The 113,604-nt window shown below is 69.7% G+C and carries 105 protein-coding genes, 3 tRNA genes and 1 pseudogene (2 of these 109 cut by a window edge); 57 read left to right on the top strand and 52 right to left on the bottom strand.

The annotated features are described in order from the left end of the window. The 5 genes from KZC57_RS10455 to KZC57_RS10435 all read right to left on the bottom strand — a co-directional run. Positions 1-1,157 carry the 5' portion of an NAD(P)/FAD-dependent oxidoreductase gene (locus tag KZC57_RS10455; protein ID WP_105948995.1) on the bottom strand. Its footprint begins 280 nt before the window's first position, so the window shows 1,157 of its 1,437 coding nt (coding positions 1-1,157); the start codon lies at positions 1,155-1,157; its stop codon lies off the left edge, out of view. A gap of 178 nt (positions 1,158-1,335) precedes the next feature. Further along, positions 1,336-1,914 (bottom strand): biotin transporter BioY, encoded by a 579-nt coding sequence (locus tag KZC57_RS10450; RefSeq protein WP_060922323.1) that lies wholly within the window; start codon positions 1,912-1,914, stop codon positions 1,336-1,338. A gap of 75 nt (positions 1,915-1,989) precedes the next feature. Next, entirely contained in the window at positions 1,990-3,378 is a 1,389-nt protein-coding gene (locus KZC57_RS10445; protein ID WP_247641683.1) for an MFS transporter, read from the bottom strand. Positions 3,379-3,447: 69 nt separating this feature from the next. Further along, positions 3,448-4,551, bottom strand: a complete 1,104-nt coding sequence (locus KZC57_RS10440) for a beta-propeller fold lactonase family protein (protein ID WP_105948992.1) — start codon at positions 4,549-4,551, stop codon at positions 3,448-3,450. 5 nt (positions 4,552-4,556) lie between these two features. Continuing rightward, positions 4,557-5,843 carry an adenylosuccinate synthase gene (locus tag KZC57_RS10435; RefSeq protein ID WP_060922320.1) on the bottom strand — a complete coding sequence of 429 codons (1,287 nt, stop codon included), beginning with the start codon at positions 5,841-5,843 and terminating at the stop codon, positions 4,557-4,559. Between the two features lie 215 nt (positions 5,844-6,058). Between KZC57_RS10435 and KZC57_RS10430 the strand changes: the two genes are divergently transcribed. Continuing rightward, complete coding sequence (locus tag KZC57_RS10430; protein WP_247641682.1) at positions 6,059-6,742, top strand: Pr6Pr family membrane protein; 684 nt, start codon at positions 6,059-6,061, stop codon at positions 6,740-6,742. Between the two features lie 79 nt (positions 6,743-6,821). On the opposite strand, the gene KZC57_RS10425 is transcribed toward KZC57_RS10430, so the two are convergent. Further along, positions 6,822-8,183 (bottom strand): NAD(P)/FAD-dependent oxidoreductase, encoded by a 1,362-nt coding sequence (locus tag KZC57_RS10425; protein ID WP_308194419.1) that lies wholly within the window; start codon positions 8,181-8,183, stop codon positions 6,822-6,824. Positions 8,184-8,397: 214 nt separating this feature from the next. On the opposite strand from KZC57_RS10425, the gene KZC57_RS10420 reads away from it, so the two are divergent. Next, positions 8,398-9,372, top strand: coding sequence for a DMT family transporter (locus tag KZC57_RS10420; RefSeq protein WP_247641681.1), 975 nt, complete (start codon positions 8,398-8,400; stop codon positions 9,370-9,372). Here KZC57_RS10420 and KZC57_RS10415 read toward each other — a convergent pair. Both KZC57_RS10415 and KZC57_RS10410 read right to left on the bottom strand, forming a co-directional pair. After that, a complete protein-coding gene (locus KZC57_RS10415) occupies positions 9,299-10,564 on the bottom strand; it encodes an MFS transporter (RefSeq protein WP_105948988.1) in 1,266 nt (421 codons plus the stop codon). The two genes, KZC57_RS10420 and KZC57_RS10415, sit on opposite strands and share 74 nt — an antisense overlap. Further along, positions 10,561-11,679: pseudogene (locus tag KZC57_RS10410) on the bottom strand (ThiF family adenylyltransferase). Before KZC57_RS10410 ends, KZC57_RS10415 begins: the two are co-directional and overlap by 4 nt. Before the next feature lie 319 nt (positions 11,680-11,998). Between KZC57_RS10410 and KZC57_RS10405 the strand changes: the two are divergent. The 10 genes from KZC57_RS10405 (at position 11,999) to KZC57_RS10360 (ending at position 23,413) form a co-directional block, all read left to right on the top strand. Further along, a complete protein-coding gene (locus KZC57_RS10405; protein ID WP_247641680.1) occupies positions 11,999-13,078 on the top strand; it encodes a MoxR family ATPase in 1,080 nt (359 codons plus the stop codon). 31 nt (positions 13,079-13,109) lie between these two features. Further along, entirely contained in the window at positions 13,110-13,997 is an 888-nt protein-coding gene (locus KZC57_RS10400; RefSeq protein WP_247641679.1) for a DUF58 domain-containing protein, read from the top strand. Continuing rightward, complete coding sequence (locus KZC57_RS10395) at positions 13,984-14,472, top strand: hypothetical protein (RefSeq protein ID WP_083370963.1); 489 nt, start codon at positions 13,984-13,986, stop codon at positions 14,470-14,472. Before KZC57_RS10400 ends, KZC57_RS10395 begins: the two co-directional genes overlap by 14 nt. After that, positions 14,463-15,449 carry a VWA domain-containing protein gene (locus tag KZC57_RS10390; protein WP_247641678.1) on the top strand — a complete coding sequence of 329 codons (987 nt, stop codon included), beginning with the start codon at positions 14,463-14,465 and terminating at the stop codon, positions 15,447-15,449. Before KZC57_RS10395 ends, KZC57_RS10390 begins: the two co-directional genes overlap by 10 nt. Continuing rightward, positions 15,446-16,498 (top strand): VWA domain-containing protein, encoded by a 1,053-nt coding sequence (locus tag KZC57_RS10385; RefSeq protein ID WP_060922013.1) that lies wholly within the window; start codon positions 15,446-15,448, stop codon positions 16,496-16,498. The genes KZC57_RS10390 and KZC57_RS10385 overlap by 4 nt, the downstream gene beginning before the upstream one ends. Positions 16,499-16,712: 214 nt before the next feature. Then, on the top strand, positions 16,713-20,216 hold the full coding sequence (locus tag KZC57_RS10380; protein WP_247641677.1) for a PKD domain-containing protein: 3,504 nt from the start codon (positions 16,713-16,715) through the stop codon (positions 20,214-20,216). Positions 20,217-20,342: 126 nt separating this feature from the next. Then, positions 20,343-21,095 carry a hypothetical protein gene (locus tag KZC57_RS10375; protein WP_247641676.1) on the top strand — a complete coding sequence of 251 codons (753 nt, stop codon included), beginning with the start codon at positions 20,343-20,345 and terminating at the stop codon, positions 21,093-21,095. Beyond that, positions 21,092-22,192: a hypothetical protein gene (locus KZC57_RS10370; RefSeq protein WP_247641675.1), complete on the top strand. Its 1,101-nt coding sequence runs from the start codon at positions 21,092-21,094 to the stop codon at positions 22,190-22,192. Before KZC57_RS10375 ends, KZC57_RS10370 begins: the two co-directional genes overlap by 4 nt. A 27-nt stretch (positions 22,193-22,219) precedes the next feature. After that, positions 22,220-22,918 carry a phosphotransferase family protein gene (locus KZC57_RS10365; RefSeq protein WP_060922017.1) on the top strand — a complete coding sequence of 233 codons (699 nt, stop codon included), beginning with the start codon at positions 22,220-22,222 and terminating at the stop codon, positions 22,916-22,918. Positions 22,919-23,005: 87 nt separating this feature from the next. Beyond that, positions 23,006-23,413, top strand: a complete 408-nt coding sequence (locus KZC57_RS10360; RefSeq protein WP_060922018.1) for a pyridoxamine 5'-phosphate oxidase family protein — start codon at positions 23,006-23,008, stop codon at positions 23,411-23,413. 21 nt (positions 23,414-23,434) lie between these two features. Here KZC57_RS10360 and KZC57_RS10355 read toward each other — a convergent pair whose 3' ends face one another. Then, positions 23,435-24,142 (bottom strand): ZIP family metal transporter, encoded by a 708-nt coding sequence (locus KZC57_RS10355; RefSeq protein ID WP_062637612.1) that lies wholly within the window; start codon positions 24,140-24,142, stop codon positions 23,435-23,437. 115 nt (positions 24,143-24,257) lie between these two features. Here KZC57_RS10355 and argG point away from each other — a divergent pair, with 115 nt between their 5' ends. Further along, the gene (gene argG / locus KZC57_RS10350) at positions 24,258-25,703 is read left to right on the top strand and encodes an argininosuccinate synthase (RefSeq protein WP_025105204.1); all 1,446 of its coding nucleotides are present in this window, start codon (positions 24,258-24,260) and stop codon (positions 25,701-25,703) included. A gap of 52 nt (positions 25,704-25,755) precedes the next feature. Here argG and KZC57_RS10345 read toward each other — a convergent pair whose 3' ends face one another. Beyond that, positions 25,756-26,460: a GntR family transcriptional regulator gene (locus KZC57_RS10345; RefSeq protein WP_247641674.1), complete on the bottom strand. Its 705-nt coding sequence runs from the start codon at positions 26,458-26,460 to the stop codon at positions 25,756-25,758. Positions 26,461-26,661: 201 nt separating this feature from the next. On the opposite strand from KZC57_RS10345, the gene KZC57_RS10340 reads away from it, so the two are divergent. From KZC57_RS10340 to KZC57_RS10320, 5 genes are all read left to right on the top strand, one after another. Beyond that, a complete protein-coding gene (locus tag KZC57_RS10340; RefSeq protein WP_247641673.1) occupies positions 26,662-27,288 on the top strand; it encodes a TetR/AcrR family transcriptional regulator in 627 nt (208 codons plus the stop codon). Further along, positions 27,285-28,082, top strand: coding sequence for a hypothetical protein (locus KZC57_RS10335; RefSeq protein ID WP_247641672.1), 798 nt, complete (start codon positions 27,285-27,287; stop codon positions 28,080-28,082). Before KZC57_RS10340 ends, KZC57_RS10335 begins: the two co-directional genes overlap by 4 nt. Further along, the gene (locus KZC57_RS10330; RefSeq protein ID WP_247641671.1) at positions 28,079-29,914 is read left to right on the top strand and encodes a YhgE/Pip family protein; all 1,836 of its coding nucleotides are present in this window, start codon (positions 28,079-28,081) and stop codon (positions 29,912-29,914) included. Before KZC57_RS10335 ends, KZC57_RS10330 begins: the two co-directional genes overlap by 4 nt. Positions 29,915-30,047: 133 nt before the next feature. After that, complete coding sequence (locus KZC57_RS10325; RefSeq protein WP_144881615.1) at positions 30,048-32,690, top strand: penicillin acylase family protein; 2,643 nt, start codon at positions 30,048-30,050, stop codon at positions 32,688-32,690. 35 nt (positions 32,691-32,725) lie between these two features. After that, complete coding sequence (locus tag KZC57_RS10320; protein WP_105948977.1) at positions 32,726-33,487, top strand: alpha/beta fold hydrolase; 762 nt, start codon at positions 32,726-32,728, stop codon at positions 33,485-33,487. Between the two features lie 66 nt (positions 33,488-33,553). Here the strand turns inward: KZC57_RS10320 and mnhG are convergent, their stop codons facing one another. The 6 genes from mnhG to KZC57_RS10290 are packed head-to-tail and all read right to left on the bottom strand — an operon-like array spanning position 33,554 to position 39,896. Beyond that, positions 33,554-33,943: a monovalent cation/H(+) antiporter subunit G gene (mnhG, locus tag KZC57_RS10315; protein ID WP_144881617.1), complete on the bottom strand. Its 390-nt coding sequence runs from the start codon at positions 33,941-33,943 to the stop codon at positions 33,554-33,556. Then, positions 33,940-34,209, bottom strand: a complete 270-nt coding sequence (locus KZC57_RS10310; protein WP_025105196.1) for a monovalent cation/H+ antiporter complex subunit F — start codon at positions 34,207-34,209, stop codon at positions 33,940-33,942. Before KZC57_RS10310 ends, mnhG begins: the two co-directional genes overlap by 4 nt. Then, a complete protein-coding gene (locus KZC57_RS10305) occupies positions 34,206-34,799 on the bottom strand; it encodes a Na+/H+ antiporter subunit E (protein WP_060922024.1) in 594 nt (197 codons plus the stop codon). The genes KZC57_RS10310 and KZC57_RS10305 overlap by 4 nt, the downstream gene beginning before the upstream one ends. Then, complete coding sequence (locus tag KZC57_RS10300; protein ID WP_060922025.1) at positions 34,796-36,349, bottom strand: Na+/H+ antiporter subunit D; 1,554 nt, start codon at positions 36,347-36,349, stop codon at positions 34,796-34,798. Before KZC57_RS10300 ends, KZC57_RS10305 begins: the two co-directional genes overlap by 4 nt. After that, complete coding sequence (locus tag KZC57_RS10295; RefSeq protein ID WP_247641670.1) at positions 36,346-36,924, bottom strand: Na(+)/H(+) antiporter subunit C; 579 nt, start codon at positions 36,922-36,924, stop codon at positions 36,346-36,348. The genes KZC57_RS10300 and KZC57_RS10295 overlap by 4 nt, the downstream gene beginning before the upstream one ends. Beyond that, positions 36,924-39,896, bottom strand: coding sequence for a Na+/H+ antiporter subunit A (locus KZC57_RS10290; protein ID WP_247641669.1), 2,973 nt, complete (start codon positions 39,894-39,896; stop codon positions 36,924-36,926). Before KZC57_RS10290 ends, KZC57_RS10295 begins: the two co-directional genes overlap by 1 nt. A gap of 120 nt (positions 39,897-40,016) precedes the next feature. Between KZC57_RS10290 and KZC57_RS10285 the strand changes: the two genes are divergently transcribed. After that, entirely contained in the window at positions 40,017-41,519 is a 1,503-nt protein-coding gene (locus tag KZC57_RS10285) for a hypothetical protein (RefSeq protein WP_247641668.1), read from the top strand. Between the two features lie 13 nt (positions 41,520-41,532). Here KZC57_RS10285 and KZC57_RS10280 read toward each other — a convergent pair whose 3' ends face one another. Continuing rightward, positions 41,533-42,594, bottom strand: coding sequence for a LacI family DNA-binding transcriptional regulator (locus KZC57_RS10280; RefSeq protein ID WP_060922029.1), 1,062 nt, complete (start codon positions 42,592-42,594; stop codon positions 41,533-41,535). 60 nt (positions 42,595-42,654) lie between these two features. Here KZC57_RS10280 and KZC57_RS10275 point away from each other — a divergent pair, with 60 nt between their 5' ends. Then, on the top strand, positions 42,655-43,893 hold the full coding sequence (locus KZC57_RS10275; protein WP_105948973.1) for an MFS transporter: 1,239 nt from the start codon (positions 42,655-42,657) through the stop codon (positions 43,891-43,893). Position 43,894: 1 nt separating this feature from the next. Here the strand turns inward: KZC57_RS10275 and KZC57_RS10270 are convergent, their stop codons facing one another. Both KZC57_RS10270 and KZC57_RS10265 read right to left on the bottom strand, forming a co-directional pair. Beyond that, positions 43,895-44,539, bottom strand: a complete 645-nt coding sequence (locus tag KZC57_RS10270) for a response regulator transcription factor (RefSeq protein WP_247641667.1) — start codon at positions 44,537-44,539, stop codon at positions 43,895-43,897. Further along, positions 44,536-45,732 carry a sensor histidine kinase gene (locus tag KZC57_RS10265; RefSeq protein WP_247641666.1) on the bottom strand — a complete coding sequence of 399 codons (1,197 nt, stop codon included), beginning with the start codon at positions 45,730-45,732 and terminating at the stop codon, positions 44,536-44,538. Before KZC57_RS10265 ends, KZC57_RS10270 begins: the two co-directional genes overlap by 4 nt. Before the next feature lie 115 nt (positions 45,733-45,847). Between KZC57_RS10265 and KZC57_RS10260 the strand changes: the two genes are divergently transcribed. Continuing rightward, on the top strand, positions 45,848-46,699 hold the full coding sequence (locus KZC57_RS10260; RefSeq protein WP_247641665.1) for a GAP family protein: 852 nt from the start codon (positions 45,848-45,850) through the stop codon (positions 46,697-46,699). Positions 46,700-46,734: 35 nt separating this feature from the next. Then, entirely contained in the window at positions 46,735-47,430 is a 696-nt protein-coding gene (gene nucS / locus KZC57_RS10255; RefSeq protein ID WP_247641664.1) for an endonuclease NucS, read from the top strand. Between the two features lie 3 nt (positions 47,431-47,433). On the opposite strand, the gene KZC57_RS10250 is transcribed toward nucS, so the two are convergent. Then, entirely contained in the window at positions 47,434-47,670 is a 237-nt protein-coding gene (locus tag KZC57_RS10250; protein ID WP_060923429.1) for a hypothetical protein, read from the bottom strand. Between the two features lie 144 nt (positions 47,671-47,814). Here KZC57_RS10250 and KZC57_RS10245 point away from each other — a divergent pair, with 144 nt between their 5' ends. After that, a complete protein-coding gene (locus tag KZC57_RS10245; protein WP_060923430.1) occupies positions 47,815-48,480 on the top strand; it encodes an HAD hydrolase-like protein in 666 nt (221 codons plus the stop codon). A gap of 92 nt (positions 48,481-48,572) precedes the next feature. On the opposite strand, the gene KZC57_RS10240 is transcribed toward KZC57_RS10245, so the two are convergent. Continuing rightward, a complete protein-coding gene (locus KZC57_RS10240) occupies positions 48,573-48,779 on the bottom strand; it encodes a cold-shock protein (protein ID WP_017203899.1) in 207 nt (68 codons plus the stop codon). 481 nt (positions 48,780-49,260) lie between these two features. On the opposite strand from KZC57_RS10240, the gene KZC57_RS10235 reads away from it, so the two are divergent. After that, positions 49,261-50,082: a shikimate 5-dehydrogenase gene (locus KZC57_RS10235; RefSeq protein WP_174521460.1), complete on the top strand. Its 822-nt coding sequence runs from the start codon at positions 49,261-49,263 to the stop codon at positions 50,080-50,082. Between the two features lie 15 nt (positions 50,083-50,097). On the opposite strand, the gene KZC57_RS10230 is transcribed toward KZC57_RS10235, so the two are convergent. After that, positions 50,098-50,535 carry an SRPBCC family protein gene (locus tag KZC57_RS10230; RefSeq protein WP_060923431.1) on the bottom strand — a complete coding sequence of 146 codons (438 nt, stop codon included), beginning with the start codon at positions 50,533-50,535 and terminating at the stop codon, positions 50,098-50,100. Positions 50,536-50,685: 150 nt separating this feature from the next. Here KZC57_RS10230 and KZC57_RS10225 point away from each other — a divergent pair, with 150 nt between their 5' ends. The 4 genes from KZC57_RS10225 to KZC57_RS10210 all read left to right on the top strand — a co-directional run bounded on the left by KZC57_RS10225 (position 50,686) and on the right by KZC57_RS10210 (position 54,593). Further along, positions 50,686-52,014 carry a cytochrome P450 gene (locus KZC57_RS10225; RefSeq protein ID WP_247641663.1) on the top strand — a complete coding sequence of 443 codons (1,329 nt, stop codon included), beginning with the start codon at positions 50,686-50,688 and terminating at the stop codon, positions 52,012-52,014. 104 nt (positions 52,015-52,118) lie between these two features. Then, positions 52,119-53,303 carry a zinc-dependent alcohol dehydrogenase gene (locus KZC57_RS10220; protein WP_247642179.1) on the top strand — a complete coding sequence of 395 codons (1,185 nt, stop codon included), beginning with the start codon at positions 52,119-52,121 and terminating at the stop codon, positions 53,301-53,303. Positions 53,304-53,373: 70 nt separating this feature from the next. Beyond that, entirely contained in the window at positions 53,374-53,619 is a 246-nt protein-coding gene (locus tag KZC57_RS10215; RefSeq protein WP_060923316.1) for a hypothetical protein, read from the top strand. Beyond that, the gene (locus tag KZC57_RS10210; protein WP_247641662.1) at positions 53,616-54,593 is read left to right on the top strand and encodes an SRPBCC family protein; all 978 of its coding nucleotides are present in this window, start codon (positions 53,616-53,618) and stop codon (positions 54,591-54,593) included. Before KZC57_RS10215 ends, KZC57_RS10210 begins: the two co-directional genes overlap by 4 nt. A gap of 8 nt (positions 54,594-54,601) precedes the next feature. On the opposite strand, the gene KZC57_RS10205 is transcribed toward KZC57_RS10210, so the two are convergent. Next, positions 54,602-54,916 carry a hypothetical protein gene (locus KZC57_RS10205; RefSeq protein WP_105948965.1) on the bottom strand — a complete coding sequence of 105 codons (315 nt, stop codon included), beginning with the start codon at positions 54,914-54,916 and terminating at the stop codon, positions 54,602-54,604. A gap of 137 nt (positions 54,917-55,053) precedes the next feature. Further along, complete coding sequence (locus KZC57_RS16420; protein ID WP_255218720.1) at positions 55,054-55,188, bottom strand: hypothetical protein; 135 nt, start codon at positions 55,186-55,188, stop codon at positions 55,054-55,056. A 360-nt stretch (positions 55,189-55,548) separates the two neighbouring features. Here KZC57_RS16420 and KZC57_RS10200 point away from each other — a divergent pair, with 360 nt between their 5' ends. From KZC57_RS10200 to KZC57_RS10180, 5 genes are all read left to right on the top strand, one after another. Continuing rightward, entirely contained in the window at positions 55,549-55,815 is a 267-nt protein-coding gene (locus tag KZC57_RS10200; protein WP_060923313.1) for a hypothetical protein, read from the top strand. Further along, positions 55,812-56,126 (top strand): hypothetical protein, encoded by a 315-nt coding sequence (locus tag KZC57_RS10195; protein ID WP_060923312.1) that lies wholly within the window; start codon positions 55,812-55,814, stop codon positions 56,124-56,126. The genes KZC57_RS10200 and KZC57_RS10195 overlap by 4 nt, the downstream gene beginning before the upstream one ends. A 27-nt stretch (positions 56,127-56,153) precedes the next feature. Then, positions 56,154-56,627 (top strand): MarR family winged helix-turn-helix transcriptional regulator, encoded by a 474-nt coding sequence (locus KZC57_RS10190; RefSeq protein WP_247641661.1) that lies wholly within the window; start codon positions 56,154-56,156, stop codon positions 56,625-56,627. After that, positions 56,624-57,427: an SDR family oxidoreductase gene (locus KZC57_RS10185; RefSeq protein ID WP_247641660.1), complete on the top strand. Its 804-nt coding sequence runs from the start codon at positions 56,624-56,626 to the stop codon at positions 57,425-57,427. The genes KZC57_RS10190 and KZC57_RS10185 overlap by 4 nt, the downstream gene beginning before the upstream one ends. Before the next feature lie 122 nt (positions 57,428-57,549). Then, positions 57,550-58,692: a calcium:proton antiporter gene (locus KZC57_RS10180; RefSeq protein WP_247641659.1), complete on the top strand. Its 1,143-nt coding sequence runs from the start codon at positions 57,550-57,552 to the stop codon at positions 58,690-58,692. 13 nt (positions 58,693-58,705) lie between these two features. Here the strand turns inward: KZC57_RS10180 and KZC57_RS10175 are convergent, their stop codons facing one another. The 5 genes from KZC57_RS10175 to KZC57_RS10155 all read right to left on the bottom strand — a co-directional run bounded on the left by KZC57_RS10175 (position 58,706) and on the right by KZC57_RS10155 (position 66,630). Further along, positions 58,706-59,173 carry a hypothetical protein gene (locus tag KZC57_RS10175; RefSeq protein ID WP_060923308.1) on the bottom strand — a complete coding sequence of 156 codons (468 nt, stop codon included), beginning with the start codon at positions 59,171-59,173 and terminating at the stop codon, positions 58,706-58,708. A gap of 64 nt (positions 59,174-59,237) precedes the next feature. After that, positions 59,238-65,963: a GEVED domain-containing protein gene (locus tag KZC57_RS10170; protein ID WP_247641658.1), complete on the bottom strand. Its 6,726-nt coding sequence runs from the start codon at positions 65,961-65,963 to the stop codon at positions 59,238-59,240. A gap of 121 nt (positions 65,964-66,084) precedes the next feature. Further along, positions 66,085-66,228, bottom strand: a complete 144-nt coding sequence (locus KZC57_RS10165; RefSeq protein ID WP_247641657.1) for a hypothetical protein — start codon at positions 66,226-66,228, stop codon at positions 66,085-66,087. After that, positions 66,225-66,464 carry a hypothetical protein gene (locus KZC57_RS10160; RefSeq protein WP_247641656.1) on the bottom strand — a complete coding sequence of 80 codons (240 nt, stop codon included), beginning with the start codon at positions 66,462-66,464 and terminating at the stop codon, positions 66,225-66,227. The genes KZC57_RS10165 and KZC57_RS10160 overlap by 4 nt, the downstream gene beginning before the upstream one ends. An 83-nt stretch (positions 66,465-66,547) precedes the next feature. Further along, positions 66,548-66,630, bottom strand: a tRNA-Leu gene (locus KZC57_RS10155). A 144-nt stretch (positions 66,631-66,774) separates the two neighbouring features. Between KZC57_RS10155 and KZC57_RS10150 the strand changes: the two genes are divergently transcribed. The 7 genes from KZC57_RS10150 to pknB are packed head-to-tail and all read left to right on the top strand — an operon-like array spanning position 66,775 to position 75,652. Continuing rightward, positions 66,775-67,500, top strand: a complete 726-nt coding sequence (locus KZC57_RS10150; RefSeq protein WP_247641655.1) for a DUF3662 and FHA domain-containing protein — start codon at positions 66,775-66,777, stop codon at positions 67,498-67,500. Continuing rightward, positions 67,497-68,018: an FHA domain-containing protein gene (locus tag KZC57_RS10145; RefSeq protein WP_025102896.1), complete on the top strand. Its 522-nt coding sequence runs from the start codon at positions 67,497-67,499 to the stop codon at positions 68,016-68,018. The genes KZC57_RS10150 and KZC57_RS10145 overlap by 4 nt, the downstream gene beginning before the upstream one ends. 7 nt (positions 68,019-68,025) lie before the next feature. Further along, positions 68,026-69,330 (top strand): PP2C family serine/threonine-protein phosphatase, encoded by a 1,305-nt coding sequence (locus KZC57_RS10140; protein ID WP_060922719.1) that lies wholly within the window; start codon positions 68,026-68,028, stop codon positions 69,328-69,330. Beyond that, a complete protein-coding gene (locus KZC57_RS10135; RefSeq protein ID WP_060922720.1) occupies positions 69,327-70,712 on the top strand; it encodes an FtsW/RodA/SpoVE family cell cycle protein in 1,386 nt (461 codons plus the stop codon). Before KZC57_RS10140 ends, KZC57_RS10135 begins: the two co-directional genes overlap by 4 nt. A 1-nt stretch (position 70,713) precedes the next feature. Next, positions 70,714-72,168: a penicillin-binding protein 2 gene (locus KZC57_RS10130; RefSeq protein WP_060922721.1), complete on the top strand. Its 1,455-nt coding sequence runs from the start codon at positions 70,714-70,716 to the stop codon at positions 72,166-72,168. Continuing rightward, positions 72,165-73,910, top strand: coding sequence for a serine/threonine-protein kinase (locus tag KZC57_RS10125; protein WP_082750095.1), 1,746 nt, complete (start codon positions 72,165-72,167; stop codon positions 73,908-73,910). The genes KZC57_RS10130 and KZC57_RS10125 overlap by 4 nt, the downstream gene beginning before the upstream one ends. A 50-nt stretch (positions 73,911-73,960) precedes the next feature. After that, positions 73,961-75,652, top strand: a complete 1,692-nt coding sequence (gene pknB / locus KZC57_RS10120; RefSeq protein WP_105948959.1) for a Stk1 family PASTA domain-containing Ser/Thr kinase — start codon at positions 73,961-73,963, stop codon at positions 75,650-75,652. Between the two features lie 18 nt (positions 75,653-75,670). Here pknB and KZC57_RS10115 read toward each other — a convergent pair whose 3' ends face one another. From KZC57_RS10115 to KZC57_RS10105, 3 genes are read right to left on the bottom strand one after another with little or no spacing between them, the layout of a single operon-like run. Beyond that, complete coding sequence (locus tag KZC57_RS10115) at positions 75,671-76,303, bottom strand: aminodeoxychorismate/anthranilate synthase component II (protein ID WP_247641654.1); 633 nt, start codon at positions 76,301-76,303, stop codon at positions 75,671-75,673. Continuing rightward, on the bottom strand, positions 76,300-76,455 hold the full coding sequence (locus tag KZC57_RS10110) for a hypothetical protein (RefSeq protein WP_247641653.1): 156 nt from the start codon (positions 76,453-76,455) through the stop codon (positions 76,300-76,302). Before KZC57_RS10110 ends, KZC57_RS10115 begins: the two co-directional genes overlap by 4 nt. Positions 76,456-76,480: 25 nt before the next feature. Continuing rightward, a complete protein-coding gene (locus KZC57_RS10105) occupies positions 76,481-77,275 on the bottom strand; it encodes a class E sortase (RefSeq protein WP_060922725.1) in 795 nt (264 codons plus the stop codon). Between the two features lie 104 nt (positions 77,276-77,379). Between KZC57_RS10105 and KZC57_RS10100 the strand changes: the two genes are divergently transcribed. Then, positions 77,380-77,619, top strand: a complete 240-nt coding sequence (locus KZC57_RS10100; protein ID WP_025102888.1) for a cell division protein CrgA — start codon at positions 77,380-77,382, stop codon at positions 77,617-77,619. Positions 77,620-77,772: 153 nt separating this feature from the next. On the opposite strand, the gene KZC57_RS10095 is transcribed toward KZC57_RS10100, so the two are convergent. Beyond that, entirely contained in the window at positions 77,773-78,666 is an 894-nt protein-coding gene (locus KZC57_RS10095) for a rhomboid family intramembrane serine protease (RefSeq protein ID WP_105948957.1), read from the bottom strand. A gap of 21 nt (positions 78,667-78,687) precedes the next feature. After that, positions 78,688-79,245, bottom strand: coding sequence for a peptidylprolyl isomerase (locus KZC57_RS10090; RefSeq protein WP_025102886.1), 558 nt, complete (start codon positions 79,243-79,245; stop codon positions 78,688-78,690). Between the two features lie 146 nt (positions 79,246-79,391). On the opposite strand from KZC57_RS10090, the gene KZC57_RS10085 reads away from it, so the two are divergent. Continuing rightward, positions 79,392-79,889, top strand: coding sequence for a hypothetical protein (locus tag KZC57_RS10085; RefSeq protein ID WP_025102885.1), 498 nt, complete (start codon positions 79,392-79,394; stop codon positions 79,887-79,889). Next, a complete protein-coding gene (locus KZC57_RS10080; protein ID WP_231919545.1) occupies positions 79,886-80,368 on the top strand; it encodes an aminoacyl-tRNA deacylase in 483 nt (160 codons plus the stop codon). The genes KZC57_RS10085 and KZC57_RS10080 overlap by 4 nt, the downstream gene beginning before the upstream one ends. A 14-nt stretch (positions 80,369-80,382) precedes the next feature. Here the strand turns inward: KZC57_RS10080 and KZC57_RS10075 are convergent, their stop codons facing one another. Beyond that, positions 80,383-80,805, bottom strand: coding sequence for an NUDIX hydrolase (locus KZC57_RS10075; protein WP_060922727.1), 423 nt, complete (start codon positions 80,803-80,805; stop codon positions 80,383-80,385). Between the two features lie 134 nt (positions 80,806-80,939). On the opposite strand from KZC57_RS10075, the gene KZC57_RS10070 reads away from it, so the two are divergent. Together KZC57_RS10070 and KZC57_RS16530 are read left to right on the top strand one after the other, a co-directional pair. Further along, positions 80,940-81,386, top strand: a complete 447-nt coding sequence (locus tag KZC57_RS10070; protein ID WP_060922728.1) for an iron chaperone — start codon at positions 80,940-80,942, stop codon at positions 81,384-81,386. A gap of 50 nt (positions 81,387-81,436) precedes the next feature. Then, the gene (locus KZC57_RS16530) at positions 81,437-82,558 is read left to right on the top strand and encodes a Xaa-Pro peptidase family protein (RefSeq protein ID WP_247641652.1); all 1,122 of its coding nucleotides are present in this window, start codon (positions 81,437-81,439) and stop codon (positions 82,556-82,558) included. Positions 82,559-82,567: 9 nt separating this feature from the next. On the opposite strand, the gene KZC57_RS10060 is transcribed toward KZC57_RS16530, so the two are convergent. The 13 genes from KZC57_RS10060 to KZC57_RS10000 form a co-directional block, all read right to left on the bottom strand. Next, positions 82,568-82,643, bottom strand: a tRNA-Ala gene (locus KZC57_RS10060). Positions 82,644-82,669: 26 nt separating this feature from the next. Next, a tRNA-Ile gene (locus tag KZC57_RS10055) sits at positions 82,670-82,743 on the bottom strand. 86 nt (positions 82,744-82,829) lie between these two features. Beyond that, the gene (locus tag KZC57_RS10050; protein ID WP_247641651.1) at positions 82,830-83,738 is read right to left on the bottom strand and encodes a DUF4097 family beta strand repeat-containing protein; all 909 of its coding nucleotides are present in this window, start codon (positions 83,736-83,738) and stop codon (positions 82,830-82,832) included. After that, the gene (locus tag KZC57_RS10045; protein ID WP_247641650.1) at positions 83,735-84,424 is read right to left on the bottom strand and encodes a response regulator transcription factor; all 690 of its coding nucleotides are present in this window, start codon (positions 84,422-84,424) and stop codon (positions 83,735-83,737) included. The genes KZC57_RS10050 and KZC57_RS10045 overlap by 4 nt, the downstream gene beginning before the upstream one ends. Beyond that, complete coding sequence (locus tag KZC57_RS10040; protein ID WP_247641649.1) at positions 84,412-85,827, bottom strand: histidine kinase; 1,416 nt, start codon at positions 85,825-85,827, stop codon at positions 84,412-84,414. Before KZC57_RS10040 ends, KZC57_RS10045 begins: the two co-directional genes overlap by 13 nt. Before the next feature lie 161 nt (positions 85,828-85,988). Beyond that, positions 85,989-86,393, bottom strand: coding sequence for a DUF3566 domain-containing protein (locus tag KZC57_RS10035; RefSeq protein WP_025102877.1), 405 nt, complete (start codon positions 86,391-86,393; stop codon positions 85,989-85,991). Next, the gene (gene gyrA, locus KZC57_RS10030; RefSeq protein ID WP_105948955.1) at positions 86,390-88,945 is read right to left on the bottom strand and encodes a DNA gyrase subunit A; all 2,556 of its coding nucleotides are present in this window, start codon (positions 88,943-88,945) and stop codon (positions 86,390-86,392) included. Before gyrA ends, KZC57_RS10035 begins: the two co-directional genes overlap by 4 nt. A 72-nt stretch (positions 88,946-89,017) precedes the next feature. Beyond that, positions 89,018-91,099 carry a DNA topoisomerase (ATP-hydrolyzing) subunit B gene (gyrB, locus tag KZC57_RS10025; RefSeq protein ID WP_247641648.1) on the bottom strand — a complete coding sequence of 694 codons (2,082 nt, stop codon included), beginning with the start codon at positions 91,097-91,099 and terminating at the stop codon, positions 89,018-89,020. 118 nt (positions 91,100-91,217) lie between these two features. Next, the gene (locus tag KZC57_RS10020; protein WP_071329766.1) at positions 91,218-91,727 is read right to left on the bottom strand and encodes a DUF721 domain-containing protein; all 510 of its coding nucleotides are present in this window, start codon (positions 91,725-91,727) and stop codon (positions 91,218-91,220) included. Next, on the bottom strand, positions 91,720-92,934 hold the full coding sequence (gene recF / locus KZC57_RS10015) for a DNA replication/repair protein RecF (protein ID WP_247641647.1): 1,215 nt from the start codon (positions 92,932-92,934) through the stop codon (positions 91,720-91,722). Before recF ends, KZC57_RS10020 begins: the two co-directional genes overlap by 8 nt. Before the next feature lie 52 nt (positions 92,935-92,986). Beyond that, a complete protein-coding gene (dnaN, locus tag KZC57_RS10010) occupies positions 92,987-94,129 on the bottom strand; it encodes a DNA polymerase III subunit beta (RefSeq protein WP_025102872.1) in 1,143 nt (380 codons plus the stop codon). 487 nt (positions 94,130-94,616) lie between these two features. Next, positions 94,617-96,008, bottom strand: a complete 1,392-nt coding sequence (gene dnaA, locus KZC57_RS10005) for a chromosomal replication initiator protein DnaA (RefSeq protein WP_247641646.1) — start codon at positions 96,006-96,008, stop codon at positions 94,617-94,619. Positions 96,009-96,193: 185 nt separating this feature from the next. Then, positions 96,194-96,832 (bottom strand): hypothetical protein, encoded by a 639-nt coding sequence (locus KZC57_RS10000; protein ID WP_158698584.1) that lies wholly within the window; start codon positions 96,830-96,832, stop codon positions 96,194-96,196. Between the two features lie 201 nt (positions 96,833-97,033). Here KZC57_RS10000 and rpmH point away from each other — a divergent pair, with 201 nt between their 5' ends. The 11 genes from rpmH (at position 97,034) to KZC57_RS09945 (ending at position 107,399) form a co-directional block, all read left to right on the top strand. Beyond that, on the top strand, positions 97,034-97,171 hold the full coding sequence (gene rpmH / locus KZC57_RS09995; protein ID WP_022879826.1) for a 50S ribosomal protein L34: 138 nt from the start codon (positions 97,034-97,036) through the stop codon (positions 97,169-97,171). A 6-nt stretch (positions 97,172-97,177) separates the two neighbouring features. After that, on the top strand, positions 97,178-97,528 hold the full coding sequence (rnpA, locus tag KZC57_RS09990; RefSeq protein WP_247641645.1) for a ribonuclease P protein component: 351 nt from the start codon (positions 97,178-97,180) through the stop codon (positions 97,526-97,528). Then, positions 97,525-97,875 (top strand): membrane protein insertion efficiency factor YidD, encoded by a 351-nt coding sequence (gene yidD, locus KZC57_RS09985; protein WP_060921329.1) that lies wholly within the window; start codon positions 97,525-97,527, stop codon positions 97,873-97,875. The genes rnpA and yidD overlap by 4 nt, the downstream gene beginning before the upstream one ends. Before the next feature lie 3 nt (positions 97,876-97,878). Beyond that, positions 97,879-98,949 carry a membrane protein insertase YidC gene (gene yidC, locus KZC57_RS09980; RefSeq protein WP_060921330.1) on the top strand — a complete coding sequence of 357 codons (1,071 nt, stop codon included), beginning with the start codon at positions 97,879-97,881 and terminating at the stop codon, positions 98,947-98,949. Then, a complete protein-coding gene (locus tag KZC57_RS09975) occupies positions 98,946-99,437 on the top strand; it encodes a R3H domain-containing nucleic acid-binding protein (RefSeq protein ID WP_025102865.1) in 492 nt (163 codons plus the stop codon). The genes yidC and KZC57_RS09975 overlap by 4 nt, the downstream gene beginning before the upstream one ends. A gap of 24 nt (positions 99,438-99,461) precedes the next feature. Further along, the gene (rsmG, locus tag KZC57_RS09970) at positions 99,462-100,109 is read left to right on the top strand and encodes a 16S rRNA (guanine(527)-N(7))-methyltransferase RsmG (RefSeq protein ID WP_060921331.1); all 648 of its coding nucleotides are present in this window, start codon (positions 99,462-99,464) and stop codon (positions 100,107-100,109) included. A 3,006-nt stretch (positions 100,110-103,115) separates the two neighbouring features. Beyond that, a complete protein-coding gene (locus KZC57_RS09965; protein WP_105950712.1) occupies positions 103,116-104,039 on the top strand; it encodes a ParA family protein in 924 nt (307 codons plus the stop codon). After that, positions 104,039-105,013 carry a ParB/RepB/Spo0J family partition protein gene (locus KZC57_RS09960; protein WP_060921333.1) on the top strand — a complete coding sequence of 325 codons (975 nt, stop codon included), beginning with the start codon at positions 104,039-104,041 and terminating at the stop codon, positions 105,011-105,013. Before KZC57_RS09965 ends, KZC57_RS09960 begins: the two co-directional genes overlap by 1 nt. Positions 105,014-105,074: 61 nt before the next feature. Next, the gene (locus KZC57_RS09955; protein WP_197676689.1) at positions 105,075-106,523 is read left to right on the top strand and encodes a sugar porter family MFS transporter; all 1,449 of its coding nucleotides are present in this window, start codon (positions 105,075-105,077) and stop codon (positions 106,521-106,523) included. Positions 106,524-106,532: 9 nt separating this feature from the next. Beyond that, a complete protein-coding gene (locus tag KZC57_RS09950; protein ID WP_025102860.1) occupies positions 106,533-106,868 on the top strand; it encodes a hypothetical protein in 336 nt (111 codons plus the stop codon). Between the two features lie 6 nt (positions 106,869-106,874). Further along, the gene (locus KZC57_RS09945) at positions 106,875-107,399 is read left to right on the top strand and encodes a GrpB family protein (RefSeq protein ID WP_247641644.1); all 525 of its coding nucleotides are present in this window, start codon (positions 106,875-106,877) and stop codon (positions 107,397-107,399) included. Between the two features lie 74 nt (positions 107,400-107,473). On the opposite strand, the gene trxA is transcribed toward KZC57_RS09945, so the two are convergent. The 4 genes from trxA to KZC57_RS09925 all read right to left on the bottom strand — a co-directional run bounded on the left by trxA (position 107,474) and on the right by KZC57_RS09925 (position 112,742). Beyond that, positions 107,474-107,797 (bottom strand): thioredoxin, encoded by a 324-nt coding sequence (gene trxA, locus KZC57_RS09940; protein ID WP_247641643.1) that lies wholly within the window; start codon positions 107,795-107,797, stop codon positions 107,474-107,476. 68 nt (positions 107,798-107,865) lie between these two features. Further along, complete coding sequence (gene trxB / locus KZC57_RS09935; RefSeq protein WP_025102858.1) at positions 107,866-108,840, bottom strand: thioredoxin-disulfide reductase; 975 nt, start codon at positions 108,838-108,840, stop codon at positions 107,866-107,868. A 79-nt stretch (positions 108,841-108,919) separates the two neighbouring features. Beyond that, positions 108,920-110,554: a murein biosynthesis integral membrane protein MurJ gene (murJ, locus tag KZC57_RS09930; RefSeq protein WP_247641642.1), complete on the bottom strand. Its 1,635-nt coding sequence runs from the start codon at positions 110,552-110,554 to the stop codon at positions 108,920-108,922. Continuing rightward, the gene (locus KZC57_RS09925) at positions 110,547-112,742 is read right to left on the bottom strand and encodes a DUF6049 family protein (protein ID WP_247641641.1); all 2,196 of its coding nucleotides are present in this window, start codon (positions 112,740-112,742) and stop codon (positions 110,547-110,549) included. Before KZC57_RS09925 ends, murJ begins: the two co-directional genes overlap by 8 nt. Before the next feature lie 96 nt (positions 112,743-112,838). Between KZC57_RS09925 and KZC57_RS09920 the strand changes: the two genes are divergently transcribed. Further along, positions 112,839-113,604, top strand: the 5' portion of a protein-coding gene (locus KZC57_RS09920) for a methyltransferase (protein WP_247641640.1). Its footprint extends 743 nt past the window's final position; 766 of the gene's 1,509 nt are visible here — the first part of the coding sequence; the start codon lies at positions 112,839-112,841; its stop codon lies off the right edge, out of view.

Raw genomic sequence — 113,604 nt, 5'->3', positions numbered from 1 at the left:
GCAGTGCCGGCGTCCTTCGCTGCCGCCTCGGTGAGGCCGACGGACCCGACCTCCGGGATCGAGAAGGTGACCTGGGGCACCGCGGCGTGGTCGGCCGTGGCGGCGTGACGCCCCCAGGGTGCGTCATCCACACTCTCGCCCTTCGCCCGCGCGACGATGACGTCACCCGCGGCACGCGCCTGGTACTTGCCCTGGTGGGTCAGCAGCACGCGGCCGTTGACGTCGCCCACGGCGTAGAGCCAGTCGTGCCCGGGGACACGGAGGGTGTCGTCGGTCTCGATCCAGCGGCCCGGCTCAAGGCCAGCCACGTCGAGCCCGATGTCGGCGCTGCGCGGAGAGCGCCCGGTCGCGACGAGCACCTCCGCCGCGGTCACCGTCTCCCCGTTGTCGAGGGTGATGGTCACCCGGTCCCCGTCGCGGTGCACCGCCGTCGTGCCGGTGTCGGTGCGGACGTCGACGCCGAGCTCACGCAGGCCGTCGGCCACGCGCTCTCCGGCGAAGGGCTCCATCCCGCCCAGCAGCCCGCTGCGCGCGAGCAGCGTCACCGACGAGCCGAGCGCGGCGTACGCGGTGGCCATCTCGACCGCGACCACACCGCCACCGATGACCGCGAGACTGTCGGGCAGCTCCTCGGCGCTGGTCGCCTCGCGGCTCGTCCAGGGCGAGGCCTCCCGCAGGCCCTCGATCGGCGGGATGACCGCATCCGAGCCGGTGCTGATGGCGACGGCGTGACGCGCGCGCAGCACCCGCGTCCCGCCGTCCTGGTCGGTCACCGTGACCTCGCGCTCCCCGGTCAGCCGGCCGTGACCCCGGGCGAGGTCGATGTGGGCGGACTCCAGCCACTTCACCTGCCCGTCGTCGGACCAGTTGCTCGTGAAGGAGTCGCGGCGCTCGAACACGGCGCGCACATCGAGGGCCCCGGTCACGGCCTGCGCGGCGCCCGCGACGTGCTGCGCGGCACGGAGCGCCTGGGCCGAGCGGAGCAGCGCCTTCGACGGCATGCACGCCCAGTAGGAGCACTCCCCGCCGACGAGCTCGCTCTCCACGATGATCGCGGTGAGACCGCCCTGCACGGCACGGTCCGCCACGTTCTCCCCGACCGGACCACCGCCCAGCACGATGAGGTCGTATTCGTCGGTCTTGTCGGCAGCAGTCATGCTCGCCCCTCTCGTGGCCGCGGCGGTCCGTGGCCCAGTCTCGCTCATGAGGAACGTCGAGTCACGGGTGAGTTGTTCCCGTCCGCCGATATGCCCGTCCTTCGCGGTGTCGGATCCGGTTTCGACCTTCCAGGTGCACGACGGGGAGTCGACGGGACGAGCAGGGGCGGCCCGAGGGTCAGGCGACGACGGAGGGGACGGTGCGGGGGTCCGCGAAGGCCCGGGGATAGGCGCGACGGAGGGCCATGACGATGAGGGTGGCTGCGGTCACCTTGATGAGGTCGCCGGGCAGGAAGGCCAAGGTCGAGAGGGCCGTGAGGTCGAGCGGCACGCCGGTGACGAGAGCCTGGACGGGGATGCCGAAGGCGTAGACGACGAGCACACCGCCGACGAAGGCCGCGAGCGCGGTACGCCACCAGGTCGGGCGACCGGTGCGCATCAGCAGTCCGATGACGACGACGCCCACGATCCAGCCGAGCAGGTACCCCGCCGTGGGGCCGACGAAGACCCCGAGACCTCCGCGCCCACCCGCGAGCACGGGGAGTCCGACCGCCGCGAGCAGGAGGACGAGGGCGACCGACCACGGTGCGACCCGCGGGCCGAGGACGAGACCGGCGAGCATGACGGCGAGCGTCTGTCCGGTGATGGGCACCCCGCCGGGCAGCGGGACGACGACCGTGCCGAGCACGATGATGAGCGCGGCGAAGACGGCGACGCGGCCGAGGGTCGCGGAGGTGTCGCGGGGGGTGGATGCCATCGGGTGTTCCTTCCTGAACGGTGTTCACCTGAACACCGTTCACCAGGGTAGAGGTGCCCGCACAGCCCGCGCAAATCACTCCGCAGCGGGCTCCGTGCTCCTTGTCCGCGGGGCGAGGACGGCCGCCGCCACACCGATCACCGCGGCGAGCGCGAAGACTCCCGCGAACGCATCCACGCCGGCTACGGCCCCGAGCGTGACGAAGAGCGAGCCCGTGACGGCGAGGGCGAGCGCGCTCCCGAAGGAGTCGGCCACGGTCATGGCTCCGCTGTTGAAGCCCTGTTCCGCCGGGGAGGACATCGCGAGGACGAGCGCACTGGATCGCGGGCTCATCAACCCCATGCCCGCACCCGCGACGACCCAGGCGAGGGCGGCGAGCAGCGGGGCGGCCTGCGTGACCGTGATCACCAGGATCAGGGCGATCCCGACGACCACGAGGATCGTCCCCGCCCGCACCGCGGTCACGCTCGACAGGCGCTCGCCCATTCGCCCCTGGACGGTCGCCGCCGCCGACCAGGCCAGCGCACCCCCGGTCAGCGCGAGCCCGGCGAGGGTCGGCGACAGTAGGTACCGATCAGTGAGCAGGTACGGCAGGTAGATCTGCGCCCCGAAGAACGCCGCCGCCCCGAGACCACGGACGAGGATCACCGACGGCAGGCCCCGGCGGGCGACGAGCGCGCCCCGCGGAAGGAGCGGGCGCACCGCCGCGATCGCGATCACCACCGCGGCCGCCGACAGGAAGGGCCCGGCGACCGGGACCTCGCCCACGAGGTCGAGGGCGAGCACAGCGGAGGCGGCGAGCACCGACCACCCCAGCCGCCCGAAAGCCCACGGCGTGGTGGGGTCTCCGCTGCGCGCGAGCCCGCGGAGGGCCGGGACGACCATCAGCAGCGCGAGCACGACGAGCACCACGACCCCGAGGAAGACCCAGTGCCAGCTCCACACCTCCGTGACCGCACCCGCGATCGTCGGACCGATCAGGGAGGGGACGACCCACGCGGCGGCGAACCCCGCGAAGATCGCCGGATGCAGGGACGTCGGGTACACCCGGGCGACCACGACGTAGAGAGCCACCATGAGTCCGCCGTTGCCGAGCCCCTGCGCGAAGCGTCCCGCGACGAGCACCTCCATGGTCGACGCGAGCCCCGCGACGAGCAGCCCCACGGTGAACAGGGCGACGGAGGCGTACAGCGGCACCACGGGACCCCGCCGATCGGACCAGTTGCCGGCGACCACCATGCCGATCACGCTCGTCGCCAGCGGTCCGGCGAAGGCCAGCGCGTACAGCCGCTCGCCGTCGAGATCGGAGCTGACCGCCGGCATCACGGTGGTGACCGCCAGCGATTCGAAGGCGCCGAGGAACACGAGGGCGCACGCGCCGATCGTGATCCAGACGTACTCGCTGCCGAGGATGCGGGGCGGAGCGGGCGTGGACGGCGCGGTGCGCCCGGTCTCGGTCGTCATGAGGACGACGCTAGAACCTCAAGAATGGTTGAGGTCAAGCCTCTAAAGAAGAGTACGACCGGCCCGGCGTCAGCGGAGCGGGAGGATGCTCGTCGGCGCGGGAGCCTGCGCCTCGTGCCGGATTCCGAGCGGGACCCCGGTGCGGTCGTCGAGGTCGAGCAGCATGACGGTGTCGGAGCGCTGACCGGCGACGAGGAGCTTGCCCTGGTAGACGAGGTGGTGTCGCGGCCAGTCGACTCCGGAGTCGGCGAGCGCGACCGGTTCCAGGGCCTCACCGCTGCCGCGCACTCGCAGCGCCGCGATGGTGTTGCTGCCGCGGAGGGCGGTGTAGAGGAACTGGCCGTCCTTCGAGCGGGCGAGCTCGGCGGGGAAGTCCACGCCGATCTGCGCGATGGGGCTCGCCGGAGCCGAGGAGACGACGCCCCAGGTGCCGTCGGCGGCCGCCGCAAGTGTGAAGACCTCGCAGGAGTACTCGGTCACGACATGCAGGTGACCACTCGGATGCACGACCATGTGGCGCGGACCGGTGCCGCGCGGAAGCACGACCTCCTGATCGAGGACGAGCCCGGTGCCCTGCAGGCGCCAGAACCGGACGAGATCGAAGCCGAGGTCGGTCGTCGCCACGCGCCCGTCCGGCAGGAAGGCTGCGGCGTGCGCGTGCGACGCGCGGCCCGCGTCGCCGTACGGGTCGACCGCCGCGACGCCGTCCCCGGCGGGAGTCGCCGGTGCCGCATCCGGATCGCCGTCGCCGAACAGGGCGGCGCGCAGGGCCGCGGCGGCATCCTCCTTGGCCGGCACGAGACGACCATCGGCGGCGAGTGCGAACCGGACGACCCGCCCGTCGCCGTAGCAACTGGCGACGAGCGTCTGGCCGTTCGGCGACACCGCGAGATGACAGACGCCGTCCCCCGTCGCCACCGGATCGCCGAGCGGCGTCAGCGCCAGCTCCCCGGTGCGCGCGAACGCCTGCACGGCGGCATCGCCCTCCAGCGCCGCGTACACGACGTCGAGGGACGGATGCGCCGCCAGCCACGACGGCGACGGCGTCTGCGTCACGGGCCCGCGGTAGGCGAGCGTCGTGGCCTCCCGACCCTCGTCGCCTGCCAGCACGCCGATCCCCTCGGCGGAGCCCTCCATCGCCGGGCCGTAGCCCCCGAGCCAGAACCGCGTCATGCCGGTCAGTCGAGCAGGTCGTGGCGCACGATCACCTGATCGCGCTCCGGACCGACGCCGATCACCGAGATGCGGGTGTTGCTCATCTCCTCCAGCGCGAGCACGTAGTCCTGCGCCGTCTGCGGAAGGTCCTCGAAGGTGCGCGCGGTCGAGATGTCCTCGCTCCACCCGGGGAAGTACTCCAGGATCGGCTTCGCGTGGTGGAAGTCGGTCTGGTTCACCGGCACCTCGTCGAACCGCTCCCCGTCCACGTCGTAGGCGACGCACACGGGGATCTTCTCCAGGCCCGTGAGGATGTCGAGCTTCGTGAGCACGAGGTCGGTGATGCCGTTGATGCGCGTGGCGTACCGGGTGATGGGGGCGTCGTACCAGCCCACGCGGCGGGGACGCCCGGTGGTGGTGCCGAACTCGAAGCCCTGCTTGCGCAGCCAGTCGCCCTGCTCGTCGAACAGCTCGGTCGGGAACGGACCGGAGCCGACGCGGGTCGTGTAGGCCTTGACGATGCCCACGATGCGGTCGAGGGCGCCGGGGCCGACCCCGGAGCCGGTCGAGGCGCCGCCGGCCGTGGCCGAGGACGAGGTGACGAACGGGTAGGTGCCGTGGTCGATGTCGAGCATCGTCGCCTGACCACCCTCGAACACGACGACCTCGCCGCGGCTCAGGGCCTGGTCGATGAGGTAGCCGGTGTCGGCGACCATCGGACGCAGACGCTCGGCGTAGGAGAGCAGGTCGTCGACGATCTCGTCGCAGGTGACGGCGCGGCGGTTGAAGACCTTCACCAGGAGGTGGTTCTTCTGATCGAGGGCGCCCTCGACCTTCTGGCGCAGGATGTTCTCGTCGAAGAGGTCCTGCACGCGGATGCCGACGCGGTTGATCTTGTCGGCGTAGGCCGGACCGATGCCGCGGCCGGTCGTGCCGATGTTGCGCTTGCCGAGGAAACGCTCGGTGACCTTGTCGAGCGTGCGGTGGTACTGGGTGATGATGTGCGCATTGGCGCTGACCTTGAGCCGCGAGACGTCGATGCCGCGGGCGGACAGGGCCTCCAGCTCGGAGAAGAGCACCTCGAGGTCGATGACCACGCCGTTGCCGATGACCGGGTTCACGCCCGGCGACAGGATGCCGGAGGGCAGCAGGTGCAGGGCGTACTTCTCATCGCCCACGACGACGGTGTGCCCGGCGTTGTTGCCGCCGTTGAACTTCACCACCCAGTCGGTGCGCTCACCGAGCAGATCGGTGGCCTTGCCCTTTCCTTCGTCGCCCCACTGCACGCCGACGATAACGATTCCTGGCATGGGTAACCCCTTGGCTTTCGCCGGGTTTGCACCGGCCGATGAGCTGGCCCTCTTCGGGCGCTCCCATCCTATCGGCAGGCCTCGGACAGCCCCCCGGGAAGGCCGATACGGGACGGAATACACACCTTCCCGGGGCCGCGGAGGCACCTTTTCGGTCCCGCATCGTGCCGGGCGGGACGGCAGAGGGGGCCGCTACAGTGGCGACGGAGGTGGCGATGACGCGGTGGTGGCCCTACATCCGACTCGCGGCGGCGGCGCTCGCGGTGGCGGCGATCGTCGCGCAGCTCGTGCGCACCCTGGAGATCGCCCTCACCGCAGACACCGCGTGGGGCGCGCACCTGCCCACCGTGTTCGCGAACTTCTTCAGCTTCTTCACGATCCTCTCCAACGTGCTGGCAGCGGTGGTGCTGGCCGTCGGCGGGGTCTGGGGGCTGACGCACCGCGACGCGAGAGTCGAACCGACGTGGCTGGCGACGCTGCTCGTGTGCGCGAGCACCTACATGATCGTCACGGGCGTCGTCTACAACACGCTGCTCCGCGGGATCGCGCTGCCGCAGGGGGCCACGGTCGCCTGGTCCAACGAGGTGCTGCACGTCGTCATCCCGCTCGTCCTGCTCGCCGACGTGCTGTTCGCGCCGCGTCGTCGTGCCCTCGGCTGGGGCACCGTGGGGATCGCCGCGATCTTCCCGATCGTGTGGGTCGTCTACACGCTGCTCCGCGCGAACTTCGTGACCGCACCCGCGACCGGGAACCCGTGGTGGTACCCGTACCCCTTCCTCGATCCCTCGTTGAACGGCGGCTACGGCGGCGTCGCGCTCTGGGTGCTCCTCATCGCCGCGATCATCCTCGCCACCGCCGCGCTCGTCGTGGGGATCGGGCGGCGTCGGGCCAAGCGGTGACCCACCCCTTTCCGTGCGCCCCACCCCCTTGCGAACGTGCGAAAAGGGGTGGGACGGCCGGAAGGGGGTGGGACGGCGATCAGACGAGGAGCGCGTCGGCCTCGAGATAGCGCTCGAGGGAGTCGTCGAGCTCGTCCAGCCACGGGGTGTGGTGTGCGGCGGCGAGCGTCCCGGTCATGACCGAGGGGTACACGCGGTCGCGGTAGCCCATGATGTCGGCCTTCTTGTCGTGCTTCCAGGCGAGGAAGATCTCCACGACGCGATCGAGGTCGAACGCCGGATAGTCGGTGCACTCCAGCAGGTCGCGGATGTAGTCGGCCTGGAAGCGGATCTCCGTCGCCGCCGAGTCGATCTCAGCGAACCGCTTCCGCCACGCGGCGATGGACGCGGCACGCTCGGCCTCGTCGGGGAGTGCGATCCGGCCGAGGATGACGTCGCGCACGAACCAGGCTTGCGCGTCGAACATGTTGAACGTGAACCACTGGTCCTGCGCGCCGAGGTAGGCGAGGCGCGGGTTGCCCTGCCAGAGCACGCCCCGGTACAGCCCGTCGGGGTAGACGTTGTTCGGCGAGGACAGGGCGAACTCCGCGGGCAGGAACGGGTACTTGTGCAGGTAGCCGGTGCAGAGGATGACCGCGTCCACCTCCTTCGAGGTGCCGTCGGCGAAGTGCACGGTACGGCCCTCGAAGCGCTCGACGCACGGACGCTCCTCGAAGCCCTCCGGCCAGTCGTATCCCATCGGCGCGGTCCGGTAGCTCGCGGTGACCGAGCGGGCGCCCATCTTGAACGCCTGGCTGCCGATGTCCTCCGCCGAGTAGCTCGACCCGATCACGAGCACGTCCCGCCCGGCGAGGGCCTCCGCGCCCCGGAAGTCGTGCGCGTGGGCGACGGATCCGGGGAAGGTCTCGATGCCGTCGAAGTGCGGCACGTTCGGGAAGGAGAAGTGACCGCTGGCCACGACGACCCGGTCGAACTCCTCCGTGGTCGTGCGTCCGGTGGGCAGGTGCTCGCTGGTGAGGCGGAACACCTCACGCTCCTCGTCGAACTCCACCCAGCGCACCGCGGTCTCGAAACGGATGAGGTCGCGCACCTGCGTCTTCGCGAGACGCCCGGCGATGTAGTCCCACAGCACCGGACGCGGCGGGTACGACGAGATCGGCCGTCCGAAGTGCTCGTCGAAGGTGTAGTCGGCGAACTCCAGGGCCTCCTTCGGGCCGTTCGACCACAGGTTGCGGTACATGCTGGAGTGCACGGGCTCGCCGTACTCGTCCAGCCCGGTGCGCCAGGTGTAGTTCCACTGGCCGCCCCAGTCGGCCTGCTTCTCGAAGCAGACCAGTTCGGGGATCTCCGCCCCCGCACGGGCCGCGGACTCGAAGGCCCGCAGCTGCGCCATCCCCGAGGGGCCGGCGCCGATGATCGCTACTCGTTCACTGTTCGTCACGTATCGTCCTCAAACTCTTCCGTCATGTATCGGGCGCAGCCGTATCCGGGAGAGGAGGACAGTTCTTCCCCGGTGGGAGCGGAACGCTCGACCCGCCCGGACAGTGGCTGCTCTTCGACGTTAGCAGTGCCCCGCGGCGACGCTGGCGGGAATGCGACGACGGCTGTCGCTTCCGCGCATCGCCGATGTCGGCGGCCGGTGCCAGGATCGGACGGTGCGACAGGACATCGGGGCATCAGAGCGGCTCGACCCGCCGGGCACGCCGACGCGATCGCGTGGCGCACTGGTGCTGCTCGCGGCCGCGGTGACGGTCGTGCTCTGGGCCTCGGCCTTCATCGGGATCCGTGGCGCGGGGCCGCACTACGACCCCGGGGCCTTGGCGCTGCTGCGCATGGCCGTGGGCACCCTCGTGCTGACGATCATCGCGCTGCGGCACGGCATCCGGCTCCCGGAGCGCCGCCACTGGCTGCTGATCGCCGTGTGGGGAGTCGGATGGTTCTGCATCTACAACCTGGCCCTCAACAGCGCCGAACGCACCCTCGACGCCGGAACCGCCGCGATGGTCGTGAACCTGGCGCCGCTCATGGTCGTCGTCTTCAGCGGTCTCTTCCTCCGGGAGGGATTCCCCCGCCCCCTGGTGATCGGCGCCCCCATCGCCTTCCTCGGGGTGGTCCTCATCGGCATGAACTCCACCAGCAGCACCGGCCCCGACCTCACGGGCCTCCTGCTGGCCCTTCTCGCCGCGGTCATGTACGCGGGGTGCACCCTGCTGCAGAAACACCTGCTCACCTCGGGGGCCGACGCCACCACGCTGACCTGGCTCGGGGCGGCCGCTGGCACGATCGCCCTGCTTCCCTGGCTCGGCGCGTTGATCGCCGACGTGCAGACGGCGCCGCTCGACGCGACGCTGTGGGTGGTCTACCTCGGGATCTTCCCCACCGCCATCGCCTTCACCACCTGGGCGTACGTGCTGCAGCGCAGCACCGCGGGGAAGACCTCAGCGACGACGTACGTGGTCCCGGCCCTCACGATCCTGCTGTCGTGGCTGATCCTCGGGGAGGTGCCCACCCCGCTCATGTTCGTGGGTGGCGCGCTGTGCCTGCTCGGCGTGCTCATCACGCGTCTGCGATGGCACCCGCGGACAGGGGAAGCGGTTCGACCTGGTCGAACTCGCTCCTCCGGGGAATAGCTCCGACCGCCCTGGAGAGCGCAGCGGCCACCGCCGTGCCCGCGAGGATGGCGAGAGGCACCCCGACCGCAAGGTAGTAACCGGCGTACTCCAGAAGCGCTCCGGCCAGCAGAGGCGCGGCACCGCCGGCGAGCGCTCCGAGCAAGGACGAAAGCGACAGCACGCGACCGCGGATCTGGTCGGGGATGATCAACGCGAGGTACGACCCCTGCACGGCGTTGAGAGGTATCAACGGCATCGAGGCGACGAAGCCGATGACCGCCACAGCGGGAACGCTCTGAGTAACGAGAAGAGCGGTGAACGCCAGAGTGATCATGCAGATCGATAGGCGCACGATCGCGCGCCCGCTGTATCGGCGGAGTATCCATCCCGCGACGGCTCCACCTGCGAGCACGCCTGCGCCCTGCATGGTCTGGATGGTTCCGATCTGCCACGCGGGGGTGCCTGTCTGTTGCTGGCTGAGCACGATGGTCATTCCACAGGCACCCAGGCAGAAGTTGACCAGCACGATCAGACCGATGAGGGTTCGCGGTTGACGCCACACCGCCAGCCAACGACGACCTGCGGCGAGCGATCGCACCCCTGCTTCGTCACCGAGGCCCTCGGGGCTGAGGTCCTTACGTATCGCGAGGGCGGATCCGACTTCTCCGAGCCGAGCGACCGCCGAGACGATCAGCGGCAACGAAGGGTGCACACCGAAGAGCAGCCCCGATACCGGTGCCGCCGCAAGCCGGATGGCTGCGTCGCGAGACTGGTTGGCTGCGGATGCCTCGGCCAGGAATCGCTTCCCGACGATGCGCGGGAGCGCGACGTCCGTGACCGTGAAGAAGAGCCCCACGACGAGCCCCTCTCCTGCCGCGATGACGATGAGCGCAGCTGTCGTCAGCGTGCCCGTGACGTACATCGCCGACAGCCCTGCGTAGATCGCGAACGCGGACGCGCCCGACCAGATCATCAGCCTTCGGGCGTCGAACCGGTCGGCGAGAACGCCACCAGGAAGGGTCGACACCGCCCGCGCGACGGCCGAGACAGTGCCGATCAGCCCTGCGAGAAAGGCGTCGGATGTGACGTAGTAGCCGAGAAGAGTGAAGGCGAAGGCCCCGATGCTCAGGCCGACTTGGGTGAGCGTGTCACCGGCGAACCACGCCCGATAGTCGCGGACGCGCCAGAGACCCAGCCGAGGCGGATTCACAGCGGGTCGGCATCGAAGATGTAGTCGAACTGGGAGTCGCCCGATCCGCACGTCGGGCAGCCCGGGTGTCGATCCCAGTTCATGATGATGCGGAGCGCTCCTGAGATGTAGTTCACCTCGACCTGTCGGCCGAGACCCAAAGGGGCCGCGTATCCGGTGATCAGGCGCATCGCCTCGTCCACGCCGAAGGACGTGAGCCTCTGAATGTGCGGCGCGATCGCCGCGGTCGCCGCGTCTCTCGCCGGCGACATCAGTGCATGGAACTGCCGCAGGAAGCCATCCGTGTTGAGTTCGTCGAAGATGTGCAAGCAATCGAGGCAGCCGGACTCTCGCGGAACCACCGAGAAGAAGCGGCCGCTGGTGTGCTGAGTGAGCATGATGACGACGGGGATTCCGAGCCGCACCGCCGCGGCGTTCGCACGGCGTTGGGCAATGAACCGAGGCTCATCGATGGCGCAGATGATGACGTCGGCTCCCCGCGCGACCCGAATGATGTCGTCCACCGAGGCGACCTTCAGATCGAACACCTCGACATCGACGTCCGGAGCGAACGCTCGTCAATACTCTGCGCTTACATCGGTCTTCTTCCGCCCGATATCACTCGTCCGGAACAGAGTCTGCCGGTTGAGGTTGCTCTCATCTACGACGTCGTAGTCGAGGATGGTGAGCTTACGGAGGCCGCACGCCAGAAGCTGCGGGAGGCTTGCGCTTCCGCCCCCTCCGAGCCCGAGCAGAACGACATGAGACTCGCGGAGAACGTGCTGGGCACGATTCGCCGCTGCCTGCGTATTCTCGGCGGCGGCCGCAAAGAACGTCTGATTGGCCTCCAGCCGAACGGGCAGGCTGTCGTAAGAGCACGCGTCCTCGATGAGGCCGCTTGCGTCGAGATACTGGATCCCCTCGCGCACGTCGTCTTCAGACAGGTCGCCGAGGGCTTGGCACGCCTCTCGAAGGACCTCGCCGTACTCACGCCTGCCGTCGAGCAGCGGTAACAGGACGCGCAATTGGCCCTGCGGGTCGGTGAGCTCCTTCGTAATCCCCTGCTGCGCGCCGATGCGGACGACATCGTCAGCGAGCCAATAGATGGGTAGCGCTCTTTTGATCTGCGGTCGCATGAAGTTCCTTCCGGCCCCGTATCGCTCGACCGAGGAGGCCGAGCGATACGGGGTGGCGTGCGCGTTCTCAGAGAACACCCCAGCTGATGTCACGTTCCTTGGTTGCCCGAACTGTGAACGACATAGCTCCTCCTCTCGCATAGTCGGGTCGGTATCTAACGAGCCAAGTATCAGCGGGTAAAACGTTGCATGTCAATGGAGGCGGTGGAGCAGACTCATCCGGCCGCTTAGCGGCGACCTCCGCGCAGGTTGCGATTACGCTGGTCGGCGGAGGGGCGCGCCGTGCGGGCCCGCGTGTGACCGAGGGAGACGAAGACCGATGACCGACGCCGACGCGCCGACCCCGCCGACGATCTCCGCACCCCCGCCACCGCCCGCGTCCGCCGCGCCGATCGCCCCCGCGGCCCCCGCCGCCGCTCCGACCGACGCCGAGATGGCGCGCGCCGGTTCCGTGCTGCAGACGATCTCCGACGCGTACTCCGCGAAGATGGTGGGCCAGGAGCGCCTGCGCACCAGCCTGCTCGTGGCGCTCATCGCCGGCGGTCACATCCTCCTCGAGAGCGTGCCTGGCCTCGCCAAGACCACTGCCGCCAGCACGCTCGCGGACACCGTGAAGGCGAAGTTCAAGCGCATCCAGTGCACGCCCGACCTCCTGCCGAGCGACATCACGGGCAACCAGATCTACGACGCCGCGACGGGCAGCTTCCGGACGGTGCTCGGCCCCGTGCACGCGAACTTCGTGCTGCTCGACGAGATCAACCGCTCCAGCGCCAAGACCCAGAGCGCCATGCTCGAGGCGATGCAGGAGCACCAGACCACCATCGGCGGCGAGATCCACCCGCTGCCGAAGCCGTTCCTCGTGATCGCGACGCAGAACCCCATCGAGCAGGAGGGCACGTACGAGCTGCCCGAAGCGCAGATGGACCGGTTCCTCCTCAAGGAGATCGTGGAGTACCCGAGCCCGGCGGAGGAGTTCGAGATCCTCAGCCGCATCGACTCAGGCGTGCTCGACCCCGACCGGCACGTGCACAGCGCCGTCACGCTGGACGACGTGCACCTGCTGCAGGACGTCGCGAGCCGCATCTACGTCGACCCCGCGATCCGCAACTACATCGTGTCGATCGCGTACGTGACCCGGAATCCCGCGCCGTACATCGGGGACGAGCGCGCCCGCTTCATCAAGTACGGCGCGAGCCCGCGGGCCAGCATCGCCTTCCTCCAGGCCTCGCGCGCCCTCGCCCTCCTCAGCGGCCGGACCCACGTCCTTCCCGAGGACATCCGCGCCCTGCGACACCTCGTGCTGCGGCACCGCGTGCTGCTGACGTTCGAGGCTGACGCCGAGGGCATCCGCAGCGAGGAGATCATCGACCAGATCTTCGCCGCCGTGCCCACCCCCTGACCCGTCGACACGTTCAGGGATCCCGCGCCAGATGCCCAGCCTCATCACGCAGGTGAAGAGCAAGCTCTTCATCCACTCGAACCGCAAGTCGCTGCACGCGCTCGACGGCGCCTACGCGTCGTTGCTGCACGGGCGGAGCCTCGACTTCGAGGACCTGCGCAAGTACGAGTACGGCGACCAGGTGCGCGACATCGACTGGCGCGCGACCGCCCGCCTCGGCACCCCGTTGGTCAAGCGGTCACGGGCCACGCGCATGCACACGGTGATGTTCGTCGTCGACACGGGACGCTCGATGACCGCTCTCGCCGCGGACGAGCGCTCGAAGAAGGACCTGGCGATCCTGGCGACCGGAGCCCTCGGCGTGCTGACGCTCCGGCACGGCGACGACTTCACGGTCGTCTACGGCGACGCCTCCCACGTCCGTCGCCTGGCACCGGGGCGCAGCGAGGGCGCCCTCGAACACGCGCTGCGGACGATCGACCGCGCGGTCGACGACGCGGCGGCCCCCAGCGATCGCGACGCCCTGCTGTCCTTCGTCACGCGGACGATCGCACGGCGCATGATCGTGGTCGTGCTCACTGACGAGGCCCCGGTCACCACCGAGACCGAGCGCCTGCTTCGCCGCCTGCGGGTGCAGCACGACGTGCTCTGGCTCACCCTGCGCGACGCCGAACCGGTGCTCGACCACCGTTCCGCCCGGCTGCGCGCCGACGTCGACAGCCTCTGGGAGGTCCCCGATTTCATCCAGGGCGACCGGGCGATCGTGAACGAGCTCGGTGCGCAGCGGGCGGCCGACGCCGCCCGGCTCGCCGACCTGCTCACGAGGATGGAGATCAGTCACGCCGCGCTCGACGGTCAGGACGACGCCGTTCCGCAGCTGCTGCACCTGTTGAACCGGAGGTCCGATGCCCGGTTCTGACGAGCTCTACCCGCCTGCGCAGTACGGGTGGGGATGGATGCTGCTCGCGCTCGGCATCCTCGCCCTGCTGATCGTCGGCGCGTGGCTGCTGTTCCGGCTCACTCGCCCCCGCACCGCCGCCTCCGGAGCGGCCGCGGATGCCGGTCAGCCGTCCACGCTCGACGTGCTGTCCGCTCTGCGCTCGGAGTACCTCGACCGCATCGATCGCGTCGAGCACGACTACCGTGACCGCCACCTCTCCGCGCGGCAGGCGAACCTGGAGCTGAGCCGCGTCGTGCGCACGTTCGTCAACGAGTACAGCGGCCTGGAAGCACCGGTGCTCACCCTCGACGACCTCGTCTCCCGCGGCGTGCACCCTGCGCTCATCGACGCGATGGGCCGCCACTACTATCCGAGCATCTTCCGGCAGGGGCCCGCCATCGATCCGGCCGCCGGCGCCGAAGCCGCCAGGACGGTGGTACGCGCGTGGCACTAGCGAACGTCTGGATGTTGGTCCTCGCCGCGGCGGTCGTCGTCGCCGCGGCGGCGATCGGTCTCGCGGTCGGCCTGCGCCGCCACCGGGACCGGCGCGCCGCGGACACCGCTCGCGTGGCCAGGGCGGAGCGGCTGCGAGCGCTGCCGTCCTTCCGCCAGGCGCTGTCCCGTCGCGCCGTCGCCCTGACGGGTCTGCTCGCCCTCGGTGCGGGGGCCGCGCTGGTCGCCGGCGTCGTGGCCGCGCGTCCGATGTCCGCCCAGACCGTCCAACCCGTCGACACGAGCCGCGACATCATGCTGTGCCTGGACGTGTCGGGTTCGATGTCGGAGGTCGACGTCGAGGTGCTCTCCGTGTTCGACGAGCTGCTCGACGGCTTCGAGGGCGAGCGCATCGGCCTGACGATCTTCAACAGCTCTCCCGTACAGATCTTCCCCCTCACCGACGACTACGACTTCATCCGCGAGCACCTCGCGAGCATGATGTCGAGCTTCGACTACGTGGATGAGATCCCGGAGCACTGGCTGGGCACGCTCAACGGCGACGGCGCCTCCCTCATCGGCGACGGACTCGCGGCCTGCACCATGGGCTTCGATCACCCGGACGACGACCGGTCCCGGTCCGTGATCTTCGCGACGGACAACGAGATCAACGGCGCCTCGATCGTGACGCTCGATGAGGCCGCGGCGTATGCGGCCTCGAAGGATGTCCGGGTGTTCGCGATCAACCCGGTCGAGGGCAAGGACGCCGCCGTCAGCGCCGAGCTGGCCGCCGCCGCCGAGGCCACCGGGGGCGCCGCCTACGGGCTCCGCGACACGACCACGGTCGGGGACATCATCGACGAGGTGCAGAAGCAGGAGGCCACGGCACTGCGCGGCGAGGCGCAGGTGGTCTGGACGGACACTCCGAACCTGTGGATCGCCGTCCTGTCGGTCCTCGCGCTCGGCTTCGTCGTGCTGGTCTGGAGGGTGCGCCTGTGATCTTCCAACCCGTGCTCCCCGTGTTCCTCATCCTGCTGCTGTGCGCCGGTGTCGCCGGCGTGGCCGTCTGGATGCTCGTGCGTGCGCCGCGTGCCGGGGGCGAGGTCGTGACCGACCGACGCGCTCTCGCCGTGCATCGGTCACTCTGGGCGCTGCGCCTCGTGATGGTGCTTGCCTGCGCCGTGATGCTGCTGCGGCCGGGGCTCCCCGGCGGCTCCACGCAGACCCTGGCGACCGACACCGACATCGTGCTCGTCGTCGACACCACCGCGAGCATCGTGGCCGAGGACTGGGACGACGGCGCCCCCCGGCTCGACGGTGTGCGCGCCGACGTGCGCGCGCTCGTGGAGGAGTACCCCGGAGCCCGCTTCGCCCTCCTCACCTCGGATGCGGCCGCCGAGCTGCGGATCCCGCTGACCACCGACACCACCGCCCTGCTCGGCTCACTCGACGTGCTGCGCCCCGAGGTCACGAGCCAGTCGCGCGGCAGCTCGATCGGCGTGGCCGCTCCGCTGCTGAGCGAGACCCTCGCCGCCGCGGCGGAGTCGTCGCCGGACCGTTCGCGCATGGTCTTCTACTTCGGCGACGGCGAGCAGACCACGGGGTCCGCCCCGGAGTCCTTCGCCGACAGCGCGCGCTACACCGACGCGGGTGCCGTCTTCGGGTACGGCACGACGGAGGGCGGTCCCATGCGCGTCACGACGGGCGGGCTCGACCAGAACGGCTCCGAGTACATCCAGTACCAGGGTGCGGATGCACTCTCCGTCATCGACGAGGGAAACCTCGAGACGATCGCCGGGCAGCTCGGCGTCGGCTACGAACACCGGGAGGCGGATGTCGCCCCGTCGCTCCCCGCCGCACCGTCGAGCACCACCGCCTACGCCGACGCCGGCGAGGTGGGGAACGTGATCGAGCTGTACTGGGTCGCGGCACTCGTGGTCCTCGCCGCGCTGGGGGTGGAACTCACCCGCGCGACGATCCTGGTCGCCCGACTCCGAGGTCTTCGCGCGCCTCGCGCGGGGCGGCCCGCTCCGCTCGACGCCCCCTGACAGCACGCGAGACCCCAGGATCCCTGTGGGTACGGCGTGTACTCCGCTCCCGGCGATGGTATTGTGTTACCCGTCGGAGGCTTCTGCGCCTTCGACGGGGGTTCGTCGGAACGAACCGCCGCGGTCCGAGCATCTCTGGGGGAGCTCTCGCGGTCGATCGTCCGACGATGACGTGCCGACGTGGGGTCGGCCATCGAATGACTGGGGAACACACATGGGGAACAGTGCTGTCTGGAAGAGCGCGCGCACGGGCGTGGCCGGAGTGATCGCGGGGGTGATGGTCGCCGCGGGGCTGGTCGCCCTCGGCGGCGGAGCCGCCGCGGCGGCCGACGATCCGCGTGGGATGCCTCAGCTGCTGCAGCGGGACGAGAACGTCGTCACATCCGATCCGATCCCGACCGTGCAGATCGACAACGGGTATGTCTGGGCCCAGACGACGATCGGGTCCATCGTGTACGCGGTCGGCAAATTCGACAACGCCCGCGAGCCGAAGGCCCCTCCCGGGACCGCACTGACGGCACGCTCGAACGTGCTCGCCTACAACATCGACACCGGTGCGCTGCTGCCGTTCGCCCCACAGGTGAACGGCGTGATCAAGGCCGTCGCCGCCTCGCCCGACGGCTCCCGCATCTACATCGGCGGCTCGTTCAACAAGGTCAACGGCAAGGACCGCTGGAACATCGCGGCGATCGACGCGAAGACCGGTGAGCTCGTCCCGGGCTTCGTGCCTTCCATCGGCGGATCCGGCGTCTACGCGCTGGCGACGTCGGGGACGACCGTCTACGCCGGCGGCCTCTTCACCCAGGCCAACGGCACGCCGCGGAAGAACCTGGCCGCCTTCGACACCACCAACGGCGCGCTCCGTCCCTGGGCTCCGCAGACCGACCTCCAGGTCGATGCCATGGTCATGGACCCTGCGGGCGCGGACACCATCGTGGGCGGACGCTTCTCCCAGGTCAACGGCAACACCGAGATGCGCGGCAGCGCCTCCGTCGACAAGACAACCGGAGCCCTGAACACCGAGTGGGAACTGGCCAAGACGGTCAAGAACGGCGCCGGATCGGGCATCTACGCCGGCAAGGCCGGAACCTTCGGTCTCGCCACCGACGCGACCGGCGTGTACGGCACCGGCTGGGGCTTCGCCGACGCCGCGACGGGCAGCCTCGAGGGCACCTTCGCCGCCGAGGCCGGCACCGGCAAGGTGCGCTGGATCGCGGACTGCATCGGCGACCACTACGGCGTCTACTCCACCGGCACGGTCGTCTACACCACCAGCCACACCCACACCTGCGTGACCCTCGGGCTCCACCCGGAGCAGGCTCCTCGCATCCACCGCTACTCCGAGGCCTACACCGCCGACGCCAGGGGGACGCTTGCTCCCCAGCCCGCGGCACCGGGCCGCAAGGACTGGGGCGGCACTCCGGCGCCGTCGCCGTACGCGTGGTCTCCGGACTGGGCGGTCGGCGTGACGACCGGTCTGGGTCAGGCCGGCCTCTCCATCACCGGCACCGGGAACATGATCTCCATCGGCGGCGAGTTCCGCTCGGTCAACAACGGGCAGTTCGAAGGACTCGTGCGATTCTCGACGACTCCTCCCGGCGGCCCGAAGGACGGACCCCGCCTCTCCGGAGACAAGTGGGAGCCGACCGCGACCTCGCTCGTACCCGGCCACGTGAAGGTCTCGATCCCGTCCAACTGGGACCGGGACGACCTCACGCTCACCTATGAACTGCGCCGCGCCGGCTCGACCGCGCCGCTGTTCACCACGAAGGCGGACTCCACCTGGTGGAACCTGCCCGCCATCACCTTCGAAGACACGACGGCTCCGGCCGGCTCGCAGCAGAGGTACACGTTCACAGCCACGGACGGCGACGGCAACACGGTCACGAGCAAGACGGCGACCGTCACGGTGGCCGGTTCGACCCCTCCGTACTCCGACGCCGTGCTCGCCGACGCACCGCAGCTCTACTACCCGCTGGGAACCGTCGGTCAGGACGTGGCCGGCACGAACAACCCCATCTTCCGCGCGGGGGCGAAGCCGTCGACGTCGGGCGTGCCGAAGGGAGTGGCGGGTGCCACGGCCCTCGACGGCACCGAGACGGGGCGCGTCGACACCACCACCAAGATGCCGACGCCCGGGGCGTACTCGGCCGAGATGTGGTTCCAGACGTCGACGACCAGCGGCGGTCTGCTGTTCGATTTCGAGAGCTCGGCCGCGGGCTTCTCGAGGAACCACGATCGCAACGTGTACATGTCGAACGACGGGCGCCTGAACTTCGGGGTGTACAGCGACGGCACGAAGGTCATCACGACGAAGTCGGCATACAACGACAACCAGTGGCACCACGTCGTGGCCTCGGTGAGCCCGGAAGGCATGAAGCTGTTCGTCGACGGGCAACTCAACGATCAGATCACCGGAGTGACCAAGGGCCAGGACTACGAGGGCTTCTGGAAGATCGGCAGCGGCAAGCTCGCCAACTGGCCGAACACCCCGAAGTCGGTCTCCCTCACCGGCAACGTCGACGAGTTCGCCGTGTACCCGTACGGACTGACCGCCGCACAGGTCAAGACGCACTACCTGGTCGGCAAGGGCTCGACAGCTCCGGTCGCCGCCTTCACCACAGCCGTCGCCGGGCTCGATGTCGCCTTCGACGCGAGCACCTCCGTGCCGCCGGGGACCACCACGATCTCGGACTACCGCTGGGACTTCGGGGACGGTACGACGGGTACGGGCAAGACGCCGTCGCACGCCTACGCGAAGCCCGGCACGTACGTGGTCAAGCTCACGGTCACCGACAGCCAGAATCTCGTGGGCTCGGTCGCGAAGCGTGTCGTCGTGCAGGGCGCCAACGCGCTGCCCACGGCTTCGTTCACGCTCTCGGCCTCGGGGCTGACGGTGTCCGCCGACGCGTCTGCGTCGACGGACACCGACGGCACCATCCGCAGCTACCGCTGGGACTGGGGTGATGGCACGACCGGTGAAGGAGCATCGGCGACGCACACGTACACGACGGCCGGGACGCGCACGGTCACCCTCACGGTGACGGACGACATCGGCGGCTCTGCCACGACGACGCGGGAAGCCGTGGTGGCGGAACCCGCGCCGCTCGCGAGCGACGAGTTCGACCGCACGGCCGGTCCCGGCTGGGGTGAAGCCCTCACGGGCGGAGCATGGAAGATCGCCGGCGGGTCCGCAGCCGCGGCCAGCGTCGCCGAAGGCTCAGGGCAGCTGAAGCTGGCCGCGGGAGACACCCGCCACGCGACGCTGAACGCACCGTCGGTGCCGAACCCGGCGCTGGAGACGACCTTCCGCGTCGACCAGCCGTCCAGCACGGGAGGCTCCTACATCGGGGTCATCGCCCGCGACTCGTCCGCCGGCCGGTACCTCGTGCGCGCGTGGCTCCGCCCGGACGGCACGGTCTGGCTCGTGGCGCACAGAGACGGCACCGTCCTCGCGACCCGGACCCTGAACGGCGTCACGGTCACCCCGGGCACCACCTACACGCTCAAGGCGGCCGTGACGGGGGCGGACAAGGCCTCCCTCGTCGCGAAGCTCTGGACGAGCGATGCCGCGGAGCCCGCCGACTGGCAGCTGCGGGCGACCGACACCGCCCCGCTTCCGGCGGGTGGCGTGGGTCTCAGCGGCAGCCGCTCGGCGAGCGCGACTGCGCCCCTCGGCGTGTCCTTCGACACGTTCCGCGTCAAGGCGGCGGAGTAGCCGGACAGGCACTCCCCGTCACGAACGCCGGCCTCGATCGGGGCCGGCGTTCGTCGCACACGCCGGCCCGGACGGACCGTCGCGGATAGGATGTTCAGACGCCGACGACAGGGGAGGAGGTGGGTCGTGACGCTTGCGCAGGACGACGCCGCCGCAGCCCTCCTCCGCTCGAACCGCCGTCGACGCCTCATCCGCCGCTGGGTCGCGATCGGGACGATCCCGCTCACCCTCGCCGCCCTGCTCTTCGTGGGCAAGCTGCTGAGCATGTACGCGTTCGCCCACCAGGCCATCACCGCGTACGTCGTCGACGACTTCGCCGGCTCCGAGGCCTCGGCGCGCGGACAGGACGTCCTGAACTGGTTCGAGCCGTACAAGGCGCCGTACAACATCGGCACCGCGATGGCCGGCGCCGAGGAGCTCCCTGCCGCCCGCGCGGAGCTGGAGCGCTCACTCGACCTCGCGACCGGGCTCGAGGTGTGCCCGGTCCGGATCAACCTCGCCCTCGTGATCGAGCGGATGGGCGATGCCGCCAGGGCCGAGGGAGACGGCGCCGCCGCGACAGCTCTCTACGGCGAGGCGCTGACTGTCACCGTCGAGACCCCGGAGGAGTGCCACAGCGAAGAGGCGCAGCAGCAGTCCCCCGATCCCGAGCGCGACATGGCGGACACCCTCGACAGCACCGAGGACCGCCTCAAGCAGAAGCAGCAGGAGCAGGAGCAGCAACAGCAGCCCCAGGAGGAGCAGGAACAGCAGGAGGAGCCGCAGCCGTCCGAGGACAAGCTGCAGGATCTCCAGGACAAGCTCGAGCAGGGGACGCAGGAACGCGATCAGCAGCAGGGCGACGAACCCGGCGGCACCGGAGCGGACAAGCCGTGGTGAGCGATCACGAGCGACAGCGCGCCCGGTATGTCGGCGGCACCGAGGGCGCCCCACCCGTCCCGCCGCCCGGGGGCTATCGCGGCGCCCGGCGGCAGCAGCAGATCGGTCCCACGCCGCCCGTCCTCTCCCCGCTGCCACCCCAGGAGAAGAAGCCAGCGGCGAACGCCCTCGGCTGGATCGCCCTGGTGGCCGCGATCCTCTTCGTCCTGATCCTGTTCGGCACGCTCGTGGTCGGCGGCACCGACCTGCTGTACGGCGTGACGATGATCACACTGCAGCTCGTGGTGCTCGGCGTGATCGTCGCCGCACTCGTCACCACCGGCGGGCGCCGCCTGGGCATCGTCGCCCTCGTTCTCACCATCTTGTTCAACGTCGCGACCGTCGGGGCGCTCAGCGCGCTGCGCACCTCGGCATCCGGCAACTACGAAGGCGTGAAGACCGCGGAACAACGGCACGCGGAGGCCTACCCGGGCATCAAGGGCACGGCCCCGCAGGAAGCGCTCACCCAGCAGTCCATGGAGGAGGTGCGCGCCGAGGCCGACGCTCTCTTCACGGACATCCGGGAGCGGCTCTCCGCCGACTTCGGGTTCACGTGGGTTCAGGTGGGTGACGAGGACATACGGCCGGAGCGCAACGGCTACGGCGGGGAGTCGATGCTGTCCGAGTACACGTCCGCGGCCTGGGCGACCGAGCAGCCCGTGCACGGCTACGCGCGCAAGCTCGAGGTGATGGCCGCGATCGACGAGGTGGTGGCGGCGCACGGCCTGTGGAACCTGTACTCGTTCAACGACCCCGCGAACTCCGGCATCGACCCGTCCATGATCGCCAAGCTCTACGGCAGCGACGACCCGCGCACGCAGACGACATGGGAGTACTACACGGAGAACTACCCCGATCCCCTGCGCTTCTACGCGAACATCTACGATCTGTCGAACGATGCCGACGGCGGCTTCCACGCGTCGCGGGAGGCACAGAGCGCACGCACGGGCGAGCCGGTCGAGGGGCTCCAGCTCGTGGTCATCGCCGGCAAGGTGTTGAGCGATGCCGACCGCGCGGAGTTCGAGAAGCGGCTGCAGGACTACCCCGGCTTCGAGTGATCACCCGCCCGGTGCGAGGATGACGGGATGAGGCAGGGAGCGGTCGGCGCGGTGCGGCTCGTCGAGCGCGGCGGACGACGGCTGGTCGAGAAGCGCCTCGCCGATCCGGCACGGCACCAGAACGAGCTTCGCGCCCTCCGCGGTCTCGTCGGCTCCGGGCTCCCGGTACCCGAGGTGGTCGAGGAGCGGCCGGGCGCGATCCTCATGACGGAGCTCCCCGGCGCCCGCCTCGACGACGCCGACGCCGAGGCCCGGCTCGCGGGCCTCGGGGCATCAGCGCCCTTGCTCCGTGCCCTGCATCGGCTCGCCGCTCCGGACGACCTCCTTCCCGCACCCGACGATGCGACGATCATCGAGCGGTACCGCGCCGCCGGCGGGCCTCGCCTCCCGCTGCGCATCCCGCCGTCGTCCGGGGTCGTCTTCTGCCACGGCGACTGGACCGACGGCAACCTGCTCGCGCAGCACGGACGTGTCTCCGGGGTCGTCGATTGGGAGGCGGCGCACTGCGGCGACCCGCTGCGGGAGCTCGCCCGAGCCGCGTGGGGAGCCGCCAGGAAGGACCCGCGGTCCGAGCGGGCGCTCATCGATGGCTACGGCGCCGATCCCGACCGTGTCCGCGCGTGGTACCCGGTGATCGCTGCGGAGCTGTGGCTGTGGTTCGCGGAAGCCGGCCCTCCCGCGTACCTCGCTGCGCTCACCGCCGAGCTGGAGGCATGGTCGTCCTGACACCTCACCGGGTGATTCCGGTCGGGCGCCCTCGATGATCTGCGGCGCCGTGGCTACACTGGCGGCACAGGGGGAGGGAGTGTCCGCATGATCCACGAACTCGACGAGCAGCAGTCCTACGAGTTGCTGGCGACCACCACGGTGGGCCGCATCGGATTCGTCGACGAGGGCCTGGTGCAGATCCATCCGGTGAACTTCGTCGTCTCGGGGCACGAGCTGCTCCTGCGCACGTCACCGGACGGCCACCTGGCGACGCTCTCCCGCGAGTCGGCCGAGGTCTCGTTCGAGGTCGACTACCACGATCCGATCGGCGGCCTGGGGTGGAGCGTGCTGATGCACGGTGTCCTGTCGCAGGTGCCCGAGGAGGACGCTGCCGGGGCGGCTGCGCGGGTGCACCCGTGGGCCGGAGACGACCGGGACCTCCCGCTGTCGTTCCGTATCGAGCGCATCACCGGCCGCAGCGTCCGTCGCGACGCCCGCACCGGCGGCGTCTGAGCCGCAGCCCCCTCGATCCGTTCAGGACGCGAAGGCGAGACCCGCGGCGAGCGCGAATCCGAGGACGGTCGCCAGCCCCGTGGACTCCTTCGCCTTCGACTGCGCTTCCGGAACCATCGAGTCCACCAGCATGACGAGCAGGGCGCCCGCGGCGAAACCGCTCGCCCCGGAGCGGAAGACCTCGCCGGTCACGCTGGCCAGTGCGAATCCGGCGACGGTGGCGAGCGCGCACACCACGGCGACCCCGGCCCACAGAAGCAGCACCCTGCTCCGTCGCATGCCGCCGTCGAGCAGGTCGGCGGCGGAGCCGATGGACTCCGGGAGGTTCGAGACGAGGATGGCGACGACGAGCGCGATGCTCACCGGCTCCCCCGAGGCGAGACCGATGCCGAGGACGAGCTGCTCCGGGATCCCGTCGAGGAGGGCCCCCACCGCGAGCTGACCTCCCCCAGCTTCGCCCTTCTTCCTGGCAGCCCTGGCGTCGAGGATGCGGGCGGCGATGTAGTAGCTGAGGGCACCGAGGGCGACGCCGGTGACGAGCGGGATGGGACCGCCGCGGTCGAGCCCCTCCTCCCAGAGCTCGAAGGCGATCGAGGCCATCAGGGCTCCGGCGCCGAAGCCCAGGACGATGCCCAGCCACCGCGGCGGCCAGGTGCGCAGCATCGCGAGCACCGCACCGACGAACAGCGGCGCCGCCGCGACGGCTCCCCACAGAATCGCTCCACCCATGCGCCCATCTTCCCGTCGACCCACCCCTTTTCGCGCGAGCCACCCCCCTGCGTGCGTGCGAAAAGGGCCGGAACACACGAAAGGGGGTGGGTCGCGCGCCGATAGACTGGGAGCCATGTCCAAGGTCCTCCAGTCCCTGCCCGTCGGCGAGCGCGTCGGCATCGCCTTCTCCGGAGGACTCGACACCTCCGTCGCCGTCGCCTGGATGCGCGACAAGGGCGCTGTGCCCTTCACCTACACCGGCGACCTGGGGCAGTACGACGAGGACGACATCGCCTCGATCCCCGGGCGCGCGCTGGAGTACGGCGCCGAGGCCTCGCGCCTCATCGACTGCAAGACGGCGCTGGTCGAGGAGGGCTTCGTCGCACTCTCCTGCGGCGCCTTCCACATCCGCTCCGGCGGCAAGACCTACTTCAACACCACGCCCCTGGGCCGCGCGGTCACCGGCACGCTGCTCGTGCGCGCGATGCGCGAGGACGGCGTCGACATCTGGGGCGACGGCTCGACCTACAAGGGCAACGACATCGAGCGGTTCTACCGCTACGGTCTGCTCGCCAACCCCCGCCTGCGCATCTACAAGCCCTGGCTCGACGCGGACTTCGTCACCGAGCTCGGCGGTCGGCAGGAGATGAGCGAGTGGCTCGTCGCACACGGCTTCCCCTACCGCGACTCGGCCGAGAAGGCCTACTCGACGGACGCGAACATCTGGGGCGCGACCCACGAGGCGAAGACGCTCGAGCACCTCGACGTCTCGCTGGAGACCGTCGACCCGATCATGGGCGTGAAGTTCTGGGATCCGTCCGTCGCCATCGAGACCGAGGACGTCTCGGTGACGTTCGAGGGCGGCCGTCCGGTCGCGATCAACGGCGTCGAGTTCAGCGACCCGGTGGCCCTGGTGCAGGAGGCGAACGCGATCGGCGGGCGCCACGGCCTCGGCATGAGCGACCAGATCGAGAACCGCATCATCGAGGCGAAGTCGCGCGGTATCTACGAGGCCCCGGCCATGGCGCTGCTCTTCATCGCGTACGAGCGCCTCGTCAACGGCATCCTCAACGAGGACACCCTCGCGACGTACCACGAGCAGGGTCGCCGCCTCGGCCGCCTCATGTACGAGGGCCGCTGGCTCGAGCCGCAGTCGCTCATGCTCCGCGAGTCCATCCAGCGCTGGGTCGGCTCGACGATCTCGGGCACCGTGACGATCCGCCTGCGCCGCGGCGACGACTGGACGATCCTCGACACGGTCTCCCCGAACCTGTCCTACGGGCCGGAGAAGCTGTCGATGGAGCGCGTCGGCGACGCCGCCTTCGGCCCCGTGGACCGGATCGGCCAGCTCACGATGCGCAACCTCGACATCGCCGACTCCCGTGCGCGCCTGGAGCAGTACGCGGGCCTCGGCCTCGTCGGCGGCGCGACGGGCGAGCTCGTCGGCCGGGTCACCGCCGGCGAGTCCGCCGAGATCACCGAGTCCGTGCACGGCTCGATCTCGGAGGCCGACGAGAACCTCGCGGACGCCGTCGACACCGCTTCCGAGCGCGCGGCCTTCGACTCCGGCACCGACTGAGCACACGGGACGGGCGCCGCGGTCACCGGGGCGCCCGTCCCGCGTCCGGCGATCAGGACGCCGCGGCGAGCGGGAGAGCCGGCGTCACCGCACGGTCCACGATTCCCGGCAGCACATCGTCGAACAGGTCCATGAGGGCGGTGCGCATCGCCGTGGCGTCGCGTTCGGCGAGCACCACGGCGATCCGGGCGACCGACGTACGCACATCCGACCAGTCGAAGACGCTCCCGGCACGACGGGCGACGCACTCGAGAAGCGTCCCGAGACTCCCGACGAGCTCAGCCCGCTCCGTGTTGCCCTCGATCCGGGCGAAAGCGACGGCGAGAGCGCGCAGGCCGCCGCCGAAGGCCGAGCCGTCCCGCCACCGCACCGCCAGCGCCACATCGTCGACGAGCTCGTCGAGATACGCGAGGTCGTCGGTGCGGAGCAGCGCCATCGTGCGCCGGACCGAGCCGATCCAGACGTCGCCGAACAGAGCCACCACATCGCGCGCCCGGTCGCCATCGAGCGCGGTCACCCACCGTGTGCCGTCGCGGCGCACCGCGATGAGGCCGGCGGCGGCGAGGCCGTCCAGGGCCCGGAGGACCTCTGCCGGCCCGGCACCGAAGGCGGCCGCGAGCCCGCGCTCGTCCACCCGTGTCCCCGGAGCGAGCGCGCCCGAGACGATCGCATCGGTCAGCCTGCCCTGCAGACCACCGTGCCGATCCCCCGCCGGTGCCCCGCTCCCGGCATGCACGTCGTTCTTCTTCTCGATCATGGCGTCCCCCCGCCGTTCCAGGACCGATCCCGCCGGAGTCCCGGTCCGGACCGGTCTCTCCTCTGAGAATGCGCCGAAGCGCGACGCGTAACATACCACGGTGCACCCCGGAGGAGACTCGACGGCCGACCGCGGGAGCAGCACACTGCGAGGTTGCTGAATTATCTTGCACAGCTCTGTGCATGTTATTACCATGGACGGATGACCACTCGCGCCCTTCGTCGCGACGCCGCGGAGAACCGCGCCGGCATCCTCTCCGCGGCCCGCAGCGCCATCGCCACCGACCCGCACGCCTCCCTCGACGCGATAGCCAGGGCCGCGGGCCTGTCCCGCCGCACCCTCTACGGGCACTTCGAGGATCGGGACGCCCTGATCCGGGAACTCGTCTCCACCGGCGCCCAGCGCTTCAACGCCATCGCGGCCTCCATCGACGAGCCGGACGCCCGCCTCGCCCTGGCCCGGCTGGCCGCCCGGCTCTGGGAGGAGGCGGCGCACATCCAGGTCGCCGCCGCGCTCGCCCTCGACGAGGCGCACGTGGAGCACACCGCCGCCGCCCTGGCGCCGCTGCGCCGGAGTGTCGCCGCCCTCGTGCGAAGGGGGCAGCAGGACGGCAGCTTCCGGACGGACCTCGCCGGTCCCACGCTCGCCCGGCTGATCGAGGAGATGGCGCGCACCGTCGTCTCCCGCACCGACGTGCAGAGCAGCGGCGCCGAGGACCTCGCGGTCCGGGCCGTGCTCAGCATCGCCGGACTCTCCTGGCGCGAGGCGGACGAACTGCTGAGCGCCCATCCGGACATCGCCGCCGACCACGAGGAGGTCCGCGCATGAGGATCACGCTGAACGGCGTCAGCAAGGGCCGCGCCGGCCAGGCGCTTCCGTCCATGAGTCTCGAGTTCCACTCCGGCGCCGTCCGCTACGCGCTCGCGGAGACCGAGCAGCGGCCGACCGTGCTCGGCCTCATCGCGAGCGGGCGGATGCGTCCGGACACGGGCCGCGTCACGATCGATGCGGCGGCGAGTCCGAAGGAGCTGCGCCGCCGCGTCGCCCTCGTGGACGCCCCGGACGTCAGCGATCCGCACCCGGACATCACCCTCGCCGGGGTGGTCGGCGAGGAGCTGATGTTCGCCGGACGTGGCGCGACCCCGCTCCACGCTCGCCGCTGGCTCGGGCGGGTCGGATACCAGGAGCTCGCCTCCGTCCCCATCGGCTCGGTCGACCCGGCCGCCCGCGTGCGCATCCTGTGCGAGCTCGCCGTGCTCCGCGAGGGCGTCGAGGGCATCGTGCTCGTCGCCCCGGATCGTCACGGCGGCAGCCCGGACGGATGGTGGCGCATCGCGGCCGAGTTCGCGGACCGCGGGTACGCGATGCTCGTGATCGTCGGCGGTTCCGCCGCCGTCGCCCTCGAGCGCATGCACGAGTTCGATGCGATCAACGCGTCCGGACCGATCGAGCCTCTGGTGCTCGAGCGTCCGGAAGCGACCGACGATCCCGAGGAGAGCGAACCCGCGCCGGACGAACCAGCGACCGAAGACGAACCCACGACCGAAGACGAACCCACGACCGAAGACGACCCCACGACCGACGACGAACCCACGACCGACGAGGAAGGAGAAGCGCGATGAAGGTTCCCGCCATGATCGCCGCCGAGCTCCGCCGCCTGACCGCGAGCCGGATGGGCATCCTCGCCCTCGTGGCCCTCATCTGCGTGCCGATCCTCTACGGCGGCCTCTACCTCTGGGCGAACCAGGATCCGTACGCGAAATTCTCCGAGGTCCCCGTGGCCCTGGTGGTCGACGACGAGGGCGCTCCCGCCCCGACGACCGGCACGGAAGCGGCGACCGATGAGACCGTCAACTACGGCGAGGACGTGGCGGAGAACCTCATCGAGGGGAACGCCTTCGACTGGCAGCGTATGACCGAGGACGAGGCCGCCGATGCGCTGCGCCACGGCGAGGTCGATTTCACCGTGACGATCCCCTCGGACTTCTCCGCCGCCCTCACCTCCGCCGCAGGCGACGATCCGCATCAAGCCCGAATCGAGCTGGAGACCAACGACGCGAACAACTACCTCGCCTCGTCGATGGGATCGCAGGCCGTCGAGAAGATCCGCAGCTCCGTCGCCGAGATGGTCGGCAGCGAGGCCGCGGAGCGACTGCTGACGGGCCTCAGCGACGTGCGCGACAACCTGATCTCCGCGACCGACGGCGCCACACAGCTCGTCGACGGCGCACGCAGCGCCGCCTCCGGGAGCACGACGCTCGCCGAGGGCACCGCGAAGCTCGCCGACGGCTCGGCACAACTCGCCTCCGGGGCCAAGACGCTCGCCGACGGTGCCCAGCAGGTGAGCGCGGGCAACCGCCAACTCGCCGACGTCGCCGATCGGGCCGGAGCCGCGGTGCAGGAGGCGACGAATGCGCTGCCGCAGGTGCGCGCGGACATCACCGACGTCCTCACCGAGCAGGGACTCGCGCCCGAGGAGATCGACGCGGTGCTCGCCCGCCTGGACCCTCTCGGCGCCCGGATCGAGGAGGGCAACGCCCAGGTGCGGGACGCCGTCGGGAAGGTCGACCAGCTCGCCGCCGGGTCTGCGTCCGTGGCATCGGGGGCGAGCGAGCTCGCCGGCGGCGCCGGCACCCTCGCGACGGGAGCGGCCGCGGCGAACTCAGGCGCCGCCCAACTGCGCGACGGCCTGCAGACGCTGTCCTCCGGGACCGCGGAGCTGCGGGACGGGCTCGCCGACGGCGTGCAGGCGATCCCCGCCTCCACCCCCGACCTGCGCTCCCTGCAAGCCGACACGATCGCGGACCCGGTGAAGGTGTCCAGCGACAAAGTCGCCTCCGCCGAGGACTACGGCGCGGGCCTCGCCCCCTTCTTCGCCGCCCTCTCCGCGTGGATCGGCATCTACGCGCTGTTCCTCATCGTGAAGCCGATCTCCCGTCGCGCCGTCACGGCGCTGCACTCCCCGATCCGGATCACGCTGGCGGGCTGGCTGACCCCGGCAATGCTCGGTGCCGTGCAGATGCTCGGGTTGATGGGCATCCTGGCGCTGACGCTCGGTTTCACGTTCGACCATCCGCTCGGCACGCTCGGGGTGATGATGTTCGCCTCGGCCACGTTCGCCGCAATCATCCTCGCCCTCAACGTCTGGCTCGGCTCCGTGGGGCAGTTCCTCGGCCTCGTGCTCATGGTGCTGCAGCTCGTCACAGCGGGCGGCACGTTCCCCTGGCAGACGCTGCCCGGCCCACTGGCCGCGCTGCACCATGTGCTGCCCCTCGGCTACGTCGTCGACGCCATGCGACAACTCATGTACGGCGGCGACTACGCCCGCGCGGGCTGGGACCTGGCGGTGCTCGGCGCCTGGCTCGTCGGGGCGCTGCTGCTGGCGATGATCGGGGTGACCCGCATGACGCATCGCCGGACGCTCCGCGATCTGCAGCCCAGCCTCATCGGCTGAGCCCTCCCGCTCGCCGCGGACCGTCCCGCGGCGAGCGCGGGGCGGCTATGATGCGAGAGCGCGTACCCGTGAAACGCGTACTGGGGCTCGGTGGGACTGAGTCCCACCTGGCTACCCGAAAGAGTTCTCGACGATGATGACCGATTCGACGGCGTCCGCTGTTTCCCCGCGTCCTTCTCTGGCCGCCCGCATCGGACGCATCGCGTTCGTCGTGATCGCCGCGCTGGTGGTGGTGGCCGTCGCAGGCGCGTTCTTCGTGACCTGGACCATCCAGCGCTCCTTCCCGCAGACCTCCGGGTCGACCGCGCTCGCAGGGCTGAAGGCGGACGTCACCGTGCAGCGCGACGCCAGCGGCGTGCCCACGATCACCGCCGACTCCTCGGACGACCTCTTCTTCGCCGAAGGTTTCGTGCACGCGCAGGACCGGTTCTTCGAGATGGACTTCCGCCGACACGTCACCTCCGGCCGGGTCGCCGAGCTGTTCGGCGCCTCCCAGGCCGGTACCGACGCATTCCTGCGCACGCTGGGCTGGCGCACCACCGCCGAGGCCGAGGTGGAGGCGATGGACGACGTCACCCGCGGCTACTACGAGGCCTACGCGGACGGCGTCAACGCCTACCTGTCCTCCCGTTCGGGCGCGGAGCTGTCGCTCGAGTACGCCGTCCTCGGGCTGCAGAACCCCGACTACGAGCCGGAGCCGTGGGAGCCGGCGGACTCGGTGGCGTGGCTGAAGGCGATGGCCTGGGATCTCCGCACCAACGTCGAGGACGAGACCGAGCGCGCACTGCTCGCGGGGCAGCTCGCCGACGACCCGGACGCCGACGTGGACGGACTCCTCGGCACGCTCTACCCGGACTACCCCTTCGACCGGAACCCGGTGATCGTGCCCACCATCTCCACCGTCCCGCCGCTGGAGACCGGCGCCGAGCCCGCGGCGTTCACGGTGTCCGAGGGCGACGGCGAGGCACAGCAGGCGCTCACCACGGTGGAGTGGAAGGAGACGTCCTCCGTCATCGAAGCGGCGAGCGTGCTCGTGGGCGATGTCGGGGAGGGCATCGGCTCCAACTCCTGGGTGGTCTCCGGTGACCTCACCGAATCCGGCATGCCGCTGCTCGCCAACGACCCGCACCTCGGCGCCTCGCTCCCGTCAGTCTGGTACCAGGTGCAGCTCAAGTGCTCGACGGTGGACGAGGACTGCCCGTTCGACGTGGGCGGTTTCTCGTTCTCCGGCCTGCCCGGCATCGTCATCGGCCACAATCAGCGCGTGGCGTGGGGCTTCACCAACCTCACCACCGATGTCACCGACCTGTATGTCGAGCGCATCGAGGGCGACTCCTACTGGCGGGACGGCGAGCTCGTGCCGCTGGAGGAGAGCACCGAGACCATCGAGGTCGCCGGCGGGGACGACATCGAGCTCACCATCCGGTCCACCGTGCACGGACCGATCATCTCCGGCCTCACGGGCGACTTCACGGCGATCGCGGACGATCCGACGCCTGGGCTCACCGCCGGGGGCAGCGTCCCCGCCGTCCCGGGCTCCGATGCCGCCGAGTACGCCGTGAGCCTGCGGTGGACGGCGCTCGACCCGGGCACGACTGCGACGGCGATCTTCGCGCTGTCGACCGCCCAGGACTTCGAGGACTTCCGCCGCGCGGCCTCCCTGTTCGACGTGCCGGCGCAGAACCTCATCTACGCCGACGTCGACGGCAACATCGGCTACCAGACCCCCGGCCGCCTCCCGATCCGCGGAGCCGGCGACGGCTGGATGCCGCAGCCCGGCTGGGACAGCAGCTACGACTGGACCGGCTATATCCCGTTCGAGGAGCTGCCCGTGTCGTACAACCCGAGCTCGGGGTACATCGTCACCGCCAACAACGCCATCGTCACCGACGACTACGAGCACTTCCTCTCCCGGGACTGGGACCAGGGCTACCGCGCCGCCCGCATCGCCCACCTCATCGAACGACGCGCCGCCGCCGGCCCGCTGACTGCGCAGGACATGCGCGACATCCAGATGGACGGCGAGATGTGGATCGGCAAGCAGCTCGCCGCCGCGATGGGGGACATCGAGGTCGAGGGCGAGGGGCCGCAGCAGGCCGTCGAGCTGCTCCGCGGCTGGGACGCGCAGAACAGCGCCTCCTCGGCCGGAGCCGCGTACGCGAACGTGCTGTGGTCGAACCTGGTGCAGAACATCTTCGCGGAGCGCGAGCAGCCCCTGCCCATCGACGGCCAGGGCCGCCTGTTCACCGTCGTCGGAGCGATGCTCGATGACCCCGAGGACCCGCTGTGGAGCAACCCGCGTCTCGACGTCGAGGGGCGAGACGCGATGCTCGCGCTGTCGGCTGAAGAGGCGTACGACGAGCTGTCCGGGATCCAGGGCACGGATGTCGCCCGATGGAACTGGGGCGACCTGCACGCCCTGACACTCACCAGCGACACCTTCGGGTCGTCCGGCATCGCGCCGATCGAGGCCCTGTTCAACCGTGGCCCGTATCCGGTCGGGGGCGGGGCTTCCGTGGTCGATGCGACCGGGTGGCAGCTCGGCGTCTCGTACGCCACCACCACCGTCCCGTCCATGCGGATGGTCGTCGACCTCGCGGACTTCGACGACTCGACCTGGATCCACCTCACGGGTGCCTCCGGCCACGCGTTCCACGAGCACTACGTCGATCAGACGAAGGACTGGTCCACGGGAGTGCAGCGGCCATGGGCGTTCACTCCGAAGGCCGTGAAGGCGGCCGCGGTCGACACCCTGACGCTCACCCCCGCCGGCTGAGAGGCGCGTGGAGGGTGCTCGGCTAGCGTGGACACGTGCCCACCAGCTACCTCGCCCCGAAGGGGACGCCGGCCACCCTCCTCGAGTTCGAGCACGCAGGAGCGACCCTGATCGCCGAGACCTTCGGCGACGGACCGCCCACCTACCTCCTGTTGCACGGCATCGGCATGGGCCGCAGCGTCTACCTCGACCTCACCCAGCGGCTGCAGGGGCGGGTGATCGCGCTCGACCTCCCGGGCTTCGGTGAGGCCCCCGAGCCCACGCGCACGCTGACCATGCAGCGGCACGCCGACCTCGTGGCCGCGTACCTCCGTCACGTCGACGCGGATCCGGTCGTGGTGATCGGGCACTCGATGGGGAGTCAGATCGCCGCGGAGCTCGCCGCCCGGCATCCCGAGCTCGTCGCCGGCGTCGTGCTGGCGGGACCCACCGTCGACAAGGCGGCCAGGAACGTCGGCGCGCAGGCCCGATACCTGCTCCAGGACCTCGTGGGCGAACGGCCGCTCGTGATCTGGCGCGGCGCCCGCGAGTACCTCCGCGGTGGCCCGCACCTGATCCGCAAGATGCGCGCGACCATCGTCCACAAGCCGGAGAAGGCCTTCGTCCGCATCGCCTGCCCGGTCCTGGTGCTGCGCGGCGAGGACGACCCGCTGGCCCCGATGAGCTGGTGCCAGGTGATCCTGGATGCGATCCCCGGCGCGGAGCTGGCCGTCATCCCCGACCACGGCCACGGCACCCTCATCAGCGACTCCGAGCCCGCCGCCCGCCTCATCGAGGCCTTCGCCGCCCGCACCTGACCCTTCGAATCGCTCACTGTGCGGCATCGGCGGCCGAAATGGAGCACAGTGCGCGATTCGAAAGGGTCAGCCGGCGGCGGGAGGGGTCTGCTTCGACTCGGCGAGCTCGTCGACGACGAGACCCCGCTGCTCGATCGTGCCGTTGCGGTAGGCCTGGCGACCGACCATGTGCGCGGACAGAGGCGCGGTCGCGAACTGCATGAGCACCACGGGGGCGACGAGCACGAGGCCGAACAGCACACCGCCGACGGACCGCTGCGACAGAGCGATCGCGACGCAGATCAGCAGCAGCCCGAGCACCTGCGGCTTCGTCGCGGCGTGCAGTCGCGTGGGCACGTCGCGGAAGTGCAGGAGCCCCACGGAGGCGGAGAGGCAGAGGATCGCCCCGAGCAGGATGAGCACGAGCACCGCCCCGTCGACGACGGCGTCAGGGATCATCAGACCGAACACGTTCATGGTGTCGTGTTGTCCCTTCTCGCGACGAACCGGGCGACCGCGATCGATCCGAACACACCGACCGCGGCGATGATGAGGAGCACGGGGATGTTGCGGGTGTGGCCGTTGATGGCCATCTCGGCGCCGAGCACGCACATGACCTCGGTCAGCAGCACGTCGGCGGCGACGGCACGGTCGAGGATCGACGGACCGCGGACGATGCGGATGACAGCGAGGATCGCGGCCACACCGAACACGGCGAGGATGATGAGGAGCAGGGTGTTCATCGGGCACCGCCGATCGTCGCGGGGTCGATGCGGCCGGCACGCTCGTCGGCCTTGAGCGCCCGGTACTGGGTCGGATTGCCGAGCGCCCGGACGATGCGCTTCTCCCAGCCGAGCACGCCCTGCCGCTGCTTCTCGACATCCTCCCGGTTGCGCACGCCGATCACGTGCAGGTAGAGGATCCCGCGGTCGCGATCGGCCTCGACCACCAGGGAGCCCGGGATGAGCGACGACACCACGGCGACGTGCGTCATGACGAGGTCGTCGGCATAGCGAAGCGGCACCGCGATGATGGCGGTGCCGGGCTGCCGGCGGAAGTCGAACACCTGCACGGTCACCGAGAGCGCGCCACGGAGGATCGCGAAGAGGAACTGCACGACGAACAGCGCGCCGTACCAGAGGTTGATGCGCCCGGAGAGCTCGACCGTGGGCAGGCGGAACACCCGCGTCACGAAGATGGCCACCACGAGCCCCGTGAGGAAGGAGAGCACGGTGAACTGGGCCCACAGCAGCATCCACAGCACGATCAGCCAGGCGAGGAACGGCAGCTGCATGCCGATGTCCCGCCAGACGCTCTTGGTCTCGGGGCTCATCCCTCCACCTCGTCTTCCAGCTGGACGAGGTTGACCGGCTGCAGCAGGCCCGCCCCGATACGGTCGCACAGAGCGTACAGCGGTCCGGCGAAGATCGTCAGGGCCACCGTCACGGTGACCATCCCGGCGGTGGCCACGGTCATGATCCTCGGGATGTGCCGGCGCTCCTGCTGCTCATCCGCGGCGGGGGCTCCGGTGAGGTACGAGATGCGCCCCTCGGTCTCGGTCGAGTCCTCCTCCTCACGCCAGAACGCGAGGTTCCAGGCCCTCATGAGCGCGTAGAGGGTGAGCAGCGACGTGATGATGCCGCCGAAGATGAGCACGATCATGAGCGGAGTGCCCACGGACGCGGCCGCTTCGAACAGGGCGAACTTGCCGATGAACCCGGAGAACGGCGGCAGACCACCGAGGTTGATCGCCGGGATGAAGTACAGCAGGGCGATGACGGGGGCGATCTTCAGCAGGCCCTTGACCCGGAGGATGGAGGTGCTGCCGGCCCGGCGTTCGATGAGCCCCACCGCGAGGAACAGGGTGGTCTGCACGACGATGTGGTGGACGATGTAGTACACGGTCGCGCCGATCGCCGCCGGGGTCGCGATCGCGAGACCGAAGATCATGTAGCCGACGTGGCTGACGAGCGTGAACGACAGGATCCGCTTGAGCTCGGCCTGCGCGACGGCGCCGAGGACACCGACGATCATCGTCGCCAGCGCGATGATGAGCAGCAGCGTGTCGATGCTGTTCGAGGCGAAGAGCTGGGTCTCCGTCCGGATCAGCGCGTACACGCCGACCTTGGTCAGCAGGCCGGCGAACACGGCGGTGACCGGCGCGGGGGCCGTCGGATAGGAGTCGGGCAGCCAGAACGACACGGGGAAGATCGCGGCCTTGATCCCGAAGGCGACCACGAGCATGAGGTGCAGGACGAGCTGCGTGTCCTGCGGGAGCTCCGACATCCGCTCGGCGATCTGGGCCATGTTGACCGTGCCGAGGGCGCCGTAGATCATCGCGATCGACGCGAGGAACAGGATCGACGACACGAGAGAGACGACGATGTAGACGGCACCGGTGCGGATGCGGGACTCGGTGCTGCCCAGGGTGATGAGCACGTAGGAGGCCACGAGGAGGATCTCGAACCCGACGTACAGGTTGAACAGGTCGCCCGCGATGAAGGCGTTGAAGATGCCGGCGGCGAGGATCAGGTACGAGGGGTTGAAGATCGAGATCGGGGTCTCATCCGCCCCGTCGGCCACACCCTGACCGATCGAGAAGAGGAGGACCGCGAGCAGCACCACGCTGGAGACGAGCACCAGGAGCGCGGCGAGACGGTCGACGTAGAGGACGATGCCGAACGGCACCGGCCATCCGCCCACGGAGACCGCCAGGGGGGAGCCCGCGTCGACGACGACGAGCAGCACGGCCGCGATGACGGACACGACCGCGAGCGTGGCGACGGTGACGAACACCTGCAGGCGCGCGTTGCGACCGAAGACGAGGGTGATCGCCGCACCGAGGAGCGGCAGGGCGACGAGGAGCGGGACGAGCGTGGTCATGGCCTGCCCTGCCCGTCTGTCGTGTCGTCGTCCCGGTCTGCAGCGCCGTCGGGTTCGGGCTCCGGCTCGGGCACGTAGGGCGCGTCATACGGCGCGTCATCGTGGATGGCCGGGTTGTCGCGCATGTGCAGGACGGTGATCGGCGCGGTCTGCACGCCCACGAAGTCGGTCGTGGCGTCGTCGTCGTCCGTCTCGGACTCGTCGTCCATGAGGTCTTCGTCTTCGTCGGTGCGCGCGCGCAGCGCGATGTCGGCCTCGTCGTCCTCGACCGTGTCCGCCTGGCCGAGCTGCCACGACCGGTAGATGAGCGCGAGCAGGAACGCGGAGACCGCGAACGTGATGACGATGGCGGTGAGCGTCAGGGCCTGCGGCAGCGGGTCGCTCAGATCGCCCTCGGTGCCGAAGAACGGCGCGTTGCCCGGCACGCCCATCACGATCAGGAGCAGCAGGTTCGTGGCGTTGCCGAGCAGGAGGAAGCCGATGAGGACGCGGGTGAGGCTGCGCTCCAGCATCGCGTACACGCCGCAGGCGAAGAGCACGGCCATGATCGCGATGAGGGCGAGCGAGACGTCCATCAGCCGTTCCCCCCGGTCCGCGAGGAGAAGTCGACGGCGGTGCTCTCGCCGGGGCGGAGCGCCGCCTGCCGGTCGACCTCCGCACCGAGGCTGCGCAGCACGTCGAGCACGAGCCCGATCACGACGAGGTAGACGCCGATGTCGAAGATCGTCGAGGTGACGAACTCCATGTGCCCGATGCCGGGGATCTCCCACTCCCAGAAGGTGCTGGTGAGCGGTGCGAGGCCGAAGAACAGCGGCACGACCGCGGTGCCCACGGCGAGGATCAGGCCCGTGCCGAGGAGGCGACCGGCATCGGTCGGCGCCGCGGCACCCAGCTCCCAGCGCCCTCCCGCGATGTAGCGCATGACGAGCGCCATGCCGGCGACGAGCCCGCCCGCGAAGCCGCCGCCGGGGAGGTTGTGCCCGGCGAAGAGCAGGAAGATCGACACGACGATGATCGTGTGGAACAGGATGCGGACGATGACCTCGAGCAGGATCGACCGGTTCTCCGGCTTCATCTTCTGGCCGCCGACGAGCCAGGCGCGCGGCGCCGATCGGTTCTCCGCGGTCTGGAAGCGCACGCCGTCCGTGGTCTCCACGAGTGGCCGACTGCGCGCGGACTTCCGCACCGAGCGGGGCAGCGTCTTCGTGGCGGCGAGGAGATCGGCGCGGTGCGTGACGAACACGAGTGAGGCGACACCGGTCGCGGCGAGCACGAGCACGGAGAGCTCGCCCATCGTGTCCCAGCCGCGGAGGTCGACGAGTGCCACGTTCACGACGTTCTTGCCGTGGCCGATCTCGTACGCGATCTCCGGGAAGATCGCCGAGATCGGGTCGGCCACGCGGGACTGGGTCGCGACGACGGCCACGAACGCCATGGTGAGGCCGACGCCGATGCCGAGGAGAGCGCGCGGGATGCGGCTCACGGAGGCGTTGTGCTCGCCCATGCGCGCCGGCAGTCGGCGCAGGACGAGCGCGAAGGTCACCATCGTCACCGTCTCGACGAGGATCTGGGTGAGCGCGAGATCCGGTGCGCCGCTGGTGGCGAAGAGGACCACCATGCCGAGACCGGTGACCGAGGCGAGCACGACGCCGGTGTAGCGCTTGCGGGCGCGCACCGCCACGACGCCGGCCACGGCCATGATCGGGGCGACGGCGAGCTGGGCCGGCGTGTGCCACAGCGAGAGCTGATAGCGGTCGATGTCGCTCGCCACGAGCGCGGTGACCTCGGCGGCGACGAAGACGACGAAGATCGTCCCCACGTACACGGGCAGCGAACCGCGCTGGGTGAGCGTCGTGCTCAGCACCGACAGCCGGTCGATGCCGCGCATCACCACGTAGTAGGCGTCGGCCGCCGTGAACGGCAGCAGTCGCGGGCGCCGGTCCCACCCGGTCCGCCTCGTGAGGAGGAAGAGCCCGATGCCGAGCAGGATCGAGAGGATCGAGATGCCGAGGGCGGGCTCGAGGCCGTGCCAGAGCGCGAGGTGCCCCGGTCCCTCGACGGCTGCCCCCTCGTGGTCGAGTCCCGGCGTCGCGGTCAGCGCATACGGCTGGAGGGCGACGTCGAGCGCGGGGGCGCCGATACCGGCGGCGAGCGTCACTCCGGCGAGGATGATCGGCGCGGAGAGGAAACCCACCGGGGGGTCGGGCCAGACCGTGTCCGGCTGCCGCTGTCCTTCGGCATCGCGCTTGGTCCAGAACGCCCCCCAGAGGAAGCGGACGCCATATGCCGCAGTGAGCATGGATCCGAGAGCGACGCCGATCAGGGCGACGAGGCCCCACACCGACCCGCCCAGTGCATCGTCCAGCAGCGCCGTGAGCGTCGACTCCTTCGCGACGAATCCGATGGTCGGGGCCACTCCGGCCATCGACGCCACGGCGATGAACGCGGCCGTGGCCATGACCGGTGCCTGGCGGCCGACGCCGGAGAGCTCGGTCACGTCACGCGTGGAGAGCTGCCGGTCGATCACGCCGACGATGAGGAACAGCGCCGACTTGAACAGCGCGTGCCCGATCACCAGCGCGAGGCCGGCGAGGGCGGCCGCCTGCGTGCCGTAGCCGACGACGACCGCGAAGAAGCCGAGCTGGCTCACGGTGCCGAACGCGAGCACGCGCTTGAGGTCGGTCTCCCGCAGCGCCTGGATGCCGCCGAGCAGCATCGTGAGGATGCCGAGCGTGAGCACGATCGGCCGCCACGTCGGGCTGAAGGCGAAGATGGGCGCGAAGCGGGCGATGAGGTAGATGCCCGCCTTCACCATGGCTGCGGCGTGCAGGTAGGCGCTGACCGGGGTCGGGGCCGCCATGGCGCCGGGAAGCCAGAAGTGGAAGGGGAACAGCGCCGACTTGCTGATGGCGCCGATCAGGAGCATGACGATCGCCGCATCGACGATCGGGCCGGTCGGCGCGATGGCGAGGATCTCCCGGATGCTCGACGTCCCGGTGTCGACGACGAGCAGCACGACGCCGACGAACATCACCAGTCCGCCCAGGGTGGTCACGAGGAGGGCCTGCAGCGCGGCACGGCGGCTGGCGGCGCGGCGACGGTAGTGACCGATGAGGAGGTAGGAGAGGATGCTCGTGGCCTCCCAGAACATCACGAGCATCACGAGGTCGTCGGTGAGGACGAGGCCGTACATCGCCCCCGCGAACGCGAGGAGGACGCCCGCGAACTGCCCGATGCCGGCGGCCTCGTCGTGGAAGTACCAGCGGCAGTAGAGGAGCACGAGCGCGCCGACGCCCGTGACGATGAGCGTGAGAACCCACCCGAGGACGTCCATGTTCATGGACAGGTTCAGTCCGAGCTGCGGGATCCACGGCACCGAGACGAACGGCACGGGGCCGTCGAGCACCTGCGGCGTGAGCACGAGCGCGTGCACGAATGCGGCAGCCGGGACGAGGGCGGCGACGGCGAAAGCCTGAGCTCCCAGCCAGCGCACCAGGACGGGCATCAAGAGCGACCCGAGAAGGAACACTGCGAGGAGCATCAGCATATACGCGGCTCCTCGGGGCTCGTCGGCCGTGCGGCTCAGGCGGGCGGTGTCGGTCCAGTTTACCGGGCCGAGACGCCTGTCGGCGCCGCGAGCTCCGAGATCGCATGTCAGAGTGGTCGCATGCGGCGGGTCTGGGGACGCGAACTGGCGGGGTGGGCGGCCGCGCTGGCGCTGGCGCTCGTCGCCGTCGGACACCTCGCCTCCTCGCCGCGCTCGGTCCTGATGTTCGACGACGGGGACTCGCTGATCGTGGCCCTCGTCGGCCGATCGGTCCTGGATGGGGGCGGGGGCGACTGGGCGCTGTCCAGCGTGCTCTTCCTCCCCGAGATCGCGGTGTTCACGGCCCTCGACGCCGTGCTGCCGTTCGACGTGAACGGCGTGCTCGCGGCCAACGGGGTGGTCAACGTCCTCGCGCTCTACGGGGCGATCCGTCTCGCCGCCGGGCGGCGCGTCGAGGGTCGCGCACCGGTCGCCTGGGCGGTCGGCGCCCTCGCCGTGTTCTGTCTCCTCATCGCCACGGAGTCCTCGCCGTCACGAGACGCGCTCGAGCTCGCGTCGCTGATGCTGACGACGACGTACTACTCCGCGACCGTCGTGGCCGTCGTACTGGCCGTCGGCCTGTGTCGGCGGTTCCTCGATCGCCCTGCCGGCACCTTCGCGCTCCCACTCGGACTCGGGGTGGTCGCAGCGGTGGCGACCCTCAGCAATCCGCTGTTCGCCGCCTGGGCCACGGTGCCGCTCTCCCTCGTCCTGGTCGGCCTCTGTCTCACCACGCTCGCTATCCGGCGCCGCGGTCTGGAGCTGATCGCGTCGCTGGTCGGCGGCAGCATCCTGGGCTTCCTCGGTCGCATTCCCTTCTCGGCATGGATCGCGAACTCCGGTGCCGGCTACATCCAACCGGCGGAATGGATCCACTCCGCTGCGTACTACGCCGGCCTCGCGATCGATCGGCTGTCCTCCCCCGGCGGGGTGCTCGGCGCGATGGCCGTGTTGGCGCTGATGGTCCTCGCGGTCGTGCGGTCGGCCCGCTCGTCGGACGCGGGTGACCGCCTGGTGACCACCGCCGCCTGGGCACTCCCGCTCGTCGTGCTCGTCGGCGGCATCGCGGCGGGAACCCACGCGGCGCGGTACCTGCAACCTCTCGCCTTCGCCCCGGTCCTCGCCCTCGTCACCCTGCCGCGCGTCCGGATGCGGCGAGCCACGCTGCCGCGGGTCGTCTCCGCCGTCGTCGCCATCGCCCTTCTCGCCGGCGGCTCCGTGTCCGTACCCCGCATCGTGCAGGCGGCGAGCGCGCCCGACACGGACCTCGCCTGTGTGACGGACTGGGTGGATTCGTCAGGGCGCACCGGTGCCGGACAGTTCTGGACCGTCCGGCTCCCCAAGCTGCACGCGGCCGACCCGGCCCGGCTCGTGCAGGTCGATCATGAGCTCCGCGGCTACGCGTGGCTCGTCGATCGTCGCGACTTCGCGGCGGGGGAGATCTCGTTCCTCATCGAGGATGCGCAGACGGTGGCGTGGAACCTGCCGACCGCTGCGGCCCCGACAGCCGTCATCGCGTGCGGGCGGTATCGCATCCTCGACTACGCGCCGGCGACGCTTCCTCTCGGGCCCGCCCACTCCTGACCGGTGCGCGCCGTCAGCGCGACGGAGGCGGTGCGGTCGTGGTGCCGGCGCGGAAGACGCAGTGCAGGTCCTGCGTGACGCCCGGCTCACCGCGCAGCATCCGGGCGACCTGCTCTCCCGCCGCCCTGCCCTTCTCCACCGCCGGCTGCACGCTCGTGGTGAGGGTGAGATCGCCGAGGCCGTCGAGGGGGATGCCGTCGAAACCCGCGACCGAGAGGTCTTCGGGAACGCGGAGTCCGAGCTCCTCCGCGGCGCGGATCACACCGACGGCCAGCAGGTCGCTCTGCGCGAGCACCGCGGTCGGGCGGGTGTCGGCATCGGTGAGCAGCATCCGCCCGACGAGGATGCCCTCGTCGATGAGGCTGCCCGAGGCCGAGATCGCCGGAGCGTCAGGGAAGACCTCCCGCATGCCGGCCAGGCGGTCGACCGTCACGTCGACGGTGGCGTGGGCCAGACGCTCCGGCGTGATGAGGGTGCGCTCGCGCTCGGCGTCCAGCGAGAGCGTGACGAGCGCGACGTCCCGGTGTCCGAGGTCGCGCACGTGGCGGGCGATCTCGGCGGAGGCGGCGACGTTGTCCAGGGTGATGCGCGGGACGTCGAGCCCCGCGTCCCCCTCGATGACGACGACGGGGAGACCCCGTCCACGCACGATCTCGAGAGACGCGCGGGTACGGCCCGAGCAGCCGATGAGCACCACCGCGTCGACGGGGGCGCTCGCGATGGCCGAGCCGTCCTCGCCGGGCTCGTCGCGCATGAGGAGGATGCCGGCGCTGAGATCGGCCAGGCCGTCGGTGAGGCCGTCCATCATGGCGGTCGTCACGGGGTCGAGGAAGGCCGCGCGCAGGTGCCCCTCGAGGACCACCGCCACGATGCCGCTGCGACCGCGACGGAGGGAGGCGGCGCGCGGGTCGGGCCCCGTGTAGCCGAGGTCGGTCGCGGCGGCGAGCACCCGGTCGCGGGTGGCGGGTGCGACCTTGGCCTTGCCGCTGAAGACGACCGACGCGGTCGAGGTGGCGACCCCCGCCTCGCGAGCCACATCGGCGATCGTGGGCCGGCGCGGCGTCTCCCTGGTCATACTCCGAGGATAGCCCGGTTCGGTCGCGCAATGTCGAATCGATTCGATAGGCTGTCCGCCATGGACACCGCCCTCACCCGCTCGCAGTTCGTGCGCTGGCGCACCGCGATCTTCGCCATCTTCCTCGCCAGCGGACTCTCGATCGCGACCTGGGCGTCCCGCGTGCCGGGGATCAAGGAGGCGCTCGACCTCGACAACGCGCAGGTCGGCCTCATCCTGCTCGGCATGGGCGTCGCGTCCATCCTCGGCATCTCCACGAGCCCTGCCGTGATGGCGCGGACCGGTGCGCGGCGCGGCATGCTCCTGGCGATGCTCACGTTCGCCACGGGCATCGCCCTCGTCGGCCTCGGCGCGACCGTCTTCGGGTCGGTGCCTGTCGTCCTCATCGGCATGGTGCTCTTCGGCTTCGGCAACGGCTGCGTCGACGTCATGATGAACGTCGAGGCCACCGCCATCGAACAGCAGATGGGCCGCACCATCCTGCCGGTCTTCCATGCGTTCTTCAGCTTCGGCACCGTGCTCGGCGCCGGCATCGGCGCCCTCGCCGCTGCCCTCAAGGTCGACGTCGGCACGCACGCGGTGTCGATGGGCGTCCTCATCGCCGTCATCGCCGTCGTCTGCTTCTTCCAGGTGCCCGTGCGGGAGGCCGCTCTCGACCCCGAGGACCACGAGAAGCCCCCGTTCCGTCAGCGGATGCACACCGCGCTCGAGGCCTGGCGCGAGCCGCGCACGTACCTGCTGGGAACCGTCATGCTCGGCATGTCCTTCGCGGAGGGCGGCGCCAACGACTGGATCGCCCTGGGCACCGAGCAGGGACACGGCTTCGCGGAGGGCACAGGGGCCGTCGCCCTGGCGGTCTTCTCCGTCGGCATGACCGTGGTCCGCCTCTTCGGCGGGCCGCTCGTGGACCGCTTCGGCCGGGTGCTGGTGCTGCGCATCCTGGCCGCGACCGCCGCCACCGGAATCCTCCTGTTCATCCTCGCACCCACGCTGCCGCTGGTCCTCGTCGGCGCGGCGCTGTGGGGCATCGGCGCGTCGCTCGGCTTCCCCCTCGGCATGTCGGCCGCGGCGGACGATCCGGCCAAGGCCGCCGCACGGGTGAGCGCGGCCGCGACCATCGGCTATGTGGCGTTCCTCGGCGGCCCGCCGGTGCTCGGGGTCATCAGCGAGCACATCGGACTGCTCAACACGCTCTTCATCCTCGTCGCGCTCGTGGTGCTCTCGGGTCTGTTCTCCGGCGCCGCCCGACCGCTGCGCGCCGAGGAGAAGGCTCCGGCGGTCCCGACCGTCGAGCGCTGACTCAGTCCTCGACCCCGCGGACGAGCGCGGCCGCGTGCGTCCGGCTGCGCGCGCCGAGCTTGGTGAGGACGTTCGAGACGTGCGTCTTCACCGTCGGGATGGAGATCCGCAGGCGCGCGGCGAGCTGGGCGTTCGACCACCCCTGCAGGATCCCGTCGAGGACGTCGCGCTCCCGGGGCGTCAGCTCCGGCAGCGCGAACGTCGTCACCGGCGTGGGCTCCGGAGCGGACGCCGCCACTGCCGCGAGCGCGCGGCGGGTGACCCGCGGGTCCAGCGACCCGTCTCCGACGGCGACGGCGCGCACCGCCTGGACGAGAGTCGGCGCATCGACGGTCTTCAGGAGGAATCCGACCGCTCCCGCCCGGATCGCCGCGAGCACGAGCTCGTCCTCGTCGAAGCTCGTCAGGACGAGCACATCCCCCAGTCCGCGCTCGACGATCTCGCGGGTGGCCGAGACCCCGTCGCGCCCCGGCATGCGCAGATCCATGAGGACGACATCCGGCCGGAGCGCTGCGGCATTGCGCACGGCCACCTCGCCATCCGCGGCCTCCCCGACGACAGTGATGTCGTGCGTCTCCAGCATGATGCGCAGGCCGGCCCTGATCGCGCCGTGGTCGTCGGCGAGCAGCACGGTCGGTGCGGTCATGACCGGCCCCCCACCGGCAGTCGCGCCTCGACCAGCCAGCCGTCGGGTTCCGCACCGGCGCGGAACGTCCCGCCGAGGGCGGTGATGCGCTCCCGCAGCATCTGCAGCCCCCACCCCTCGCCGCCGTGCCCGGCGGTGACGGTCGGCGCGCCGCCCCGCGAGCGCACCGCGACGCGGGCCTGCTCGTCGACCGGGCCGATGGTCACCTCGACCACGGCACCGTTGGCATGGCGGACACAGTTACCCAGGGCCTCGCGCACCACCCGCACGACCGCCTGCTCTCCGCCGCCGCCGAGCGCACCCGGGTGCTCGACGGCGAGGCGCACGTCCAAGCCCGAGCGTCGGGCCTCCGCGGCGAGACCCGCGAGGTCGGCCCATCCCGGGGTCGGCGCGAGCGCCCCGTCGCCGCGGCGCAGCACCCCGATCATGGTGCGCAGGGCTCCGTGCGCGTCCAGCCCGGCATCGCGCACGGCCTGCAGAGCGGCGCGATCGTCCGCCCGCGTCGGGGGCGCTGCGAGCGCCGCCTCCGCCCGGATCGCCATGGCCATCACATGCCCGGCCACCACGTCGTGCAGTTCGCGCGCCATCGCCTCGCGCTCGCGCTGGACGGCCTGCGCCCGGTCCCGGGCGGCGGTCGCTGCGGCGTCCTCCGCCCGCTGACGGTGCAGGTCGGCCAGCTCGTGCGCCTGCGACACCGCCACCGCCCACCAGTAGTCCGTACCGAAGATCGCGCCGAACTGCACCGCGAACAGCACCGCGACCGCGGGAGTCGCCGCCGAGAAGAGCAGGGCGGCGAGGAAGAGGGCGACGGTCGCCACGCCCAGGAGCACGAGAAGCACGCGGCGCCCGCGGGGGCCGGCGAGGAAGGCCGCCGTCCACAGCACGTCCAGCAGCACCACGAGCGTCCCGACGCCGCCGACGGTGAGGAGGTCGGCGACGAAGAGCCCGGCGACGAGCGCGAGCACCGTCCACGGATGACGCCGCTTGCCGAGGGCGAGAGCGCAGGCCGGGATCGCGAGAACCAGCGCCCACCACGGCGAGAAGTCCTCCGGCAGCAGGGAGAACGGTCCCCAGATGCCGTGGAACCCGAGCGCCGCCATGACCGTCGCGAGACCGGCCATGCCCAGCGGGTCCACCCACCACCGGTGCCGCCGGTACCAGGCGGCGGGCCCTCCGTCGGCCGGATCGTGCATGCCCTCATGCAATCACGGCGCGGACGGCGTCGCATCCGACCAAAGGATGAGAGCATCCGGACGACCCCGACTTTCGCCCGATCCGCGCATGCCGAGCCGTCGCAATCGTGGAGGCATGGAACTCTTCGGCGGGCTCCCGCTGCCCCTCTCCCTCGCCGTGCTCGCGCTCATCGACGGCCTGAGCGTCGGGACGCTGCTCATCCCGGTCTTCCTGCTGCTGCATCCCGGCCGGGTGCGCGCCGGACGGATCCTCCTCTATCTCGCGACGATCGCCGTGTTCTATCTCGTGGTCGGCCTCCTCTTCCTCTGGGGCCTGGTGAACCTCGTCGACGTCGCCTCCGCCTTCCTGAGCTCTCCCGCGGGCATGATCACCCGTCTCGTCGTCGGCGCCGCCCTTCTCGTCACCGCTCTCGTGATGCCGACGAAGCCTGCGGAAGCGGCGCCGGTCGGAGCGCGCGGGGCCACCACCGCGGCGACCGGCTCCGGCGACCCGGGCAGCGAACCGCTGTCCGGGTCGATCGCCCCGGCACACCCACCCGTTCCCTCGACCGCCACCGCGACGACCGCACCGCGTCCCGGTCGGATCGCTCGGTGGCGGGAACGCCTGCTCGACCCGCAGACCCGGGGGTTCGCGGTCATGGCCGTCGCCATCGCCGCCGGACTCGTGGAGGTCGCGACGATGCTCCCCTACATCGTGGCGATGACGATGCTCGCGGACGCCGGCGTCGACACGCCGCTCCGGGTGCTCTCCCTCGCCGGGTACTGCGCGCTGATGATCCTCCCGGCGCTCGTGCTCCTCGTGCTGCGACTGGTGGCGGCCCCGCTCGTGCAGCGCCCACTGGAGCGCTTCGCCGCCTGGATGGAGCGGACGGGCGCGGAGAACACGGCCTGGATCATCGGCATCATCGGCTTCCTCATCGCCCGGTCGGCCGCCACCGAGCTGGGACTCTTCGACGCGATCTTCTGACCGCGACCCCGGCGACGACGAAGTAGGCTCGTCGGGTGCGTCTCGTCATCGCCCGCTGCTCGGTCGACTACACCGGCCGACTCAACGCCCACCTTCCGCTCGCCACCCGCCTGCTCGTGCACAAGGGTGACGGGAGTCTGCTCGTGCACTCCGACGGCGGCAGCTACAAGCCGCTGAACTGGATGAGCCCGCCGTGCCTGCTCGCGACCGAGGAACCGGGCGAGGAGGAGGCCGGCGCCGGCGTCGTCGAGGTGTGGCGCGTGACCCACAAGAAGACCGGCGATGCCCTCCGCGTGCAGATCTACGAGGTCATCCACGACTCCAGCCACGAACTCGGGATCGACCCCGGGCTGCAGAAGGACGGCGTCGAGGCCGACCTGCAGCGCCTGCTCGCGGAGCAGGTGGACCGCGTCGCCGAGGGCGCCACCCTGGTCCGTCGCGAGTACCCCACGGCCATCGGCCCGGTCGACCTGCTGGTGCGCGACGCCGACGGCGTGGCGATCGCGGTCGAGGTCAAGCGCCGCGGCGACATCGACGGCGTCGAGCAGCTCACCCGTTACCTCGAGCTCCTGGGACGCGACCCCCACCTCGCCCCGGTGCAGGGCGTGTTCGCCGCTCAGGAGATCAAGCCGCAGGCCCGCGTGCTCGCCGAGGATCGCGGTATCCGCTGCCTCGTGCTCGACTACGACGACATGAAGGGCATCGAGTCGGGCATCCCCCGCCTCTTCTGACCCTCAGCGCGTCGAGACCAGGCGCGGCCGCGGGCCCTCCAGCCGCGCGATCGCGATCTTCACCTCGGTGAGCTCGTGCTCGATCCGGTCGAACTTCGCGTCCTGGATCGCGAACCTCGCGTCCACCGCGGCGAAGCGCGCGTCCATCCGACCGATCATCCAGCCGAATCCGCTGATGATCGCGACGAGAGTCGTCGCGGCCGTCGCCAGCATCGTGATGACTTCCACCGACACGTACATGGCCCCCATTCTCACCCGTGATCCCGCCGCTGTCACGACTCTAGATCGGCGTGAAGGGCCTTCCCGCGTTCGGTGGATGAACCCGTTTCGTGCACACCTGTGCAGGACGGGCGGGCACCCGTTCGCGGACCCTAGGCTGGAGGCATGCCCTCTTCGCCTTACTCGTGTGTGCTCTGGGACGTCGACGGGACCATCGTCGACGCCTCGGTCGGGATCCTGCGTCGCCTGAACATCGCCCTGACGCACTTCGGCCACCCGGCGCCGACGCGCGAGGAGCTCGTGCACTGGATCGGCCCTCCCATGTTCCAGTCGTTCCAGGACCAGGCGGGGATGACGCCGGAGCAGTCGGCCGAGGCGGTGGCGTTCTACCGCACCCTCGGCAAAGCCGACGGGTACACGACCGACGTGCAGACGTATCCGGGCGTCGCCGAGCTGATCCATGACCTGCACGCGGCGGGCGTGCCCCAGGCGACGGCGAGCTCGAAGCCCGAGAATCAGGTCGACGCCCTGGTCGATCACTTCGGACTCCGGCCGTCGTTCCTCACGACCGTGGGCGCCACGCCGGACGAGGCCACGCTCGCGTCCAAGACGGACATCGTGGCCGAGGCGCTGCGACGGCTGCGCGCGCTCGGTGCCGACACCTCCCGCCCGGTCCTCGTGGGCGACCGGCACCACGACGTCGAGGGCGGTCTCGCCAACGGCGTGCCCGTGATCTTCGTCGGCTGGGGCTTCAGCGACCCGCACGAGGGCGACGACGCGGCGTTCCGCGTCACGACCGTCGACGAGCTGCGCGCACTCCTGCTGCCCTGACCGGCTCCAGGGCCATCAGGGAAGACGAAACTCCCCGCCGGGTCAGCGCCTGCGCGTGGATCCGACGGGGAGTTCCCGGTGTTGCTTCCGCCTCAGACGGGGCGGATGTTCTCTGCCTGCAGGCCCTTGGGACCCTGCGCCACATCGAACTCGACCCGCTGGTTCTCTTCGAGAGAGCGGTAGCCGGATGACTGGATGGCGGAGTAGTGCGCGAAGACGTCAGCGCCTCCGTCGTCGGGGGAGATGAAGCCGAAGCCCTTCTCCGAGTTGAACCACTTGACCGTGCCCTGGGTGCTCATGTACTGCCTGTTCTGCTGATGTAGAAGCCGACGCAGGGGTGCACCGACATCGCTAACGCTAGTGGAGGGGACCCCCGGCGGAATAGCCGTTGCGAGAAGGTAATCCAAATGTTGCATGAGCGGATGCGCCCGGAAAATGGTGTGGCCCTCACCGCGGGGGGAGCGATGAGGGCCGAAGACGACCGGAGGGTGCGTCAGGAACAGCCTAACCCCTCCGCGAGCTTCTTGTCCCCCTTTTGGGGGACAAATCTGAAAAAACTTCGTGGCGAGTAGCCGGAGAGCGGCCCTCTCGAGGAGTCCATTGGGGACTGAACTACTCGAGAGGGCCCAATCGCATGCACGGATCGTCCGGCCCGTGGGGAGGGCCTCCGCCTCCTGGGGAGAGGCGTAGACGATCGATCCCCTTGCATGCACTTTCACCATAGGGGAGGACGCGTTCTCCCGCCATGGACCTTGACAGATGCACGGGTAGCCTGAAGCGGTGACCATGCTGAACAAGGACATGACGCTCTGCATCTCGCTGTCGGCACGGCCGAGCAACAACGGCACCCGCTTCCACAATCACCTGTACGAGGCCCTCGATCTGAACTGGATCTACAAGGCCTTCGCCCCGACCGACCTCACGCAGGCCATCGCGGGGGTGCGCGGCCTCGGCATCCGCGGGTGCGCGATCTCGATGCCCTATAAAGAGGACGTCATCGAGCTCGTCGACCGCATGGACCCCTCGGCGCAGGCCATCGACTCCGTCAACACGATCGTGAACGACGACGGCGTGCTCACGGCCCACAACACCGACTATGCGGCGATCGCTCAGCTGATCACGGAGAACGACCTCGACCCGGCGTCGTCGGTCCTCCTCCGGGGTTCGGGCGGCATGGCGAAGGCGACGGCCGCCGCGTTCCGCAACGCCGGCTTCACGGACGTGACCATCGTCGCCCGGAACGAGACGGCGGGCCGCTCCCTCGCCGAGCTGTACGGGTTCGCCTGGCGCGCCGAGGTCGGAGACGCGAGGGCCGACGTGATCGTGAACGTCACCCCGATCGGCATGGCCGGGGGTACGGAGGCCGACGCCCTCGCTTTCCCGGAACAGGCCATCGACGCCGCCGAAGTCGTGTTCGACGTCGTCGCGCTGCCCGCCGAGACGCCGCTCATCGCCGCCGGCCGGGCCGCGGGTAAGACGGTGATCACGGGAGCCGAGGTCGCGACCCGGCAGGCGCTGGAGCAGTTCGTCCTGTACACCGGCATCCGTCCGTCCGCGGAGCAGGTGCGCGCCGCCGAGGAGTTCATGCGCGCCGGAGCGTGACGCGCTGAGCGCGTGTCAGGACGCGCGGCCCTCGGCGAGGTAGCCGAGACGGTGCAGCGTCTCCGCATTCCGCCAGCGGAGCATCGGCGTGGTCAGGAATCGGGGCAGGATCGTCGCCGGGCCCTTGACGGGCTCCTCGTCGATGCGCACCTGGCATCCCGTCGGGGTCGTCCGCGCGCGGATCGTCACCTGCGCCTCTCCCACCGGCCAGCCGCGCGCCCGCATGACCGCACGGTGCGGCGGGTGCCACTCCACCAGTTCGGTGGTGTCGTCCAGGAGCGCGGGCCACGTGCCGACCGAATGGTGCAGCTGGGCCCCGGCCGCGGGCCAGGAGTCGTCCACGTCGCGCATGCGGGAGGCGCCGACCACCCACGCGGGGTAGAGCCAGCCGTTCGCCAGCACGCGGAACACGTCATGGGTGGTGCACGTCAGGTCGCGGGTGTTGGTGGCCATGGTTCCTCCGTTCTGCCCCCATCCTGCGCGCCGCGAACCTCACTCGGGCAGGTGCTTGACATCGGCGACACCGACCGTCCCGGCTAGCACAATCGGTCCGAGGACGCCTCCCCCTTGGGCTGCCGCGCGGGCGCGTGACAGGGTCGGATCATGCTTCAGCGACTGACTTCCCGACTCTCCGACGGTGTCGACGCGGCCCTGCACGAGGACTCGCCGGCGCTGCTCACCCGCGGCTACGACTTCGGCGAGCGCATCTGGCGCCGAGTCCGCCCCGGCGCCCGGTCGGCCCCGATGCGCCTCCTCGGGCACCCGGCGGCCTTCGTCCGCGGTGCCGAGGGTGTGGAGCTGTTCTACGACGAGAGCCGCATCGCCCGTGCCGGCGCCATGCCGGGGATCGTCCGCGAGCCCCTGTTCGGGCACGGTTCCGTGCACGCGCTCGACGGCACCGCCCACCGCCACCGCAAGGCCACCTTCGTCCAAGCCGCGTACGAGGACGCGCAGGTCGAACGGCTCACACCGTTCCTCGAACGGGAATGGGCGGCCGAGCGCGAGGACTGGCGCGCCGGCGGCACCCGCAGCGCCTACGACGCGGCCGTCGGCGCCTTCGGGCGCGCCATGATGCGCTGGGCCGGGCTCCCGGGCACGCCGGCGGCGCAGACCCGCTGGGCCGCGCGCCTCGCGCAGATCGTGGACGGGTTCGGCGCCCCCTACTCCCCCGCCTACGTCGAGGCGTTCGCGAACCGGATCTTCTCGGACCGTCACGCGCGCCGCCTCATCGAAGCCGTCCGCGCCGGCGATCTGGCGGCGCCGGAGGGCACCGCGCTCGCCCTGTGGGCCGGGCATCGCGACGAGAACGGCGAGCTTCTGCCCGCCCAGGTGGCCGGCGTCGAGCTGCAGAACAGCATCCGTCCGATGATCGCCGCCGCGCGGTTCGTGGCCTTCGCCGCGAAGCAGCTGCACGACCACCCCGAGTGGCGTACCCGGATCGCAGCGGAGACGACGGAGCGCGGCGCCCTGGTCGGGGGCACGCTGGCCGTCCTGTTCGCGCAGGAGGTGCGGCGGACCGGACTGTTCGTGCCGATGCTGCCTGGTCGTACCATCGCCGAGGTCGAGATCGACGGCGTCACGGTCCCGGAGGGCGGCCGGGTCGTCCTCGACATCCTCGGCACGAACACCGACGAGCGGTCGTGGTCCCACCCGGAGCGCTTCGCCCCCGAGCGGTTCACCGACGTGGACGACTACGAGGAGATCACGACCTTCGTCCCCCAGGGCGGGGGCGACGTCGCCTCCGGCCACCGCTGCCCCGGCGAGAAGCTCGTCATCGCCGGGCTCTCCGCCGCCGTCGCCGTCCTGAGCGACCCGGAGCTGACGGTGCTCGACGAGGGGCTCCACGTGAATCGCCGCCGCCTGCCCACCAAGCCCACGTCCGGAGCGCGGGTGCGCGCCTCCGGCTCCGGGCGCGGCTGCCCCTTCCACTGAGTCCCGGGGATCGCACGTCGTCCACGGCCTGTCAACCGGGTGGCCATGCTGCGGCGCGCCCGAGAGCGTGGAGGGACGACGGACATCGAGACGTGGAGGACATGATGAAGGCACTCACCTGGCAGGGCAAACGGAACGTGACGGTGGAGGAGGTCGCCGACCCGGTCATCCAGCAGCCGGCGGACGCCATCGTCCGGATCACCTCGTCGGCCATCTGCGGATCCGACCTGCACCTCTACGAGCTCCTGGGGCCGTTCCTCGACCGCGGCGACATCCTCGGGCACGAGCCGATGGGCGTCGTGGTGGAGGTCGGCGCGAACGTCACGAAGCTGAAGCCCGGTGACCGCGTGGTGATCCCCTTCAACATCTCCTGCGGGGTGTGCTTCTTCTGCCTCCGCGGGCTGCAATCGCAGTGCGAGACGACCCAGGTGCGGAAGTACGGCAGCGGCGCAGCTCTCTTCGGCTACACCAAGCTCTACGGCCAGGTCCCCGGCGGGCAGGCCGAATATCTCCGCGTGCCGCTGGCGGACTACAACCACATCCCGGTCGCACCGGACCTGCCGGATGAGCGCTACCTCTTCCTCAGCGACATCCTGCCGACGGCCTGGCAGGGCGTGGAATACGCGCAGCTTCCCGAAGGCGGGACCCTCGCGGTGATGGGCCTCGGCCCCGTCGGGCAGTTCGTCAGCCGGATCGCCCGGCACCGCGGCCACCGCGTCATCGCCGTCGAACCGGTGGCGGAACGACGGGCGATGGCGGAGCGGCACGGCATCGAGACGCTCGACCTCACCGACACGACCGTGGAAGAGATCCGCGACGCGACCGAGGGACGGGGTGCGGATGCCGTGGTGGATGCGGTGGGCCTGGAGGCGCACGGCAATAGCGGTGTGGAGTTCCTGCAGAAGGCGGTCGGCCTGCTGCCCGATCCCGCAGCGCGGCAGATGCTCGACAAGGCCGGGGTGGATCGGCTCGCTGCCGTCTACGCCTCGATCGACGCCGTCCGCCGCGGCGGGACGATCTCGCTGAGCGGTGTGTATGCGGGCGATGCCGACATCCTGCCGATGAAGACCCTCTTCGACAAGCAGATCAGCCTGCGGATGGGCCAGTGCAACGTGAAGAACTGGATCGACGATCTCCTCCCGCTCGTCGAGGACCCGTCGGATCCGCTGGGCGTGATGGATCTGACGACGCATCACGCGGCGCTGGAGGACGCCCCGGAGCTGTACCGGACGTTCCAGGAGAAGAAGGACGGCTGCATCAAGGTCGTACTGCACCCCTCCGCCGCCTGACGGGTCGGTCGAGGGACTCTTCGAGCAACCGCGGTTGACAATCTGCCCGTCAGCAACCTAGGTTGACAGCATGGAGTCCCTCGACATCGCCCGCGCCGCCGCGGACACGACCGATCCGCGTGCCGGGCTGCGCGCCGTGGCCTCGCTGCGGACCCTCGCCGACGCTCTCGAGCTGCGGCAGGTGGAGGCCGCCCTTCGCGCCGGGATGAGCTGGCAGACCATCGCAGACGCCCTCGGCGTCACGCGACAGGCCGCGCACAAGAAGCACAGCCGCCGCATCGACCCGACCATCCCGGTCCCGCGGCGGAACGCATGAGCCGCTTCACGGACGCCGCCGCGGCCATGCACACCCTCTCGCTCGCGGCGATGGAGGAGGCCTCACGCCTCGGACTGCGCGACGCGGACATCGACCACCTGCTGCTCGCGCTCACGATCGACGCCGACACCGGCGGACAGGTGCTCCGACGGGCCGGCGTCCGCCTCGATGCCACCAGGGCCGCTGTCGAGGCGCAGCACGCGGGGCAGCTCCTCGCCATGGGGATCGACGCTCCGGCGGTGGGTCCGGGGCGCATCGTGTTCCATGAGACCGACGGCTACGACTGGACCGAGCGTGCCCTCGCCGTGCTCCGAGCCGCGTCTCAGGGAGGTCGCCGCGGGGACTCCGCCGCCGTGCTTCGTGCCCTGCTCGCAGAACCCAGCGGCCTGATCGCCGCCATCCTCGGTCGGCTCGCCGTGACGGAAGACGACCTCACGGCCCAGCTCGACGAGGTCGAGGGCACCGCGCGCTCCCCTCAGCCGGGCCGAAAGCCGGTGGCCGGGGGGATCACCGGGTCCCGCTCGATGTTCGTGCCGGCCGCGGAATCCGAGGTCCGGGCGGTGCTCGCCGATCCTGAACGGCTCCCGGAGTGGGAGCAGAGCGTCGCCGGCGTCCTCCCCGCCGGGAACGACGGCCCCTGGGAGGCATTCGCCCCGACCACGGCGCCGGACGGACGGCCCCTGCGCCGCAAGCCCGAGTTCCATCGCCTCCGTGTGATGCGGGAGGAGGAGTCCGGGGCGCTCACCTGGCGCTTCGAGTACCCCGACGCGCCCCATGCGAATCCGCGCGCCCTCACGATGGCACTCGAACCGGCCGCGGGCGGGACGCAGCTCCGCGCGACGATGACGTGGGAGGCCAGGCCCCGCGGTCCGGTGCGACGGGCACTGCGGGCACCGCTGCTTCCGCTCTGGCGCGGCCTCGTCTTCATCCAGCTCGCGCAGGTCGAGAGCGGGATCAGCCGCCTCTTCCGCTGAGCGTCGGCTCAGTCGCCCTCGTGCCGCGGACCGACGCCCGGCTCCTTGCTGTGGGTCGACTCGTAGGCGGGCTCCGGCGGGTTCTTCGACGACGGGTCGACGCGGGCCGCGTTTCCGGCCCCGGCGTCCGCACCGGCGCCGCCGGCGGGCACGTCCTGCAGGGCGTCGGGGTCGTCGCCGCCCCGTTCGGCGAGATGTGCCGCGATGCCCTCGCGGGACGGTTCCTCCTCGGACTCGGCGGCGGCGTCTTCCTCCGCGAGCCGCAGAGCCTCCTCCGACAGCAACGGCTCGTCCGGGTACATGAAGGCTTCCGGATTCGACATGACGCGCTCCTCTCGTAGCGGAGACTCCAGAGTGCGTCGGATCCGCGCTGAGGACAAGGCCCGTTGACAGCTCGCCGTCGCCCCGGTATCCCCGGTGGGCGCAGCGGAGGACCGCCACGCCCACCGGGCCGGAGCCCTCAGCTCTTCGCGCCCTTGCGAGGCTTGAGGAACTCGTCCGGGGCGTTCTTCGCGCGCTTCGCCGCCCGCTTCTCCTTGAGCGAGAGCTGCGGCGCCTTCTTTCCTGCGCGACCCGGTGTGGACTTTCCTGACATGGCGCTTCCCCTTTGTGACTGGCTGGCGTAATCCCCGACCATACCCGGAAGCACAGGGAAGTCAAATTTCCCGCTGAACGGGAGAAAAACGCGTGCGGGAATCGCTCAGGAGCCCACTCGGCGAGCGGATGATCCAGCCACTTCTTTTGAATGACTCAAAATAACGTGGTACCGTCGAAGGACAGCAACCGGCCAGGCCGACCGCTCCGCACGCCCCTCACCGGGACGCCGGCGGAGCGCGCGCCACCGCACCACGCGCACCGACCCCGGGGAGACCACCCCGCCGTCCGACGTGCGTCTCGCGAGGGACCCCCGTCCCTCGGCGCGAGCCTGCCCATACGCCCCGAGAGAGGAACACCCATGCCAGAGACACGACCCACCGAGCAGCGCAGGACGGGGTTCACCTCGATGCCGCACGCCCTCGGCCGCGGCGGCCGCGAGGACATCGTCTGGGAGGCGCTCGAGCGGGTGGACGGCAAGCCGGCGCCCGCGATCGGCGTCATGCAGGCGGCGATGGGCACGGAGGCGCAGATCCGCCTGACCGCGGACGTGATCCGCGCCTACCTCGATGCGCACGGCCTTCGGGACACCCGGGAGTGGGCGGCACGCCAGGGCGGTGCCGCATGAGGCGCCGGCTCCGCGCGGAGACCCAGGAACCGGCCGACGCCGTGCTGCGGCTACAGCCGGCGGAGCTCCATGACACGGCACCGTTCGCCCCCGGTGGCGATCGCTTCGTCGCCGAGCTCGCCTCCCCCGGCCTCGGGGCGTGCTCGTTCGTGCTCGGCCCGCAGGGCACGCCCCCGCCCGCGTGGATCGTGCTCGACTACGCCGACGGGCAGCAGCGACGGTGGCGACGCGCGCGGCGCGCGGGCGGTCGGCACTTCTTCACGCTCGCGGAGGACACGGCGAGCGCGGGATACGTCACAACTGTTGCCTGAGGCAACTTTGAGGCGTACCATGGACACATGACCACCGGCGAGGACGTCGCCGGCATCCACCTGGCCCTCGTCCGCGTGGTGTCGGAATGGAGTGAGAGCGACCTGCAACGTCAGGTCGCGGAAGCCGTCGACGTCGCCCTCGATCCGTCCGCCATCCGCGCGCTCTACCTGCTCGGGATGAACGGGGGTGCGATGGGCTTCGGCGACCTGGCCGCGCACGCGACACTGTCGCGGCCGACCACGTCGAAGCTCGTCGCCCGCATGGCGACGCAGGGCGTCGTCGACCCCGTGCGCTCGGGACGCACGGTCGAGGTGCGCCTCACGGGCGCAGGCCGGACGGCCTATGCGCGCCTGGTCGAGGCCGGCCATCGCATGGTCGACGATGCGCTCGCAGGCTGGTCACCGGACGAGATCGATGGATTCCGCCGCCAGCTCGGCCGCTTCGTCACCGCACTGTCCGGCACGCCGCCGGTCGTGTCCATCAAGGAGGAAACCCCATGACCCGCACCTATGTCGTCACCGGATCCGCATCCGGGATCGGCGCCGCCACCGCCGAGCTGCTCCGCTCCCAGGGCCACACCGTCATCGGCGTCGACCTCGCCGGCGTCGAGGTCGACGGAGATCTTTCCACCCACGAGGGGCGTCTGGCCGCGGCGAGCGGCGTGGTCGAGGCGGCCGACGACGGGATCGACGCCGTCATCGCCTGCGCCGGCATCTCGGCTCCGATCTCGAAGACGATGTCCATCAACTTCTTCGGCGTGACCGAGTTCCTGACCGCGCTCCAGCCCACGCTGAGCCTGGCCGACGCACCCCGCGCCGCCGTGGTGTCGTCGATGGCCTCGCTGCAGCCGGTGTCGCCCGAGCTCGTCGACGCCGCCCTCGCCGGCGACGAGGCGCGCGCGATCGAGATCGGCGACCGCCTGGCCGCGACGCCCGAGGCCGGGTTCCTCAACTACTCGTCCAGCAAGCGCGCCCTCTCGCGCTGGGTCCGTCGCGAGAGCGTCACCCCGGCGTGGGCGGGAGCGGGCATCCCGCTGAACGCCGTCGCCCCCGGAACCGTCACCACGGCGATGACGGCCGGCCTGCTCGACTCGCCCGAGGGCCTGGCCATGGTGGACGCCGCCGTGCCGATGCCGCTGAACTACCACCAGCCGGCGTCCTCCATCGCCGAGCTGCTCGTCTGGCTGACCAGCCCGGCCAACACCCACATGGCGGGACAGACGATCTACTGCGACGGCGGGGCCGACGCCGTGCTGCGAGGCGACGACATCTGGTCCTGGAACGACGCACCGCAAGGCTGAGTCCGGCTCTGCTCAGCCGCTGTTCCGGGAGCGCGGGTATCCTGGAGGTGTCTCCGGCACCCGGAGCAGCGGACGAGGGAGCAGTACCCGCACACGACGACTGACTCATGAAGGAGTCCGTCATGATCCGGTCGTTCATCACCCGCACCGACGTGCTGCGCGTGGCGCTGGGGTGGGCCGCGTTCGCCGCCCTGCTGGCCCTGCACCCGCTGCTCGCGCCGCCCGTGCCCGGACCCCTCCTCGTCGTCGCCCTCCTCGTGATCGTCGCCGTCATCCTCGTGTGCGCGTTCGGCGTCGTGAAGCAGGCGGAGGCCCTCGCCCACCGGCTGGGCGATCCCTACGGCTCCCTGGTGCTGACGCTGTCGATCGTGCTCATCGAGGTGATCCTCATCTCGGCCGTCATGCTCGGGCCGGGCGAGCACGCCACGATCGCGCGGGACTCGGTCATGGCCGTGTCGATGATCATCCTCAACCTCGTCATCGGCCTGGCCCTCCTCCTCGGTGGCCTCCGCCATCGGGGGATGGCGCACAACCGCACCGGCACATCCGCGTACCTGTCGATGCTCGTGGTCCTCGTCGCTCTGGCGTTCGGCCTCCCCGGTCTCATCGGTGACAACGGTGCGTACACGATCGGGCAGGAGATCCCGATCATCCTGCTCACCCTCGCTCTCTACGCGTTCTTCCTGTTCCGGCAGATGGGTGCGCAGGCCGACGACTTCACCGAGGTGGACGAGCGACTGCGGTCGGGGGCCCGCGCTTCCGAGGGCACGGCGGCGCCGCGGACCCCCATCCGCGAGGTGCTCGCGGCCCACCGCGTCGAGGTGCTGACCCGCCTCGTGCTCCTCGTCGTCACGGTCGTCCCGATCGTGCTGCTCTCGCACGACATGGCGGCCCTGCTCGACGACGGTCTCGGCCGGCTCGGCGCTCCGGTCGCCCTGGCGGGACTGCTGATCGCGGGCATCGTGTTCCTCCCCGAGTCGATCACCTCGATCCGCGCCGCCCTGAACGGCGAGGCGCAGCGCGTGAACAACCTCTGCCATGGCGCGCTCGTGTCGACGGTCGGCCTCACCATCCCCGCTGTCCTCCTGATCGGCATGCTCACCGGGCAGGAGGTGGTGCTCGCCGAGTCGCCGGCGAACCTCCTCATGCTCGCCGTGACGCTGCTGCTGTCGGTGACGACGTTCGCGGCGAAGCGGGTCACCGCGATGCACGGCGCCGCGCACCTGGTGACCTTCGCCGTCTACGTCCTCATCCTCTTCAGCTGAGCCCCTCAGCGGGTCAGGATGCCGCGCCCGCTCCGCGCAGCGCGCAGCGGAGGTCGCTCGGCGGCACGAAGTCCGCGGTGAGGGACCAGTCGGCCTCCTCGCCGGCGGGGACCTCCACCGTCACCTGACCGGACCCGACGACCGTAGCCGCATCGGTGGTGAAGAACACGGTCACGACGTAGGCGGCATCCTCGTCGGTCGGATTGCCGACCACGCCCTCCGCCGTACCGCCGTCATCCTCCGTGGTGCAGGTCGTGATCTGGGTGCCGGCGCGCACCTCCGGAGCGTCCGGCACATCCTCCGGCACGCTCGTCGCTCCGACGACCCCCTCGTCTTCACCGGGGATCTGCGGCGCCCCTTCCGCGGCCGTGCGCGTCGGGGCCGGATCCTCCGCGGCGGGCGTGCAGCCGCTGAGAAGGAATCCGAGAATCAGGATCGGGGCCGCGAGGCGGGCGATGCTGCGGCGGCGTGTGGACATCATGGGCTCCTCCTTCGACCAGGAGCGGCCCGTGGCGGGCGATCACCCGCCACGGGCCGCCTCTCGGTCAGCGCTGTTCCTGCTCTTCCTCTCGCCGTCGCATCCGCGTGAGGCCCAGGCCCAGTCCGGCGAGGACCATCACCCCGCCCAGCAGCAGGCCGCCGGCGGCGAGCGTGCCACCCGTGACCGCGAGTCCGGTCGGCGGCGTCGGCACCACGCGGGTGACCGTCTGCGAGGTCGGCGGATCGATCGGCCCTGCCGGCGTGTTGCCGGTCACGGTCGCGACGTTGCGCACCTCACCGCGACGCACGTCCGCGGCGTCGATCGTGTGCGGAGGCACCGTGCACGTCATCTGCTCCCCGGAGGCGAGGCTCGTCGCCGGGCAGGTGACCGCACCGGCCGTGGGATCCGACACGACGATGTCGGAGACCGTCTGCGCCCCGGTGTTGGTGACGATGATCGTCCACTCCACCCGGTCGCCGAGGTCGATGAGCCGGTTGGCGTTCACGTCGACGGTCGTCGCCCGCTTCTCGATCGCGAGGGAGTTGGTCCCGTCGAACGGCACCTCCACGGTCGAGGGCGGTGACACCGGCGGTTCACCCGAGGGCGGCGTGCCGGTGGCCGTCGCGGTGTTGGTCAGCCGTCCGGAGTCCACGTCCGCTTGTGTGGTCGTGTAGGTCGCCGCGCAGGTCACCGTTTGGCCCGGAATGATGCGGGCGGCGTCGTCCGGGCAGGTGATCGCCGACAGCTCGCCCTCACCGGAGAAGTCCGTGTCGTCCACCGCCACGTCCGCCAGGGTGACATTTCCCGTGTTGGTCACGACGAAGGAGTACTCCAGAGTCTCCCCCACGGTCGTCATCACGGCCGGGGTCGCCGACTTCACGATGCTGAGGCCCGGAGTCGACAGCGCGGGGACGCGCGCCTCGGACGGCGGCGACACCGGGGGCTGCAGGTCCCCGGGCGGCACACCGGTGGCGGTCGCGGAGTTCGTCACCTGGCCGGCGTCGATGTCCTCCTGCGTCAGCACATACGTCGCCGTGCAGATGAGCTGGGCACCGGGGGCCATCGACGCGGTCCCGGGCGGGCAGTCGATCGCCGACAGCGGACCCGTCCCGGAGAAGTCGCCCTCGGTGGTCGTGACGTCCGTCAGCGTGACATTGCCGGTGTTGGTCACCACGAAGGAGTAGGTGATGTCCTGGCCCACGACGTAGGCCGCTGCCGTGTCCGGGCTGGCCGACTTCACCACGGCGATCGCCGGGTTCCGGTCACCGGGCAGTTCCACCGTCGACGGAGGCGTGAGCGGCGGCTCGCTGGTCGGCGGACCCGTCGGCGGCTCTCCCGTCGCGACGGCCGTGTTCGTGAGCTGCCCTGCATCGACATCCGCCTGGGTGACCACGTACGGCGCCGTGCAGGTCACGGTCGCACCGGGGGCCAGCGAGGCGGCCGCGGCCGGACACGTGATGACCGGCGCGGTTCCCGTCCCGGAGAACGACACCTCGTCCACGCCGACGTCCGTCATCGTGACGTTGCCCGTGTTGGTGATGAGGAACGAGTACGTGATCGTCTGCCCTGCGGCGCTGATGCGCGTGAGGTCCGCGGTCTTCGCGACCGTGAGGGCCGGCAACCCCTCCGAGGGCACCTCGACCGTCGACGGCGGCGAGACGGGCGGCTGCCCCGACGGCGGTGTCCCCGTGCCGGCGGCGGTGTTCGTGACGCCACCCGCATCGACGTCGGCCTGGGTCACGACGTACGGCGCGGTACACGTCACCTCCGCTCCCGGAGCGAGCGACTCCGCTCCCGCGGGACAGGTCACCACCGGAGCCGTGCCGGTGCCGGTGAAGGAGACCTCGTCCACACCCACGTCCGTCAGCGTGACGTTGCCCGTGTTGGTGAGGAGGAAGGAGTACGTGATCGTCTGGCCCGCCGCGGTGATCTCGGTGCGGTCGGCCGTCTTCGCCACGGTCAGCGCGGGTGCCGGGTCGCCGGGGACCAGCACGGTCGAGGGTGGTGACACGGGGGGTTCGCCCGAGGGCGGCGTGCCGGTCACGGTCGCGGTGTTCGTCACCCCGCCGCCGTCGAGGTCGGCCTGCGTGACCACGTACGGCGCGGTGCAGGTGACCTGAGCACCCGGCGCGAGCGACGCGGCCCCCGCCGGGCACGTCACGACCGGAGCCGTGCCGGTGCCGGTGAAGCCCGTCTCCTCGACCGTCACGTCGGCGATCGTCACGTTACCCGTGTTGGTGACGAGGAACGAGTACGTGATCGTCTGACCCGCTGCGGTGATCGTCGACCGGTCGGACGACTTCACGACCGACAGGCCCGGCGACGGCTCCGACGGCACCTCGACCTCGGAAGGCGGCGACACCGGCGGCTCCCCCGACGGGGGAGTACCGGTCGTGGTCGCGGTGTTCGTCACACCACCCGCATCCACGTCGGCTTGCGTGACGACGTACTCCGCCGTGCAGGTCACCTCGTCCCCGGGAGCGAGCGACGCCACCGCGGCCGGGCACTCGATGACCGGCGGGGTCCCGCTGCCGGTGAACGAGGCCTCCGTCACCTCGACGTCCGTCAGAGTGACGTTGCCGGTGTTCGCGACGAGGAAGGAATAGGTGATCGTCTGGCCGGCGGCCGTGATCTCGGTCCGGTCCGCCGTCTTCGACACCGACAGGCCCGGCGACGGCTCCGACGGCACCTCGACCTCGGAAGGCGGCGACACCGGCGGCTCCCCGGACGGCGGCGTGCCCGTCACGGTCGCGGTGTTGGTGACTCCACCCGCGTCGATGTCCGCCTGCGTGACGACGTACTCCGCCGTACACGTCACCTGCGCACCGGGAATCATCGTGGCGGCACCCGCAGGACAGGTCACCACCGGAGCAGGACCCGTACCGGTGAAGGTGCCCTCCTCCACCGTGACGTCGCGCACCGTGACATTCCCGGTGTTCGTCACCAGGAACGAGTAGGTGATCGTCTGTCCCGCTGCCGTGATCTCCGTCCGGTCAGCGGTCTTCTCCACGGTCAGCGCCGGGGCCGGGTCACCGGGGATCTCCACCGTCGTCGGCGGCGACACCGGTGGCGTCCCCGACGGCGGTGTGCCCGTCGCCGTCGCCGTGTTCGACAACTGCCCGGCGTCGATGTCGGCCTGCGTCAGCGTGTACGTAGCGGTGCACTCGACCTGCGCCCCCGGTGCGAGCGATGCGGCCCCCGCCGGACACGAGATCGCCGACACCTCTCCCGAGCCCGTGAACGCGGTCTCGTCCACCGTCACGTCGGTGAGGGTCACGTTGCCCGTGTTCGTCACGACGAACGTGTAGGTGATCTCCGTCCCCACCGTGTAGCCGGCAGCCGTGGAGGGGTCGGCCGACTTCACGACGGTGATGCCCGGCGTCTCGATCGACGGCACCTCGACCTCCGACGGCGGCGACACCGGCGGCTCGAGGGTTCCGGGCGGGTCGCCCGTCACGGTGGCGGTGTTCGTCACGCCGCCTGCATCGATGTCGGCCTGCGTCACCTCGTAGGTCGCGGTGCACGTCACCTGACCTCCGGGTTCGAGGGACGCGGCCGCTGCGGGGCAGGTGACGACGGGAGTCGCACCGGTACCCGAGAACGACACCTCGTCCACGGTCACGTCCGCGATCGTCACGTTGCCCGTGTTCGTCACGAGGAACGAGTAGGTGATGACGTCCCCCGCGGCGGTGATCTCCGTCCGGTCAGCCGTCTTCGCGACCGTGAGGGCGGGCGCGCCGGGCACCGTGACGATCGCCGTGGAGGGTGCGGACACCGGCGGCTCGAGGTCGCGCGGCGGCGTGCCCGCCGCGGTGGCGGTGTTGGTCACCTGACCCGCGTCGACATCCGCCTGCGTCGCCTCATAGGACGCGGTGCAGGTCACCTGGGCGCCCGGAGCGAGTGTCGCCGCGGCGGCCGGGCAGCTGATCTCCGGCGCCGTGCCCGTGCCGGAGAACGCGGTCTCGGTCACGGTGATGTCGGTGAGGGTCACGTTGCCCGTGTTGGTCACGAGGAAGGCGTAGTCGACGGTCGCCCCGGCGGCGGTGATCGACGTCGGATCGGCCGTCTTGACGAGGGTGATCGCGGGCGTCTCGTCCGCGGGGACCACCACGGTCGAGGGCGGTGACACCGGTGGTTCGCCCGTGGGCGGCTCCCCGGTCACGGTCGCGGTGTTGGTCACCCCGCCCGCGTCGATGTCGGCCTGGGTCACCACGTAGGGTGCGGTGCACGTCACCTGCGCGCCCGGGGCCAGGGAGGCGGCGGCCGCGGGGCAGGTGACGACGGGGGCGGTTCCCGTTCCGGTGAACGACGTCTCCGTCACGCCGACGTCGGCGATCGTCACGTTCCCCGTGTTCGTGATGAGGAACGAGTAGGTGATCGTCTGTCCGGCCGCGGTGATCTCCGTGCGGTCCGCCGTCTTCGCCACCGTGAGCGCCGGGGCGGAGGTGACGGGGATCTCGACCGTGGACGGCGAGGACACCGGTGCCGTACCGGTCGGCGGCGTGCCCGTCGCGGTGGCCGTGTTCGTGAGCGCCGAGGTGTTGTAGTCCGCGGCCGTCACGGTGTAGCTCGCGGTGCAGGTGACCTCGGCCCCCGGCACGAGGGAGGCGGCGCCGGCGGGGCAGGTCACGTCGAGGGCTCCGGTGCCGGAGAAGGACTCCTCGTCGATGCCGACGTTCGTCAGGGTGACGTTCCCGGTGTTGGTGACGAGGAAGGAGTAGTCGATCGTCTGCCCGGCGCCGGTGATCGCGGTCGTCTCGGAGCTCTTCTCCAGCGAGATCGCCGGAGCCGGGTCCACCGGCACGCGCACGGTCGAGGGCGGAGACACCGGAGGCGTCAGCGACCCGGGCGGCACACCGGTGGCGGTCGCCGTGTTGCTGACCGATCCCCCGTCCACGTCCGTCTGCGTCAGGGTGTAGCTCGCACGACAAGTCGTCTGCGCACCCGGGGCGAGGGGGGCGACCGGGCACTCGATCGTCGACAGGGAGCCGGAACCCGTGAACGCCGTCTCGTTCACCGCGATGTTCGAGACGGTCACGTTGCCCGTGTTGGTGACGATGAACGAGTAGTCGATCACCTGTCCGACCGTGAAGTCGTCCGGTCCGGACGGGGTCGCCGACTTCACGACCGTGAGCGCCGGGGTGCGGGTCGTGGTGACCGTCGCGGTGCTCGGGTTGCTCTCCACGCCGGTGTTGGCCTCGGAGGTTCCGGTCGCGAGCGCGGTGTTCGTCACCGTGCCCGCGTCGATGTCCGCCTGCGTCAACGTGTACGCCGCCGTACAGGTCGTGTTCTGCCCCACGGCGAGCGTCGTCGCCGCACAGTTCACCGCCCCGAGCGTCCCCGTGCCGCTGAACGCGGACTCGCGGATACCGAGCCCCGAGACGGCGACGTTGCCGGTGTTCGAGACCGCGAACGAATAGGTCACCGTGTCCCCCGCCGCGCTGGCGGTGGTCGGCGTGACCGTCTTCGTCAACGCCAGAGAGGGCGCCGGAGCCGTGATCGTGACGGCGTAGTCCTCCACCTCACCCGGACCGCCCGTCCCCGTCGGGGTCGCCGCGGTCAACCCTGTCCCGCTCTGGATGCGGAATCGGGCGAACGTCTGCCCGCCCACCGTCTGCGAGGCGATGCCGGACCAGTTCAGCGTCACCGACGAGCCGTCCGCCGTGCCCGCCGGGACCGTCGCGGTGGCACCCTCGTTCGCATCGAACACGCCGTTGCGGTTGAAGTCGATCCAGCCGACCAGGGTCGCCGGCACACCCGGCACCTTGTTCGACGCCAACACCGACACCGAATAGGTGTTCGTCACGCTGGCCATGATCGGCCCGAACGACGCCACCCCCGTCTCGTCGTTGATGGTCTGGTTCGGGGCCGTGCCGCCGACCACGTTGTCGCCCGTCGCGTTCGCGCTGTACTGCATCGCCGTCTCGGCATCGGCCGACCACCCCAGATACGTCGCCGCATTCAGCTCATGGGAGACCGAGCCGTAACTGGCCGGCGCATCGCCGAAGTCGTCGGGAATCGTCGTACAGGAGGGGTTGAAGCCGTCGATGCCCTCGCCACCGCTCTGCGCGCGGTAACCGCGCACGACGATGTCGCTCGTCCCGGTCGTGTCCCCCGGACCACAGCGAGGAGTCGGCGTATCGAGACCGCCGTTGGTGTTGAAGTTCTCACCCGCGGTGAGGACGGTGGGGGTCGCCGCGAGGTTGATCCGCAGCTCCCCCGCGGCCGTGAAGGTCATCGGGCGGCACGTGATCTGCACGGAGGATGGCCATCGAACGCCCTGGCCGACGAAGGTCGTGCCGGTGATGCGATGCGCGAAGGTGTTCGCCGGACACGTCGCGGTGGACACATTCCCGCGGCTCTGATCGTAGACCGGCCCATCGATCCAGGTGGGGTTCACCGTTCCCGTCACGACGCCCGTGTTGCTCACCGTGATGGTCGAACACTGCAGCGCGAATCGAGTGAGGATGGCGTTCGCTCCGGACGGTGCCTCCGCGGTCCTGTTCTCCGTCCGGACGCCGGTGAGTACCGAGTTCGCCGGGCACTCCGTCGGTGCCGTCAGGTCCTTGTCCGTACCGACGATCGGACCCTCGTAGGAGACGCCGAGGTACAGCTGCGCCGGGTCGCCCGGGGCCGCCGTCGCCGGGAGCACGGGCGCGACGAGCGATCCCAGCACGAGGGCGAGCATGGTCGCCACCGCCCACGGGCGCCGCGGCGACAGCAGACGCCGTCGCGTTCTCCGGTCCTTCTTCTCTTCGCGCTCGGAATTCGTGTGCAGAGAGAACTGCATGAACACTCCCCTGTTCCGTGCCCAGTCCACCCACCCCTCCGAACTGGGATACGGCTGAGAGTAGGGCGGCGCTTGAGGGAACTCCAGGCCACCTTTCGTCGCTAAAGGATGAGGACTTTGGTCACTGACCGGGAGAGGAAGGCGACTCGAGTCGACGGCGCAGGGCCGTCGCGCGTTCCTCGAGTTCCGCACGGATCTCGTGGGCGGCGAGGGAGCCGCCGGAGAGGAAACCGGCCTCCAGCGCCTCCCGCCACCGGCGGTTCACCTCGTCCAGCTCACGGGTGAGGCGCTCCCTCTCCTCGGCCGGTTGAGTCGCCAGAGAAGGAGGAGGGAGAGAAGGAACCCTGCTCCCCCCGTCGCGATCATCACCCACGCGAACCCGGTCGTCTCGTCCAGAATGCCGAAGCCGTACCAGAGGAGCAGCAACGTCGTCAGAGCCAGGGCGCCGGGGAAGACGATGCGGACGACGATCAGTCCGACGGTGTGCATCCAGGGGCTCATGCGGGAGACCGTTCGTGGGTGTTCGCGGGGAAACAGAAAGAGCCGGTCAGACTCTGACCGACTCTTTCATGAATGTCTCGCTGTGCGCGAGGGGGGACTTGAACCCCCACGTCCATAAGGACACTGGCACCTGAAGCCAGCGCGTCTACCATTCCGCCACTCGCGCGAGCGTCTCGTTCCGAGGAACTCAACTTTCCGAGGATATCACGCGTTTTCGACCGCGATGCACACCCCGGCAGGGGCGTCGGCGGCGTTCCCCCAGGTCACCTGGCTACGATGTCCCTACCGGTCGGCATGCCAGAGGAGCCCAGTGGGACTACTTGACAGCTTTGAGAAGGGTCTCGAGCGCGCAGTGAACAGCGCGTTCGCGAAGACCTTCCGCAGCGGCATCCAGCCCGTGGAGATCGCTTCGGCGCTGCGACGCGAGGCGGATACCACTGCGGCCGTGGTGAGCCGCGACCGCATCATCACGCCCAACAACTACGTCGTGCGCCTCAGCCCCGACGACGCGGAGCGCATGCGCGGGCTCGGCGGCGCGCTGACGGACGAGCTGCACGCCCTCCTCACGAAGCACGCGAAGTCGCAGGGGTACAGCTTCGCCGGCCCTCTGTCCATCACGCTCGAAGCGGACGACAAGGTCGCCACCGGCACCGTCCGCGTCACCTCGGGCACCGTCGAGGGACGCGTGAGCTGGCAGGCCGTGGTCGACGTCGACGGACGCCGGCACACCCTCACCCGTGCCCGCACGGTGATCGGCCGCGGCTCCGATGCCGACATCACCATCGCCGACGCGGGCTCGAGCCGTCGTCACGCCGAGATCCTCTGGGACGGCGAGCGCGCCATGCTCCGCGACATGGGGTCCACGAACGGCACGAAGGTGGACGGGCAGAAGCTCCGCGAAGCCGCCCTCCCCTCCGACACCACGATCACGATCGGTCGCACCGATCTCGTGTTCCGCATCGTCCCCGTCGCCACCCCGTCGCGGTCGCCCCGACCGGACGACGACGCGACCCGCGTGTTCGGAGCCCTCGGATGAGCGAACTGGTCCTGCTCCTGCTCCGCATCGGCTTCCTCGTGCTGATGTGGTTCTTCGTGTTCGGGGTCGTCTACTCCCTGCGCGCCGACCTGTTCGGAGTGCGCGCCCGCAAGCTCCCCGCCGAGGCGACCGCGGGAGCACCCGCCGCCGCTCCTGCCGCAGCCCCGGCCGCCCCGCCCCGTCCTTCGTCGGCGCGACCGTCGACCGGTCCCGCGACCGTGGCGACGGCGAAGCGCCTCGTGATCACCTCCGGACCGAAGGCGGGTCTCGAGCTCCCCCTCGGCTCCGACGCGATGACGATCGGCCGCTCCAGCGAATCCGCCCTCGTGATCCGGGACGACTACACCTCCAGTCACCACGCCCGACTCCTGCTCCGCGGTGACACCTGGGCGATCCAGGACCTCGACTCGACGAACGGCACGTTCGTCGCCGGCCAGCGGGTGACGGGCGGTCCGGTCTCCCTGAGCCTCGGCACCCCGGTCAAGGTCGGCGCGACGACGTTCGAGTTGAGGGCCTGACGCCGGCATGGTCTTCGAAGGCTCGAGCGCCGCGATCTCCCACACCGGGAAGGTCCGCTCCAACAACCAGGACTCCGGGTACTCCGGGGCGAACCTGTTCGTCGTCGCCGACGGCATGGGCGGACACGCGGGCGGCGACGTCGCCTCCAGCATCGCCATCCAGCGCATGGAGCCGCTGGACCAGCCGTACTCCTCCACGGAGGACGCGCAGGCCGCCCTGCAGGCCGCGGCCACGACCGCCGCGGGAGACCTCATCCGCGCGGCAAAGGACCGCCCGGAGCTCGCCGGACTCGGCACCACGCTCAGCGCCATCATCATGGTCGACGAGTACGCCGTCATCGGCCACATCGGCGACTCCCGCATCTATCTCTACCGCGACGATGCGCTGACGCAGATCACCGCCGACCACACCTTCGTGCAGCGCCTCGTCGACTCCGGCCGCATCACCCCGGAAGAGGCCAGGTACCACCCGCGGCGCTCCGTCCTCATGCGGGTGCTCAGCGACATGGACGCCGACCCCGAGCTCGACATGTTCGTCATGCACGCGCAGCCCGGCGACCGCTGGCTGCTGTGCTCCGACGGCCTCTCGGGCGTGGTGGACGAGGCCCGCATCCTCAAGGCCATGCAGCTCGGGCTCGCCCCGGGGCGCACGGCCGACAACCTCCTCAAGCAGGCCCTCGACGGCGGGGCCCCCGATAACGTCACGATCGTGATCGTCGATGTGGGCGGACAGCACCCCGTCCATTCCGGCACCGCCACGATCGTCGGCGCGGCGTCGAACCCGTCGGGTGTCTACGTGCCGCCGGTGCGGGCCCCGCGGAGCAACTGGCTGCACCCGGTCCGCCAGGCTGCGAACGAACCGAGCCACTTCGAGCCGGCACCCGAGTACCTCGAGGAGCTGATCGAGGAGGACCGCCGTCGCGCCAAGCGCCGCCGGCTGGGCTGGATCGCCGGAACGCTCGTGGTGCTGGCCATGCTGGGCTTCGCCGCGTTCGCCGCCTACAGCTGGACGCAGACGCGCTACTTCATCGGCGCGGATGAGGACAGCGTCGTGATCTTCCAGGGTGTGCAGCAGAACATCGGTCCGATCACGCTGTCGACACCGGTCGAGGACACCGAGATCCTCCTCGCCGACCTGCCCCCGTACCAGCGGGCCTCGGTCGAGCGCACCATCAGCGCGCGCTCGCTCTCGGACGCCATGGCCATCGTGGACCGTCTCCGCACGGGCGCCGAGGCGAACATCATCGAGCAGACCCCGTTGCCCACGCCGCTCCCCTCCCCGAGCGCGACGCCCTCGGGAGGTGCGGGGTGAGCACCGACGTCCAGGCCGACACCACGGTCATCAAGGCTCTGCGCCGCCTGCGCATGCCGCAGACGCAGCGCAACCGCGAGTTCTGGCTGCTCCTCTTCGCCTGTGCGATCAGCGGCGCCGCCCTCACCCTCGTCCAGCTCGGCGCTCTCGGCACCATCGACCCGATGATCCTGGCGATCGGCGGCGGGCTGGCGGCCCTGGCCTTCGCCCTGCACATCGTGCTGCGCTTCGTGGCAGCCGACGCCGATCCCTTCGTCGTCCCGATCGCGACGCTGCTCACCGGACTCGGCGTCGCGATGATCTACCGGATCGACATCGCCTTCGCGAACACCGGGTGGAACGCCTACTCCACCAAACAGCTCGCCTGGACCGCCATCTCCCTCGCCGGAGCGATCACGGTGGTCATCCTGCTGCGCAACTACCGGATCCTGTTCCGGTACACCTACATCTTCGGCCTCGCCGGAATCCTCCTACTGCTCCTGCCGTTCGTCCCCGGCCTGCGGATCCCCGATGCGAACGCGCAGGTGTGGGTCTCGCTCGGCGGCATGTTCGCCTTCCAGCCCGGAGAGCTCGCCAAGATCTGCCTGGCGATCTTCTTCGCCGGCTACCTCGTGCGGACGCGGGAGAGCCTGACGTCGGTGGGCAAGCGCGTGCTCGGGATCACCTGGCCGCGCATGCGCGAGCTCGGACCCGTGCTCGTCGTCTGGCTCGTCTCCCTCGGCATCATCGTCGTCCAGCGCGACCTCGGCACCGGAACGCTCATCTTCGGCATGTTCGTGGCCATGCTCTACGTCGCCACCGGCAAGACGAGCTGGGTGCTCATCGGTCTCGGCCTCGTGGTCGCGGGCGTCGCCGTCGCGTCCCAGATCCTCAGCTACGTGCAGGGTCGTTTCATCAACTGGCTCTTCCTGTTCGACTCCTCCAAGGTCGACCCCGACGTCGCCGGCTACCAGCCCATGCAGGGGCTGTTCGGTCTCGCCCGCGGCGGCCTCATCGGCACCGGCTGGGGGCAGGGTCGCCCGGAGATCACGCCGCTCGCGCACAGCGACTACATCATCACGAGCCTGGGCGAGGAGCTCGGCCTCATCGGGCTCTTCGCGATCCTCTGCCTCTACATGGTGTTCGTGAGCCGCGGCGTGCGCATCGGGCTCGCCGGTCAGGACGACTTCGGCAAGCTGCTCGCCACGGGCCTGTCGTTCACCATCGCGCTGCAGGTGTTCATCATGGTCGGCGGTGTCACGCGGGTCATCCCGCTGACCGGCCTGACCACCCCGTTCCTGGCCGCCGGCGGCTCGTCGCTCGTCGCGAACTGGCTCATCGTGGCGCTCCTCCTCCGCATCTCCGACGGCGTCCGCCGTCAGCCCCGGGTGGTGATCGGCTGACATGACCAAAGAGCTCCGCAGACTCAGCATCGTCATGCTGTTCATGTTCATCGCGCTGTTCGCCGCGACGAGCTGGATCCAGGTCGTCGAGACGGACGGCCTGTCGCAGAACCCGCATAACAAGCGCACCCGGCTGGACAGCTACGAGATCCAGCGCGGCGCGATCATCGTCGACGGCACCGCGATCGCCAACTCGGTCCCCAGCGACGACCAGTACCGATTCCAGCGCGTGTACACCGACGCCGAGATGTGGGAGCCCGTCACCGGCTACTTCAACCCCGCTCTGGGCTCGGCCACCGGCATCGAGGAGGCGATGAACGCCGACCTCTCCGGCACCGGCTCGAACGCCTTCTTCGCGGAGATCGAGCGCATCCTCTCCGGCCAGCCTCAGCGCGGATTCAGCGTCGAGCTCTCGTTGAACACGGCAGCGCAGCGCGCCGCCACCGAGGCCCTGGACGGCCTGCAGGGCGCCGTCGTGGCGATGGACCCGAAGACCGGGCGCATCCTCGCGCTGGCGTCCACTCCCGGCTTCGACACCAACAGCATGGCGACCCACGACGCGAACGCCGCCAACGCCACCTACGACCAGCTCGTGGCCGACCCCGGCAAGCCGCTGTCGAACCGCGCGATCGCCGGTGATCTCAATCCCCCGGGCTCGACGTTCAAGATCGTCGTGGCGGCGGCCGCCTACGCCAGTGGCGAGTGGACGCCGGAGTCGACCCTCCCCAACCCCGCCTCGTACACGCTGCCGGGGTCGAACAGTCGTGTCTCCAACGCATGGGGCGGCACCTGCGGCTCCGGTGCGACGGTCACGATCGCCGAGGCGATCCGTCTCAGCTGCAACATCCCCATGGCCGAGCTCGCCGTCGAACTCGGCGACGACACGATCAGGGAGATGGCGGAGAAGTTCGGGTTCAACCGCAGCTTCGACATCCCGCTCACCTCGACGCCCTCGAGCTACCCCCAGGGACTCGACGACGCGCAGACCGCCCTCACCGGATTCGGTCAGGGACAGGTGACCGCGACGCCCCTGCAGATCGCCATGGTCTCGGCCGGCATCGCCAACGATGGCGTCGTGATGAACCCGCAGATGGTCGACGCCGTCATCGGCAACGACCTCTCGGTGATCCGGTCGTTCGACAGCACCGAGTTCGGTCGCGCCATGGAGCCGGACGTGGCGGACGAGGTGACCTCCGCCATGGTCGCCAGCGTCTCAAACGGCGCGGCGCAGGGTGCAAGAATAGACGGGGTCGACGTGGCCGGTAAGACCGGAACGGCGGAGAACGGAAACAGGCCGCACACACTGTGGTTCACGGGGTTCGCCCCCGCGGACGACCCCGCGGTCGCGGTAGCGGTCGTCGTCGAGAACGGCGGCGGACAGGGTCAATCAGGAAGCGGGGACACCATCGCCGCTCCGATTGCGAAGAAGGTCATAGAGGCGGTGCTGGGCAGATGAGGCCGACGCAGGGTGTGTCGTTCGGTGGTCGCTACGAGCTGCAGTCGCGGATTGCGATCGGCGGCATGGGCGAGGTGTGGGAGGCGACGGATCACGTCATCGGACGCACCGTCGCCATCAAGATCCTCAAGGACGAATACATGGGGGACCCCGGGTTCCTCGAGCGGTTCCGCGCGGAGGCGCGTCACGCCGCGCTCGTCAATCACGAGGGCATCGCCAGCGTGTTCGACTACGGCGAGGAGAACGGCAGCGCCTACCTCGTCATGGAGCTCGTCCCGGGTGAAGCCCTCTCGACGATCCTCGAGCGGGACGGCGCGCTGAGTGCCGACAAGACGCTCGACATCGTCGCGCAGACCGCTTCGGCCCTCCAAGCCGCGCATGCGGCGGGTCTCGTGCACCGCGACATCAAGCCCGGGAACCTCCTCATCACGCCGGATGGCCGCGTGAAGATCACCGACTTCGGTATCGCCCGCATCGCCGACCAGGTACCGCTCACGGCGACCGGGCAGGTCATGGGCACGGTGCAGTACCTGTCGCCGGAGCAGGCATCGGGTCACCCTGCCTCCCCCGCGACCGACACGTACTCGCTGGGCATCGTCGCGTACGAGTGCCTCGCCGGCAAGCGCCCGTTCACCGGCGAGTCGCAGGTCGCGATCGCCATGGCGCAGATCAACGAGCAGCCCCCGCCGCTGCCGCCGACGGTCCCGATCCCCGTGCAGAACCTGGTCATGGCGATGATCGCGAAGAAGCCGGCGGACCGCCCGTCCTCCTCGGCCACGGTCGCCCGCGCGGCCCAGGCCCTCCGCCGCGGAGACCTGAACTCCGCCGCCATCGCCGTGCCCGCCATCGCGACGGGCGGCATCGCCGGGGACGACGACGCCACGCGGATGCTGACCGCGACCGGCGACGACGGCACGACGCGAATCCTGCCCACCACCGCGCAGCTGCCCACCGACGAGGCCGCGGCGGACGAGCAGGAGAAGAAAAAGAAGAAGAAGAGTGCGTGGACCTGGCCGCTGATCGCGCTGCTGGTCCTGCTGCTCATCGTCGTCGCCGGCACACTGTGGGCGCTGTTCGGCAACCAGGGCAAGGACACCGACCCCGACCCCACCGGGTCCGCGAGCCGCACCCCCACGCAGACCCAGACGCAGACGCCCTCGCAGGAGCCCACGCCCGACGAGACCCGGGTCGACGTGACCGCGCTCGGGCTCAACGGCATGGACTGCGGCACGGCGACCGCGACGCTCAAGGAGGCCGGGTTCTCCGACATCGCCTGCGGTGAGGGCGACCCCGCCCCGAGCGACGGCGATGTCGGCAAGGTCTACCGCGTGCAGCCGGAGGGGAACGTCGCGACGACGACCCCGATCGCTCTCACGGTCTACGCCGGCCGCACGCCGCTGCCGACGCCGACGGACGAGCCGACGATCACCGGCGACCCGATCGCCGGCAGCACCGTGACGATCTCCTGGGGCACCGGTTTCACCTGCCCCAGTGGCACCACGCTGTCCGGCTACGTCGTTTCCCTGCAGAACGGCACCTTCGCTTCGGGCGGGCCGAACTTCCAGCCGACGGAGCGCAACGCGCAGGTGACGGTCGGGGACGCCGTGGGGAAGCAGCTCATCGCGACGTATCAGGGCCTGTGCTCCGGGGGCGACCAGCGCACGTCGAACGCCTCCCCGCCGCTGTCCGTCACGATCGTGGCCCCGGAGGACGGCGAGGGTGACAGCGAGGACGGCGCCTAAGGGTAGCCTGGGTATCCAGTCCAGCCGCAGTCGTTTCCAGGGGGTCATCCGTGTCCACAGAGCCACAAGTCATCGCGGGCCGGTACCGCGTCGACGAGCTCATCGGGCACGGCGGGATGGCGAAGGTGTACCGCGGGTACGATCTGACGCTCGGCCGCGAGATCGCGATCAAGATCCTCGACCCTGAGCTCGCCCGCGACACCAGTTTCCGTACGCGATTCCGTCTGGAGGCGCAGTCGGCGTCACGCATGTCGCACCCGTCGATCGTGCGGGTGTATGACGCCGGCGACCCCTCAACGGTCGACAGCTCCTCGGACGAGCCGCCGTACATCGTGATGGAGCTGGTCAAGGGCACCCTGCTCAAGAAGATCATCGCCGATGGCCCCGTACCCGTCGAGGATGCGGTGCGCTACGTCGACGGGATCCTCGAGGCGCTGGACTACTCGCACCGCGCCGGCGTCGTTCACCGCGACATCAAACCGGGCAACGTCATGGTCACCGACAAGGGCCAGGTGAAGGTGATGGACTTCGGCATCGCCCGCGCGGTGTCCGACTCCTCCTCGACCGTGGCCGAGACCACCCAGATCATCGGCACCGCCGCCTACTTCTCGCCCGAGCAGGCCAAGGGCGAGCCGGTCGATGCTCGTGCCGACCTCTACTCCACAGGCGTGGTGCTCTACGAGCTGCTGACCGGACGGCAGCCGTTCCGCGGCGAGTCGCCGGTCGCCGTCGCCTACCAGCACGTCAGCGAGACACCGGTCCCGCCCTCCGAGGTCAACGAGGAGTCGCCCGCAGCCCTGGACCCGATCGTGCTGCGCGCCCTCGCGAAGGACCCGTATCAGCGGTATCCGGACGCCGCCCACTTCCGCGCCGCTCTGGACGCCGCGGTGACCGGCGCCGCCCCCACGCGCAAGCAGATCGGCGCCCTGACGAGCGAGCTCTACGGCCCGAGTCCGCGCCAGGCGCAGGAGACGGCGCGGTCGCTGCGTCAGCTCAGCACCGACACCACGATGGCCCGCACACAGTCGGGACCGCCCGTCGCGTGGATCTGGGCGGGAGTCGCGCTGCTGGCGGTGCTCCTGGCGTCCGTGCTGTTCTGGGTCTGGACCATCAGCATGCGCCCCGCCGACGTGCCGAGCACCTCGAGGCTCGTCCCTGATCTGACGAACGTCGCCTCCGAGCGCGCGCAGGACGACCTCGCGGAACTGGACCTCTCCTCGAAGATCGTCATCGAGTCGAGCCCGTCGATCGCCGAGGGCAACGTCATCCGCACCGATCCCGAGGGCGGCGTGTCCGTGGAGAAGGGCTCGACGGTCACCCTCTACGTGTCGTCCGGCGAGGAGACGGTGGTCGTGCCGAAGCTCGAGGGGATGTCCCTCGATGCCGCGACGAAGGCGCTGAAGGCCGCCGGCCTCGAACTCGGCACGGTGACGCAACGCAATGACAAGGGTCTCGCCGCCAACACGGTGATGACGGCGAGCGAGCAGGCGGAGGCCGAGGTGGCTCCGGGCACCGTCGTGAACCTCGAGGTCGCCAGCGGGAAGGTGACGCTGAACAACGTCGTCGGCTGGTCCATGGACTCGGCGACGCAGGCGCTCGACGACCTGGGACTCACGCCGGTGCCGACCGAGGCGCCGGAGTGCCCGGCGACGGATCCGGCGACGGTGCACTCGATGTCCATCGCTCCGGGCGATGTCCCCGTCGGGTCGTCGGTCGAACTCCGCTACTGCACCGGGTCCTGACGCGGGACGCGCCGCGGCTCAGCGCGTCAGCGGATCGAGGAGGGCGGAGCGGGCGACGGCCTCCTCGTCGCCGCAGAGGCGGAGCCAGTTGGCGAGGAGCCGGTAACCCCCTCGGGTGAGGACGCTCTCCGGATGGAACTGCACCCCGTGCAGCGGCAACGTCCGGTGCGCCAGCGCCATCACGGTGCCGTCGGGGGCGGTGGCGGTGGCCGCGAGGTCATCGGGGAGGTCTGCCGCGGACAGCGCGAGCGAGTGATAACGCCCGACGTCGAAAGGTGAGGGGATCCCCGCGAACAGGGCGGAGCCGTCGTGGCGGACCGCCGAGACCATGCCGTGCATGACCTCGGGAGCAGACCGGACGGCCGTGCCGAAAGCGGCCCCGATGACCTGATGCCCGAGACACACTCCGAGCGTGGGGATCCCCCGCCGCACCGCGATGCGAGCAGCGTCGATCGAGACGCCGGCATCGGCAGGAGCCCCGGGACCGGGGGAGAGCAGGAGCGCGTCATGCGCGCCGAGAAGCTCCTCGAGCTCGGCCGCGTCGGTCGCGTCGGACTCCACGAGCGTGGTGTCCGCACCGAGCTCGCTGAGATATCCCACGAGGGTGTGCACGAAGCTGTCGTGGTTGTCGACCACCAGGACGCGCGTCATTCGACGTCGACCTCGCCGGGGGAGATGAGGGGGCTGACCCAGGGGAACACGTACCAGAACAGCGCGTAGAGCACCGCGGCCATCACCACGAGCAGGATGAGGACGCGCAGCCACCAGGGACCGGGCAGCAGGCGCCAGAGTGCGGCGTACATGGGTCTTCTCTCTCCTGGAGGCGGGTCACACGGACGGTGCGGCCGGCGGGGGCGGCGGGTCGGTCAGAGCGGACGGGGGTCCCTCGGCTCGCGGCTGGAAGCTCTCGAACACCCCGTACGCGACGATGCGCTCGGCGAGCGAGTACAGCGGTGAGCAGGCCGTCAGGGTGATGTACTGCTCCCCCGTCTGCTGCTCCGGCATCTGCGGCACATCGGCGAGCACGTCGGTCTGCGTCGGCTTCACGTACTCCAGCGTGCGGAACCGATAGGTGTACCAGCCGTCAGGGGTCTCCACGACGATCGCGTCGCCGACGTGCAGCTTGTCGAGCTGGTTGAACGGCTTGCCCCAGGTCGTGCGGTGGCCGGCGAGCGAGAAGTTGCCGACCTCTCCAGGCATCTTCGACTGCGTGTAGACGCCGATGCCCTTCTGATCGAGGGTGCGCGCGCGACTCGTGCCGCCGTAGATGCCGAAGTTGTAGTCGGCGCCGAACCGGGGGATGTGCATCTGTCCGAACCACTCCCCGTCGGCCGGTGCCGCCGGGACGGGCGCCTCGTAGACCGTCTCACCGTCGTCCGTCTCGACCAGCGGCGGCAGTTCCGGTGCCTCCCCCGCGGCGAGCTGCTGCGAGATCGCGGCACCCTCCTCGTTCTTCTGCGCCGCGATGATGATGTCGCCGATCCACATCTGCCAGGCGACGAAGAGGAGCACGACGACGCCGGCGGTCAGGAGGAGTTCGCCGAGCACACTCGCGAACGTGGCGCGCGACCGGGGTCGCTGCCGCCGCTCGCGCCGCCCCCCAGGCACGACAGATGCAGTCATGGGCGTGATCATATCCGCCCGACCTGTGCAGCAGGAGCCGGGGCGCCGCCGATCGACGTCCTCACGTCTCGTCGGCGCCGAGGTCTCCCGGGTACAATGACGACATGGCACGTGACCGCAAGACCGAAGAACCCGCCGTCGAGCGCGCCGAGGGCGACGCCGCTCCCAACGCCGTCTGGTTCAAGCCGGTGATGATCGGCTTCATGCTCCTCGGCCTCGCCTGGATCCTCGTCTTCTACATCTCGGGCATGCAGTTCCCCATCCCCGGCCTCGACAACTGGAATCTGGCCATCGGTCTGGGCATCGCCCTCATCGGATTCCTCATGACCACTCGCTGGCGCTGACCGCTCAGAACGAAAGGAACCCCTCGCCTCTTCGGCGGGGGGTTCCTTTCGTCTGCGCGGCAGGCGTCGAGTTATCCACAGGTTATCCCCACACTGGGGAGAATTACACCGATGTTATTCACAGGGGTTAACAACCCTGTTAACAACTCAGGATCAGGCCAAAAGGATGAGGGGCGGCACCACGGCGACCACGACGATCAACAGAACCACCAGGGCGGCGAGCGACACGATCTGCCAGGTCCGCTGGTCACGGCGCTTCGTGCGGACGTAGATGAGGGCGACGAGCGCGCCCGTGATCGCGCCGCCGAGGTGCGCCTGCCAGGAGATGCCACCGGCGAAGAACCCGAAGGCGAAGTTGATGCCGAGGATCACGAGGATGCCGGTGACGTTGGCCCCGATGTGGCGTCCGATGATCAGGAGGGACGCCAGGAGCCCGAAGATCGCCCCGGAGGCGCCGACCGTCCACGTCTCCGGAGCGAGGACGGCCACCGCGACGGATCCGCCGAGACCGCTGATGAGGTACAGCGCGAGATAGCGGACACGACCGAGCATCGGTTCGAGGTTCTGTCCGAGCATCCACAGGGCGAGCATGTTCAGCGCGAGATGCACGAAGCCCCCGTGCACGAACAGCACGGTCAGCAATCGCCACGGCTCGAACGGCAGGAGGGAGAGGTTCGGGTAGAGGAACGGCGCGTAGAAGCCGAGAGCCTGGATGATCGGGGCGTTGAGCCCGGGGATCAGCTGCACCAGGCCGATGAACGACGTCACCGCCAGCAGGACGTACGTGACGACGGGCTTGCCGCTGCGCACGGCACCCATGGTCGTGGCCCCACCACCACGCCACCGACGCGCGGCCTTCTTCTGAGCGGGGGTGCGGTTCTTGCGCTCCGCGTTCATGCACTCCGGGCAGATGACGCCGACCGGGGCGGGCGTCTGACACTCGGGGCAGATGGTGCGCAGGCACCGCTGGCAGAGCACGAAGGACTGCCGATCCGGATGCCGGTAGCAGAAGTTCTCACGGTTGTTCGTGAACTCGGGCGTCGTCATCCGGATCGGCCGTCGCTGTCGTCAGGCGGCGACGATGTCGATCGACTGCAGCACCACGGGCTCGATCGGGCGGTCGCCCGCCGCCGTCGGGACCGCGGAGATCGCGTCGACGACCTTGCGCGATGCGTCATCGGCGACCTCCCCGAAGATCGTGTGCTTGCCCTGCAGCCACGGGGTCGGGTCGGTCGTGATGAAGAACTGCGAGCCGTTGGTGCCCTCGACCTTGCCGGTGATGGCGTTGCGGCGGAGGCCCGCGTTGGCCATCGCGAGGATGTAGGGCTCGTTGAAGTTGAGCTCGTTGTTGATCTCGTCGTCGAAGTTGTACCCCGGACCGCCGACGCCCTGGCCGAGCGGGTCGCCGCCCTGGATCATGAAGTTCGGGATGATGCGGTGGAAGATGACGTCCTTGTAGAGGGGACCCTCGCCCGGCTTGCCGGTGGCGGGGTGCGTCCACTCCTGGGAGCCGTCGGCGAGGCCGACGAAGTTCTTGACCGTCTTCGGGGCGTGGTCGCCGAAGAGGTTGATGACGATGTCACCGTGGTTGGTGTGCAGAGTTGCGACGTGGGAAGCGTGAACCATGCGTTCATTCTCGCAGAGCTTCCGGTGAGCGAGCCGGGCATGTACAACGCGGGAGCCGATGATGCAAGGGGCGGGCGATTCCCTCGCCGCATCCAGCCTCTCGTGGCAAGATGGGGAACCCGTACTCCAATGGACAGGAGAGCATCGTGAGCCTCAGCCGCAAGCGGAAGAAGCAGCTTCGTCGTCTTCAGAAGGACGCGAACCAGCTGTGGGAAGACCAGCAGGTGCTCGTCGGCCACGCTGCCGACGTCGCTCGTGAGGCGGGTCGCCAGCTCGGCAACTTCAATCGCGAGCAGATCGTCCCGGTGGTCCAGGACACCTACAACCGCCGCGTCGCCCCGGTCGTGGACCGCTCGGTCAAGGCCGGCAAGCACGTCGTGGACGACAAGGTCGTTCCGATCGTGGGCGGCGTCGTCGGTACGGCGCTGACCGCCTGGGACGTCGCGAACGCCAAGCGCCACGGCGTCGAGTACAAGGCCCGCAAGGCCGTCTCGCAGAAGAAGGGTCCCGGTCTCGGATCCGTCATCGCCATCGTCCTGGGTGCTGCGGCCGCCGTCGGCGTGCTGTACGCCGCCTGGCAGGCGCTGCGGGCCGACGACGAGCTCTGGGTCGCCGACGACCCGCTGTCGGCTCCCGACGCGTGACCACTCCCGACCCGCACGCGCGGGTGAGGGATGCTGCGGCCGCCCGCGGACTCGACATCGAGATCCGCGAGCGGCCGCAGGCGCGTAGCCTCGTCGAAGCCGCCGAGATCCTCGGCATCCCGCCGTCCGGCATCGTGAAGACCCTCGTGGTCAAGCGCTCGGACGACACCTATCTGTTCGCGCTCATCCCCGGTGGTCGGTCCATCTCCTGGCCGAAGCTGCGGGCCGTCGTCGGAGTGAACAAACTCCGCCTGCCCGAACCCGAGCTCGCTCTCGCGGCGACCGGTTACGAGCGCGGAACCATCGTCCCGATCGGCAGCACCACGGATTGGCCTGTCTACGCCGACGCGTCCATCGTCGGCGAGCGGGTCGCGATGGGCGCGGGCGCGCACGGATACAGCCTCTTCGTCGACGCCGACGCCCTCATCGCGGCGTACGGGGCGACCGTCGCCGACATCTCGGTGCCCGAAGAGCGCTGACCGTCGCCGGAGCCTCAGAGCAGGCCGGCCATCCGCAGGGCGATGTCCACCAGCCGTACACGCTGCAGTCCGGCGACAGCGGAGAGCGCGAACCACTCGGCGCGATCGGTGGAGCCGTCCGTCTCCCAGCGCAGCTTCCCCCCGGTGACCTCGGCCCGATAGACGATGCGCAGGGTATGCAGGGGGTCGGACGACTTCTGCACGCGCCGTCCGGCCGGGATGACACGGGAGTGGATGCCGAGGAGTTGCCCGACCCGGACCGTGTACCCGGTCTCCTCGCGGAGCTCCCGCCGCACCGCATCCTCCGGCGCCTCGCCCGGTTCCAGGCCGCCGCCCGGGAGCGTCCACGCCACGCGTCGGCCCTCCGTCCACCGCGCCAGCAGGAGGCGCCCACCCTCATCGGTGACGACCCCGTATGCGGCGACGCGCAGGTCCATGCGTCACACCTTATCCGGGTCTCGGGCCGTCCCTCGCCGCGTGACGATCGGGGTGATCGATCACGAATCGAGAAGCCCGACATCACGCGCCGTCCCTACGCTGGGAGCCTCATCCGGCCCGCGAGAGGAACATCATGGCTGACACCGAGAAGAACTTCACCGCCGAGGAGCGCGAGGCCATGCAGGCCGCCGCCAAGGAGGCCCGCACGCGACGCTCGCGAGCGAAGAAGTCGCCGGAGGAGCTGCGCGCGGCCGGAGAGGCCGACCTGAAGGAGGCCGTCGCCAAGCTCACCGATGAGGACAGGGCCCTTGCGGAGAAGCTGCACGCGCTGGTCTCCGAGGTGGCGCCGGACCTCGTGCCGCGCACGTACTACGGTATGCCCGCGTGGGGGCGCGACGGGAAGGTGCTGTGCTTCTTCCAGCCGGCCAGCAAGTTCAAGGTCCGCTACGGCACCTTCGGGTTCGAGCCGATCTCCAACCTCGATGACGGCACCGTCTGGCCGACCGCGTACGCGGTGACCGCGCTCACGGAGAAGGACCTCGAGTTCCTCGCCGGACGCATCCGCCAGGCGATCAGCTGATCCCGAAGTGGATCTGACGCAGCGGGGTCGCGCGCGTTAGCGTGGTGCCTGTGAGCACCCTTCCCTTCTCCGCCGCCGTCTACGCCCGCCGTCTCGCACGCGCGCAGGAGCGCGCCAAGGAGGCTGGCCTCGACGCGATCATCGTCGGTCCCGGCCCCGACCTGCAGTACCTCCTCGGTGTCGAGGGTGACACCATCGAGCGGCTGACCGCCCTCGTCCTGCCGCCGCAGGGCGCGGCGACGGTCATCGTCCCGCGGATGGAGCTCGCCAAGGTGCGCAGCACGGCCGTCGGAGAACTCGGACTGACCGTCGCCGATTGGGTCGACGGCGACGATCCGTACGCCCTCGTCGCCGCGGCGACCGGTCCCGTCTCCCGCGTCGGGGTGTCGGAGGCGCTTCCCGCGCTGCACGTCGTCCCGATCGGGGAAGGGCTGGAGGCCCGGCTCGAACTCGCCACGCCGGTGCTCCGCGAGGGCCGGATGACCAAGGACGACGAGGAGATCGCCGAGCTGCGCCGAGCCGGCGCGGCGATCGATGCCGTGCACCGCCGCGTGCCCGGCTGGCTGCGCGCCGGCCGCACCGAGCGGGAGGTCGCCGCCGACATCGCCGCGGCGATCGTGGAGGAGGGGCATCGGACCGTCGAGTTCGTCATCGTCGGGTCGGGGCCCAACGGGGCCGACCCGCACCACGAGGTCTCCGACCGGGTCATCGAGGACGGCGATGTGGTGGTCGTCGACATCGGGGGTGCCGTTCCGAGCGGCTACAACTCGGACAGCACGAGGACCTACGTCGTCGGAACGCCCGATCCGGCAGCCGCGGACCGGATCGCCACTCTCGTCCGGGCGCAGCAGGCCGCCGTGGATGCGGTGCACCCCGGGGTCACCGCGGCGGAGGTCGACGCGGCCGCCCGCTCGGTTCTCGCGGAGGCGGGGCTCGGCGACGCGTTCCTGCATCGCACGGGTCACGGGATCGGCGTCTCGGTGCACGAGGAGCCCTACATCGCGCCCGGCAACGACCTCGTGCTCCGCGAGGGCATGGCCTTCAGCATCGAGCCCGGCATCTACTTCGCCGACGAGTGGGGAGCCCGCATCGAGGACATCGTGGTCGTGACGGCAGACGGGGCCGAGCGACTGAACACGGCGCCGCACGAACTCACGCCGGCCGACCGGTGAGGGAGAGGATGGTGGAGCCTAGGAGATTCGAACTCCTGACATCCTGCTTGCAAAGCAGGCGCTCTACCAACTGAGCTAAGGCCCCGTGAGGGAATTCTTGAATTGAAAGGGTGGGGCTACCAGGACTTGAACCTGGGACCTCTTCATTATCAGTGAAGCGCTCTAACCGCCTGAGCTATAGCCCCGTCAACCTCCAGAACTTTACCGGAGTTTCGGCGAAAATCCGAATCGAGGGCGAGGACCCCCTCCGGGATCCTCGCCCTCGGCCGGGTCACCGTCCCGGACTGACGTCCACGCTGCCGGCCGACACGGACACGTCGATCGTGCGGCGAGCGCTCGGGGACTCGTCGACCCGGGCATCGAACGAGCCCGCGTTGACGTCCTGACTGATCCGATACTCCACGTCGGGAAGGGTCAGATTCAGCGATCCGGCGCTCACGTCGATCGTGGTCGTCGTCGGCGCATCGCCGGTCAGCTCCACCGTCAGATCGCCTGCAGCGATGCCGAGATCCGCCTGGTCGACGCCGTCCAGGAGGACGTCCGCGCGTCCCGCATTCATCTGCACATCGAAGGCCGAGGCCGCACCGGAGACGTCGAGGGATCCGGCGTTGATCTGGACCTCCAGCGTGCCGAACTCACCGGAGACGTCGAGAGCGCCGGCATCGAGCGTGAGACTCGCGTCGAGGTCGGAGCCGCTGAGCTCCTCCGGAAGGGTGAGGACGGCACGCTCGTCGTCGCCGAACCAGTTGCCGAACCACCAGCCGAAGGCCGGCCGAGGACTCCGGACGACGAGCTCGTCCGCCTCGCGCTCGAACGTCCACGAACCGCGGCCGTTGGTCACGGAGAGCTCCGCCGCGTCCACATCGCCGAAGTCGATGCGGACCATACTCGCGTCGGCGTCGAGATCGATCGCGGTGACGCCGTCGACGTCCACCGTCTGCACCGAATCCGGCCGGCTGGAGGAGAGGAGGGTGCCGGTAGCCGCGACGGCCGCCGTGCCTCCGGCTCCGAGCAGGGCGATCCCACCGACCACGGCGGTGACGATCATGACGGCGGTCGCTCCGGAGGAGCGCCGGGGTCCGGGCGCGCCGGGCGCCGGCGTGGGTGAGGCCGCGGACGGCGGCGGGGGAGGAGTGATCGGGGTGTGTCTCCCCTGTGCTCCGGTGTTCTCGGTGGTCATCGTGTGACTCCTGTCTGGCCGTTCGGCGGCGTCGTGCCGCCCGTGTTCTCGAGGTGGGCGAGGGCGGCGAGCACGCGGCGGTTGCCCGACTCGTCCTGTTCGAAGCCCAGCTTCTGGAAGATGGAGGTGATGTGCTTCTCGACGCTCGCCGCCGAGAGGAAGAGGAGGCCGGCGATCGCCTGGTTCGACTTGCCCTCGGCGAGCAGGGCCAGCACGGTGCGCTCCCGCTCGGTGAGCCGCATCATGCGGTCGTCGCGGTTCCGCCGGGTGAGGAGCTGAGCCACCACCTCCGGGTCGAGCACCGTGGCCCCGTCGGCGATCCGCTGCACCGAATCGATGAACTCGGCGACATCCGCCACCCGGTCCTTCAGGAGGTAGCCGAGCGGACCGCCCTGCGCGGCGATGAGGTCGGACGCGTAGCGCTCCTCCACATACTGCGACAGCACGAGGATGGCGAGCGCCGGGTGCACGGCACGCAGGTCCAGCGCCGCGCGGATGCCCTCGTCCGTGAACGTGGGCGGGAGCCGCACATCGAGGATGCAGAGGTCGGGCGTGGTCGAGAGCACGGCCTCGCGAAGACCGGTCGTGTCGGTGAGCGCGGCGACCACCTCGTGGCCTGCGTCTTCGAGGAGGCGCACCAGGCCCTCGCGCAGGAGGACGGAATCCTCGCAGATCAGGATGCGCATGGCACGTTCACCTCCAGGCTGGTCGGACCGCCCTGGGGGCTGTCGAGTCGAAAGGTCCCGCCGGCGGCGAGGATCCGGTTCGCGATGCCGTCGAGGCCTCCGCCCGGGATCACCTGGGCGCCGCCCATGCCGTTGTCCTCGACCCGCGCCCAGAGGGTGTTCCCCTCACGGAGCCGGACCGTGACGCGCGCTTCGCTCGCTCGGGAGTGCTTCGCCGCGTTGGTCAGCGACTCGGCGATGGAGAAGTACACCGCCGCCTCCGCATCGCGCCCCGGCCGCGGGGTCCCTGAGCCGTACCCCTGGGTCCCTGAGCCGCGACCCTGGGTCCCTGAGCCGCCACCCTGGGTCCCTGAGCCGCCACCCTGGGTCCCTGAGCCGCCACCCTGGGTCCCTGAGCCGCGACCCTGGGTCCCTGAGCTTGTCGAAGGGTCCATCCGCACGTCCAACTGCACGGGGATGGGGGAGCGGCTGGCGAGCGCCGACAGTGCGGCGTCCAGGCCGCGGTCGTCGAGCACCGACGCGTGGATGCCTCGTGCGAGCTGCCGGAGCTCGGTGATCGCCGCTTTCGTCGACGTGTGCGCCTCGGAGATGAGCTCCTTCGCGGCGTCGGGGTCGGTGTCGATCTTCTGCTGGGCGAGGCCCAGCGTCATCCCGACCGAGACGAGCCGCGGCTGGACGCCGTCGTGCAGGTCGCGCTCGATCCGCGTCCGTTCCAGGTCGGCCGCGCGGACCGCTCCCTCCCGCTGGGCGGTGGATGCCCGCACACGCTCGGTGAGCTCGACCTCCCGGGCCCGGGCGACGATCGCCAGCGCCAGCGTGCGAGCCAGGAGCGCGAGGCCGATGATGCCGGCCGCCGAGGCGAGCGCGCCGAGGATACCGATCAGGGGCGCCCAGGACACCGGGATCTGCCCGCCACCGAAGGGACCGATGATCGTCTCTACCGACGTCAGCGGGGCGAAGGCGATGAAGATCGACCAGAGGAAGGCCCAGAACAGCCGGAGCACCACGAACCCGAGGACGGCGGTGATGGCGAAGTTCGCGACCGCGCGCCACATCCGTCCGTCGATGGCCTGCCGCCCGAGGGAGCGGAGCCAGCCGCCGAAGCCGGGCCGGTCCCGGCGCTGGAGCCGCAGCGGGGCGTTCGGCACCCGGTACAGGCCGGCGACGCGGGCGATCTCGAACCAGCCGACGCCGAAGAGCGCGTACACGAGGCCTACGAGCACCACGATGCCGACGCCGAAGACGAAGAGGAGGCCGAGCCCGGTGCCGAGGAGCCCGCCGAGCATCCCGAAGATGGCGCCCCCGATCACCCCGACACCGGCGAGATGCAGGATCGTGAGGGGGATGCGCAGCGGCGGCCTCCCGGTCGCAGCGGCCGCGGGGGTCGCAGTCTGTGTGGTCATGCTTCCACGGTAGGGCCGCCGCGCGACCGCGCCCACCGAGTCAGCCGGACACTCCCGTTCGGGTTTTCCCTACTCTGCCGAAACCCCGTCCTATCGCCGAAACCCCGGCCTGCATCGGTGCGCAGGCCGGGGTCTCGGCGGGAAGACGGGGTCTCGGAGGCTCAGTTCGACATGAAGCCGACGAGCAACCCGCCGGTGACCTTCACGGCCAGGTTGTAGATTCCGGCGACGACGGCGCCGAGCACCGTGAACACGATGAGGTTGAGGATCGCGACGACGGCGGCGAACGCCATGACCTGCGGCAGCCCCACCAGCTCGGACAGCGGGATGGCGCCGTCGGTGAAGCTGCGCACGAACTCGTCGGCGGTGGACATGATGCCGGTGGCCTGCAACACGAGGAAGATCAGGAAGAACGACACCATCGTGACGACGGCCAGCGCGACCGCTCCCAGGAACGAGAGCTTCACGGCGGACCAGAAGTCGACGTAGACGAGCCGCAGACGGACCTGCTTACCGCCGGTCTTCCGTGTCGACTTCTTCGCCAGCTTGTCGGCCACTGTGCTCATGCGTCTGTATCCTCGGGTGTCTCAGTCGTCTGGGGGGCCTCGGCATCGGCATCCGGCTCGGTCTCTTCTTCGGTGAGACCACGCTCACCGTTCCGGGCGATGGCGAGGATGCGGTCGGCCTCCGTCGTGCGGGCGAACACCACTCCCATGGTGTCGCGACCCTTGGCGGGGACCTCGGCCACGGCAGAGCGTACCACCTTGCCGCTGGACAGAACCACCAAGACCTCGTCGTCCTCGGACACGATCAGACCGCCCGCGAGAGTGCCCCGATCGTCGTTCAGCTTGGCGACCTTGATGCCGTATCCGCCGCGCCCCTGGACCCGGTATTCCTCGACGGCGGTGCGCTTGGCATAGCCGCCGTCGGTGACGACGAACACGTACTTCCCGAGTGCGGCGACCGAAGCGGACAGCAGGCTGTCGCCCTCGCGGAACTTCATGCCCTTCACGCCGGCGGTGGCGCGACCCATCGGGCGCAGGGCCTCGTCGGTCGCCTGGAACCGCACCGACATGCCCTTGCGGCTGATGAGGAGGATGTCGTCCTCGGCGTTGACGAGGAGGGCGCTGACCAGCTCGTCCTCGTCGTTCAGCCGGATCGCGATCACGCCGCCCTGGCGGTTGGTGTCGTAGTTGTCGAGGCGGGTCTTCTTGACCAGGCCTTCGCGCGTGGCGAGGACGAGGTAGTCGGCCACCGCGTAGTCGCGGATGTCGAGGACCTGCGCGATGCTCTCGTCCGGCTGCAGCGCGAGGAGGTTCGCGACGTGCGTGCCCTTCGCGTCACGCCCGGCCTCCGGCACCTCGTACGTCTTCGCGCGGTAGACCCGGCCCTTGTCGGTGAAGAACAGCAACCAGTGATGGGTCGTCGTGACGAAGAAGTGCTCGACGATGTCGTCGGCGCGGAGCTGGGCGCCCTTGACGCCCTTGCCACCCCGGTGCTGCGAACGGTAGTTGTCGCTGCGCGTGCGCTTGATGTAGCCCTCGCGCGTGACGGTGACGACCATCTCCTCTTCCGCGATGAGGTCTTCCATCGAGACGTCGCCGTCGAAGCCGTGCAGGATGTGCGTGCGCCGCTCGTCCCCGAACCGGTCGACGATCGCGGTGAGCTCTTCGCGGATGATCGTCCGCTGCCGGCCCTCATCGGCGAGGATCGCCTTGTAGTCCGCGATGAGCGCCTCGAGCTCGTTCGCCTGGTCGATGATCTTCTGACGCTCCAGTGCGGCGAGGCGACGGAGCTGCATCTGCAGGATCGCATCGGCCTGGATCTCGTCGATGTCGAGGAGCTTCTGCAGACCCTCGTTCGCATCTTGGGTCGTCTGCGACCGGCGGATGAGCGCGATCACCTCATCGAGCGCGTCGAGCGCCTTCAGGTAGCCGCGCAGGATGTGCATGCGCTTCTCGGCCTCGTTCAGCCGGAACTGCGTCCGTCGCACGATGACGTCGATCTGGTGGGCGATCCAGTTCGAGATGAAGCCGTCGATCGCGAGCGTCCGGGGCACGCCGTCCACGATCGCGAGCATGTTCGCGCCGAAGTTCTCCTGCAGCTGCGTGTGCTTGTAGAGGTTGTTCAGCACCACCTTCGCCACGGCATCGCGCTTGAGCACGACGACGAGGCGCTGACCCGTGCGGTCCGAGGACTCGTCGCGGATGTCGGCGATGCCGGTGATCTTGCCGTCGCGCGCGAGGTCGCCGATCTTGACGGCCACGTTGTCGGGGTTCACCTGGTACGGCAGCTCGGTGATGACCAGGCAGGTCCGCCCCTGGATCTCCTCGACGTTGACGACCGCGCGCATCGTGATCGAGCCGCGGCCGGTGCGGTACGCCTCGTGGATGCCCTTCGTGCCGAGGATCTGCGCGCCGGTGGGGAAGTCCGGTCCGGGGATGCGCTGGATCAGCCCGTCCAGCAGCTGCTCCCGGGGGAGGTCCGGGTTGTCCAGCGCCCAGAGAGCGGCATCGGACACCTCACGAAGGTTGTGCGGCGGGATGTTGGTCGCCATGCCGACCGCGATGCCGACCGAGCCGTTGACGAGGAGGTTCGGGAACCGGGACGGCAGAACCGTCGGCTCCTGGGTCTGGCCGTCGTAGTTGTCGGCGAAGTCGACGGTGTCCTCTTCGATGTCGCGCACCATCTCGAGCGCGAGCGGGGCCATCTTCGTCTCGGTGTATCGCGGTGCCGCCGCGCCCATGTTTCCGGGGGAGCCGAAGTTGCCCTGGCCGAGAGCGAGCGGGTATCGGAGCGACCACGGCTGCACGAGACGGACGAGCGCGTCGTAGATCGCCGAGTCGCCGTGCGGGTGGTACTGACCCATGACCTCGCCGACGACGCGGGCGCACTTGGAGAACGACTTGTCGGGACGGAATCCGCCGTCGTACATGCCGTAGATCACGCGCCGGTGCACGGGCTTGAGACCGTCGCGCACATCGGGGAGAGCACGGCCGACGATGACCGCCATGGCGTAGTCGAGATAGCTGCGCTGCATCTCCGACTGCAGATCGACCTGGTCGATCTTGCCGTGCTCGTGGCCCTCGGTGATGTCGGGGCGTTCTTCGTCAGTCATGTGTCTTTCCTGGTTGGCTGAGCTTGTCGAGGCGTCGGATCCCCTGGCACACGCTCAGGGGCCCCGCGGTGATCAGATGTCGAGGAACCGGACGTCTTTGGCGTTGCGCTGGATGAAGCTCCGACGCGATTCCACGTCCTCGCCCATCAGCACGCTGAAGATCTCGTCTGCGGCGGCGGCGTCCTCGATGGTCACCTGGCGGAGCGTCCGGGTGGTGTGGTCCATCGTGGTCTCCCAGAGCTCCTTGGCGTTCATCTCGCCGAGACCCTTGTAGCGCTGGATGCCGGCGTCCTTCGGGATGCGCTTGCCGTTCTCCAGTCCGTAGGCCAGCAGCGCGTCGCGCTCGGCGTCGCTGAACACGTACTCGTGCGCCGCGTTCGACCACTTGAGGCGATAGAGCGGGGGCATCGCGAGGTACACGAAGCCGGCCTCGATGAGTCCGCGCATGTAGCGGAACAGCAGCGTGAGCAGCAGGGTGGTGATGTGCTGACCGTCGACATCGGCATCGGCCATCAGCACGATCTTGTGATACCGCGCCTTCTCGATGTCGAACTCCTCGCCGATACCCGTGCCGAAGGCCTGGATCATCGCCTGGACTTCCTTGTTGCCGAGCGCCTTGTCGAGACGCGCGCGCTCGACGTTGAGGATCTTGCCGCGCAGCGCGAGGATCGCCTGCGTGTGCGGGTCGCGACCCTGCACCGCCGAACCGCCGGCCGAGTCGCCCTCCACGAGGAAGATCTCGCTGATCGACGGGTCCTTGCTCGTGCAGTCCTTGAGCTTGTCGGGCATCGCCGCCGACTCGAAGACGCTCTTGCGTCGAGCCGTCTCGCGCGCCTTGCGGGCGGCGAGGCGTGCCGTCGCCGCGTCGATCGCCTTGCGGATGACGTTCTTCGCCTGGGTCGGGTTGCGGTCGAACCAGTCGCCGAGCTGATCGCCGACGACCTTCTGCACGAAGGCCTTCGCCTCGGTGTTGCCGAGCTTGGTCTTGGTCTGGCCCTCGAACTGCGGCTCGCCGAGCTTGATCGAGATGACGGCGGTCAGCCCCTCACGCACGTCGTCGCCGGAGAGGTTGTCGTCCTTCTCCTTGAGGAGGTTGTTCGCACGGGCGTAGCGGTTGACGAGCGTGGTGAGCGCCGCCCGGAAGCCCTCCTCGTGCGTGCCGCCCTCGTGCGTGTTGATCGTGTTCGCGTAGGTGAACACGTTCTCCGTGTAGGACGTGGTCCACTGCATCGCGACCTCGAGCGAGATCTTGCGCGCCGTGTCCTCCGACTCGAAGGCGATGATCTCCTCGTTGACGACCTCGGCGTGACGCACCTTGTTCAGGTATTCGACGTAGTCGACGAGACCGCGCTCGTAGAAGAAGACGTCGCTCGGCTGCTTCGTGACCGCCTGGCCCTCCTCCTCCGTCTCGTACGCCGACTCCGGCCGCTCGTCGGACAGCTCGATGCGCAGTCCCTTGTTGAGGAACGCCATCTGCTGGAACCGGGTGCGGAGCGTGTCGTAGTCGAACTCGACCGTCTCCTGGAAGATCTCTGCGTCCGGCCAGAACGTGATGCTCGTCCCGGTCTCCTCGGTGGCCTCGCCCTTCTCGAGCTTCTGCTGCGGGACGCCGCCCTCGGCGAAGCTGTGCCGCCAGACGAAGCCCTTCTGCTTGACCTCCACGTCGAAGCGGGTCGACAGCGCGTTCACGACCGAGGAACCGACGCCGTGCAGACCGCCGGAGACGGCGTAAGCGCCACCGCCGAACTTGCCGCCGGCGTGCAGGATCGTCAGGACCACCTCGACGGTGGACTTCGACGGGTCGGAGGAGTGCGGATCGACGGGGATACCGCGGCCGTTGTCGACCACCCGCACGCCGCCGTCGGCAAGAAGGGTGACGAGGATCGTGTCGGCGTAGCCGGCCAGCGCCTCATCGACGGAGTTGTCGACGATCTCGTAGACGAGGTGGTGCAGTCCGCGGGGTCCGGTCGAGCCGATGTACATGCCGGGGCGCTTGCGCACGGCCTCGAGTCCTTCGAGGATCTGGATCGAGTCGGCGCCGTACTCACCGGGCTGCTGCTTCTTCGGTGCGGGTGCCGCCGATTCTCCGGCCTGTGAGCCCGACGAAGCGTCGTTGTTCGGTTCCGTCTCGTCAGCAGGGGATTCAGGCGTCATCAGAGGGCATTCTCCAGATCGATATCTCGAACTCCCATTCTAGCCGGGTTTCGAGTCGAAATGCCGCTCAACGGCCGCGTGTGGCCCTCTGAGCGTTTCGGACCCCTTGCATGGTGCCCTACCCGTAGGTATCGCGCGGGCCCCGCCCTGGAACGGCTCTGGGACCCCATTTCCACGAGGGGACGTCCGGTCCGATGAAGCGGAGGTTCTCCACCCCCGCCTCCGGATACCGTCGCCCGATCTCCGTGAGTATGGTCGCACGCATGAACTGCAGGTTCTTCGCCCAGGCCGTCGAATCGCACTTCACAGTGAGCAGCCCGCGCTCGAGCGACACCGGTTCCGAGTGCTTCGCGGTGTCCGCCCCGGCGAGGTCGGCCCACTGTCGGACGAGGTCTTCCCGGGCGAGCGTCGTCTCCCACCCGGACTCTCGGCTGAGGGTGTCGAGGACGGCACCGAGGCTGCCCGGATCGCGCCCGGGGGTGAACGGCGCGTTGTCGTCGTCGACGGTGATCCGTCGCTTGCGCTTCCAGTTCTTGGCGCTCGGCTGGAGTCCCCGCAGTCGCAGGTAGGTGGCGACGGTCTCGGGAGCCTCCGGCGCGGCCGCGCTGTCGGTGAGCACATCAGTCATTACTCGCACCCTCCTCTCCCTGCGATCGGTTCCGTTCGTCGCTGATGGTGCCCGCCGCGATACGGACCACGTGAGCATGGAGCACGTCGGGGATATCCTCCTCCACCGCCGCGGTGACCACCACCTGCTCGTAGCCTGCGGTGAGGGTGGCGAGTCGCTGGCGCCGATCCGCGTCGAGCTCGGCGAAGACGTCGTCGAGGATGAGCACCGGGTCGCCGGCGGGAGACTCGCTGCGCAGGAGTTCTGCGGAGGCGAGACGCAGAGCGAGTGCGACGGACCAGGACTCGCCATGCGAGGCGTAGCCCTTCACGGGGAGGTCGCGGACACGCAGCACCAGATCGTCGCGGTGCGGTCCGGTGAGGGTGAGGCCGCGGTCGAGCTCGTTCGATCGCTTCGCGGCGAGGGAGGCGCGGAACATCTCGGCGATGCGACGGGTGTCCCCGCGCACGTCGTCGCCGGGAGCGGTGCCCTCTGTGTCGTCCCGATCGTCGTCGTCCTCCGGATCGCCGCCGGCGACGGACAGGGCCCAGTCCAGCTGCGGCCGGTGGTCGGCGCCCGCGATCGCCGCGTAGGCGTCGGCCACCGGCTGCTGCAGGTCGGCGGCCAACCGCTGCCGCGCGGTGATGATCTCCGATCCGAGGGACACGAGCTTGTCGTCCCAGACGTCCAGCGTGCTCAAGGCCTCACCGCGGATGCCGCGCGCCCGCGCCGACTTGAGAAGGGCATTGCGCTGCTTGAGCACGCGATCGTAATCGGCCAGTACCGCGGCGAGACGCGGGGTGCGCTGGATGAGGAGCTGGTCGGCGAACCGGCGACGGGCCGACGGGTCTCCGCGGACGATCTGGAGGTCTTCCGGCGCGAACAGCACGACGTGCGCATAGCGGGGGAGCTCGTTGGTCTTCGACGGGGAGCCGTTGATGCGAGCCTTGTTCGATCCCTGCCGATTGAGCTGCACCTCGACCAGCACGCGCCGCTCGCCGTGGGAGAGCCGAGCCCGGATGACGGCGAAGTCCTGGCCGTCCCGCACCATCGGGGCATCGGACGACACCCGATGCGACCCGAGTGTCGCGAGGAAGACCACGGCCTCGGCGAGGTTCGTCTTGCCCTGGCCGTTCCGCCCGACGAGCACGTTCGGCCCTCGGCGCAGCGCGAGTTCCGCGGTCGCGTAATTGCGGAAATCGACCAGGCTGAGGTGCTCCACAATCACGGAGCCAGCCTACCTCCCGGGTCGGACACTCCCTCGGGGCGAGAGCTCGCGCTCAGCGCAGGAGCAGGTTGGGCTGCAGCAGGTACTTGAACGAGTCCAGACCGGCCTGGTCGACGGAGGTCTGGCTGGTGATGAGGACCGGGCTGAGCTTGTTGGCGTTGTCGCTGGAGGTGAACGTCACCCGCACGAACTCGCTCTTGACCGCGCCGAGCGCCTCGATGAGGTACTGCGGGTTGAGCCCCAGGGTCACCTCGTCGCCGCCGGAGAGGATCGCGTCGACCGACTCGGACGCGCGGGCGTGCTCGCTGCCGGACGCATCCATCGTGACGCTGTCGGTCGAGAACGTGAAGCGGAGCGGAGCGGCACGATCGAGCACGAGGGACACACGACGGACGGCTTCGATGAGATCGGCGGTGTTGACGACGGCGTAGTGGTCGGTCTGCTCCGGGAAGAGGCGTCGCACCGGGGGGAAGTTGCCCTTGATGAGCAGCGAGGTCACGGTCTTGTTGCCTGCGGTGAACGCGATGATCTCGCGGTCTCCGGCTCCCGAGAACGCGATCTGGATCGTGCCGGCGTGACCGAAGGTCTTCCCGACCTCGACGAGCGTGCGAGCGGGGACCAGCGCGGTCGCCTCGACGGCCTCGCCGTCCCACGGCACGTCGCGGAGCGAGACCCGGTAGCGGTCGGTGGCGACGAGGCTGAGCGTGTGGCCGGTGACCTCGAGCTGGACACCCGTCAACACGGGAGTCACATCGTCGCGGGATGCGGCGAAGCCGACCTGCGCGATCGCGGTGCCGAACTCGTCGGCGGGGACGACGCCGGAGGATCCCGACACCTCGGGGATCGACGGGTATTCCTCGACCGGCATGGCGGCGAGCGTGAAGCGCGCCGAGCCGCAGGTGACGGCGATCCCGCCGTCATCCTCCACGGCGATCTCGATGGGAGCGTTCGGGAGTCGGCTCGCGATGTCCGAGAGCAGGCGGCCGTGGACGAGGATCGTGCCCGGGGTCTCGACCGTCGCCTCGATGGTCGTCCGTGCGGAGGCCTCGTAGTCGAAGGCCGAGAGCGTGAGCCCCGAACCGTCAGCCTCGATCAGGACTCCGGCGAGGATCGGCTGCGGATTGCGCTGGGGGAGCAGCTTGACGACGAAGGACACAGCCTCGCTGAAGACATCGCGGTTGACCTGAAACCTCACGGGTGCTCCCTTGTCGTCGAACATGACGGGTCGTCGTCGGGTCCTGCCAGTGCAGGGAATCCCATGCTAGCCCCACAGTCCTGCGCTTCCCTACGCCGGAGGACTTGTCATGCCTCGGACGGTTCTCCCCACCGTCTGGTGATCGGATCGCACCCTGAATGACTTAACTCCTTAACGGTGTTAACAGTTGTGGATACTGTGGATAACTCGGTGGAAAGCAGACGCGAGTAGGGAACTACAAGCCTGTCACTTGTGGAGACCCTGAGGAATCCGCGGGTGGAGAGGGGGCGGTCAGCGTTTCTTCTTCCCGGGGTTATCCACAGGTTTGCTGGATTGGCCCACATCCGGCACGGCGCGTTCCACGGTCATCCACAAGTTATCCACATGTGCATAGACGCATCTATCCGGCCATGCGGATGGTCGGGGAACGCCGAGAGGGACGCCGTCCGGGTATCGGATGCGGCGTCCCTCTCGTGAGTGCAGGTCGTCAGCGGCGGCCGAGCTGCGTGGTGATCTCGGTCACCTGGTTGTAGATGGAGCGACGCTCTTTCATGAGCTCGCTGATCTTCTTGTAGGCATACATGACCGTCGTGTGGTCGCGGTTGCCGAAGAGCTGGCCGATCTTCGGGAGGGAGAGGCTGGTCCGTTCACGACAGAGGTACATGGCGATCTGTCGGGCGGTGGCGATCTGCTGCGAACGGCTGGACCCGTAGAGGTCGTCGACGGTGAGCTTGAAGTACTGCGCGGTCGCCGTGATGATGTCGGTGGGCGAGATGATGTTGTCCTCGGCCGTGTCGATGATGTCCCGCAGCACGGTCTGGGCGAGGGAGATGTCGAGGGCCGAGCGGTTCAAGCTCGCGAACGCCGACACCCGGATGAGTGCTCCCTCCAGCTCGCGGATGTTCGAGGACACCACCGTGGCGATGTACTCGAGCACGTCGTCGGGGATGTGGAGGGCCTCGCTCTGCGCCTTCTTCCGCAGGATGGCGATACGGGTCTCGAGATCGGGCGCCTGCACGTCGGTGATGAGGCCCCACTCGAAACGGCTGCGCATGCGGTCCTCGAAGCCCGTGAGGTGCTTCGGCGCGACATCGCTGGTGATCACGACCTGCTTGTTGTGGTCGTGCAGCGTGTTGAACGTGTGGAAGAACGCCTCCTGCGTCTCCGCACGCCCCTGGAGGAACTGGATGTCGTCGATGAGGAGGATGTCCACCTCGCGGTACCGGGCTTGGAAGGCGGCGCCACGGTTGTTGGCGATGGAGTTGATGAAGTCGTTCGTGAACTCCTCGCTGGAGACGTAGCGCACCTTGACCCCGGCGTAGAGCGACTGTGCGTAGTCGCCGATGGCGTGCAGGAGGTGGGTCTTGCCCAGTCCGGAGTCGCCGTAGATGAAGAGCGGGTTGTAGGCCTTGGCGGGCGCCTCGGCGACGGCCACCGCGGCCGCGTGGGCGAAGCGGTTGGACTGGCCGATGACGAAGTTGTCGAAGGTGTACTTCGGGTTGAGGCGTGACTCGTGGCGTAGCGCCGTCGGCTGCTCCATCGGTGACTCGGCGCGCACCGGGTCCTGCCGACCGTAGTCCGCCACGGCGATGGGAGCGGTGGGCTGATCGGCGAGCTCGTGGTTCACGACCACCCGATACGACGTCACTTCCTCGCCGACATGAGCGAGGGCCTCCATGATGGGCAGGCGCAGACGCTTGTTGATCTGTGCCGCGGTGAGGTCGTTCGGCACCTCCAGATACAGCGTCGCCGACATCACGCCGGCCGGCACCGCGAGGCTCAGGAAGCCCTGGAGCTGCGGGGTGACCCGATCATCGGATTCCAGCAGCTCCTGCACCGTGGTCCAGATCGGGACATCGGGCTGGGCTGGTGAGGACATGGTGCTCCGGACGACGGATCGGGAAGGGGAGCGCGGGAGAGGCTGCCCTGTGGATAACTACGGATGCCCACGCTAGTCATCGGCGTCGGGAACGGCAACCTGCCGCAGAGAATCAGGTCGTGTGGCGGTTCGGTCGGTTGCTCGGGGTTGTGGATAGCTCCTGTGTGGAGGGGAGCCGCGCGCCGTCAGTCGGCGTCGTATTCGCAGCTGACCGTGCCCGAGTCCGAGGTCTTCTCGACGACCAGCTCATCGTTCCAGTAGATCCTGCAACCCACCGTCTGATCGTCGCTGTCGCTCGGGGCCGTGATCGTGATCCAGGTGGACGACTCCGAGGTGGTGTACTGCGCGTTTCCCAGCCCCGGCCAGGGAAGCGTCCTGGTCTCGGCGTCGCTGCTGAACGTCGCGGTGACCCCGGACTGCGGTCCTGTTCCCTCGAGGAACACCTTGTTCTGCGGCGGCGACCAGAGTCCGAGCAGGAAGACGACCAGCAGGACGAGGGCGAGGATGAGGGCGGCGACGGCCCCCGCCACTCCGAGACCGGCTGACCGGCGCTCGGCCGATGGTGCGCGTCGTGCACGGACGCTCAGGGCGATACCGCCGATCGCGGCCGCCGCGCCCATGACGAACACGGGGATCAGCCAGAGATTCTGGAGTGCGTAGTACGGAACGGCCAGGGCGACCAGGAGTATCAGGGAGACAGCGCCCGTGGCGATCGCCGCGGTGGTGAGTGCACGTCTTCCCCCGCCGTCACGGGCGGGCCCGGATCCGGAGTCGGAGGAGGGGGTCTGCTGGTGGGTCATCGCGGCCTCTCGCTGGCGCGGCACTTTCCGCTCATCGGCGGTCCGGATAGCATATCGACGGCCGGATGGCGCCCTCGCGCGCGGAGTGGCCGAGAACGGCCGTACGGTAGATTTGCCCTGCGCGCCGCCAAGACGTACCCTTAATCGGTTGACTTATGCCTGTATGGCAGTTCCCTATGTCTCCGGTCGAAGTGAATCCGGTGGCAGCATTCCCGGAGTGATCTCATGAGCAAGCGCACCTTCCAGCCCAACAACCGTCGTCGCGCCAAGAAGCACGGCTTCCGCGCCCGCATGCGCACCCGCGCCGGTCGTGCCATCCTCTCGGCACGCCGCGCGAAGGGCCGCACCGAGCTCTCCGCGTAAGCAGCTGTGCTCGCCCGCCCGTTCCGTTTGACCCGCGGGAGCGACTACCGACTGGTCGTTCGACGCGGATCACGTTGTGGCGGGGCCCGCGTCCTCACCTCCATGCTGGCGACGGGCGAGAGCAGGGCAGCGCGGTTCGGTTTCATCATCAGCAAGCAGGTGGGCACCGCAGTGGTGCGCAACACCGTGCGTCGGCGACTCAAAGCCATCTGTGCGGAGGCGTTGCCGCGTGTTCCGCAGGGCACGGATGTCGTCATCCGTGCCCTTCCTGCGTCCGCGACCGCGTCGTACGCCGAACTCCGCAGCGACGTTCATCGCTGCCTGGCTCGGCTCACGCCGGCCGAGGCCGCATCATGACCGCCTTGCCGGCGTCCTCGGTGGGGTCCGGGGAGATGCGCGGGCGAGACGCGGTTCGGAGCATCCCGCTCCTGCCGCGCAACGCCGTGCTCGCGTTCCTCGCGGGGTACCGCAAGGTGGTCTCGCCGATGTACGGGGACGTGTGTGCGTACTACCCCTCCTGTTCCGCCTACGCTGTAGGTGCGGTGCAGCAGCACGGCGCCGTGCGGGGGGCTCTGCTCTCGGCGTGGCGCATCCTCCGCTGCAATCCCTGGTCTCGCGGAGGCGTCGACGACGTCACACCGCATCGACACTTCCGCTACGACCTGACCGCACACGGTTTCGTCGTCCCCTCCCGAAAGGACTGATCGGTGGGTCTTGACCTTCTGTTCGCCAGTGCCACCCCCAGCCCGGAACCGGCATCCGGCGGATTCGACCTGCTCGGCACGATCCTGTGGCCGCTGAAGTGGGTCGTCGAGCTCATCCTCGTCGCCTGGCACTGGCTGCTGACGGCCGTCGGTCTCCCTGCGGCCTCCGGAATCACCTGGGTCCTCTCGATCGTCGGCCTCGTGATCGTGGTCCGTGCAGCGCTCATCCCGCTGTTCGTGAAGCAGATCAAGAGCCAGCGGAAGATGATGGAAATTGCTCCTGAACTGAGGAAAGTCCAGGAGAAGTATCGCGGCAAGAAGGACCAGCTCTCGCGCGAGGCGATGAGCCGCGAGACGATGGCGCTGTACAAGAAGCACGGCACGACGCCGATGTCGAGCTGTCTGCCCCTGCTCGTGCAGATGCCGATCTTCTTCTCGCTCTACAGCGTGCTGAGCGACGTCAGCAAGCACGCGACGCAGGGCGTCGGCGGTGTCGGGCTGCTGAGCGCGGAACTCACGCAGGAGTTCTACGACGCCAAGCTCTTCGGGGTCGCGTCCCTGCACGAGAACCTCGGCAACGCGATCGAGGCCCAGAACGTCACGGCGATCATCATTCTGATCACCCTGGTCGTCCTGATGATCGCGTCGCAGTTCTTCACGCAGCTGCAGATCATCTCGAAGAACCTCTCGCCGGAGGCCAAGACCGGCCAGGCGTACCAGATGCAGAAGATCATGCTCTACGTTCTGCCGCTGGGTTTCATCTTCTCCGGTGTCTTCTTCCCGCTCGGCGTGGTCGTGTACTGGTTCATCTCGAACCTCTGGACCATGGGGCAGCAGTTCCTCGTCATCCGTGAGATGCCGACTCCCGGCTCTGAAGCCGCCAAGGCTCGCGAGGAGCGGCTCGCCCGCAAGGGCAAGGCGATCGACTCCTCCGGCAAGGTCGTCCCGATGGCTGCCTACGAGGCCGAGCAGCAGCGCCTGCTCGAGGAGGCCGAGAAAGCGAAGGCGGCGGCGCCGAAGCGACAGCAGCCGGTCGGCAAGAAGCGTGCGAAGAAGAAGGGGAACGCGTCATGAGCGAGGTCGTGACCGGGAGCACAGAGCCCACTGTGGCGCAGCTCGAGAACGAGGGGGACGTCGCGGCGGACTACCTCGAGGAGCTGCTCGACATCGCAGACATCGACGGTGATCTGAACCTCGACGTCCGTCAGGGTCGTGCCTACGTCTCGGTCGAGGCCGAGGGTGACGGACTCGCGCTGCTCTCCGCTCCCGATACGGTGCAGGCGTTGCAGGAGCTCACGCGTCTCGCCGTCCAGAACAAGACCGGCTCGTTCTCGCGCCTCATCCTCGACATCGGTGGATCCCGCGACGCGCGGCGCCGTCAGCTCGTGACCCTGGTCGAGGCGGCGGCTGCCAAGCTCGATGAGGGCTCGTCGCAGGCCTCGCTGCCGGCGATGTCGAGCTATGAGCGCAAGCTGGTCCACGACATCGCCGCCGAGCGCGGGCTCGTCTCCGAGTCGTACGGCGAGGGCGCGGACCGCCACACGGTCCTGCGGCGGCACTGACACACGGAAGGCGAGCTCTGGCACGTGTCCGAGACGCAGGATCCCGGCGAGAAGACCGTCGAGCAGGAGCCGGCAGTCGCTGCCCAGATCTTCGGGGAGCGCCTGCAGCTCGCTCGACGGTTCACAGAATCCCTTGCGCGTGAGGGGGAGGAGCGGGGCCTGATCGGACCGTTGGAACTGCCCCGGTTGTGGACCCGTCACATCCTGAACAGCGCGATCGCCGCGCCCCTGTTCCACGGCTCCGTCGCGGACATCGGGTCCGGAGCCGGACTTCCTGGTCTGGTACTCGCGATCGCGCGACCCGACGTGTCGTGGACCCTCGTGGAGCCGATGGAGCGCCGGATCAATTGGTTGACTGAGCAAGTGAATGACCTGGGACTCACCAACGTCACCATTCTCCGCGCGCGTGCCGAGGACGTGCGTGCGAAGGGCGCCTTCGATGTCGTCACGGCTCGTGCGGTGAGCGCATTGCGGACGTTGATCCCTCTGACAGCGCCCCTAGTCCGCGATGGTGGGGAGTTGGCCCTGTTGAAGGGGATGAACGCCGCGAACGAGATCGAAGCGGCACGGAAGCAGATCGCGAAGTTCAAGCTCGCGGATGTTCGGGTCGAAGTGCTGGGTGAGGGGTTGCTCCCGGAGACCACGCGGGTCGTCCGCGCCTCCGTGCGCTGAGGAGGTCGCCGCTTCCCGTGAAAGGGGGGCTGACCCGGGGTCCGACCGTGCACCCATGTTCCCGGCGCCGTCGATACGTCGCCGGGAAGGCAGTCTCTACGGCGAGATGTCGTGCGAGCACGTCACGGAGGCCGCTCAGCTGCGGCTGCGGGTGTGTTCGTCCGGATCGAAGTCGGAGCTGTCGTCGTTCCCGGCGCCCACCATGGTTCGTCCTGTCGTCGTATCGATGGACTCACACCGCGGGTCGACGCGCTGGGCTGGGATGCCCTGTGTCGGTGCGTCGCGCAAGGTGCCTTACTCCGATTCGGACTCCGAGCTGTTTCACGTGAAACAGCTTCCCGTCTGCACCCTTGTATCGCCTTGGGGATAGGAACGCGACGCAGGGGGAGTGGGCTATCGTCACACTGCCGTGCGCCGATGCTTCGACATTCGTCCTTCTCTGGGCTCGTCAGTGGGTGCCGTGAACGCGGATGGGCCAACGGGACGATTGCGAGGTGGAGGTGTTGCCGAGGCAGGGCGGGATGGCACCCGTGAGGTTGAGGGGTGGGCCGTGTCCGTCGACCGTTGGGATAGGGCGACGTCCGCGCGGTGACTGCCGTGATGCCCTGTCTTCCGAGCGCCACCAAGGCAAGGCTCCGGTGCCTGCATGAGTACGGCCCGGCAGCGCCCAGGCGATATCCGCGAACCGGGGCGACACCGCTCGTCACGAACGCCTGGCTCCATGTGCTGTGGGCCCGCCATCCGGATGGCAGCGCCCCGATGCGAGGTCGGGTGGCAACGCGAGCGCTGCCCCGCGCATCGCGTACTCGCGATGTCGGGCGGACGACTGGCTGGGCTCGGCCGCCCGGATGCACTGACGAGAGGGCTGTGGGCCGTTTCGGCTGCCACCTGTCGGCTTTGGTCCGTTTCACGTGAAACAACGGCAACGAAGTGTAGCGACTGCGGCGGACCAAATGTCCGGGCGGCACGGTAGGCGTACGGCGACGCCTTGTGGGTAGGCGCAGCTTCTGGCGTCCGACCCCTTCGGTGCGCTGAGGAGGAGACGCCGACGTTCACGTGAAAGGGCGGCTGAATGCAGCTGGGGTCCAAGCGCTGGCGGCCAGGGGAGATCTCGGCTCGCTGCCTGAGGGCGGTAGGTACGGCTGCGCGGCGATATTGGGTAAGAGGCTGGCGCGCAGGGCCGAGCATCGGGAGCCGTGCGGCGGTTTCACGTGAAACGGTGGCGACAGTTACCCGGGCGCAGCAATCGCGGTGCGTAAGGCAATCGTCTTGCTACTCGAGCCCAGTGTTCGATGCTGCTGGCGGAGTTGGCAGGGAGCGCAGCGCGCAGGGCAGAGCGTCGGGCTAGTACCGCTGTTTCACGTGAAACGTTGGCCGTCAGCCGCCGCGCGAGCACCGCTGGCAGGGCGACAGCGGTCTCCCTATCTAGGAGAGGGCCTGATGCTGGGCGGCAGCGCTCAACCAGGATCGCAGCGCGCAGAGCCGAGAGTCCGGCGTCGTTCCGCGGTTTCACGAGAAACGGTTGGATTCAGTCGCTATGGAAGCACGTGGGCAGTGGGGGAGCAGCCGCGTCCCTATCCACGCTCGGCGTCCCATGCTCCCCGGCGACGACGGCCACGGATCGCAGCGCGCGGAGCCGAGCGTCGGGTTCCGTACCGCCGTCTCCCCGGAACGTCGTTCAGGGTGAGCCTGCGGCGGTCAGGGCGGTTGCGTGATCTGACGAAGCCGGGCCCAATGACAGTCAGGTGGTTTCTGGGCGTCAGTCTTGGTGATCGGTCGTGGGTTGCGTCGCACTCACGGTGGCGCTCTCCATCTATGCGGCGGCTGGAACGCGGTCGTTCGTGGGTGCGGGTGCCCCTGTAGTGAGGGGTTCGGCGTGGGCCGCCTGATTGTCTGGTTGCAGGCGACAGCGAGCATCCAGGCGACGGCCGATGAAGGAGGTGTGCTCTCAGGGATTGGCGGACCGCGTGGAGTTCTCGTGCGTAACCGAGCACCGACCGGTGGCCGTGAGCTCGACGACGTGCGCACGGTCACCCGCGTATCGTTCTGGGGGTGTCCCGGAGGATCCGGGCCGCGCCTGGCGAACGCTGGTGCCGAGCTTCTCGATTGCGCCACGGCATGGAGGGCGCACTCCAGCGGGCGCCACCGCTCCCGGTCCCCAGAAAGTTCACACCAGGTCGGCCTACTGGACCACCTACGGTATCCAGCGACACGGAGTTCGCGTTCGCCTGAAGATGGAGGACCGCGGGACGTTTCACGTGAAACAGGGGCGAGAGTGTGGACTCATCGGCGGTCCTCACGCACGAAGAGCAACGGACCGGTGGATCCCGCGTGCCGGGGGACCGGCGTGGGCCGCGTGCGACTCCTTACGGCAGCGACGGGTAGAGGCAGGCGCGGACGGAGCACCACGCGCACGCGGGCCACGCGAGTGCCTGGGGCCGACCAAGGGTCGTGCGGAGGTTCACACGACGATGGCATGGTGCAGGTGAGCTGGACCGGTGCAGGGGGCCGTTCAGACACGGACAAGGAAGCAGTCCGCGGGGGCGCTCCCGTCTGGCGGCGTGGCGCCCGCGGTGCCTGCCCCGTCTTGGGGGAGCGGCGCGCAAATGTCGACCCTGCGCGTGCCGGAGCGCCCATCGCGGGCCCCGAAGCCGGGGCTCTTACGGATCCCGGGCTGCATGACGGCGTGGAATGACGACGGAACGGGGAGGAATGTCCTCGATCTGGCCGAGGCGGGCGTGCCACCCGACGTGACCCTGGGACACGGATGATGACGAAGCCAATTCCGCCCGCTACCCCGGACGACACGCCAGAGAAGTGAGGCAAGGAGGCCAATCTGCAGGACGGGAGTGCAACCAGGCGTTCCACGTGAAACGTCCAGATTCTGCGTCCTGCGGGCCATCCGGCGGACGAGGTACGCGAGGCACGTATCCTGCTGCCTGGTCGTGCCGGTGATGCGAGGTCCGTCCCTGCGATTAGAGTGGAACGCGGCCCCGAAAGGAGTGGATGTTTCACGTGAAACAGTCCGAGAAGGCATCGTCGAACGAGTCGTTCGGGATGGATACACCCCTCGCGCGAGAAATCGCGGATCTCTCCGCCCGGCGCCGCGCGCTGGAAGGGGTCTCCGTTGAGTTCAGTGGCGACACCCGCATCCTGACGGTGTCGAATCAGAAGGGCGGCGTGGGTAAGACCACCAGCGCCGTGAACATCGCATCCGCGCTGGCGGGACTGGGCGCGAAGGTCCTTGTCATCGACCTCGATCCGCAGGGGAACGCCTCCACGGCCCTCGGGGTGCCCCACAACGCCGACACCCCGAGCGTCTACGACGTCCTCATCGACGAGTTCCCCCTCGCGGAGATCGTGCAGCCGAGCCCGGAGAGTCCGAATCTCTTCTGTGCGCCGAGCACCATCCACCTCGCCGGCGCTGAGATCGAGCTCGTCGCGCAGGTGGCGCGAGAGCACCGCCTCCGTCGGGCTCTGGAGGACTACCTCGCGGACCATCCGGTGGACTTCGTCATCATCGACTGCCCTCCTTCCCTCGGGCTGCTCACAATCAACGCTTTCACCGCCGCGAACGAGGTCTTCATCCCGATCCAGTGCGAGTACTACGCGCTGGAGGGTCTGAGCCAGCTGCTCGGCAGCATCCAGATGATCCAGAAGCACCTCAACCCGGGTCTGCATCTGTCGACCATCCTCCTCACGATGTTCGACGGACGGACGCGGCTGGCCCAGCAGGTGGCGGAGGAAGTGCGGTCCCACTTCCCTTCGCAGGTGCTGGACACCGTGATTCCGCGCTCCGTCCGTGTGTCGGAAGCCCCCAGTTTCGGCCAGACGGTCATCGCCTACGACGGTCAGTCCGCCGGGGCGATCGCGTACCGCGAGGCCGCCGTCGAAATCGCGTCGCGACAGACGCAGAGCAAGGAGAGATAATGGCGAAGCGCACTGGACTCGGCCGCGGTATCGGCGCCCTCATCCCGACGGCGGACCAGACCGAACGTCCCGTCGACGTGTTCTTCCCCGGCGCGAAGATCGCTCCGACCCCCGAGGCTCCCTCCACGAGCGCCGACGCCGCGCCCGAGACCGAACTCGAGGCGGTGCCGGGGATCCACCTGATCCAGGTCGACCCGCAGGCGATCGTCCCCAACCCGCGGCAGCCCCGCACGCACTTCAACCCCGAGGACCTCGCGGAACTCGTGCACAGCGTCCGTGAGTTCGGCGTGCTGCAGCCGGTGGTCGTCCGGAAGAACAACGACGGCGAATACGAGCTCATCATGGGGGAGCGGCGTACGCGGGCTGCCCGCGAGGCCGGACTCGAGGCGATCCCCGCCATCGTCCGCGACACGGCCGACGAGGATCTCCTGCGTGACGCGCTGCTGGAGAACCTCCACCGCTCGGAGCTGAATCCCCTCGAAGAGGCGTCGGCCTACCAGCAGCTCCTCGACGACTTCGGCATCACCCAGGAGGAGCTGGCCACGCGCATCGGGCGCTCCCGTCCCCAGATCAGCAACACCATCCGCCTGCTCAAGCTGCCGGTGCCGGTGCAGCAGCGGGTGGCCGCCGGCGTGCTGACCGCCGGGCACGCCCGCGCGATCCTCAGCGTGGACTCGCCGGAGGCGATGCAGCGTCTGGCGGACAAGGTCGTCAACGAAGACCTGTCCGTTCGCGCGACGGAGGAAGCCGCCAAGTCGCAGCCGTCCGCAGGGAAGACTCCCAAGCCCACGCCGGGTGCGCGGCGGGCCTACCTGGACGAGGTCGCCGGCAAGCTCGGAGACCGGCTCAACACGCGCGTCCGGATCTCGCTCGGTGCCCGAAAAGGCCAGGTCACGATCGATTTCGCATCGATCCAGGATCTGAACCGCATTCTCGAGGAGCTGGGCGAAGAAGGGTACGGCTCCGCGCGGTGACCCCGCCCCTGGTCGGGGCTGGCATAGACTCGCGTCATCTTGACGATGCGAGGGGGATGCCATGTCCAGACCAGCTGATCCAGCCACCATCAAGCGTCGCGTGATCGCCGTCAGTATCGCGGCGGCTCTGGGTGGATTCCTCTTCGGATTCGACACCGCGGTGATCAACGGCGCCGTCGACGCTCTGGCCGGAGACGTCTCCGGATTCGATCTCGGCACGGGCCTCAAGGGCTTCGCGGTGTCGTCGGCCCTGATCGGCTGCGCCGTGGGCGCCTGGTTCGCAGGACCCGTCTCGAACAAGTTCGGTCGCATCCCCGTGATGGTGGTCGCCGCCGCCATGTTCTTCGTCTCGGCGATCGGCTCCGGCCTCGCCTTCAGCGTCGTCGATCTCATCATCTGGCGTGTGATCGGCGGCCTCGGTGTCGGTGCGGCTTCGGTGATCGCACCCGCGTACATCGCGGAGGTGTCGCCGGCAGCGATCCGAGGGCGCCTGGGATCGCTGCAGCAGCTCGCCATCGTCCTCGGCATCTTCGCCGCGCTGCTGTCCGACGCCCTGCTCGCGGGCATCGCGGGGGAGGCCGACCAGCCGCTGTGGGGCCTGACCGCGTGGCGATGGATGTTCATGGTCGCGGCCATCCCCGCGCTCGTCTACGGGCTGATGTCGCTCCGGCTGCCAGAATCCCCGCGCTATCTGGTCCGCAAGGGCGAGGTGAAGCGCGCCGCGGAAGTGCTCCGGACCGTCACGGGGACGATCGACACCGAAGTGAAGATCAAGGAGATCACGGGCACGATCGACACGGAGCGCTCGGAGTCGCTGCGGGACCTGCGGGGAAGCCGGCTAGGACTCAAGCCGATCGTCTGGGTCGGCATCCTGCTGTCGGTGTTCCAGCAGTTCGTCGGCATCAATGTCATCTTCTACTACTCCACCACGCTGTGGCAGTCGGTGGGCTTCGACGAATCCAGTGCCCTCCTCACGTCCGTCATCACCTCCGTCACGAACATCGTCGTCACGATCGTCGCGATCCTCCTCGTCGACCGGGTCGGTCGTCGGATCATGCTCCTCGTCGGTTCGGTCGGCATGACGGTGACCCTCGGACTGATGGCGCTCGCCTTCTCGTTCGGTACGCTCGACGCCTCCGGAACCGCGACGCTCCCGGACCCCTGGGCCACCGTCGCCCTCATCTGCGCCAACGGCTTCGTCGTGTTCTTCGGTGCGAGCTGGGGCCCGCTGGTGTGGGTGCTCCTGGGCGAGATCTTCCCGAACTCGATCCGTGCCGGTGCTCTGGCCGTCGCCGCGGCGGCGCAGTGGGTGGCCAACTTCTTCATCTCGACGACGTTCCCCGCATTCGCCGAGATCGGCCTCACGTTCGCGTACGGCTTCTACGCGTTCTTCGCGTTGCTGTCGTTCTTCTTCGTGTTCTTCAAGGTGCCGGAGACCAAGGGCCGCGAGCTCGAAGACATGAGCGAGGATGCGAAGGTGGAGCGCCGACCCCGTCGCGCACGCGCGTAGGCTGGAGGGATGACCGAATCCGTCCCCCGTCGCGCCAGCCTGGAAGTGCTGCGCGCCGAGGCGTCGGACGAACTCGCCGTCCTCGTCCAGGAGCGCCTTCTGGGCGGTGAGGACCCCTGGGAGTTCATGGAGGAGCTGCCCAGCGTCGACGAACTCGTCGTGTACCTGCTCCGTGCGGACAACATCGCGGCGAATGACGGTGTGCGACCCAACGCCGCACGACACTACCGCGTGCTGCGGCAGATCGCCCTCGAGTACCCGGAGCTCACACCGGCCGTCTGGGGGCTTCTGGACGAGAAGCAGCGCCACCGCCGCTGGGATCCCCGCATCGCCGACGCGTCCTGACGACCGATGCTCCTCGTTCCGTATGATCCGTCGTGGCCGCAGCGGTTCGAGGAGTTCGCGACATCGATCCGCGCCGCCGGGGCCGAGGAGTGGATCATCGAGCACATCGGCTCGACCGCGATTCCCGGGATGAGCGCGAAGCCGGTCATCGACCTCGCGGTGCGCGTGGAGACAGGGGAGCAGTTCGGCGACCGGAGCTCCGCACTGGAGGAGGCCGGCTGGCGCATCGGCAGCGGGGTTCGCACGCATCCGGTGATGATCCGGGAGTCGGCGGGGGAGCGCCTCGCCATCGCGCATTTCTTCCCTGTCGCGGAGTGGGATCTCGCGCCCCAGCGTCTGCTGCGGGACTGGCTGCGCGCGCATCGGGCAGACGCGGAGCGATACGAGCGCGCCAAGCACGACGCAGCGCGGGCGGCGGCGGACGGGGTGTCCTCCTACAACGCGGGAAAGACGGCCGTCATCCAGGAGATCGTGAACAGCGCCCGGGACGCGCGCGGTCTCGAGCCCGTGGACGTGTACGACAAGCGCTGACCGGGCGCAGGCGTCCCCGGGAATGCGAGAAGGACCGCACCCGGAGGTGCGGCCCTTCTCGTGGTCGTGGGGGATCAGCCGAGGAAAGCGGCGAGATCCTGCTCGAGGGCGAACTTCGGCTTGGCGCCGATGATCGTCGTCCTGACCTCTCCGCCCTGGAAGACCTTCATCGCCGGGATCGACGTGATCTGGTACTTCATGGCCAGCTCCGGGTTCTCGTCCACGTTGAGCTTGAGGATGGTGATCTTGTCGGGGTTGTCGGACTGGATCTCGTCCAGCACCGGCGCGACCATACGACACGGACCGCACCACTCGGCCCAGAAGTCCACCAGCACGGGACCATCGGCCTGCAGCACGTCCTGCTCCCAGGTCGCCTGGCTCGTTGCCTTTGCACTCATCAGAGTTCTCCTTGTTCGAGGTTCGCCTGTTGCAACAACGGGCGGGGGGAAAGTGTTCCCGGCCGTTGTCAGGCCGTGATGACCTCAGCGGCCTCGGCCGCGGGGACCTCGACGGAGGAGTCCTCGAGGTCGGCGAGGAAGTGCTCGGCGTCGAGGGCTGCGATCGTGCCCGTCCCGGCAGCCGTGATGGCCTGGCGGTAGGTGGGGTCGATCACGTCGCCGGCGGCGAAGACACCGGGGACCGACGTGCGCGAGGAGCGACCGTCGACCCAGATCGTTCCCTCGGGCGTGAGCTCGAGCTTCTCGTGGACGAGGTGGGTGCGCGGGTCGTTGCCGATGGCGATGAACAGGCCGTCGAGGGGCAGGTCGCGGAGCGAGCCGTCCTCCGTGGAACGCAGCTGCACGCCCGAGACGGCGTTGTCGCCGAGGATCTCCACGACCTCGCTGTTCCACACGAACTCGATCTTCTCGTTCGCGAAGGCACGCTCCTGCATGATCTTCGAGGCGCGGAGGGTGTCCTTGCGGTGGATGACGTACACCTTGTCCGCGAAGCGCGTGAGGAAGGTGGCCTCCTCCATCGCCGAGTCGCCGCCGCCGACGACGGCGATCGTCTTCTGACGGAAGAAGAAGCCGTCGCAGGTGGCGCACCAGGAGACACCGAAGCCGGAGAGACGCTCCTCGCCCTCGATGCCGAGCTTGCGGTAGGCGGAACCCGTCGCGTAGATGATGGTCTTCGCCTCGTGGGTGGCGCCCGAACCGAGGGTGACCTTCTTGACGGGACCGGCGACGTCGAGCTCGGTGACGTCGTCGTAGAGCACCTCGGTGCCGAACTTCTCGGCCTGCTCCTGGAACTTCGCCATGAGCTCGGGGCCCTGGATGCCCTCCGGGAAGCCGGGGTAGTTCTCCACCTCGGTCGTGTTCATGAGCTCTCCGCCGACCTCGACGGAGCTCGCGATGAGGAGCGGCTCCAGGTTCGCGCGCGCCGCGTAGATGGCAGCCGTGAATCCGGCGGGGCCGGAGCCGATGATGATGACCTGACGCATGTGATCTCCGTTAGAAAGGCGGTGCCGTCGAAAGACGTCCGACTGCTTCAACCCATGGTAACCGCGGGGCATTCCCGCGTCAGCGGCCGGGCAGGAAGCGGCGGACGAGCCCGCCGGCGGCCTTCAGCTCCGGGGCGCGGAAGACCGCGAGGATCGCGACGTAGACGAGCACCACGACGAGTCCGATGACGGCGGTGCCGAGCGCACCGAGCATCGCGCTGCCCATCATCCAGCCGTCTGTTCCTCTGCTCAGCACGAACACGCCCCAGCCGGCGAGGCCCGCAGGCACCGCAGCCAGGCCGAATCGCCCCACGGCGGCCAGCCAGGAGCGCACTCCCAGACCACCGATCTTCCGGTGCAGGAGCCAGACGGCCAGGACGGTCTGCAGGATGCTGGCCACGGACTGCCCCAGGGCGACGGCGGCGGCCAGCAGGGACAGCGGCAGCACCTCGGCCTCGAACAGCGCCCAGGCGAGGAGGGCGGTGGCCACGATGAGCGTGCACTGCACGATCGTGAACCAGAACGGGGTGCGGGTGTCGTCGTAGGCGTAGAAGGTGCGCTGGACGATGAAGAGAACGGTCAGAGGGATCAGGCTGAGCAGGTAGCAGAGCAGGACCAGCGCGGCGGACCTCGCCGCGTCCTCGGCGGTCACGAACTCGGTGTCCTTCGTGAAGACCCGCGAGGCCGGAACGGCGGCGGCGGCCACGGCGGCGACGGCGGCGGCGATGAAGAAGAGGAGCGTGCGGATGCTCCGGGAGATGTCGCTGCGGACCTCGTCGTCCCGGCCACTCGCGGCGTGCTCGCTGATCTGGGTGAAGTAGGGGGTGCCGATCGACAGCACGATCACCGAGTAGGGGAGCATGAAGATCAGCCAGGCGTTGGTCGTGACCGTGGCCGAGGCCTCGAGTCCCGCCGCCTCGCTGACGATGAAGCCTTGCAGGGTCCCCGCAGCCAGGCTCGCGAACGCCATCAGGAAGGTCCATCCGGCGAGGCGGCCGACCGTGCCGAGCCCGACGCCGCGCCAGCGGAAGTCCGGCTTCAGAGCCAGCCCCGTACGACGCCAGAAGACCAGCAGCACCACGGCCTGCAGGGCGATGCCGAGGGTCGCGGTCCCGCCGAGGAGCGAGATCATCGTCGGCGTCCACTCCGCCGCGCGCGTGGGCACGGGTCCGAAGAGGGCGCCGAGCGCCAGGAACCCGATGATCGAGACGACGTTGTTGACGACCGGCGCCCACGTGAAGGGCCCGAAGATGCGGCGGGCGTTGAGCGCCTCGCCGATCATCGCGTACAGGCCGTACAGCAGGATCTGCGGGAGGCACCAGTACGCCAGCGCCGTGGCGAGGGCCAGTAGCTCTGGGTTCGCACGACCGGCCACGATGTGCACGAGCCACGGTGCGCAGGCCGTGGCGATACCGGTGACCACGACGAGGACGACCGTACCGAGGGTGAAGAGCTTGGAGATGAACGCGTTGCCGCCGTCCGCATCCGCCGTGGCCTTGACGATCTGCGGCACGATCACGGCTGTGAGGATGCCCACCGAGATCAACGAGAAGACGCTGTTGGGCAACTGGTTCGCGTAGGTGAAGGCGTCAGCGGCCTCGGAGGCGACGGAGCCGAGCACACCGACGAGGACGATGCTGCGCAGCAGCCCGGTCACGCGGGAGACCAGGGTGCCCGCGCCGATGATGGCGCTGGCGCGCCCGAGACTAGTCACGCGACTCCTTCGCGGAAGGGGCCTCAGGGCCGTCGAGACGCTCCTGCACCGCGGCCTCCGCCTCCTTCTCCTCGATCAGTTCCTCGACGGCCGCCTCGACCGCCTGCTCCTCGATCGCCTCCCGGCGCTTCCGACGCACCGTGCGGACCACTCCGAGAGCGATGAGGAGCACCGCGAGTCCGCCGAAGACGACGAGGCCGATGGTCTCCCACTCCGCGCGCACCGCGACTCGGATGGTCTGCTCGGACTGGATCGGCACCCCGGTCGGGCTGGTGAGGCTGAGGCGCAGATCGAGTTCGCCGCTGCCGACACGGGCCGACACCGGCACCTTCGCCCGCGTGGTCGAGTTCGCCTGCACGGCGACGTCGATCACGGGCGTCACCTCGAGGCGCGGATCGGTGGGGGCGGCATACAACCGCACCGTCACCGGCCACGGGAGGTCGTTGCGCACGGCGATGGGGAGGTCGGCGTTGGCCGTGAGGAGCTGGATGGTGCTGGAGTCGGGGATGCTGACGGCGCCGAGCGTCTCGGTGGTGCGCGCGCGATGTGCCGCTACCTTCTCGGCGAAGGCTTCCGCGGACGATCCGACCGCGATGGTCCGCAGGATCCGGATCCGCTCGGGGCTGAGCAGCACGAGGGGGTCGCTGAGGACGGTGGCGAAGGCTGTGAGGGAGCGCTCGTCGGCGAGGAGATTGGTGAGGTCGGACGCCCGGGTCGCCGCGGCCGTCTCGGGCAGCCTCACCGAGGCGGCGGGAGCCGCCCGCACCGTCGAGAGCTCGAAGCCGATCGAGTCGGCTGCCGAGATCGCGTCGCGGAGGGCGTCCGCGGAGCGGTTCTCGTCGCGCTCCAGGCCGATGAGGATCGGAGCGCCGGGGGCCCGGGCGCCGGCGAGGAAGAGCCGCGCGGCCGCTTCCGCCAACAGCCCCTGGCGGGGAACCGAGGCGGATTCTGTCGCCGCAGCAGACAGTGCGGCCGACGTGGCGGCGTCGGTGACGAGCAGGTCCTGACCGTCCGCGGTCGCATGCGCCGCACTCTTGTCGCCGACGGTCTCGGACGACACGATGGTCGTGGCGGGGCGGCCCAGATAGCCGGTGAACGCCGCGAGGTCGGCCTCTGTGAGGTCGCTCTCCGGCCAGACGATCCCCGGGATCGCGCCTTCGATCTCCGTGAGCTCCTCGTCGGTGGGAAGAGCCGGTCCGTCGGTCGGCGTCGCCGACGGTTCTGCGGTGGTGCCGGGAGTGCTCGTCGGTGTCACGGCTCGCTGCTGCGGGAACGCCGCGGGATCGAGCAGCGAGGTCAGCGGCAGCGGTGCCAGCGCCTCGGGCAGACCGGCCTGCGCCTGCACCGTGAGGTCGGCATCGCCGAACTGCAGGGCGAAACGGGCGTTGGGGAGTTCGTCGAGCCGCTGCAGCCAGTCGGTCGCCGCCGAGGGGGCGGCGGTGCCCAGCGCGCGGATCGACGTGAGGATGGCAGGGTCGACCGCGAGCACCGCCGTCGTCCCGGCCACGCCGTCGAGCTGCGCGGTGAGGTCGCCGTCCGGGGCGGTCAACTCCGTGAGCTCCTCGGCGCTCAGGAGGGCACCGCCCGTCGGCGTGGCGGTGATGGGCACGATGACCCCGACGGGGCTCGTGGGGCCGGAGGTGACGACGAGGACGCTCGTCGCGGTGGTGTCCCAGGTCGTGGTGCGCTGCCCCTCACCATCCTTCGTGCCGGCTTCGCTCAGGGCAGCCCGCAGCGGGTACACCCCGGGTTTCAACGGCTTCAGGGTCTCCTGCGGCACGAACACGGTGGTGCCGACGGATCCGCCCGCCTCCGCCGGCTTCGTGGCCTCCTCTCCGAGGGGGAGGAAGGAGCCCGCGGCCTGGCCCTCGTCCAACCATTCGGTGACGGCGTCGTCGTCGGTCAGTGGCGTGCTGCCGAGCTCGATCTCGACGCGGCCCGCGGAGAGCTCCGCCTCGGTGCGGTTGTCGATCGTGACCACGGCCGACGTCGAGGTCCCCGGGGCGACGGTCCCGCGCAGGCCCGCCGTGACATGCAGTTCGACCCGTTGATCGTCGTCGGCGGCTGGCTGGTCGGCCGCCACAGCGGGGCCGGCGACACCGACGGCGCAGACGCCGGCGGCGACCACGAACGCCGCGAGCCGGCGCACGCGCGCGCGGAGGCCCGTCTCGGGAGTGATCGCGGTCATGAAGGTCTTCCTCGAACGCCGGGGAGAGGCGGATCGTGAGTACTGACTCTGCGATTCTAGGAGGCCGGACAGAGGAGAACCCTGAAGACGCGTAGAGTGACGGCCGTGTCCGACACCCCCGCCCCCCGCCCCGACCCGCTCCGCAGCGCCGCGCTCGCCGCTGATCTGGATGCTGCTGACCTCCGATCCGAGCCGCTGCGACAGCTCTGGGGCGAGGAGGCGGACGACGCACTGGGCCGTGGCCTGCGCGAACCCATCCTGCGGGCGATCGCCGGGGACGAGGGCGTGCTCGCGACCCTCGGGCGGCTCCTGGTGCTCGGGCTTCCCCAGCCCCGAGCGGCGGTGGAGCGCGCCCTGCCCACCCTCGGCGTGGACGGTCTGGAGGCGCTGGGCCTGGCGACGATCGACGCCGACTCCGTGATCCCGGTCGCGCTGCTGCGCCCGCAGTCGTTCGTCGACGAGGACGGTGTCGGGGAGTGGTGGATCGCCAGCGATCTGGACGAGGTCGCCCTCGACGGTCCGCTGCCGGCCGATCACGTCCTCGGCGTGGGCGGGGCCTCGCGCACGCTCGCCGAGACGGTCGTGCCGCTCGCGGTGGATCGTGCGCTCGACCTCGGCACGGGCTGCGGCATCCAGGCGCTCCTCGTCGCGCGGCGGGCCGGCCGGGTCGTCGCCACAGATGTCTCCCACCGCGCGCTCGCGTACGCCGCGTTGAACGCGCAGCTCAACGGGGTCACGAATATCGAGTTCCGCCACGGGAGCATGTTCGAGCCCGTCGCCGGGGAGGCGTTCGACCTCATCGTCTCGAACCCGCCGTTCGTGATAACCCCCCGAACGGAGGGCGTCCCCGCCTACGAGTACC

The sequence above is a fragment of the Microbacterium sp. KSW4-4 genome, from assembly GCF_023091185.1.
Classification (GTDB): Bacteria; Actinomycetota; Actinomycetes; order Actinomycetales; family Microbacteriaceae; genus Microbacterium; species Microbacterium paraoxydans.
Note: the sequence above shows the minus strand (reverse complement) of the source record. Positions and strands in the feature narration are given on the sequence as shown.

Coding starts and splice junctions, on each gene's coding strand:
- KZC57_RS16420 (WP_255218720.1), bottom strand. CDS start 55,188: ATGTCAGGAAAGTCCACACCGGGTCGCGCAGGAAAGAAGGCGCCGCAG.
- KZC57_RS10265 (WP_247641666.1), bottom strand. CDS start 45,732: ATGCACGATCCGGCCGACGGAGGGCCCGCCGCCTGGTACCGGCGGCAC.
- KZC57_RS10075 (WP_060922727.1), bottom strand. CDS start 80,805: ATGGACCTGCGCGTCGCCGCATACGGGGTCGTCACCGATGAGGGTGGG.
- KZC57_RS10405 (WP_247641680.1), top strand. CDS start 11,999: ATGACCGACGCCGACGCGCCGACCCCGCCGACGATCTCCGCACCCCCG.
- KZC57_RS10070 (WP_060922728.1), top strand. CDS start 80,940: ATGGCTGACACCGAGAAGAACTTCACCGCCGAGGAGCGCGAGGCCATG.
- KZC57_RS09955 (WP_197676689.1), top strand. CDS start 105,075: ATGTCCAGACCAGCTGATCCAGCCACCATCAAGCGTCGCGTGATCGCC.
- KZC57_RS10355 (WP_062637612.1), bottom strand. CDS start 24,142: ATGGGTGGAGCGATTCTGTGGGGAGCCGTCGCGGCGGCGCCGCTGTTC.
- KZC57_RS10260 (WP_247641665.1), top strand. CDS start 45,848: ATGGAACTCTTCGGCGGGCTCCCGCTGCCCCTCTCCCTCGCCGTGCTC.
- KZC57_RS10230 (WP_060923431.1), bottom strand. CDS start 50,535: ATGGCCACCAACACCCGCGACCTGACGTGCACCACCCATGACGTGTTC.
- KZC57_RS10270 (WP_247641667.1), bottom strand. CDS start 44,539: ATGACCGCACCGACCGTGCTGCTCGCCGACGACCACGGCGCGATCAGG.
- KZC57_RS10335 (WP_247641672.1), top strand. CDS start 27,285: ATGAGGATCACGCTGAACGGCGTCAGCAAGGGCCGCGCCGGCCAGGCG.
- KZC57_RS10435 (WP_060922320.1), bottom strand. CDS start 5,843: ATGCCAGGAATCGTTATCGTCGGCGTGCAGTGGGGCGACGAAGGAAAG.
- trxA (WP_247641643.1), bottom strand. CDS start 107,797: ATGAGTGCAAAGGCAACGAGCCAGGCGACCTGGGAGCAGGACGTGCTG.
- KZC57_RS10400 (WP_247641679.1), top strand. CDS start 13,110: ATGCCCAGCCTCATCACGCAGGTGAAGAGCAAGCTCTTCATCCACTCG.
- trxB (WP_025102858.1), bottom strand. CDS start 108,840: ATGCGTCAGGTCATCATCATCGGCTCCGGCCCCGCCGGATTCACGGCT.
- KZC57_RS10395 (WP_083370963.1), top strand. CDS start 13,984: ATGCCCGGTTCTGACGAGCTCTACCCGCCTGCGCAGTACGGGTGGGGA.
- KZC57_RS10300 (WP_060922025.1), bottom strand. CDS start 36,349: ATGACCACGCTCGTCCCGCTCCTCGTCGCCCTGCCGCTCCTCGGTGCG.
- KZC57_RS10100 (WP_025102888.1), top strand. CDS start 77,380: ATGGCACGTGACCGCAAGACCGAAGAACCCGCCGTCGAGCGCGCCGAG.
- KZC57_RS10305 (WP_060922024.1), bottom strand. CDS start 34,799: ATGAGCCCCGAGACCAAGAGCGTCTGGCGGGACATCGGCATGCAGCTG.
- KZC57_RS10440 (WP_105948992.1), bottom strand. CDS start 4,551: ATGACGCGGTTCTGGCTCGGGGGCTACGGCCCGGCGATGGAGGGCTCC.
- KZC57_RS10110 (WP_247641653.1), bottom strand. CDS start 76,455: ATGTACGCCGCACTCTGGCGCCTGCTGCCCGGTCCCTGGTGGCTGCGC.
- KZC57_RS10035 (WP_025102877.1), bottom strand. CDS start 86,393: ATGAGCACAGTGGCCGACAAGCTGGCGAAGAAGTCGACACGGAAGACC.
- KZC57_RS10050 (WP_247641651.1), bottom strand. CDS start 83,738: ATGACCACCGAGAACACCGGAGCACAGGGGAGACACACCCCGATCACT.
- KZC57_RS10280 (WP_060922029.1), bottom strand. CDS start 42,594: ATGACCAGGGAGACGCCGCGCCGGCCCACGATCGCCGATGTGGCTCGC.
- KZC57_RS10430 (WP_247641682.1), top strand. CDS start 6,059: ATGACGCGGTGGTGGCCCTACATCCGACTCGCGGCGGCGGCGCTCGCG.
- KZC57_RS10285 (WP_247641668.1), top strand. CDS start 40,017: ATGCGGCGGGTCTGGGGACGCGAACTGGCGGGGTGGGCGGCCGCGCTG.
- KZC57_RS10275 (WP_105948973.1), top strand. CDS start 42,655: ATGGACACCGCCCTCACCCGCTCGCAGTTCGTGCGCTGGCGCACCGCG.
- gyrB (WP_247641648.1), bottom strand. CDS start 91,099: ATGACGCCTGAATCCCCTGCTGACGAGACGGAACCGAACAACGACGCT.
- KZC57_RS10185 (WP_247641660.1), top strand. CDS start 56,624: ATGACCCGCACCTATGTCGTCACCGGATCCGCATCCGGGATCGGCGCC.
- KZC57_RS10105 (WP_060922725.1), bottom strand. CDS start 77,275: ATGACTGCATCTGTCGTGCCTGGGGGGCGGCGCGAGCGGCGGCAGCGA.
- mnhG (WP_144881617.1), bottom strand. CDS start 33,943: ATGAACGTGTTCGGTCTGATGATCCCTGACGCCGTCGTCGACGGGGCG.
- KZC57_RS10180 (WP_247641659.1), top strand. CDS start 57,550: ATGATCCGGTCGTTCATCACCCGCACCGACGTGCTGCGCGTGGCGCTG.
- KZC57_RS10340 (WP_247641673.1), top strand. CDS start 26,662: ATGACCACTCGCGCCCTTCGTCGCGACGCCGCGGAGAACCGCGCCGGC.
- KZC57_RS10380 (WP_247641677.1), top strand. CDS start 16,713: ATGGGGAACAGTGCTGTCTGGAAGAGCGCGCGCACGGGCGTGGCCGGA.
- KZC57_RS10125 (WP_082750095.1), top strand. CDS start 72,165: ATGAGGCCGACGCAGGGTGTGTCGTTCGGTGGTCGCTACGAGCTGCAG.
- KZC57_RS10290 (WP_247641669.1), bottom strand. CDS start 39,896: ATGCTGATGCTCCTCGCAGTGTTCCTTCTCGGGTCGCTCTTGATGCCC.
- KZC57_RS10245 (WP_060923430.1), top strand. CDS start 47,815: ATGCCCTCTTCGCCTTACTCGTGTGTGCTCTGGGACGTCGACGGGACC.
- KZC57_RS10020 (WP_071329766.1), bottom strand. CDS start 91,727: ATGACTGATGTGCTCACCGACAGCGCGGCCGCGCCGGAGGCTCCCGAG.
- KZC57_RS09950 (WP_025102860.1), top strand. CDS start 106,533: ATGACCGAATCCGTCCCCCGTCGCGCCAGCCTGGAAGTGCTGCGCGCC.
- KZC57_RS10145 (WP_025102896.1), top strand. CDS start 67,497: ATGAGCGAACTGGTCCTGCTCCTGCTCCGCATCGGCTTCCTCGTGCTG.
- KZC57_RS10205 (WP_105948965.1), bottom strand. CDS start 54,916: ATGTCGAATCCGGAAGCCTTCATGTACCCGGACGAGCCGTTGCTGTCG.
- KZC57_RS09975 (WP_025102865.1), top strand. CDS start 98,946: ATGAGCGAGGTCGTGACCGGGAGCACAGAGCCCACTGTGGCGCAGCTC.
- gyrA (WP_105948955.1), bottom strand. CDS start 88,945: ATGACTGACGAAGAACGCCCCGACATCACCGAGGGCCACGAGCACGGC.
- KZC57_RS10175 (WP_060923308.1), bottom strand. CDS start 59,173: ATGATGTCCACACGCCGCCGCAGCATCGCCCGCCTCGCGGCCCCGATC.
- KZC57_RS10445 (WP_247641683.1), bottom strand. CDS start 3,378: ATGACGACCGAGACCGGGCGCACCGCGCCGTCCACGCCCGCTCCGCCC.
- KZC57_RS10330 (WP_247641671.1), top strand. CDS start 28,079: ATGAAGGTTCCCGCCATGATCGCCGCCGAGCTCCGCCGCCTGACCGCG.
- KZC57_RS10130 (WP_060922721.1), top strand. CDS start 70,714: ATGACCAAAGAGCTCCGCAGACTCAGCATCGTCATGCTGTTCATGTTC.
- KZC57_RS10345 (WP_247641674.1), bottom strand. CDS start 26,460: ATGATCGAGAAGAAGAACGACGTGCATGCCGGGAGCGGGGCACCGGCG.
- KZC57_RS10450 (WP_060922323.1), bottom strand. CDS start 1,914: ATGGCATCCACCCCCCGCGACACCTCCGCGACCCTCGGCCGCGTCGCC.
- KZC57_RS10160 (WP_247641656.1), bottom strand. CDS start 66,464: ATGAGCCCCTGGATGCACACCGTCGGACTGATCGTCGTCCGCATCGTC.
- KZC57_RS10045 (WP_247641650.1), bottom strand. CDS start 84,424: ATGCGCATCCTGATCTGCGAGGATTCCGTCCTCCTGCGCGAGGGCCTG.
- KZC57_RS10310 (WP_025105196.1), bottom strand. CDS start 34,209: ATGAACACCCTGCTCCTCATCATCCTCGCCGTGTTCGGTGTGGCCGCG.
- KZC57_RS10365 (WP_060922017.1), top strand. CDS start 22,220: ATGAGGCAGGGAGCGGTCGGCGCGGTGCGGCTCGTCGAGCGCGGCGGA.
- KZC57_RS10200 (WP_060923313.1), top strand. CDS start 55,549: ATGCCAGAGACACGACCCACCGAGCAGCGCAGGACGGGGTTCACCTCG.
- KZC57_RS10325 (WP_144881615.1), top strand. CDS start 30,048: ATGATGACCGATTCGACGGCGTCCGCTGTTTCCCCGCGTCCTTCTCTG.
- KZC57_RS10115 (WP_247641654.1), bottom strand. CDS start 76,303: ATGACGCGCGTCCTGGTGGTCGACAACCACGACAGCTTCGTGCACACC.
- dnaA (WP_247641646.1), bottom strand. CDS start 96,008: ATGTCCTCACCAGCCCAGCCCGATGTCCCGATCTGGACCACGGTGCAG.
- KZC57_RS10360 (WP_060922018.1), top strand. CDS start 23,006: ATGATCCACGAACTCGACGAGCAGCAGTCCTACGAGTTGCTGGCGACC.
- KZC57_RS10190 (WP_247641661.1), top strand. CDS start 56,154: ATGACCACCGGCGAGGACGTCGCCGGCATCCACCTGGCCCTCGTCCGC.
- KZC57_RS09925 (WP_247641641.1), bottom strand. CDS start 112,742: ATGACCGCGATCACTCCCGAGACGGGCCTCCGCGCGCGCGTGCGCCGG.
- KZC57_RS10220 (WP_247642179.1), top strand. CDS start 52,119: ATGAAGGCACTCACCTGGCAGGGCAAACGGAACGTGACGGTGGAGGAG.
- KZC57_RS10195 (WP_060923312.1), top strand. CDS start 55,812: ATGAGGCGCCGGCTCCGCGCGGAGACCCAGGAACCGGCCGACGCCGTG.
- KZC57_RS09965 (WP_105950712.1), top strand. CDS start 103,116: ATGTTTCACGTGAAACAGTCCGAGAAGGCATCGTCGAACGAGTCGTTC.
- KZC57_RS09960 (WP_060921333.1), top strand. CDS start 104,039: ATGGCGAAGCGCACTGGACTCGGCCGCGGTATCGGCGCCCTCATCCCG.
- KZC57_RS10250 (WP_060923429.1), bottom strand. CDS start 47,670: ATGTACGTGTCGGTGGAAGTCATCACGATGCTGGCGACGGCCGCGACG.
- KZC57_RS10170 (WP_247641658.1), bottom strand. CDS start 65,963: ATGCAGTTCTCTCTGCACACGAATTCCGAGCGCGAAGAGAAGAAGGAC.
- KZC57_RS10140 (WP_060922719.1), top strand. CDS start 68,026: ATGGTCTTCGAAGGCTCGAGCGCCGCGATCTCCCACACCGGGAAGGTC.
- KZC57_RS10225 (WP_247641663.1), top strand. CDS start 50,686: ATGCTTCAGCGACTGACTTCCCGACTCTCCGACGGTGTCGACGCGGCC.
- KZC57_RS10210 (WP_247641662.1), top strand. CDS start 53,616: ATGAGCCGCTTCACGGACGCCGCCGCGGCCATGCACACCCTCTCGCTC.
- rpmH (WP_022879826.1), top strand. CDS start 97,034: ATGAGCAAGCGCACCTTCCAGCCCAACAACCGTCGTCGCGCCAAGAAG.
- KZC57_RS10040 (WP_247641649.1), bottom strand. CDS start 85,827: ATGACCACACAGACTGCGACCCCCGCGGCCGCTGCGACCGGGAGGCCG.
- argG (WP_025105204.1), top strand. CDS start 24,258: ATGTCCAAGGTCCTCCAGTCCCTGCCCGTCGGCGAGCGCGTCGGCATC.
- yidD (WP_060921329.1), top strand. CDS start 97,525: ATGACCGCCTTGCCGGCGTCCTCGGTGGGGTCCGGGGAGATGCGCGGG.
- KZC57_RS10095 (WP_105948957.1), bottom strand. CDS start 78,666: ATGACGACGCCCGAGTTCACGAACAACCGTGAGAACTTCTGCTACCGG.
- KZC57_RS10295 (WP_247641670.1), bottom strand. CDS start 36,924: ATGGACGTCTCGCTCGCCCTCATCGCGATCATGGCCGTGCTCTTCGCC.
- KZC57_RS09945 (WP_247641644.1), top strand. CDS start 106,875: ATGCTCCTCGTTCCGTATGATCCGTCGTGGCCGCAGCGGTTCGAGGAG.
- KZC57_RS10090 (WP_025102886.1), bottom strand. CDS start 79,245: ATGGTTCACGCTTCCCACGTCGCAACTCTGCACACCAACCACGGTGAC.
- KZC57_RS10215 (WP_060923316.1), top strand. CDS start 53,374: ATGGAGTCCCTCGACATCGCCCGCGCCGCCGCGGACACGACCGATCCG.
- KZC57_RS10240 (WP_017203899.1), bottom strand. CDS start 48,779: ATGAGCACCCAGGGCACGGTCAAGTGGTTCAACTCGGAGAAGGGCTTC.